At 64.7% G+C, this 113400-nt stretch carries 106 protein-coding genes, 1 tRNA gene, 4 rRNA genes and 4 pseudogenes (1 of these 115 cut by a window edge); 63 read left to right on the forward strand and 52 right to left on the reverse strand.

Annotated features, from left to right (window positions below; translation table 11 throughout):
- Positions 1-52 precede the first annotated feature (52 nt).
- The 4 genes from QQ977_RS13235 (at position 53) to rdfA (ending at position 2984) form a co-directional block, all read left to right on the forward strand.
- Positions 53-535 carry a cupredoxin domain-containing protein gene (locus QQ977_RS13235; protein ID WP_285926246.1) on the forward strand — a complete coding sequence of 161 codons (483 nt, stop codon included), beginning with the start codon at positions 53-55 and terminating at the stop codon, positions 533-535.
- Between the two features lie 180 nt (positions 536-715).
- A complete protein-coding gene (gene thyA / locus QQ977_RS13240; protein ID WP_285926247.1) occupies positions 716-1732 on the forward strand; it encodes a thymidylate synthase in 1017 nt (338 codons plus the stop codon).
- Positions 1729-2274 (forward strand): dihydrofolate reductase, encoded by a 546-nt coding sequence (locus QQ977_RS13245; RefSeq protein WP_285926248.1) that lies wholly within the window; start codon positions 1729-1731, stop codon positions 2272-2274. Before thyA ends, QQ977_RS13245 begins: the two co-directional genes overlap by 4 nt.
- A gap of 101 nt (positions 2275-2375) precedes the next feature.
- Complete coding sequence (gene rdfA / locus QQ977_RS13250) at positions 2376-2984, forward strand: rod-determining factor RdfA (protein ID WP_285926249.1); 609 nt, start codon at positions 2376-2378, stop codon at positions 2982-2984.
- A gap of 146 nt (positions 2985-3130) precedes the next feature.
- Here the strand turns inward: rdfA and QQ977_RS13255 are convergent, their stop codons facing one another.
- The 4 genes from QQ977_RS13255 to QQ977_RS13270 form a co-directional block, all read right to left on the reverse strand.
- The gene (locus QQ977_RS13255) at positions 3131-4138 is read right to left on the reverse strand and encodes a hypothetical protein (RefSeq protein ID WP_285926250.1); all 1008 of its coding nucleotides are present in this window, start codon (positions 4136-4138) and stop codon (positions 3131-3133) included.
- Between the two features lie 91 nt (positions 4139-4229).
- Positions 4230-5012 (reverse strand): ABC transporter permease subunit, encoded by a 783-nt coding sequence (locus QQ977_RS13260; protein WP_285926251.1) that lies wholly within the window; start codon positions 5010-5012, stop codon positions 4230-4232.
- Positions 5009-5794 carry an ABC transporter permease gene (locus QQ977_RS13265; protein ID WP_285926252.1) on the reverse strand — a complete coding sequence of 262 codons (786 nt, stop codon included), beginning with the start codon at positions 5792-5794 and terminating at the stop codon, positions 5009-5011. The genes QQ977_RS13260 and QQ977_RS13265 overlap by 4 nt, the downstream gene beginning before the upstream one ends.
- Positions 5791-6732 (reverse strand): ABC transporter ATP-binding protein, encoded by a 942-nt coding sequence (locus tag QQ977_RS13270; protein WP_285926253.1) that lies wholly within the window; start codon positions 6730-6732, stop codon positions 5791-5793. Before QQ977_RS13270 ends, QQ977_RS13265 begins: the two co-directional genes overlap by 4 nt.
- A gap of 205 nt (positions 6733-6937) precedes the next feature.
- On the opposite strand from QQ977_RS13270, the gene fdhF reads away from it, so the two are divergent.
- Entirely contained in the window at positions 6938-9028 is a 2091-nt protein-coding gene (gene fdhF, locus QQ977_RS13275) for a formate dehydrogenase subunit alpha (protein WP_285926254.1), read from the forward strand.
- A gap of 135 nt (positions 9029-9163) precedes the next feature.
- Positions 9164-9556, forward strand: a pseudogene (locus QQ977_RS13280) (universal stress protein); the annotation flags it as partial.
- A 14-nt stretch (positions 9557-9570) separates the two neighbouring features.
- On the opposite strand, the gene QQ977_RS13285 reads toward QQ977_RS13280, so the two are convergent.
- The gene (locus QQ977_RS13285; RefSeq protein ID WP_285926255.1) at positions 9571-10500 is read right to left on the reverse strand and encodes a carbamate kinase; all 930 of its coding nucleotides are present in this window, start codon (positions 10498-10500) and stop codon (positions 9571-9573) included.
- Positions 10501-10532: 32 nt separating this feature from the next.
- On the opposite strand from QQ977_RS13285, the gene QQ977_RS13290 reads away from it, so the two are divergent.
- The gene (locus QQ977_RS13290) at positions 10533-11873 is read left to right on the forward strand and encodes a cyclic 2,3-diphosphoglycerate synthase (protein WP_285926256.1); all 1341 of its coding nucleotides are present in this window, start codon (positions 10533-10535) and stop codon (positions 11871-11873) included.
- Between the two features lie 27 nt (positions 11874-11900).
- On the opposite strand, the gene QQ977_RS13295 is transcribed toward QQ977_RS13290, so the two are convergent.
- The 3 genes from QQ977_RS13295 to QQ977_RS13305 are packed head-to-tail and all read right to left on the reverse strand — an operon-like array spanning position 11901 to position 13707.
- Complete coding sequence (locus QQ977_RS13295) at positions 11901-12296, reverse strand: PIN domain-containing protein (protein ID WP_285926257.1); 396 nt, start codon at positions 12294-12296, stop codon at positions 11901-11903.
- A complete protein-coding gene (locus QQ977_RS13300; protein WP_285926258.1) occupies positions 12293-12532 on the reverse strand; it encodes an antitoxin VapB family protein in 240 nt (79 codons plus the stop codon). Before QQ977_RS13300 ends, QQ977_RS13295 begins: the two co-directional genes overlap by 4 nt.
- Before the next feature lie 56 nt (positions 12533-12588).
- The gene (locus QQ977_RS13305; RefSeq protein WP_285926259.1) at positions 12589-13707 is read right to left on the reverse strand and encodes a pyridoxal phosphate-dependent aminotransferase; all 1119 of its coding nucleotides are present in this window, start codon (positions 13705-13707) and stop codon (positions 12589-12591) included.
- 208 nt (positions 13708-13915) lie between these two features.
- On the opposite strand from QQ977_RS13305, the gene QQ977_RS13310 reads away from it, so the two are divergent.
- Both QQ977_RS13310 and QQ977_RS13315 read left to right on the forward strand, forming a co-directional pair.
- Positions 13916-14731 carry a DUF6517 family protein gene (locus QQ977_RS13310; protein ID WP_285926260.1) on the forward strand — a complete coding sequence of 272 codons (816 nt, stop codon included), beginning with the start codon at positions 13916-13918 and terminating at the stop codon, positions 14729-14731.
- Positions 14732-14820: 89 nt separating this feature from the next.
- Positions 14821-15438, forward strand: coding sequence for a helix-turn-helix domain-containing protein (locus QQ977_RS13315; protein ID WP_285926261.1), 618 nt, complete (start codon positions 14821-14823; stop codon positions 15436-15438).
- 274 nt (positions 15439-15712) lie between these two features.
- Here QQ977_RS13315 and QQ977_RS13320 read toward each other — a convergent pair whose 3' ends face one another.
- Both QQ977_RS13320 and QQ977_RS13325 read right to left on the reverse strand, forming a co-directional pair.
- Entirely contained in the window at positions 15713-16576 is an 864-nt protein-coding gene (locus QQ977_RS13320) for a 2-oxoacid:ferredoxin oxidoreductase subunit beta (protein ID WP_285926262.1), read from the reverse strand.
- A complete protein-coding gene (locus QQ977_RS13325) occupies positions 16573-18324 on the reverse strand; it encodes a 2-oxoacid:acceptor oxidoreductase subunit alpha (protein ID WP_285926263.1) in 1752 nt (583 codons plus the stop codon). The genes QQ977_RS13320 and QQ977_RS13325 overlap by 4 nt, the downstream gene beginning before the upstream one ends.
- A 151-nt stretch (positions 18325-18475) precedes the next feature.
- Between QQ977_RS13325 and QQ977_RS13330 the strand changes: the two genes are divergently transcribed.
- Positions 18476-19114: an FAD-dependent oxidoreductase gene (locus QQ977_RS13330; RefSeq protein WP_285926264.1), complete on the forward strand. Its 639-nt coding sequence runs from the start codon at positions 18476-18478 to the stop codon at positions 19112-19114.
- A gap of 6 nt (positions 19115-19120) precedes the next feature.
- On the opposite strand, the gene mce is transcribed toward QQ977_RS13330, so the two are convergent.
- Positions 19121-19504 carry a methylmalonyl-CoA epimerase gene (mce, locus tag QQ977_RS13335; protein ID WP_285926265.1) on the reverse strand — a complete coding sequence of 128 codons (384 nt, stop codon included), beginning with the start codon at positions 19502-19504 and terminating at the stop codon, positions 19121-19123.
- Between the two features lie 148 nt (positions 19505-19652).
- Between mce and phoU the strand changes: the two genes are divergently transcribed.
- Positions 19653-20324: a phosphate signaling complex protein PhoU gene (gene phoU / locus QQ977_RS13340; protein ID WP_285926266.1), complete on the forward strand. Its 672-nt coding sequence runs from the start codon at positions 19653-19655 to the stop codon at positions 20322-20324.
- Here the strand turns inward: phoU and QQ977_RS13345 are convergent.
- Both QQ977_RS13345 and QQ977_RS13350 read right to left on the reverse strand, forming a co-directional pair.
- Positions 20321-20788 carry a hypothetical protein gene (locus tag QQ977_RS13345; RefSeq protein ID WP_285926267.1) on the reverse strand — a complete coding sequence of 156 codons (468 nt, stop codon included), beginning with the start codon at positions 20786-20788 and terminating at the stop codon, positions 20321-20323. The two genes, phoU and QQ977_RS13345, sit on opposite strands and share 4 nt — an antisense overlap.
- A gap of 508 nt (positions 20789-21296) precedes the next feature.
- Positions 21297-21956: a helix-turn-helix domain-containing protein gene (locus QQ977_RS13350; RefSeq protein WP_285926268.1), complete on the reverse strand. Its 660-nt coding sequence runs from the start codon at positions 21954-21956 to the stop codon at positions 21297-21299.
- A gap of 184 nt (positions 21957-22140) precedes the next feature.
- Between QQ977_RS13350 and QQ977_RS13355 the strand changes: the two genes are divergently transcribed.
- From QQ977_RS13355 to QQ977_RS13370, 4 genes are all read left to right on the forward strand, one after another.
- Positions 22141-23202 carry an NAD(P)-dependent glycerol-1-phosphate dehydrogenase gene (locus tag QQ977_RS13355; RefSeq protein ID WP_285926269.1) on the forward strand — a complete coding sequence of 354 codons (1062 nt, stop codon included), beginning with the start codon at positions 22141-22143 and terminating at the stop codon, positions 23200-23202.
- A 55-nt stretch (positions 23203-23257) separates the two neighbouring features.
- Positions 23258-24919 carry a hypothetical protein gene (locus tag QQ977_RS13360; RefSeq protein WP_285926270.1) on the forward strand — a complete coding sequence of 554 codons (1662 nt, stop codon included), beginning with the start codon at positions 23258-23260 and terminating at the stop codon, positions 24917-24919.
- Between the two features lie 123 nt (positions 24920-25042).
- Positions 25043-25441, forward strand: a complete 399-nt coding sequence (locus tag QQ977_RS13365) for a hypothetical protein (protein ID WP_285926271.1) — start codon at positions 25043-25045, stop codon at positions 25439-25441.
- A 157-nt stretch (positions 25442-25598) separates the two neighbouring features.
- Positions 25599-27734 (forward strand): hydrogenase iron-sulfur subunit, encoded by a 2136-nt coding sequence (locus QQ977_RS13370; RefSeq protein WP_285926272.1) that lies wholly within the window; start codon positions 25599-25601, stop codon positions 27732-27734.
- A 16-nt stretch (positions 27735-27750) separates the two neighbouring features.
- Here QQ977_RS13370 and QQ977_RS13375 read toward each other — a convergent pair whose 3' ends face one another.
- Positions 27751-28563 carry a DUF7124 domain-containing protein gene (locus tag QQ977_RS13375; protein ID WP_285926273.1) on the reverse strand — a complete coding sequence of 271 codons (813 nt, stop codon included), beginning with the start codon at positions 28561-28563 and terminating at the stop codon, positions 27751-27753.
- Positions 28556-30364: an aldehyde ferredoxin oxidoreductase family protein gene (locus QQ977_RS13380; RefSeq protein ID WP_285926274.1), complete on the reverse strand. Its 1809-nt coding sequence runs from the start codon at positions 30362-30364 to the stop codon at positions 28556-28558. The genes QQ977_RS13375 and QQ977_RS13380 overlap by 8 nt, the downstream gene beginning before the upstream one ends.
- Before the next feature lie 280 nt (positions 30365-30644).
- Here QQ977_RS13380 and QQ977_RS13385 point away from each other — a divergent pair, with 280 nt between their 5' ends.
- From QQ977_RS13385 to QQ977_RS13400, 4 genes are all read left to right on the forward strand, one after another.
- Entirely contained in the window at positions 30645-33680 is a 3036-nt protein-coding gene (locus QQ977_RS13385; RefSeq protein WP_285926275.1) for a molybdopterin-dependent oxidoreductase, read from the forward strand.
- Positions 33681-33690: 10 nt separating this feature from the next.
- On the forward strand, positions 33691-34293 hold the full coding sequence (locus tag QQ977_RS13390) for a 4Fe-4S dicluster domain-containing protein (protein ID WP_285926276.1): 603 nt from the start codon (positions 33691-33693) through the stop codon (positions 34291-34293).
- Between the two features lie 2 nt (positions 34294-34295).
- Positions 34296-35426 (forward strand): NrfD/PsrC family molybdoenzyme membrane anchor subunit, encoded by a 1131-nt coding sequence (nrfD, locus tag QQ977_RS13395; protein WP_285926277.1) that lies wholly within the window; start codon positions 34296-34298, stop codon positions 35424-35426.
- Between the two features lie 76 nt (positions 35427-35502).
- Positions 35503-36168: a TorD/DmsD family molecular chaperone gene (locus QQ977_RS13400; protein ID WP_285926278.1), complete on the forward strand. Its 666-nt coding sequence runs from the start codon at positions 35503-35505 to the stop codon at positions 36166-36168.
- 15 nt (positions 36169-36183) lie between these two features.
- On the opposite strand, the gene QQ977_RS13405 is transcribed toward QQ977_RS13400, so the two are convergent.
- From QQ977_RS13405 to QQ977_RS13415, 3 genes are all read right to left on the reverse strand, one after another.
- Positions 36184-38001 carry a S9 family peptidase gene (locus QQ977_RS13405; protein ID WP_285926279.1) on the reverse strand — a complete coding sequence of 606 codons (1818 nt, stop codon included), beginning with the start codon at positions 37999-38001 and terminating at the stop codon, positions 36184-36186.
- 98 nt (positions 38002-38099) lie between these two features.
- Entirely contained in the window at positions 38100-38618 is a 519-nt protein-coding gene (locus tag QQ977_RS13410) for a hypothetical protein (protein ID WP_285926280.1), read from the reverse strand.
- A gap of 49 nt (positions 38619-38667) precedes the next feature.
- Positions 38668-39090 carry a CopG family ribbon-helix-helix protein gene (locus tag QQ977_RS13415; RefSeq protein ID WP_285926281.1) on the reverse strand — a complete coding sequence of 141 codons (423 nt, stop codon included), beginning with the start codon at positions 39088-39090 and terminating at the stop codon, positions 38668-38670.
- A gap of 104 nt (positions 39091-39194) precedes the next feature.
- Between QQ977_RS13415 and QQ977_RS13420 the strand changes: the two genes are divergently transcribed.
- The 8 genes from QQ977_RS13420 to QQ977_RS13455 all read left to right on the forward strand — a co-directional run bounded on the left by QQ977_RS13420 (position 39195) and on the right by QQ977_RS13455 (position 47445).
- Entirely contained in the window at positions 39195-40400 is a 1206-nt protein-coding gene (locus tag QQ977_RS13420; protein WP_285926282.1) for a GTP-binding protein, read from the forward strand.
- Complete coding sequence (locus tag QQ977_RS13425; RefSeq protein ID WP_285926283.1) at positions 40400-41698, forward strand: CobW family GTP-binding protein; 1299 nt, start codon at positions 40400-40402, stop codon at positions 41696-41698. Before QQ977_RS13420 ends, QQ977_RS13425 begins: the two co-directional genes overlap by 1 nt.
- A 54-nt stretch (positions 41699-41752) precedes the next feature.
- Positions 41753-42337, forward strand: a complete 585-nt coding sequence (locus tag QQ977_RS13430) for a MogA/MoaB family molybdenum cofactor biosynthesis protein (protein ID WP_285926284.1) — start codon at positions 41753-41755, stop codon at positions 42335-42337.
- A gap of 101 nt (positions 42338-42438) precedes the next feature.
- Complete coding sequence (locus QQ977_RS13435; protein ID WP_285926285.1) at positions 42439-43635, forward strand: AMP-binding protein; 1197 nt, start codon at positions 42439-42441, stop codon at positions 43633-43635.
- 126 nt (positions 43636-43761) lie between these two features.
- On the forward strand, positions 43762-44478 hold the full coding sequence (locus QQ977_RS13440; RefSeq protein WP_285926286.1) for a type 1 glutamine amidotransferase: 717 nt from the start codon (positions 43762-43764) through the stop codon (positions 44476-44478).
- A gap of 112 nt (positions 44479-44590) precedes the next feature.
- Complete coding sequence (locus QQ977_RS13445; RefSeq protein WP_285926287.1) at positions 44591-45760, forward strand: acyl-CoA dehydrogenase family protein; 1170 nt, start codon at positions 44591-44593, stop codon at positions 45758-45760.
- Positions 45761-45866: 106 nt separating this feature from the next.
- Positions 45867-47039 carry an MFS transporter gene (locus tag QQ977_RS13450; protein WP_285926288.1) on the forward strand — a complete coding sequence of 391 codons (1173 nt, stop codon included), beginning with the start codon at positions 45867-45869 and terminating at the stop codon, positions 47037-47039.
- Between the two features lie 82 nt (positions 47040-47121).
- Positions 47122-47445, forward strand: coding sequence for a 4Fe-4S dicluster domain-containing protein (locus QQ977_RS13455; RefSeq protein ID WP_285926289.1), 324 nt, complete (start codon positions 47122-47124; stop codon positions 47443-47445).
- Here the strand turns inward: QQ977_RS13455 and QQ977_RS13460 are convergent, their stop codons facing one another.
- Both QQ977_RS13460 and QQ977_RS13465 read right to left on the reverse strand, forming a co-directional pair.
- Positions 47446-47610 carry a DUF6757 family protein gene (locus QQ977_RS13460; RefSeq protein WP_285926290.1) on the reverse strand — a complete coding sequence of 55 codons (165 nt, stop codon included), beginning with the start codon at positions 47608-47610 and terminating at the stop codon, positions 47446-47448.
- A 67-nt stretch (positions 47611-47677) separates the two neighbouring features.
- Positions 47678-48463, reverse strand: a complete 786-nt coding sequence (locus tag QQ977_RS13465) for a PHP domain-containing protein (protein WP_285926291.1) — start codon at positions 48461-48463, stop codon at positions 47678-47680.
- Between the two features lie 171 nt (positions 48464-48634).
- On the opposite strand from QQ977_RS13465, the gene QQ977_RS13470 reads away from it, so the two are divergent.
- Entirely contained in the window at positions 48635-48922 is a 288-nt protein-coding gene (locus tag QQ977_RS13470) for a DUF5789 family protein (protein WP_285926292.1), read from the forward strand.
- A 17-nt stretch (positions 48923-48939) separates the two neighbouring features.
- Here the strand turns inward: QQ977_RS13470 and QQ977_RS13475 are convergent, their stop codons facing one another.
- Complete coding sequence (locus QQ977_RS13475; protein WP_285926293.1) at positions 48940-49950, reverse strand: DUF5784 family protein; 1011 nt, start codon at positions 49948-49950, stop codon at positions 48940-48942.
- Between the two features lie 109 nt (positions 49951-50059).
- On the opposite strand from QQ977_RS13475, the gene QQ977_RS13480 reads away from it, so the two are divergent.
- Positions 50060-50233 carry a DUF5786 family protein gene (locus QQ977_RS13480; protein ID WP_285926294.1) on the forward strand — a complete coding sequence of 58 codons (174 nt, stop codon included), beginning with the start codon at positions 50060-50062 and terminating at the stop codon, positions 50231-50233.
- 119 nt (positions 50234-50352) lie between these two features.
- Here the strand turns inward: QQ977_RS13480 and QQ977_RS13485 are convergent, their stop codons facing one another.
- A complete protein-coding gene (locus tag QQ977_RS13485; RefSeq protein WP_285926295.1) occupies positions 50353-51270 on the reverse strand; it encodes an NAD(P)H-binding protein in 918 nt (305 codons plus the stop codon).
- Position 51271: 1 nt separating this feature from the next.
- Positions 51272-52150, reverse strand: a complete 879-nt coding sequence (locus QQ977_RS13490) for a YkgJ family cysteine cluster protein (RefSeq protein ID WP_285926296.1) — start codon at positions 52148-52150, stop codon at positions 51272-51274.
- A gap of 79 nt (positions 52151-52229) precedes the next feature.
- Between QQ977_RS13490 and QQ977_RS13495 the strand changes: the two genes are divergently transcribed.
- Positions 52230-52475: a DUF7561 family protein gene (locus tag QQ977_RS13495; RefSeq protein WP_285926297.1), complete on the forward strand. Its 246-nt coding sequence runs from the start codon at positions 52230-52232 to the stop codon at positions 52473-52475.
- 42 nt (positions 52476-52517) lie between these two features.
- Here QQ977_RS13495 and QQ977_RS13500 read toward each other — a convergent pair whose 3' ends face one another.
- The gene (locus tag QQ977_RS13500) at positions 52518-53114 is read right to left on the reverse strand and encodes a hypothetical protein (protein WP_285926298.1); all 597 of its coding nucleotides are present in this window, start codon (positions 53112-53114) and stop codon (positions 52518-52520) included.
- A 126-nt stretch (positions 53115-53240) separates the two neighbouring features.
- On the opposite strand from QQ977_RS13500, the gene QQ977_RS13505 reads away from it, so the two are divergent.
- The 3 genes from QQ977_RS13505 to QQ977_RS13515 are packed head-to-tail and all read left to right on the forward strand — an operon-like array spanning position 53241 to position 54820.
- Positions 53241-53615: a translation initiation factor IF-5A gene (locus QQ977_RS13505; protein ID WP_285926299.1), complete on the forward strand. Its 375-nt coding sequence runs from the start codon at positions 53241-53243 to the stop codon at positions 53613-53615.
- On the forward strand, positions 53615-54424 hold the full coding sequence (gene speB / locus QQ977_RS13510; RefSeq protein WP_285926300.1) for an agmatinase: 810 nt from the start codon (positions 53615-53617) through the stop codon (positions 54422-54424). Before QQ977_RS13505 ends, speB begins: the two co-directional genes overlap by 1 nt.
- Before the next feature lie 57 nt (positions 54425-54481).
- Positions 54482-54820 (forward strand): DUF7344 domain-containing protein, encoded by a 339-nt coding sequence (locus tag QQ977_RS13515; protein WP_285926301.1) that lies wholly within the window; start codon positions 54482-54484, stop codon positions 54818-54820.
- Between the two features lie 33 nt (positions 54821-54853).
- On the opposite strand, the gene QQ977_RS13520 is transcribed toward QQ977_RS13515, so the two are convergent.
- Positions 54854-55774: an acetamidase/formamidase family protein gene (locus QQ977_RS13520; RefSeq protein ID WP_285926302.1), complete on the reverse strand. Its 921-nt coding sequence runs from the start codon at positions 55772-55774 to the stop codon at positions 54854-54856.
- A 102-nt stretch (positions 55775-55876) separates the two neighbouring features.
- Here QQ977_RS13520 and QQ977_RS13525 point away from each other — a divergent pair, with 102 nt between their 5' ends.
- The 5 genes and pseudogenes from QQ977_RS13525 to QQ977_RS17355 form a co-directional block, all read left to right on the forward strand.
- A complete protein-coding gene (locus QQ977_RS13525) occupies positions 55877-56644 on the forward strand; it encodes a Nif3-like dinuclear metal center hexameric protein (RefSeq protein ID WP_285926303.1) in 768 nt (255 codons plus the stop codon).
- Between the two features lie 320 nt (positions 56645-56964).
- Positions 56965-57555: a hypothetical protein gene (locus QQ977_RS13530; RefSeq protein ID WP_285926304.1), complete on the forward strand. Its 591-nt coding sequence runs from the start codon at positions 56965-56967 to the stop codon at positions 57553-57555.
- A 577-nt stretch (positions 57556-58132) separates the two neighbouring features.
- A complete protein-coding gene (locus QQ977_RS13535; protein ID WP_285926305.1) occupies positions 58133-60112 on the forward strand; it encodes a hypothetical protein in 1980 nt (659 codons plus the stop codon).
- Between the two features lie 185 nt (positions 60113-60297).
- Positions 60298-60459: pseudogene (locus tag QQ977_RS17285) on the forward strand (deoxyhypusine synthase); the annotation flags it as partial.
- Positions 60446-60553 (forward strand): annotated as a pseudogene (locus QQ977_RS17355) (NAD(P)/FAD-dependent oxidoreductase); the annotation flags it as partial. The pseudogenes QQ977_RS17285 and QQ977_RS17355, both read left to right, overlap by 14 nt.
- A gap of 30 nt (positions 60554-60583) precedes the next feature.
- Here QQ977_RS17355 and QQ977_RS13545 read toward each other — a convergent pair.
- The 5 genes from QQ977_RS13545 to QQ977_RS13565 all read right to left on the reverse strand — a co-directional run bounded on the left by QQ977_RS13545 (position 60584) and on the right by QQ977_RS13565 (position 64403).
- Complete coding sequence (locus tag QQ977_RS13545) at positions 60584-60967, reverse strand: pyridoxamine 5'-phosphate oxidase family protein (RefSeq protein WP_285926307.1); 384 nt, start codon at positions 60965-60967, stop codon at positions 60584-60586.
- A gap of 55 nt (positions 60968-61022) precedes the next feature.
- The gene (locus QQ977_RS13550; protein WP_285926308.1) at positions 61023-61439 is read right to left on the reverse strand and encodes a universal stress protein; all 417 of its coding nucleotides are present in this window, start codon (positions 61437-61439) and stop codon (positions 61023-61025) included.
- Positions 61440-61509: 70 nt separating this feature from the next.
- Positions 61510-62379 carry a DUF2250 domain-containing protein gene (locus QQ977_RS13555; RefSeq protein WP_285926309.1) on the reverse strand — a complete coding sequence of 290 codons (870 nt, stop codon included), beginning with the start codon at positions 62377-62379 and terminating at the stop codon, positions 61510-61512.
- 52 nt (positions 62380-62431) lie between these two features.
- Entirely contained in the window at positions 62432-62644 is a 213-nt protein-coding gene (locus QQ977_RS13560; protein ID WP_285926310.1) for a hypothetical protein, read from the reverse strand.
- A gap of 154 nt (positions 62645-62798) precedes the next feature.
- Positions 62799-64403: a spermidine synthase gene (locus QQ977_RS13565; RefSeq protein ID WP_285926311.1), complete on the reverse strand. Its 1605-nt coding sequence runs from the start codon at positions 64401-64403 to the stop codon at positions 62799-62801.
- A 95-nt stretch (positions 64404-64498) separates the two neighbouring features.
- On the opposite strand from QQ977_RS13565, the gene QQ977_RS13570 reads away from it, so the two are divergent.
- Complete coding sequence (locus tag QQ977_RS13570; RefSeq protein ID WP_285926312.1) at positions 64499-64948, forward strand: universal stress protein; 450 nt, start codon at positions 64499-64501, stop codon at positions 64946-64948.
- A gap of 183 nt (positions 64949-65131) precedes the next feature.
- Here the strand turns inward: QQ977_RS13570 and QQ977_RS13575 are convergent, their stop codons facing one another.
- Both QQ977_RS13575 and QQ977_RS13580 read right to left on the reverse strand, forming a co-directional pair.
- Entirely contained in the window at positions 65132-66907 is a 1776-nt protein-coding gene (locus QQ977_RS13575; protein WP_285926313.1) for a transposase, read from the reverse strand.
- Positions 66900-67526 (reverse strand): IS607 family transposase, encoded by a 627-nt coding sequence (locus QQ977_RS13580; RefSeq protein WP_285926314.1) that lies wholly within the window; start codon positions 67524-67526, stop codon positions 66900-66902. Before QQ977_RS13580 ends, QQ977_RS13575 begins: the two co-directional genes overlap by 8 nt.
- Before the next feature lie 378 nt (positions 67527-67904).
- On the opposite strand from QQ977_RS13580, the gene folP reads away from it, so the two are divergent.
- Positions 67905-69098: a dihydropteroate synthase gene (gene folP / locus QQ977_RS13585; RefSeq protein WP_285926315.1), complete on the forward strand. Its 1194-nt coding sequence runs from the start codon at positions 67905-67907 to the stop codon at positions 69096-69098.
- Between the two features lie 334 nt (positions 69099-69432).
- Complete coding sequence (locus QQ977_RS13590) at positions 69433-70131, forward strand: 6-hydroxymethylpterin diphosphokinase MptE-like protein (RefSeq protein ID WP_285926316.1); 699 nt, start codon at positions 69433-69435, stop codon at positions 70129-70131.
- A gap of 7 nt (positions 70132-70138) precedes the next feature.
- On the opposite strand, the gene QQ977_RS13595 is transcribed toward QQ977_RS13590, so the two are convergent.
- Together QQ977_RS13595 and QQ977_RS13600 are read right to left on the reverse strand one after the other, a co-directional pair.
- Positions 70139-70345, reverse strand: coding sequence for a hypothetical protein (locus QQ977_RS13595; RefSeq protein WP_285926317.1), 207 nt, complete (start codon positions 70343-70345; stop codon positions 70139-70141).
- Positions 70346-70420: 75 nt separating this feature from the next.
- A complete protein-coding gene (locus QQ977_RS13600; RefSeq protein ID WP_285926318.1) occupies positions 70421-71467 on the reverse strand; it encodes a thiamine pyrophosphate-dependent dehydrogenase E1 component subunit alpha in 1047 nt (348 codons plus the stop codon).
- A gap of 127 nt (positions 71468-71594) precedes the next feature.
- On the opposite strand from QQ977_RS13600, the gene QQ977_RS13605 reads away from it, so the two are divergent.
- From QQ977_RS13605 to QQ977_RS13615, 3 genes are all read left to right on the forward strand, one after another.
- The gene (locus tag QQ977_RS13605; RefSeq protein WP_285926319.1) at positions 71595-73277 is read left to right on the forward strand and encodes an acyl-CoA mutase large subunit family protein; all 1683 of its coding nucleotides are present in this window, start codon (positions 71595-71597) and stop codon (positions 73275-73277) included.
- A gap of 141 nt (positions 73278-73418) precedes the next feature.
- The gene (locus QQ977_RS13610; RefSeq protein WP_285926320.1) at positions 73419-73895 is read left to right on the forward strand and encodes a hypothetical protein; all 477 of its coding nucleotides are present in this window, start codon (positions 73419-73421) and stop codon (positions 73893-73895) included.
- Positions 73896-73900: 5 nt separating this feature from the next.
- A complete protein-coding gene (locus tag QQ977_RS13615) occupies positions 73901-74344 on the forward strand; it encodes a DUF7539 family protein (RefSeq protein WP_285926321.1) in 444 nt (147 codons plus the stop codon).
- Here QQ977_RS13615 and QQ977_RS13620 read toward each other — a convergent pair whose 3' ends face one another.
- Entirely contained in the window at positions 74345-75448 is a 1104-nt protein-coding gene (locus tag QQ977_RS13620; RefSeq protein ID WP_285926322.1) for a M24 family metallopeptidase, read from the reverse strand.
- A 153-nt stretch (positions 75449-75601) separates the two neighbouring features.
- Here QQ977_RS13620 and QQ977_RS13625 point away from each other — a divergent pair, with 153 nt between their 5' ends.
- Positions 75602-76501: a cytochrome oxidase assembly protein gene (locus tag QQ977_RS13625; RefSeq protein ID WP_285926323.1), complete on the forward strand. Its 900-nt coding sequence runs from the start codon at positions 75602-75604 to the stop codon at positions 76499-76501.
- Between the two features lie 91 nt (positions 76502-76592).
- Here the strand turns inward: QQ977_RS13625 and tmk are convergent, their stop codons facing one another.
- Positions 76593-77174 (reverse strand): dTMP kinase, encoded by a 582-nt coding sequence (gene tmk / locus QQ977_RS13630; protein ID WP_285926324.1) that lies wholly within the window; start codon positions 77172-77174, stop codon positions 76593-76595.
- Positions 77175-77281: 107 nt separating this feature from the next.
- Here tmk and QQ977_RS13635 point away from each other — a divergent pair, with 107 nt between their 5' ends.
- Together QQ977_RS13635 and QQ977_RS13640 are read left to right on the forward strand one after the other, a co-directional pair.
- A complete protein-coding gene (locus tag QQ977_RS13635) occupies positions 77282-78193 on the forward strand; it encodes a complex I NDUFA9 subunit family protein (protein WP_285926325.1) in 912 nt (303 codons plus the stop codon).
- Between the two features lie 227 nt (positions 78194-78420).
- Complete coding sequence (locus QQ977_RS13640) at positions 78421-81126, forward strand: AAA domain-containing protein (RefSeq protein WP_285926326.1); 2706 nt, start codon at positions 78421-78423, stop codon at positions 81124-81126.
- Positions 81127-81170: 44 nt separating this feature from the next.
- Here the strand turns inward: QQ977_RS13640 and QQ977_RS13645 are convergent, their stop codons facing one another.
- The 6 genes from QQ977_RS13645 to trmB form a co-directional block, all read right to left on the reverse strand.
- Positions 81171-82250 (reverse strand): Gfo/Idh/MocA family protein, encoded by a 1080-nt coding sequence (locus QQ977_RS13645; protein ID WP_285926327.1) that lies wholly within the window; start codon positions 82248-82250, stop codon positions 81171-81173.
- A gap of 102 nt (positions 82251-82352) precedes the next feature.
- On the reverse strand, positions 82353-83540 hold the full coding sequence (locus QQ977_RS13650; protein ID WP_285926328.1) for an ABC transporter ATP-binding protein: 1188 nt from the start codon (positions 83538-83540) through the stop codon (positions 82353-82355).
- 4 nt (positions 83541-83544) lie between these two features.
- Positions 83545-84600 (reverse strand): carbohydrate ABC transporter permease, encoded by a 1056-nt coding sequence (locus QQ977_RS13655; protein ID WP_285926329.1) that lies wholly within the window; start codon positions 84598-84600, stop codon positions 83545-83547.
- The gene (locus QQ977_RS13660) at positions 84600-85628 is read right to left on the reverse strand and encodes a carbohydrate ABC transporter permease (RefSeq protein ID WP_285926330.1); all 1029 of its coding nucleotides are present in this window, start codon (positions 85626-85628) and stop codon (positions 84600-84602) included. The genes QQ977_RS13655 and QQ977_RS13660 overlap by 1 nt, the downstream gene beginning before the upstream one ends.
- Complete coding sequence (locus QQ977_RS13665) at positions 85618-87072, reverse strand: extracellular solute-binding protein (protein ID WP_285926331.1); 1455 nt, start codon at positions 87070-87072, stop codon at positions 85618-85620. The genes QQ977_RS13660 and QQ977_RS13665 overlap by 11 nt, the downstream gene beginning before the upstream one ends.
- A 143-nt stretch (positions 87073-87215) precedes the next feature.
- Positions 87216-88280, reverse strand: a complete 1065-nt coding sequence (gene trmB, locus QQ977_RS13670; protein ID WP_285926332.1) for an HTH-type sugar sensing transcriptional regulator TrmB — start codon at positions 88278-88280, stop codon at positions 87216-87218.
- A gap of 210 nt (positions 88281-88490) precedes the next feature.
- Between trmB and QQ977_RS13675 the strand changes: the two genes are divergently transcribed.
- The gene (locus QQ977_RS13675; protein WP_285926333.1) at positions 88491-89474 is read left to right on the forward strand and encodes a mechanosensitive ion channel family protein; all 984 of its coding nucleotides are present in this window, start codon (positions 88491-88493) and stop codon (positions 89472-89474) included.
- Positions 89475-89479: 5 nt separating this feature from the next.
- On the opposite strand, the gene QQ977_RS13680 is transcribed toward QQ977_RS13675, so the two are convergent.
- Entirely contained in the window at positions 89480-89890 is a 411-nt protein-coding gene (locus QQ977_RS13680) for a universal stress protein (protein WP_285926334.1), read from the reverse strand.
- 144 nt (positions 89891-90034) lie between these two features.
- Here QQ977_RS13680 and QQ977_RS13685 point away from each other — a divergent pair, with 144 nt between their 5' ends.
- Both QQ977_RS13685 and QQ977_RS13690 read left to right on the forward strand, forming a co-directional pair.
- A complete protein-coding gene (locus QQ977_RS13685) occupies positions 90035-90274 on the forward strand; it encodes a DUF5816 domain-containing protein (RefSeq protein WP_285926335.1) in 240 nt (79 codons plus the stop codon).
- 155 nt (positions 90275-90429) lie between these two features.
- Positions 90430-90735 carry a DUF7116 family protein gene (locus QQ977_RS13690; RefSeq protein WP_285928712.1) on the forward strand — a complete coding sequence of 102 codons (306 nt, stop codon included), beginning with the start codon at positions 90430-90432 and terminating at the stop codon, positions 90733-90735.
- Here the strand turns inward: QQ977_RS13690 and QQ977_RS13695 are convergent.
- Both QQ977_RS13695 and QQ977_RS13700 read right to left on the reverse strand, forming a co-directional pair.
- Complete coding sequence (locus QQ977_RS13695) at positions 90727-91920, reverse strand: pyridoxal-phosphate-dependent aminotransferase family protein (RefSeq protein WP_285926336.1); 1194 nt, start codon at positions 91918-91920, stop codon at positions 90727-90729. The genes QQ977_RS13690 and QQ977_RS13695 overlap by 9 nt on opposite strands.
- A 45-nt stretch (positions 91921-91965) precedes the next feature.
- Positions 91966-92973 (reverse strand): bile acid:sodium symporter family protein, encoded by a 1008-nt coding sequence (locus QQ977_RS13700; protein WP_285926337.1) that lies wholly within the window; start codon positions 92971-92973, stop codon positions 91966-91968.
- A gap of 137 nt (positions 92974-93110) precedes the next feature.
- Here QQ977_RS13700 and QQ977_RS13705 point away from each other — a divergent pair, with 137 nt between their 5' ends.
- Complete coding sequence (locus QQ977_RS13705) at positions 93111-93311, forward strand: dodecin (RefSeq protein ID WP_285926338.1); 201 nt, start codon at positions 93111-93113, stop codon at positions 93309-93311.
- Here QQ977_RS13705 and QQ977_RS13710 read toward each other — a convergent pair.
- The 3 genes from QQ977_RS13710 to QQ977_RS13720 form a co-directional block, all read right to left on the reverse strand.
- Positions 93308-93676 (reverse strand): HesB/IscA family protein, encoded by a 369-nt coding sequence (locus QQ977_RS13710; protein ID WP_285926339.1) that lies wholly within the window; start codon positions 93674-93676, stop codon positions 93308-93310. The genes QQ977_RS13705 and QQ977_RS13710 overlap by 4 nt on opposite strands.
- Before the next feature lie 182 nt (positions 93677-93858).
- A complete protein-coding gene (gene hisD / locus QQ977_RS13715) occupies positions 93859-95142 on the reverse strand; it encodes a histidinol dehydrogenase (protein WP_285926340.1) in 1284 nt (427 codons plus the stop codon).
- A gap of 69 nt (positions 95143-95211) precedes the next feature.
- On the reverse strand, positions 95212-95427 hold the full coding sequence (locus QQ977_RS13720) for a hypothetical protein (RefSeq protein ID WP_285926341.1): 216 nt from the start codon (positions 95425-95427) through the stop codon (positions 95212-95214).
- Positions 95428-95809: 382 nt separating this feature from the next.
- On the opposite strand from QQ977_RS13720, the gene QQ977_RS13725 reads away from it, so the two are divergent.
- The 4 genes from QQ977_RS13725 (at position 95810) to QQ977_RS13740 (ending at position 99976) form a co-directional block, all read left to right on the forward strand.
- Complete coding sequence (locus QQ977_RS13725) at positions 95810-97147, forward strand: 4Fe-4S ferredoxin N-terminal domain-containing protein (protein ID WP_285926342.1); 1338 nt, start codon at positions 95810-95812, stop codon at positions 97145-97147.
- Positions 97147-98496, forward strand: coding sequence for an NrfD/PsrC family molybdoenzyme membrane anchor subunit (gene nrfD / locus QQ977_RS13730; RefSeq protein WP_285926343.1), 1350 nt, complete (start codon positions 97147-97149; stop codon positions 98494-98496). The genes QQ977_RS13725 and nrfD (QQ977_RS13730) overlap by 1 nt, the downstream gene beginning before the upstream one ends.
- On the forward strand, positions 98493-98756 hold the full coding sequence (locus QQ977_RS13735) for a hypothetical protein (RefSeq protein ID WP_285926344.1): 264 nt from the start codon (positions 98493-98495) through the stop codon (positions 98754-98756). Before nrfD (QQ977_RS13730) ends, QQ977_RS13735 begins: the two co-directional genes overlap by 4 nt.
- A gap of 89 nt (positions 98757-98845) precedes the next feature.
- A complete protein-coding gene (locus tag QQ977_RS13740; RefSeq protein WP_285926345.1) occupies positions 98846-99976 on the forward strand; it encodes an Mrp/NBP35 family ATP-binding protein in 1131 nt (376 codons plus the stop codon).
- 54 nt (positions 99977-100030) lie between these two features.
- Here the strand turns inward: QQ977_RS13740 and QQ977_RS13745 are convergent.
- Positions 100031-100213, reverse strand: a pseudogene (locus tag QQ977_RS13745) (nicotinate phosphoribosyltransferase); the annotation flags it as partial.
- A 782-nt stretch (positions 100214-100995) separates the two neighbouring features.
- Between QQ977_RS13745 and QQ977_RS13750 the strand changes: the two are divergent.
- The 7 genes from QQ977_RS13750 (at position 100996) to QQ977_RS13780 (ending at position 109776) form a co-directional block, all read left to right on the forward strand.
- A 16S ribosomal RNA gene (locus QQ977_RS13750) occupies positions 100996-102465 on the forward strand.
- Between the two features lie 145 nt (positions 102466-102610).
- Positions 102611-102682: transfer RNA gene (locus QQ977_RS13755), tRNA-Ala, on the forward strand.
- Between the two features lie 226 nt (positions 102683-102908).
- Positions 102909-105822: ribosomal RNA gene (locus QQ977_RS13760) — 23S ribosomal RNA — on the forward strand.
- Between the two features lie 122 nt (positions 105823-105944).
- Positions 105945-106065: ribosomal RNA gene (gene rrf, locus QQ977_RS13765) — 5S ribosomal RNA — on the forward strand.
- 61 nt (positions 106066-106126) lie between these two features.
- A 5S ribosomal RNA gene (gene rrf, locus QQ977_RS13770) occupies positions 106127-106247 on the forward strand.
- Together the 16S, 23S and 5S rRNA genes with 1 tRNA gene alongside form the textbook arrangement of a ribosomal RNA operon.
- A 119-nt stretch (positions 106248-106366) precedes the next feature.
- Entirely contained in the window at positions 106367-109192 is a 2826-nt protein-coding gene (locus QQ977_RS13775; protein ID WP_285926346.1) for a DEAD/DEAH box helicase, read from the forward strand.
- 143 nt (positions 109193-109335) lie between these two features.
- Complete coding sequence (locus tag QQ977_RS13780) at positions 109336-109776, forward strand: hypothetical protein (RefSeq protein WP_285926347.1); 441 nt, start codon at positions 109336-109338, stop codon at positions 109774-109776.
- Between the two features lie 35 nt (positions 109777-109811).
- On the opposite strand, the gene QQ977_RS13785 is transcribed toward QQ977_RS13780, so the two are convergent.
- Genes QQ977_RS13785 through QQ977_RS13795 form a run of 3 tightly spaced genes read right to left on the reverse strand, consistent with a single transcriptional unit; the run spans position 109812 to position 113009 of the window.
- A complete protein-coding gene (locus QQ977_RS13785) occupies positions 109812-111020 on the reverse strand; it encodes an ABC transporter permease (RefSeq protein WP_285926348.1) in 1209 nt (402 codons plus the stop codon).
- Positions 111017-112237, reverse strand: a complete 1221-nt coding sequence (locus tag QQ977_RS13790; protein WP_285926349.1) for an ABC transporter permease — start codon at positions 112235-112237, stop codon at positions 111017-111019. The genes QQ977_RS13785 and QQ977_RS13790 overlap by 4 nt, the downstream gene beginning before the upstream one ends.
- Positions 112227-113009, reverse strand: coding sequence for an ABC transporter ATP-binding protein (locus tag QQ977_RS13795; protein WP_430540851.1), 783 nt, complete (start codon positions 113007-113009; stop codon positions 112227-112229). The genes QQ977_RS13790 and QQ977_RS13795 overlap by 11 nt, the downstream gene beginning before the upstream one ends.
- Positions 113010-113218: 209 nt before the next feature.
- Here QQ977_RS13795 and QQ977_RS13800 point away from each other — a divergent pair, with 209 nt between their 5' ends.
- On the forward strand, positions 113219-113400 hold the start of the coding sequence (locus QQ977_RS13800; RefSeq protein ID WP_285926351.1) for a protein sorting system archaetidylserine decarboxylase. Its footprint extends 499 nt past the window's final position; only the first 182 of its 681 coding nucleotides appear in the window; its start codon is at positions 113219-113221; the stop codon falls past the right edge of the window.

Genomic DNA, 113400 nt, shown 5'->3' on the forward strand with positions numbered 1-113400 from the left:
AGAATACAAATGTGTTAGAATGTCACATGATACACATACTCGAAGAACGTGTTTGCAGTGTGCAGCCCTGATAGGGTCGATCGGGCTTGCAGGATGTATCGACGGGAACGACGACGCTGGTGCCGACGACTCGGACGTGGACGACGACGCCGATGCCGACGACTCGGACGTGGACGACGATGCTGATGCCGACGACGAGTCGATAGCCGGTAGCGAAGAGGAAAACTTCGTCGTCGTCGGTCCGGATGGTGCCTGGATATTCGACCCCGAGGAGATCACGGTTGACGTCGGTGAAACCGTCACCTGGTACTTCGATAGCCCGGGACACAACGTGACGTCTCACCCCGACGCCGCAGATCAGACCGAGAATCCAGAGGGTGCAGAGCCGTTCACGTCCTACGACGGCGATAACCACCTGATGGTAGACGATCCGGGGACGGAGTTTGAACACACCTTCGAGGTTCCCGGAGAGTACGTCTACGTCTGTACCCCTCACGTTCCATCGATGGCCGGTACGGTCGTCGTCCAGGAGTGATACGGTCTGCTGTAACGACGTACAGCGGTCCGTGCGAGTGAGCTTCGTGTACCCCACCCATCGCGGGACGAAGAATCCGCACTGCTCATTCCGGCCGTCTTGCGTTCAGCGAGACGTTCGTGGCCCACGGTTCGAGCCATCCTCGAAAGGTAGTTGGGGCCACAGTGGGAAGGCCACCGCATGCGCCAGTACCTCGAGCTCGTCGAGTCGGTCCTCGGGACGGGCACCTACAAACCCAACCGAACCGGCATCGACACCGTCTCGTCGTTCAGCCAGCACTACGAGGTCGACCTCGGGGAGGGATACCCGCTTTTGACGACCAAGCGGATGGACGGCTACCGGTGGAACTCGATGATCCACGAGATCTGCTGGTATCTCTCCGGCGAGGAACACGTCCGCAATCTCAGCGAAGAGACAGGAATCTGGGACGCCTGGGCCGACGACGAGGGACGGCTTGACACCGCCTACGGCCGCTTCTGGCGTCGGTACCCGATTCCCGAGGACGACGCACGACTCGCGGGCGAGTCCTGGCCCGAGGACGCCCACCGGTGGGTGAACGAGGAGGACGACGGCCGGCGAACCTTCGACCAGCTCCAGTACGTGGTCGACGGCCTCTCGGACAGTCCGAACTCCCGTCGGCTCGTCGTCAACGCCTGGCACCCCGCAAACGCCGCCGTCTCGACGCTGCCGCCGTGTCACTACACGTTCGTCTTCAACGTCCAGGGCGGCCGCCTGCACTGTCACCTCACCCAGCGCTCCGCCGATATCGCGCTGGGCGTCCCCTTCAACATCGCGGCTTACTCGCTGCTGACGACGGTCGTCGCCCAGCAGACCGGTCTCGAGCCCGGGACGTTCGCCCACACGCTCGTCGACGCTCACGTCTACTGTGGCCGGGGCACACGCGGCGAGTGGTACGCCGACAACCTCGAGATCCTGCAGTCCCGACTCGCCGACGTCGACGACCGCGAAGGGTTTCGCGACGTTCGCGAGTGGCTCGAGGCCGAGGCCCCACCCGAGGCCGACGGCGACGACCGGCTCGATCACGTCCCCGGCCTGCTCGAGCAACTCTCCCGGGAGCCACTCGAGCGGCCGACCCTCGACGTCGCCGACGTCACGATCGACGAGCTCTCGGCGGACGACGTCGAGCTACGCGAGTACGAGTCACACGACGGCATCCAGTTCTCGGTGGCCGAATGACGAGAGAGAGCGACGACGGGGCGACGCCCGACTTAGAGACCGACTGCGAACTCGTGGCCATCGTCGCCGTCGCCGAAAACGGCGTCATCGGCCGCGACGGAGAGATGCCCTGGCACATCCCCGCGGACCTCACACACTTCAAACGACAGACGACGGGCCATCCCGTGATCATGGGGCGAGTCACCTACGAGAGCATCCTCGAGACCCTGGGCGAGCCCCTGCCCGACCGGACGACGGTCGTGCTCACGCGCCAGGATCTCGAGACGCCCGACGACGTCCGCGTGGCAGACGATCCAGCGAGCGCGCTCGAGGCGGCCGAACGGGCGGCCAGGAACCGCCACGACGTCGACCGCATCTTCGTCGCGGGCGGCGCGACCGTCTACGAGACGTTTCTCCCCGCCGTCGACCGGCTGATCGTGACCGAAGTCCACGACAGTCCCGAAGGAGATACGCACTTCCCGGCATGGGACCGGAAGGAGTGGGAGGAACGCGACCGCGACGAGCGAGACGGCTTCGCCTTCGTCGAGTACGGCAGACGGTGAGTGTCTGGCCGAGATCGCGACGCCACTGGGGTGGCAACCGGAGCCGACACCGACAGAACCGATTGACAACACTTGTTACCCACACCCCGAAAGACCATCGTATGACCGACGACCGATCCCTGTCCCGATCGAAGGTCGCACGCGTCATCGACGAGTACGACCTCGAGGGATGGGGCGACCGACTCGAGCGGAAGTGGCTCGGCAACGGGGACGAGCGGACGAGTTTACGTGACCTCGCGACGGAGTTCAACGTCGCCGTTCTCCGGGCGGCGCTTCAGGAGGCGGGCGAGTCGACGATCGAATCCGACGTCGAAAGCGCCTACCGCACGCTAACCGACGACGACGTCTCCGAATCGGACACCATCCGAAAGCGTCGCGACCTCGAGCGAGCGGGCGTCGACGTCGACGAGGTCCTCTCGGACTTCGTTACCCACCAGGCGATCCACACCTACCTCACCGACGTCCGGGAGGCCAAACTCGAGCGCAACGACGAGGACCGGGCCGAACGGAAAAAAGAGACCATTCAACGACTGCTCAACCGGAGTCAGGTCGTCACCGAGTCGACGATCGAGGAACTCGCAAACGCCGATCTGCTCACCGACCGCGACTACGAGGTGTTCGTCAACGCCCGCATCGTCTGTGAAGACTGCGGTCAGGACTACGCCGTCGACGAGCTGATCGACCAGGGAGGGTGTGACTGCGACGTGTGATCGTGCCGGTTGGAGCCGCCTCCCGGTACAGTCGAAAGACGGTTCGCGGTTGCTCCGGAACTGACGCACAGCCGACGGGAAAACACGAAAACACAGCTCGGTCGAATACCGACCACGACCGCCCGAGAGCGGCGTCGAGACGTCTATCAACTATCGGTCCAGTCCTCTTCTTGCCACGTCGCCGTCGCGACTACGCGATCGCCGTCGACGTCTACCGACCGCTCGAGCACCGGTCCGGCGACGCCGAGCACCCCCTCGAGTTCGTCCTCGTCCGGGTCGTCGACGATCGCCGCGAAGTCGCCGGCGGACGTCTCCTCGTCTTCGGCGGTGAGCGACGCGACGATTCCCTCGGCATCTCCGACGTCCTCGAACGCCGGATGGACGAGTTCGTCGGCGTCGAACGGGCCGCCGTACTGACCGACGGCGACGTCGCCGCGACCGGCGGTCTCGAGGAGCCACGCGAACGCCTCGGAGTCGTCCGTCGCCCGATCGCCGTCGCCCTCGGCGGTACCGATGGTCGTCTCGAGTACCGCTACCGGATCGTCTGCGACGTCCTCGCCGTCGACGAACACGACCGCGTCGCTGTCGACGGCGAACGCAGCGTCGACGTCGGCGTCGACCGGCGTGTAGACGTCGTACGTGTCGATCTCGGCCGTCCGTTCCATCTGTCTGATGAATTCGAGTGGCGGTTCAGCGGTGAGTTCGTCGTCGATCTCCTCGGGTACGATCGCGCCGGACGCGATCAACGCCTCGTCGGTCCGGAGTAGCTCCTCGACGGTCGATTCGAACGCGTCGTCCTCGAGGAGCCTGCCGAGCCTGTACTGGGCGAGGTCGAGACCGACGAAGAAATACACCGAGATCAGCTCCTCCGAGACGGGCGCGATCATCGGATCGTCTTCGTACTCCGTCGGAACCTCCGCGTCGGCTTCGTCTGCTGCGTCCTCGAGTTCTTCTTCGACGTCTTCTCCGATCGACTCCCAGTCGACGTAGGTGAACGTGAGCGTCTCCTCGAGCGTGAGCCAGCGACTGTACGCCGGGAGCTCGCCGTTGACTTCCTCCTGTGTGGCGACTGTGAGCCAGCCCGTCGTTCCGACGGCGGCCGCCGTCGCCGTTACACCTGCGATCTCGAGCAGTTCACGTCGTCTCGGTGACATTATCCGGTAATACGGCTTCTATTTGCATATAGTCCGGCCCTTCGTTCGTCGCGTCGTGACGGTACACCGCGGCGAGACGACGGCCGGCACCTCAGATATCTCGGCGTGTAAAGATGACTGTGGCAATGGCCAGTAACGCGAGAAATACCACGAACAACAACCCGGCGTCGCCGACGGCGTACTCTTCGTGGACGAGAATGTCCGTCTCCTCGTAGTACCGACTCGGCGTGAACGTGCCGACCCACTCGTAGTCGTCGACCACTCTGGAGATGCCGTCGATCAACCAGAGGACGATCACAAGCGTCAGGGCCGTCACTCTGGCAGTTCGCACCCGATCGATGGTGACGGAGAGGACGAGTCCGATTCCGGCACAGACTAGCAGGTACGGGATCGAAAGCAGGTGCACCATCGTGAGTGCAACGGGGTTGAACGACTCGCCGATGAGGATCGCCCCGACGTAGACGATGACCGGGATCGCGACGTTCAACGTGATCAGGGGGACCCACAGGGCGGCAACCTTCTGGAGGACGACCGACTCGCGAGAGATCGGATTCGAGAGGGTGAGATCCATCTTTCGCTCGTCGACGTCTTTTGCGATCAATCCGGCACCGACGTACGCGAAGTAGATCCCGAGTAAGAGAACCCAGAAGAACGAGTAGAGCTCGGCAGCGATGAACCCCTCGATCGTATGTAACTCTTCGATTCCGAACAGGTCGAACATGTACTCCGGGAACGCGTCCGCGACCACTTCCATCTCCTCTTGAACGCCGGGAAACATCGAGAAGTAGAGGACCGAAAGCAGGGCGAACACACTGACCAGCACGACCGAACCACGGACTCGCTTTCTGGACTCGATTCGGAGAATCGCCGTCACGACAGATCCCTCCGTGTGAAAACGAGGACGGCGACGCCCAACAGGACGAGAAACGCCGCCAGGAGAATCCCGGCGTCGGCGAGGGCGTACTCCTCGTGAACGAGGATCGCCGACGGATCGTAGTATCGACTCGGCGTGGCCTCACCGACCCACTCGAAGTCGGGATCCATTTTGGAGAGCCCGTCGACCAGCCAGAGGACGAAGACCAGCCCCAGGGCGACAGCCTGGGCGGTTTCGACCCGGTCGATGACAACGGAGAGGACGATACCGATTCCGGCACAGACCAACAGGTAGGGGACGCCGAGCAGGTGCGCCATCGCGAGCGCGACGACGTCGATCGACTCCTCAAGGAGCTGTACGCCGACGAAGAGCGCGACGAACAGCCCGACGTTCAGCGCGACCAGAGGGACCCACAGGGCGGCGACCTTCTGGAGGACGACCGACTCGCGAGAGACCGGATTCGAGAGGAGGAGATCCATCCGGCGCGTGCGGACGTCTCTCGAGATCATACCGGCGCTGACGTACGCGACGTAGATCCCGGCGATGAGTACCCAGGTGAACGGGAAGATGTAGCCCCCGACGAAGCCCTCGATCGAGTGTAGCTCTTCGATTCCTAAGAGGGCGAGGAGATACTCCGGATACACCTCTTCGAACACCTCCGCTTCCTCCTGAATGCTCGGGAACACGACGAGAAGGATCGCCGCGAGCAAGATGAGCAGGCCGGTCAGAGCCAGCGTGCCACGGAGATGTTTCCCCGACTCGGTACGAAGGATAGCCGTCATTCTGTCCCCGCGGAGGAGTCGTCCCCGTAGTAGTGTTTGAAGATGTCGTCGAGCTGCGGGTCTCCGATGTCGACGTCTTCTACTTCGAACTCCACGAGGTGCTCTAGCAACGCGGCAGGGTCGCCGGTGTAGGTGAATCGAACTGTCCTGTCGACGGTCTCGAGGTCGATCATCTCAGCCGTCGTAAACTGTCGTTCGTCGACCGGCTCGGTAAACTGCACCCGAACGTCCTTTCCGCCCCGTTCGAGCAGGTCCTCGATGTCCTCGAGAGCGACCAGCTCTCCGTCCCGGATGATCCCCACGCGATCGCAGACGCGCTGGACTTCGCTGAGGATGTGTGAGGAGAAGAAAATTGTCTTGCCGGCGTCGCGTTCCTCCTCGAGAAAGAGGTGCATCCGGTCCTGTTTGAGCGGGTCGAGACCGGCCGTCGGTTCGTCCAAAATGGCGAGATCCGGATCGTGCATGAACGCCTGGACGATCCCGAGCATCCGTTTGTTCCCTGCCGAGTACGTCTCGATTCGTTGATCGAGCGGTGGACGAAACAGTTCCAGTAACTCGTCTCGTCGTTCGTCGCCGCGCATCCGGGCGAAGTAATCGAGCACCTCGCGGCCGGTGAGTCGTTCCTCGAAGCCGAGCGTGTCCGGCAGATACCCGATGTTAGCTTTCGCCTCGGTGAGCGCCCGTCGGTTCCGGATGTCCGCACCGAGTATTTCCCCAGTACCCGACGTCGGCTTGATGAGCCCGAGCAACAGCCGAATGGTCGTCGTCTTGCCTGCCCCGTTCGGCCCGAGATAGCCGAAGATCTCGCCCGCCTCGACGTCGACGGAGATGTCGTCGTTGGCGGTGATGTCGCCGTACCGTTTCGTGAGCCCGTCCAGACTGATCCGCGTCAGGTCCTGGGTCGACGCCGGCTCGGTTTCGGCAGTCTGGGAACACATAATCACTAGTGTTGAGACGCCGGAGCAAAAGTTTCGACGGTGAGTTGACTATCCTGAGAACGTCATGCTGTCGGACCAGTTCACGCACCGGTCGCGCTCGAGACGCCGTCGTCGGAAGCGATTCCAGCTCGGGAACAGGTTATTGTGTGTTGGGACCGTCTATCACGGATGAGCGAGCGGTTCCCCGTTCCCCACCCGTCTACGTATGTCCGATACTGATCCCGTCAAGACGATCTGTCCGTACTGTGGCGTCGGCTGTGGTATCACGGTCGACCAGGGTGAAGAGCCCGGCGACGTCCAGTTCCGACCCTGGGGCGATGCCCCGGTCAACGAGGGACGCATCTGCATCAAAGGCGGTGCGGCGACCGAGGTCGTCGACCACGAGGACCGGCTCACCGACCCCCAGATCAGAGACGACGACGGCAGCCTGCGCGAGGCGAGCTGGGAAGAGGCCTACGAGCGGATCGTCTCGGAGATGGAACGCATCCGCGAGGTGTACGGCCCCGACGCGATGGGGTTTTACGGCTCCTCGAAGGTGATGAACGAGGAGAACTACCTGCTGCAGAAACTCGCCCGTCGGTACGGGACGAACAACGTCGACAACTGCACCCGGATGTGTCACGCCTCGACGGTCTGGGCGCTGCGGACGAGCCTCGGTGCCGGGGCGATGACGAACAGTATGGCCGATCTCCGAGCGGAAGCCGACGTACTCTGGATCCAGGGTGCGAATCCGGGCGAACAACACCCGATCGCCAACAGCCAGTACTTCCGCCAGGCCGTCCTCGAGGGTGCGACCGTCATCCAGGTCGATCCGCACGCGAACAAGACGACGCGGTCGTTCAAGATCGACGAGACCGACCGTCACCAGCACCTCCAGTTGAAGCCGGGCACCGACATCGCCCTCTTGAACGTCGTCCTCAAGACGGTACTCGAGAACGACTGGATCGACGAGAAGTTCATCGACGAACGAACGGAGGGCTTCGAGCACCTCGTCGAGACCCTCGAGGACGTCGACACGGAAGCGGCTGCCAAGAGCTGTGGCGTCCCTCTCGAGGAGATCGAACGCGCTGCCGAGACGTACGCCACGGCCGAAAACGCGGCCATCTTCACGGGGATGGGGATGAGCCAGCATACAAGCGGCGTCGACAACGTGCAAAACGAGATCAACCTGGCGCTGATCACGGGCAACCTCGGCCGGCCCGGCACGGGGGTCAACCCGCTCCGTGGCCAGAACAACGTCCAGGGGACCTGTGACGTCGGCGCGATGCCGAACGTCCTCCCCGGCTACCAGCTCGTCGACGACGACGAGGCACGCGAGGCAGTCGAGGCAGTCTGGGGATTCGAGATCCCCGACGAGCCCGGGCTGACGAACGTCGAGATCTCCCACGAGTCCGGCACGTCGATCCACGGACTGTACGTCATGGGCGAAAATCCCATCATGTCCGAGCCCGACGCCAACCGCGTCGCCGAACGGTTCGAGAAACTGGAGTTCGTCGTCGTCCAGGACATCTTCCCGACCGAGACGGCCGAGTACGCAGACGTGATCCTGCCGGCGACGAGCTGGGCCGAACGCGGCGGCACGGTGACGAACACCGATCGGCGCGTCCAGCGCATGCGCGGCGTCGAAAACGTCCACGAGAACACGAAACACGACCTCGAGATCGTCTCGGAAGTCGGGACTCGTCTCTTCGGCGAGGGGTTCGATTTCGAGGGTCCCGAGGCGGTCTTCGAGGAACTCCGGCAGGTCTGTCCGAGCTATCACGGAATGACCTACGAGGCGCTGGGCAAGGAGGGTATTCACTGGCCCTGCTACGAGCCCGGCGACGAGGGCGATCCCTACCTCTACGAGGACTCGTTCGACACCGACAGCGGACTGGGACACATCGAGGGCGTCCGCCACCAGGACCCTGCCGAGACGCCCGACGAGGAGTATCCGCTCGTCCTGACGACGGCCCGCCTCGAGGAACACTACAACACGGGGACGATGAGCACCCGGTCGCCGACGCTGAACCGTCAGACGCCGGAGAACTTCGTCGACGTCCATCCCAACGACGCGAAGCGATACGGCATCGAGGACGGAGACGACGTGCGGCTCCGATCTCGGCGGGGCGAGATCACGGTCCGGGCACAGATCACCGAAGACATCAAAGAGGGCGTCGTCTGGACGACCCCGCACTTCGCGGCCGCTTCCGCCAACCGTCTCACGAACGACGTGCTCGACGAACGGGCGAAGATTCCCGAGTACAAGGCTGCAGCCGCGGAGATCGACGTCGGCCTCGAACCCGCCGACGACTGACCGCGAGGTCCGTTTCGCTCTCGCATCACCCATCCGTGCTCTCACCGGAATCCATTCGAGCAACGATGAGACGCAGTCGGGCAGTTTGAACACGACCAACCGAGGGTATAATTGTCGTCGGCCGTAGACTCGGTCATGTACGAACACGTTCTCGTCCCGACGGACGGCAGCGACGGGACGCAACCGGCGATCGAGCACGGAACGACGATCGCCGACCGGTTCGGGGCGACCCTGCACGCGCTGTCGGTGATCACGGAGGGTCCGTACGACTCGCCCGCAGCGCTCGAAGAGCGTGCCGAGCGCGCAGTCGAACGCGTCGAACGGACGGCCCGAAACGACGGGGTCGACGTCGTCACCACCGTAAGCGAAGGCGTCCCACACGAGGAGATCGTCGCGTACGCGACCGGAAACGACGTCGACATGATCGTCATGGGCACTCAGGGACGGACGGGACTCGATCGGGTGCTCGTCGGCAGCGTCGCCGAACAGGTCGTCCGCAACGCACCGATGCCGGTCGTCACCGTTCGCGCGGACGGCACGGGCTAGGGTCTCACCCGGGTGCCGGTCTCGCCGGCAAGCGCCGCCTCGAGTCGGCCGGGCGTGGTGATCACGGCTCGGTCGCCGCCGCGTTCGAGAAACTGACAGCACGCCCTCACTTTCGGGCCCATGCTTCCCGGTGCAAACTCGTCGTTCTCGAGGCGGGTCCGGAGTTCGTCGACGGCAACCTCCCGCAGCGGCCGCTGATCTGGCCCGCCGTAGTCCGCGTAGGCGTACTCGACGTCCGTCAGGAACAGGAGCGTATCGGCCTCGAGTTCGGTCCCGAGCAACCGGGCGGTGTAATCCTTGTCGACGACCGCCTCGACGCCCTCGAGGGCGTCCCCGCGGGAAACGGGAACGCCACCGCCGCCGGCACAGATCACGGCGTCTTCGCGTTCCAGAAGCCGGCCGATCGTCTCCCGCTCGACGACCTCGAGTGGCTCCGGCGAGGGGACTACCCGGCGGTACGGCCGCTCGCCTTTGCCCGTCCGACGGGTCTCGAAGGGTTTCGACGCGGCCGTCTCCTCGTCGTAGAACGGGCCGACGGGTTTCGTCGGCTCCTCGAACGCTGAATCCTCTGGATCGACGACGATCCGGGTGAGGACCGTGGCGACGGTCGCGCCGGAGGCAGCGCTCTCGAGGGCCTGCCCGAGCGGATAGCCGATCTCGGCCTGGGTCCCGGCGACGAGGACGTCGAGGGGAAGCCGGGGCGTCTCCGCATCTTCCTGCTCGAGGAGGCGGTTCCCGACCTGTGGTCCGTTACCGTGGACGAGCACGAGGTCGGTGCCTGCCTCGAGGAGCCCCGCGAGCTCGGTCGCCGTCTCCTCGAGAACCGCGAGCTGGTCCTCGTAGGTCCACGAGCTATCGGCTTCGACTAAAGCGTTGCCGCCGAGAGCGACGACGACTCGGTCGGCGTCCGACGTGTGCTCTGCCATAGTATTTTGTCAATCGCGAGAGAGTTAAGGCTATGAGTCGGACGCGAGTCCTTATCATGGGTGCAGCGGGTCGGGACTTCCACGACTTCAACGTCGTCTTCCGGGAGGACGACGGCGTCGAGGTCGTCGCCTTCACCCACACCGAGAGCCAGAACGTCGGCGAACTCGAGGAGTTTCCTGAACGGCACTACCCGCCCGCACTCGCGGGCGAGAACTATCCCGACGGGATCCCCATCTACTCCGAGGGGGACCTCGAGGACGTGATCGACCGCGAGGACGTCGATCAGGTCGTCTTTTCCTACTCCGACGTCTCCCACGAACACGTCATGCACCAGGCCTCCCGCGCGCTCGCCGCGGGTGCTGACTTCCGGCTGATCGGTCCCGATGCGATGACACTCGAGGCGTCGGTGCCCGTCGTCGCCGTCGACGCGGTCCGGACCGGCTGTGGCAAGTCCCAGACCGCACGCAAACTCGCGGACCTGCTTTCCGAGCGCGGCCTCGCGGTCGTCGTCGTCCGCGAACCGATGCCCTACGGCGACCTCGAGGCCCAGCGTGTCCAGCGGTTCGCCTCGTTCGACGATCTCGAGGACGCCGACGTCACCATCGAGGAACGCGAGGAGTACGAGGGCCACCTCGAGCGGGGCCACGTCGTCTACGCGGGCGTCGACTACGAGGCGATCCTCGAGCGCGCCGAGGCAGAAGCCGACGTCATCGTCTGGGATGGCGGCAACAACGAACTGCCGTTCTACGAACCCGACGTCCACTTCGTCGTCGCCGACCCGCATCGACCCGGCTCCGAACGGCGGTACCACCCCGGCGAGACTAACCTCCGGCTGGCGGACTACGTGATCATCAACAAGGAAAACACCGCCGAGGAATCGGGGATACAGGAGGTCGAGACAAACGTCCGCGAGCACAATCCCGACGCGGAGATCGTCCACGCCGACTCGGTCATCTCGACCAACGGCGACGCCATCGCGGGCCAGCGCGTCCTCGTCGTCGAGGACGGCCCGACGCTCACCCACGGCGACGCCCCCTACGGAGCGGGCTGGATCGCCGCAAACGACCACGACGCAGCCGAGATTATCGATCCGGGGCCGGCCGCCGTCGGCACGATTCAGGCGATCCTCGAGCGCTACGACCACCTCGAGCCCGTCCTCCCCGCGATGGGCTACTCCCGAGAACAGATCGACGACCTCGAGGCAACGATCGAACGCGCCGATCCCGACGTCGTCGTCTCGGGGACGCCCTCGGACCTCTCGCGGCTGGTCGACGTCTCCGTCCCGATCGTTCGGGTCCGGTACGAACTCGAAGAGAAGAATCGAACGCTCGAGGAGATTCTCGAGGACCACGCCGACGACCTCGGACTCTAGACGCGACGGGTCACCGCCGTATGGTGATCACTCGCGGTACTCTTCGACGTCGACCACCTTCCTGGTCTCCTCGTGGACGAGGTCACCGTCAGCCGAGACGACCGGCGCGCCGAGTTCGCGCCCGACCGCGGCGACGAGCGCGTCCATCCCGGTGAGAAACGGCCCTTGATGCCCGACCTCGTCCGCGATTTCTCCTGCGAGACCCGCGGTTTCGTCGTCGATATCGTAGACCTCACCCCACGAGAGGTCGGCTGCCGCCGCGGCGACGTCGCCGTCGGGCGCGTTACCCTCCCCGACCAGCACCTCGGCGTAGGCCGGTGCCGGGAAGACGAACTGCTCGTCTTCGTTCGCGAGCAGGTAGTCGGCAGTCGCGTCGACGCCATTCAGGTAATCGATAAGAAAGTTCGCGTCGAGTACCTTCATTCGTCCAGCCGACGCATCCGCTCTTTCGACTGCTCTTTTTGTTTCGTTCGGGCCTCACGAACGCGGTCGGCGTGATCGTCCGACCACCGTCCGAACCCGGCGAGCAGGTCTCGTTCGCTTTCGTCCTCGAGGATGCGCTCGAGGACGTCGTTGTAGCTCTCCCCCTCGCGCCGGCGACGCTCGAGGTGACGTTTCACCCGATCGCTGACCCGAATCTGCTCGTCGGCAGTCGACATCCGTACGTCAACGTTCGCGTCGACGCGGCTTAGTCGTTGGGACCCGATCGGGAATCCTACACCGCCCGCGTCGCCTCGTCGATGATCTCGAGCGCTTCCTTCAGCTCCTCCATCCCGGTCGCATACGAGAGGCGGGCGTACCCCTCGCCGTTCGCGCCGAAGGCGTCGCCGGGGACGACGACCACGCCCCGGTCGAGCACTTCGTCACACCAGCCCTCGGGGACCTTCGGCATGGCGTAAAACGCCCCCTTCGGGGTCGGGACCTCGAGACCGGCGTCCTCGAGGCCGTCTACCACGACGTCCCGACGTCGCTCGAAGGCCTCGACCATCTCCGCGACGGGCTCTTGTGGCCCCGACAGCGCTGCTTCGGCGGCGTACTGGGCGGGGGCGCTGGCACAGGCCTGGGCGTACTGGTGGACCCGCAGCATGCGTTCGATCCGTCGGGTCGAGCCGAGGACCCAGCCGAGTCGCCAGCCCGTCATCGAGTACGTCTTCGAGCAGGCGCTGACGACGACGACGTTGTCGGTCTCGGCGAACGCGAGTGGCGAGTGGTGTTCGCCCTCGAAGACGATGTGTTCGTAGACCTCGTCGGAGAGACAGAGCACGTCGTGTTCGTCCGCGATCCGAGCGAACTCGCGCATGTCGGCCTCGCTCTGGACCGCCCCCGTCGGGTTGGCTGGGCTGTTGACGACGAACGCCGCGGTGTCGTCAGTGATTGCGTCCTCGACCGCTGCCGGGTCCATCGTGAGATCCTCGCGAAGCCCGACGGGTTTTGGGGTCCCACCGGCGATGCGAGTCAGCGCGTCGTAGGAGACGAAGCCAGGATCGGGGAAGATCACCTCCTCGCCGGGATCGACGTGAGCCTCGAGGACGAGGTGCAAGGCCTCGCTGCCGCCAGCGGTGGCGATGACGTCGCCGGAAGAAACCGCGAGCCCGTAATCCCGGTCGTACGTCGCGGCGATCGCCTCGCGGAGCTCGAGGGTGCCCTTGTTCGACGTGTAGGCGTCGGTCTCGCCGGCCTCGATCGCCTCGATCGCCGCCTCGCGAGCGTGTGCTGGCGTCGGAAAGTCCGGCTGACCGATCCCGAGATTGATCGCATCTTCGCTCGCAGCCTCGAACACCTCGCGGATACCGCTGATCGACACCTGCTCGACTCGGGCTGAAAACTCCGTCATGCCCGAACGAGGGACGTCGATCCCGATAACTCTTAACATCGGACCGTCTGCCGTCGAGCGATAGCGACCGCCGACTGGTTCGACGCGCGAGTCGTGGCTCGAGGCTCACACGACACTCTCTGTTTCCCGTTCGCAAGCCGTGACAGTATCCTGTTCCTGACTGTCATACCGGAACGAATATTGTGACGTCGGTCCACGTGAGGAACTGATGAGATCACGACGGGCGGTTCTCGCCGCCGGGATGACGGGGACCGTGGCGCTTTCGGCCGGCTGTCTCGGGTTCGTGCTGGGAGACGAGCCCCTCGAGTTTGCCGCTGCCCGGGCCGAACCGACCGACGATGCACTGTCCGACGCCGGCTACGAACACGTCGAAACGAGACGCGAAGACCACGACGAGACGGTCGAGGCCGCCAGCGCGACGAGATCGGTTCGTGCCACCTACTGGCACAGCACCTACGAGAAAACCCTCGAGCGACGAGTACTGCTCGAGGAGGGAGCGCTCGACGACGTCGACGAGGAGTCGGAAACGGAGTTAGCCGACGACCACGACGGCGTCGACCAGGACTCGGAACGAGAGATCGACGACTCCGACGAGGGGACGAAAACGGAGCAGGCCGACTTCGACGATCCCGACGAGCCCATCGAAGCGGCGTTTCTCGCGATCGTCTCGATGCCGGCGATGGAGGTTCTCGGAACGACGTACAATCCGCTCGCCGACATGGACAGCGAGCAACTGCTCGCAGAGATCGGTGCGGAGAGCGACGACGACCACGACCACGAACTCGAGGACGCCACCCGGGTCGAGACGATCGAGCGTTCGATTCTCGGCGACGACAGGGACGTCGACGTCTTCGAGACCACGACGACTGTGGACGACCGGGAGATCGACCTCGACGTGCTCGTCGCTGCGTTCGGTCACGAGGACGATTACCTCGTCTTCGTTGGCGGTTACCCAAGCGATCTCGAGGACGAACGCGAGGCGCTCGAGACGGTACTGACGTCGATCGACCACCCGATCGAGTAATACCGGGGTCTCGACGTCTTATTCGACCGATTCCCACCGAGAGGGAACTGCTCTGACGTTTATAGTACTGCTAGGTACAATCGCGGTGTATGACCACGACGCCACCCGCGACACCCTCGTCGTCGAACCAGCCGATACGGGCAGTCTTCGAAGTGACCCTCCCCGACGCAGTGGACTGTGCCGTCGCCGAGACGGGATCGGACGCGCCATCGCAACCCCGAACGACCACGGCGGGCAACCGACAGACGTTCCAGGGCTACGTGATGACCCCGGACGGGGAGACAGCCCCCTGTACCGAGGACGTCTCGGAGGCGTGCGTCTGTCACCTCGTCTCCCAGTTCGAGTGTACGTTCGATCTCGAACGGGTCGGAGACGACACGCTGGTCGTCTCGGTCGTCGTCGACGACCGGACGCGGCTTACGGGGATTCTGTCGACGCTCGAGACGCACGGGTCGACCGTCGAGTTGCGACGGATCACCACCGTCGACGGCGACGACAGCGCCGAGATCGACCTGACTGGGATCACGGCAAAACAACGCGAAGCGATCGAACTCGCCGTCGAACTCGGCTACTACGACCAGCCACGGGGAACCGACCTCGAGGAACTCGCCGACCGGCTTGGCATCTCGCGCTCGGCGGTGTCACAACGTCTCAACGCCGTCGAGTCGACGCTCGTGCGATCGGTCGTCACCAACTCCAGCACGTGAAGAATTTCGGCACATCTGTGGCTCGAATCTCTTTCTGACCGTCCGTCCGACAGTACGGCGATGACGACCGAACCCACCACGAAAAGTCCGGATGGCCCGATCCGGACACCGTTCCGACCCTGATGCAGGACGTTACGAGACCTGCACGTGTACGTATCGCACTTCGTAAGGGTCACCGTTGGGCTGTATACTGGAGGGATATATAAACTGCGTGAGCCGTCGTCGGGCGATCGTCGACGACCACGATCACGATCGGAACGGTCCCGACGGGGGATCAGTAGAACTCGCGGACGAGATCCATCGCGTCCTCGGGTGCGCCCTCGGGGATGTCGGACATATTCTCGGTGAGTCCGTGCTGTTCACCGTAGGGGACGGAGTCTTCGTCCTGGTAGATGACGCCCTGGTACTCCTTCTCGGAGTCGAGGATGATCTCTTTGGCCGCCTCGTAGTCGGTCGGGTCGTGGCCCTCGTCTTTGAGGTCGACCAGCGTGTCACGGAAGTAGTCGTAGGTGTCGACGTCGTTGAACGTGACACACGGCGAGTAGACGTTCACGAAGCCGAAGCCGTCGTGTTCGATGGCCTCCTGGATGATCTCCTGGTGGCGCAACGCGTCGGAGCTAAAGGACTGGGCGATGAACGTCGCACCCGCGGCGAGCGCGAGCGCGTGAGGGTTGACCGGGGGCTGTTTCGTTCCCTCGGGGGTCGTCGAGGTCTCGAAGTCCGACCGCGATGTTGGCGAGGCCTGCCCCTTCGTCAGCCCGTAGATACGGTTGTCCATGACGACGTAGGTCATGTCGACGTTCCGGCGAACGGCGTGGACGAAGTGGCCAGCACCGATCGAGTAGCCGTCGCCGTCGCCACCGGCGACCATAACCTCGACGTCGGGTCGGGCGAGTTTGACGCCCGTGCCGACCGGCAGTGCACGGCCGTGGACCCCGTGGAGGGCGTAGCTGTGCATGTAGGTCCCGATCTTGCCGGAACAGCCGATCCCGGCGACGACGAACGTGTTGTCCGGGTCGTTGCCGGTTTCCGCGAGTGCTTTCATCATGCCGTTCATCGTCCCGAAGTCGCCGCATCCGGGACACCACGTCGGCTGCTTGTCGGATTTGAAGTCGGTAAATCGTACCTCTGAGCTCATGCTGGAACCTCCTCTGTGAGTTTCGTCTTGATCTCCTCGGCGAGTTCGTCCGCCTTGAACCGGACGCCTGTGTACTTGTTGATCCGCTTGACGCGGGTAAGCGTGTCGTGTTCTAAGACGTTCGCGAACTGACCAGTCGAGTTACACTCGACGACGATGACGTCGTCGGCGGCTTCGAACTCTGCCGTGAGATCCGGTCGTGGGTGGATGTACGGTACCGAGAGGACGCGAACGTCAACGCCGTCCTCGACGAGGTACTCGAGCGCCTCGACCAGTGCGCCCTCGTTCGACCCCCACGAGACGACGAGCGTGTCGGCGTCGGGATCGCCGAACTCGCGGTAGTCCCAGTCCTCGCGTTCGCGTGCGGTCTCGACCTTTCGCGCTCGCTTGTCGACCTGCTGGACGCGTTCGTCCTCGTCTTCGGTCCGGCGGCCGAGTTCGTCGTGCTCGAGGCCAGTGCTCATGTGGGCACCGTCTCCTGTACCGGGGATCGAACGTGGACTGACGCCGTCGTCGGTGACGGCGTGAGCGCGAAATCGGCCCTGGGAGTCGAGCCACTCGTCGATCTCGTCCTCATCGACGAGCCTACCGCGGTCGGTCTCGACTGCGTCCATGTCGAACGTCTCCGGCGAGAACGTCTGTTCGGTGACCGACATCGCCAGATCCGAGACGAGAAAGACCGGCGTCTGGTACTTCTCGGCGAGGTTGAACGCCTCGATCGTCTTCCAGAAACACTCGTCGATCGACGTGGGAGCGACGACGAACCGGGGAACTTCGCCGTGGCCGCCGTACAACACCATCTCGAGGTCGCCCTGTTCCTGTTTCGTGGGCATCCCCGTCGACGGGCCGGAACGCTGGACGTCGGCGATGACCAGTGGCGTCTCGCTGGTCGCGACCAGCCCGAACGTCTCGGTCATGAGGTCGATCCCGGCCCCCGAGGTCGCGGTCATCGCCCGGGCACCGGACCGGGCGGCACCGAGGGCCATGTTGATCGCCGAGAGCTCGTCTTCGGCCTGCATGACGTGGCCGCCGTACTCTTCGATCCGGCCCGTCAGGTACTCCATAATGGACGTCGCGGGCGTGATCGGGTAGCCGGCGTAGAATCGACAGCCGGCTGCGATCGCACCCATACCGAGCGCTTCGTTGCCGTTGAGCAGGACGTAGTCCTCGTCTGTGGTCTCGAGGTCGTACCCGAGATCGACGTCGTAGTTCTCCTGGACGTACTCCTGACCGGCACGGGCTGCTGCTTTGTTGTTCTCGACGATCTTCGATCCCTTGCCGCCGAAGCGTTTCTCCAAGGCCTCGTCTAAGTACTCGACGTCGAAGCCGGTGATCTCACACGCGGCACCGAGCGCGACGATGTTGCGCATGATCGCGCCGCCGGCTTCCTCGGCGAGGGACTTAAGCGGGACATCGACGCCGACGACGTCCTCGGGAATCTCGGCCTCCCAGGAACGCTCGCCGTCGTAAATGATGGCACTACCGTCGTGTAGCTCGTCGAGGTTCTCGTCGATCGTTCGCTGGGTGAGCGCGACCAGGATGTCCAGGCGGTCGACGACGCTTTGCACCTGATCGACCGACGTCCGGATCTTGTACGCGGTGTAGCCGCCGCGGATCCGGGACGCGAAGTCTTTCGACGTGAATACGTGTCGTCCGGCCCTGGAAAGTGCCTGGGCGAAGATCTTCCCCGTGGAGTCGATGCCGTCGCCGGCCTCGCCTCCGATTGCCCAGTTGAGGTCCTCAGCCATATCGTTGCGAACTTGCCCGGCGAATATGAAAAGGCTTCTGAAACCCCGTTCGAGAGGCTTCAGAGCCCCCGAGGTTTACAATAACTATAGTAAGCCTCCGGGCCGAAATCGGAGAGGAACGCCTTTCAGCCTCCCGAATCAATCCCCGGATATGGAAGGAGTTCCGGTCGCCGTCGAGACGGTTCGCGAAGTCGGTCCCGACACGATCGCACTCGAGTTGACGACGCCCGAGGAGTTCGACGCCTCCCCCGGCGAGTTCGTCCGCCTTCGGGCCGCCGTCGACGGCGAGGAAATTACGCGATACTACACGCTGTCCTCGCCGTCGGTCACAGATACGTTCGAGATCACGGTCGGCGTCGACCCCGACGGCGATCTCACGCCGTGGCTCGCGGGTCGCGACGCCGGCGATACCGTCTACGTCGAGGGGCCGTTCGGACAGGTCGCCTACGAGGACGACGGCGACGTCGTCACGGTCGCGGGCGGTCCCGGCATCGGTCCTGCGGTCGCCATCGCGGAAGCGGCCCACGACGCCGGTCACGACGCCGCCGTTATCTACCAGGACGACGAACCCGCCCACACGGATCGTCTCGAAGCACTCGACGCCGCGGGCGTATCCGTCACGGTCGTCGACGGCGACGACGACGAGACGCTCGCCAAGGCCGTCGCGGCCCACCTCGAGGACGGCCAGCACTACGTCTTCGGGTTCGAGTCGTTCGTGTCGACGGTCGCCGACGCGATCGAGGCGGCAGGCGGCGATCCCGACGACGCGCTGATCGAAAGCTTCGGATAACGGCGGTCAGTGTTCGACGAACTCGATCAAAATGCCGCCCGTCGACTTCGGGTGTAAGAACGCGACGGTGTGTCCCCACGCGCCAGGTCGGGGCGTTTCGTCGACCAGCTCGATTCCCAGTTCGCGTGCGCCCTCGAGTGCGGCGTCGATGTCGTCGGTCGCGAACGCGAGGTGGTGGATTCCCGGACCGCGTTCCTCGAGGTAGCGGGCGATCGTTCCTCCCTCGACGGGCTCGAGCAATTCGAGGTAGCCGTTTCCGGTGTCGAGAAAGACGACGGACATCCCGTCGAACGTCTCCTCGTGGACGACCTCGAGGCCGAGCAGTTCGGTGTACAGTTCCGAAAGCGCCGTCGCGTCGTCGGTTGCGACGCCTGCGTGATCGAAGTGCATCGAGTAAACGTCCGCGACGACGAAGCGTTATTCTTGTGGACTTATGCGGCCTCGCGGTACCCGACGGGAAGACGAAACGGACCCGTCGTGTCGACAGCACTCCCGGTCGAGCGCAAGGTACATCAACGCGGACCGAAGTGAGCTATCTATGGCCCGAAAATCCTACCAGGAGCAACTCGAGGAGCTCCGCGAGGACGTCTGTTACATGGGCGAGCTCGTCATGGAACGGCTTCGGATGGGACTGGACGCCCTCGAGCAGAAAGACAGAGATCTCGCCCGAGAAGTCATCGAGGGCGACGGCGAGATAAACCGAATGTACCTCGATCTCGAGCAAGACTGCATCGGCTTGCTCGCGCTCCAACAACCCGTCGCGAGCGATCTGCGCTTTATCGCGTCGACGTTCAAGATCATCACCGACCTCGAGCGAATCGGGGATCTGGCGGTGAACCTCGGCGAGTACACTCTCGAGGCAGAACAGGACCTCTTTCCCGACGTCGACGTCCAGGCGATGGGAGATCTCACTCTCGAGATGGTCGACGACGCGATGACCGCCTACGACACGGAAGACGTCGAGGCCTGTCGGGAACTGGCCGCCCGCGACGACGACCTCGATCACTTCGCCGAACGAGCGAGCGAGATCGTCGTTCGGGACCTGATCGAACGAGAACTCGGCACGCCCGAGACGGTCGAAAACCTCCTGCAAGACGTCTCGCGACTCCTGCTTACCATCCGTGACCTCGAGCGAGTCGGCGATCACGCGGTCAACATCGCCGCTCGAACGCTGTACATGGTCGAGAACGACGACGAACTCATCTACTAAAACTGGTTTCGCCATCGTTCGGTGCACAACACTTCGTCTTTCATCGCCGAACAGTGCTCGCGTGCCCGTTCGTCCTCGAATTCGTCTGTCATGTCCGCGAGACAGGTCTCCCACGAACCGCCGATCGACGACCAGTACTCGAGAACGCTCTCTCGGTCCCACCCCTCGGGCAGCCCGTCCCATCCGTTGACGTCTTCGTCGACGATATCGGTCTCGGCTTCGCCGTCGATCGTCGTCGGCGAGTCGTCTTCGAACGAGGTCAATCGCAGATCAGACGCGCGGTAGACCGCCGAGCCGACCGTCTCGAGGCCGACGACGTGAGCCGGCCGGTCGGTCGTCGCCGACACGTCGACTGCGTCGTCTGCGTGTGGAAACTCGAGGTCGTCGGTCAGGACGGCTGCGACGACGCCGCGGCCGTCGGGTGTGGCGACGACGTCGCCTTCGTCGTATCTGGTGTCGGTCATACGCGAGCGTATCACGAGCGCCCGTGTATCGGTCGTGCCGGTCACTGCAAGCACGACGCGGGACTGTACTCGAGGCCGTCTCTCGAGCCCTCACGGGAACCACGCGCTGAACCCAACAGTGTGCGTTCGACGAGCGTTGTGAAAAACGGACCGACACCGTAGGAACCGATGCGATCCGACGTGTAGGCCACACGGCCACGAGTGGCCTCCAGAGGGTGACTGAGCATGAGTGCTCTACCGAGACCCCGACGGTTGGAGCCCGTCTTCGATCGCCGTCGGGGGCTGGCGACACTCGCAGTGGTCGGTCGATCGACGATGCGTCGTGTCGGCGAGCGCCGACACAACTACTAACTGTTCGTTAACCAATAAAGCTAACTGTTGATGTGAATTCCGCACCACTCCCATATCTGGGTTACAAATAATTAGAAACTGGGCTCATGACGGTCCGTTCTTTTCAATACTGTTCCTGACTCGAGTGCGTTTCGCCCCGATCGTCGAAACTGAGTCGCTACGGATCGATCTTCGTCGGCTCCAGTCGCTTCGACAGCGCCGCGTTCGCGAGCGCGGCGTGGCTTCGACGAAGCCGTTCCGAAAGCGCCTGGTGGGAGATCCCAAGCTCCGTCGCGAGCTCCTTGAGGGTCACTTGCCGGGGCACGTCGAAGTAGCCGTGTTCGTACGCCGCAGCGATCGTCTCGTACTGGGTCTGTGTCAGCGGCGACCCCTCCGCAGTGAGGCCATCGATCGGTGTCAGTTGTGTCACCGACGGTCGGAACTCGTACTGTGAGACCAGCGTGTACGCCTCCGATAGCGCCGCCCGGTCGTGAAAGAGTAACTGGAACACCCAGGTCCCGTCCCGGCCCGTCGCCTCGAGGATGGCACCCGCGTTCGACGAGACGAGCTGTTCGAAGAGCCGGAGCCGTTTCCCGAACGCGAGTCGGTACAGCCATCGGCCGTCGCTCGTGTCGGTCAGAGTGGCGACGACCTCGATGGTCGGATCGTCCTCGAGCGCCGTCTCGATCGTCGTCCGATCCGTCCCCGAAACCCAGCAAAGTGGCGGCCCGTCGCCGATCATGCCACCGAGCTCGAACTCGATCGTCGAAGCGCGGTCGAACGCGTGTGACGCCACGAGACGATTTGCCGAAATCTCGAGTTCGACAACGGTAGCCATCACCGATGGCCACCACGAACAGGTATAGACGCATTGGGGTTGCGGAAGCCTTTCCCGCCACCATCACAGCGTGACTGTCAGTTACATCCGACTGTCCGGAAGACTGTCCGTTTCGTCCCGCCGGTGCCCCGCGAACACTGGACGACGAGAACGCCTTTATATCACGCCGTTCGTCAACAGAACCATGTTCGAGAAGTCGACGTGGATTCGGCTCCCGCGGAACGTGGTGGTCGGACACGACGTCCTGTCCCGGACGGGCGACGTCGTCGACGACCTCCACCTCGAGGGGCGACCGCTGATCGTGACCAGCCCGACGCCCCGGACGATCGCCGCCGAGCCGGTTGCAGCCGACCTCGAGGCGGCAGGACGTGATCCCGCGCTCGTCACGGTCGAGGAGGCGACGTTCGAAGCCGTCGAGACCGTCATCGAGGCCGCCGAGGCCGAGGAGGTGGCCTACCTCGTCGGCGTCGGCGGCGGGAAGGCCATCGACATCGCGAAGATGGCGAGTCACCACCTCGAGGTCGGCTTTCTCTCGGTGCCGACGGCGGCGAGTCACGACGGAATCGTCAGCAATCGTGGCTCGGTGCCGGCCGAGGACACCCGCCACAGCGTCGCCGCCGAGCCGCCGCTTGCCGTCGTCGCGGACACCGGGGTGTTGGCGGAGGCTCCCTGGGAGCTGACGACGGCAGGCTGTGCCGACATCATCTCGAACTACACCGCGGTGATGGACTGGCGACTCGCCCGGCGGCTGAAAAACGTCGAGTACTCAGAGTACGCCGCCGCACTCTCTGAGATGACTGCCGAGATCCTCGTCGACAACGCCGCGATGGTTCGGCCCGGTCTCGAGGAGTCGGCGTGGGTGGTCACGAAGGCGCTTGTCTCCTCGGGTGTCGCGATGTCCATTGCGGGCTCGTCGCGACCGGCAAGCGGGGCCGAACACCTCTTTTCGCATCAGCTCGATCGAATCGCACCGGACGCGGCCTTACACGGCCACCAGGTCGGCGTCGGCGCGATCATGGCTGCCTACCTCCACGGCGGGGACCGGGGGATCTGGCGAGACATCCGGGACGCACTGAAAAGCATCGACGCACCGACGACCGCCGCGGAACTCGACATCGACGACGGGACGGTGATCGAGGCGCTGTCGACCTGCCACGAGATTCGCGACCGGTACACGATCCTCGGGGACGGGATGGACGCACGCGCGGCTCGCCAGGTCGCCGAACGGACCGGCGTCATCGGCTAGCCGGGCGAGCCGAACGGCCGGGACGGTTTCGAGAACTCTACCACGAAGGCTACGAGTGTCCGGTCCCAACCGTCTCACGAACGTGGATCGAACGCGACGCGAACCGACGGCGAGAAGAGAGCGAACGCCCGCGTGGCGACTCGAGCGCCGACAGGTGCTGTCGGCGATCGGAGCCGCCGGAGCCGTCGCGGTCGCCGGCTGTCTCGGTGGCGACGGCGACGACGAGGTGCGCGATCCTGACGAGAACGATCCCGAGGACCTCGTCGGCCACGACCACGGTGACCACGGCGGGCACGAACACGACCACGGCAGCGACGAGGAGTTGCTCACCGAGGACGACCTCGCGGTGTTCGTTCCGCCGTATGCTGACGCCGGCGACGACCTCGAGGAGCTTCGGCTCGTCGACTACGGGACCGTCGCGTCCGGGCTCGAAACCGCCGGTGTCGTCCTCGAGTCGGAGCCGGACCTGGCCGAGGACGATCCGGACGCCGACGCGGCCCTCGTTGCGATCCTCGAGACGGTTCGAGACGGGTTCCGGGAAGTGAACCAGGACGACGAGCGCGATGGCGACCTCGAAGATGAAACCGACGATGGTGAACCAGCGTCCGAATCTGACGCCACGCTGTCGGCGTCGCTGGTCGCGACTGACGACGGCTGGCTCCGGACCGACGAACTGACACTGGACGAGAGTGTGGCCATCACGACGCTTAGACGGGCACGTGTCTGCGCGACCAGGCGTGTTCAGGAGACCGGTAACGGCGACCCCGCCGGGGCGCTCGAGACGGCGACGATCGAAGACGCCGTCGGCGGCTGTGCCCTCGAGAACTACGCCGACGCTGGCGAGTTCCACGACGGCAACGGCGTCGTCGACGCCGAGACGATGGCCGCCGGTCTCGGGATGACAGCCGATCGCGTCACCAGCGAACGTTACGAGGCTGACTCACGTGCGGTCGGCGAGTCGGTCGAGACTGTCACGCTCGCCCGCCAGACGGCGGCCGCATTGGATCACTACTGGGTCGACGACGTCGGTGCGTACGACTTCGCCTACTGGCACCGGCCGGTCGGCAGCGACGGCGCAGGCTATACCCCCAGCCAGCTCGGCTCGGTGGTCGGCGGTCAGCTGGTCGTCGCTGCCGTCCTCGCTGGGGCTGGTGAGACGTCGGGCCGACCCGAGGACGCGACGACGGCCGCGACGCTGCTCGAGCGCGCGGAGACGACTCTCGAACGGCTACTCGAGAGCGGCGTCGTCCGGCCGTGGGGGCTGCCGGCGCGTCTCGAGTACACCGCCGACGGCGTCGACGCCGACGCGGAAACCGTCGACGTCGCCGGCTGCTGGACGTTCGTCGACCGTCTCGAGAGTGGGCTGGCGATCGCCGACGAACTCGCACCCGACCTCGACCTCGACGACCTCGAGGGAGTCGCAGGGTCGATCGACGCACTCGGTGTAAGCCTCCTCGACGGCGGCGTCGTCGAGGGACACCACCTCGATGCGGACGGTCACGTCGTGACCGAACTCGCCTACGAGGGCGGTGACGTCACCGACGAGCGAACGTCGGCGACGGCGCTGGGTCGGTTCCTGTCCGGCGCGGGTCGTGCGTACGGACGGACCGACGCGCTCGAGACGAGCGATCGAGAGGCCGTCGCCGACGTGTACCGACAGAACGACGCGTTCCTCCGGAAGTCGTTCCTGCTCGAGTCGCCGCCGGAGACGAACTGATACTGCTTCACCGAAAGACGGTCGGTGGTTGCGTTAGAGCCGGCTACAGCCGGCGGCCGATCGGCTGGCGTTCGAAGAGGCACGTTCGCAATTATCATGATCATTCGGAAACATCTACGTACTATGCAGATGGAACTGCGGGTGTGCAAACACTGCTACGCTGGCGAACACGGGAACGAACAGAAAACATCGATCTCGAAGGATATGGTCGCCTGCGCCGAGCAGATCAGGGAGTTCAAGGATCTCATCGGTCTCGACGCGGTCTATATTACCATGGTCGAGGAGGGCGACGCCGGCGACGCAGCGACACTCGACGTCACCGTCGCGGGAATCGAGAACGACACGGTGACGCTCCGGGATACCCAACTCGTCATCGAGGACAACGACGGGAGCGTGCTCGTCTACCCAGAGCCCGAGGACATCGTCGAGGTACTGACGCGCAACATCGATCAGCTTAGCGAGCAGACTCGACAGGACGTCACCGTCGAGCTCTCCCCGGAGACGGCCAAACTCATCAGCTGACCGATCCAGACGCCCGGGTGCCGACCACGGCGGGGGTGGCCGTCTCGCCGGTCCGGGTCACCGGCGACCGTATACAGCGACGACGGTGTCGTAGCCCAGCGTTCGACACGCCGACATCCGCGACAGGTTTACATCTTTCGGTTCGTTACCATGTAGCATGAATACGGGTGCGTTTCTCTGTTCCTGTGCCGGGACGTGTGACGTCGACCTCGAGGAGGCACGGGAACAGGTCGACGACGTGGCGATAGCAGCGAGTTCACGACTGCTCTGTCAGGAGAAACTCGCTGCCGTCGAACACGTGATCGAGGAGTACGACCTCGACGAACTGATCGTCACGTGCCCGGAGTCGATGCCACAGCAGAAGATCGAGGCGGTCGCGGAGGAGAACGGGCTCTACCCCGAGGACATCACGTTCGTCGACCAGCGCGAGGGTGCAGGCTGGGTCCACGATCGGGAGGCCGCGACCGCCAAGACCGCCCGGCTCGTCAACGCGGCCCGGGCCGGCACGCGCGTAGAACCGATGCCGCAGTCGACGATCCACCGGGCTGGCCACGAGGTCGTCGTCGTCGGTGACGCCGAGACGGCAGCCGCGATCGCCGACACCGCAGACGTAACGCTGGTCGCCGACGGCGAGGAGTTGGCGACCGTCGACGCGGATCTCGAGAACGTGACCGTCGAACGCGGCCGCGTCGTCGGCGTCCGGGGCAGCTACGGCGAGTTCGAGATCGGACTCGAGGCCCGGGTCACCGAGGACTGCATCTCCTGTCTGAAATGCGTCCACGAGGGTCCCGAGGGGATGGTGACGCGCTACCCAGTCGACATCGACCCCGACGCGTCAGACGGCGAGTGGACCGAGGTCTGCCCGACCGACGCCATCGAGATGGACGGCGTCCGGCGAACGCTCGAGGCCGACCAGCTGATCTATCCCGACGGCGACGACGGCACCGTCGGCGGCCAGCGTGGCTTCTACACCGCCCCCATCGACGCAGCCACGATCGACGAGGTCGAACGGTTACTCGGCGGGTTCGAGGGCCCGGACTTCCTCGACCTCGAGATGGACGTCTGTGCCGCTGGCGACTCCGGCGCGAAAGGCTGCAACGCGTGCGTCGACGCCTGTCCCCACGGCGCGGTCGAACGCGTGGCGATCGACGAGGTCTCGTTTCACCTCGACAGCTGCCAGAACTGTGGGGCCTGTACCAGCGCCTGTCCGACCGGCGCGACCCAGCTCCGAGAGCCCAGTAACGAGCGGATCGCCCTCGAAGTCGAGGCACTGCTCGCGCCGACCGGTGACGACGGCGGTCTCGTCAGCGGCTTGCTCGGTGGCTCGAGCGCCACTATCGAAACGCCGATCGTCGCCTTCGTCTGCTCGGAGCGCGCCCAGGACACACTGCAGGAGTACGGCCGGCTGGCCGCAGCCGGTCGGGTGGATCTCGAGTACCCCCCGATTCTCCCGGTGTCGGTCAACTGCGCGGACACGGTCGGCGAAGCCCACGTCCTCCACGCGCTGGCGGCCGGTGCCGACGGCGTCGCCGTCGTCGGCTGTGGGGGCCACTGTCGACACTCCGGCCCCGACCCGAAGGCAGAGCTGGTCCGCCGGCTCAACCGGGCGACGACCGACCTCGGGCTGGGCGAGCGCGTCGGCTTCTTCGCTCCCGATCCCGACGAGCCCGAGGCGTTCGTCGAGGAGCTCTCACAGTTCGCCGTGCTGGAACTCGAGGCCTCCCCGATCCCGACTGGCGAGCACGAGGCGACCGGCGAGATCGACGACCCCGGGCGCGAGAACCCTGCGTTCGACAGCCACGCCTGGACGCTCGAGAGCGTCCGCACGATCGTAGAGCACGTCGAGCCAGAGCGAGAGCGGATCCGCGGACTGAAAGACTTCGGCGTGGTCGACGTCGCCGACGGCTGTACGTTGACGCCGACCTGTACGAACTACTGTCCGACCGACGCGCTCCGGCGCACCGACGACGGCCTCGAGTTCAACCACGAACGCTGTGTCAACTGCGAACTCTGTGCGGAGGTCTGCGTCGAGGGCGTCATCACTGTCGAGGACGGCCTCGACCTCTCCTTGCTCCCCGAGAACGGCGACGGCCCCGAGCCGGCCTGGAGGGAGGTCTACGAGGGGTCGATGCTCGCCTGTGCCGGCTGTGGCCGGGAGTTCACCAGCGAGGCGACCGCCGACGCGATCGAGGAGCGCATCGGCGAGCGCATCGAGGAACTCTCGCCGACGGGCGGCGAGAGCATCATCCAGTACTGTCCGGAGTGTCGAGCCGAGCTGTTGCACAGCGGGTGATCGACAACCGCACCTGTCAGCGCTCGAACTCGATCTCCCAGTCGGCTTTCTCCGCGGCCGTCTCGAGCGGGATGAACTCCCAGTCGACACTCTCGGCGATCGCCTCGTCGTCGCCGACCCCGACGAGCACCGTCCGCTCGGCGTCGAACATCGAGTCGGTGGTGACGTCGGCAAGCCGTTCGGCCGGCCCGGTTTCCGAGCCGCCGAAAAAGTCGATGTCGATGCCGGCGTCGCGCTGGAACTTCCGGATGGCCGGCGTCGAGACCGAGCCGACGATGCCGACCCAGTCGGCCCAGCCGCGGGCGTCGCCGACCACGTGCTGGGGGTCTGCCAGACGGTTGATCGCCTCGTAGGTGAACACAAGCGTCATGTCGTCGGGCTCGGTCGCCTCGCCGTGATCGGTGGGTCGTGCGGAGGCGTCAGCTGTCTCTCGGGACCCCTGCTGGGACGGCGAGCCGCCGCCTGCGCCGCCTCGCTCTTCCGGGACGCCGACCGGTCCCGTCGGACCGCCCGGCACCTTCGGCATCGCCGATCTGTCTGTCGAACGCTCGCCGTCGGAGTCGGCCGCCGTCGGCTCGTCGCCGGCCTCCGCCGGTTCCGCGTCCCCGTCCCCGTTCGCATCCGCGTCAGCGCCCCCCTCGCTCGAGTCGCCGTCTTCGCTCCCGGCGTCGTCCCGGGTCGGCGACGACACGTCACGCCACTGTGACTCCGGTTCGTCGGCCGGGTCGCCCTCGCCGCGCCAGAACCAGTCGCCGTGGTTCGCGTTCTCTGTCTGTTCCTCGTCGTCGCTCCCGACGTCCATCTCGTCGAGATCGATGCTGTCAGTCATCTTCGGGTACCTCCGTTTCCCGATCGTCGTCGACCGTCGGCGTGACCGGCGTCGACCCGTCGGGGACGTCTGTCAGCTCGAGCCGACGGAGGAGCTCGGCCGTCGGCCGTCCCCGCCGGTCCCAGCCTCTACTCGTGTAGTACTGCTCGAGCAGCGCGTCGAACATCTCGGGGTCGATACCTGCGCCGTCGCCCGAGCCCGCCGCGTCCTCGAGGGGGTCGGTCAGCGCCGGCGGCAGTTCGTCGTCCGTCCGTGCGAATCCTTCCCGGACGTTGAACAGCCGGACGAGCGTCCAGACCCGTTCGCCGACACGCGACAGCGATTCGGGATCGTGGTCGTAGCCGACAGCAGACAGCCACTCGGCGGCGTGACCCGTCTCCAGCACGTCCTTCAGGAAGTCGTCCGCGATCAGACACCACAGCAGCGCCCGGCGGTTCTGTTCCTCGATCACGGCGGTGACACGCGCCTCACGGCTGCGGTCCGTACCGGTGACCGGCTCGTACTCGACCGGTCGGGCCCGTCGGTGACAGCCACCGCGATCGCTCGTGGCGTAGGCAAGCGCCATCGATTCGGCGTTGCGCGGGTCGTACGAGGAGAGTTCCATCCCTTTCACGGTTGGAATGAGCTCCTCACCGCCGAACCGCTCGGCGGCCCGGTCGACGCCGTCGGCCAGTACATCGCCAAGCGGCGTCGATCGATCGGCAATCTCGTCGATGAGTCTCCGGACGGCCGCCTCGTCGCCAAAGGAGAGGTCGCGATCGATCAGCCCGTCCTGGCTCGCCCGAATCGCCCACGCGACCACGTTCCCGGCCGTGATCACGTCCATCGCGAGGCGATCACAGACCGCCCCAAGCGTCGCGACGGCGTCGAAGTCGTCGATGCCGAGCCCGGCACCGAGGACGATCGGCGTGGCACCCCGTGGGACGCTTTCCCCCTCGTCGCTGTCGACGCGGAACCCGCCGGGAACGGGATCGTCGGGTCGTTCTCGACCGCTTGCCGCTTCGCGAGCGCGTTCGATGCCGACCCCGTCGACGCCCTCGAAACTGCCCTCCTGCCAGCCCCGCGTCGGAAGGACGCCGACCTCGTTGGCGAAGTCGACCGTCTCTAAGGTATCGCTGACGGCAAGCCACTGGCCGGCGTCGCTCTCGGCGAATGCCTCCCCATAGCGCTCTCGCAGGTCCGAGAGCCCCGCCGGTGGGGTGTCGTGTGCAACGACCGCCTTCAGGTTCTTCGATCCCATCACGGTGCCCGCTCCACCCCGGCCGGCGTGGTGGTCGCCGCCGTCGGAGGCGATCGTCGCGTACTGTACGCCGTTTTCGCCGGCGGGGCCGATGCAGGCGACCGCGGCGTCGGGGAACCGCTTGGAGGTCGCCTCGGCATCGAGCCCCCACAGGTCGTCGGCCGACTCGAGCGTCGCCTCGCTGTCCTCGAGTTCGAGGACGACCGGTTCGTCGGCCACACCCGTCACGAGGACGCCGAGATACCCCTCGAGCGAGCCTGCGAGTTGGCCGGGAAACGAGCCACCGCCGTAGGAGTCCAGAAACGCGCCCGTCAGCGGGGACTTCGTGACCGCGGCGTATCGCTGCTCGCCAGGCGTGTATCCCGTCAGCGGCCCCAGCAGGAACAACAGGACGTTCTCGGGCGAGCACGGATCGGTTCCCGCCTCGAGTTCCTCGTAGAGGTATCGTGCACCGACGCCTTTCCCGCCGACGTACTGCTCGAGCCAGCGATCGGGTACCGCACTGGTCCGTATGCGTGTCGCCGAGAGATCGACGCGGAGTAGCTCGTCTCGGTCGTCCATTAAACACAATGTATGAGTTTTACCAGATTAAAGGTCACGGAAGTCTGCGTCGACTCCAGAATAAACAATCTAGCAATAGAATAAAATCTAATAGAAATAAGTAATGATATTTATTGTTGTAGTAGAATGTGTAAGGCTACTATGTAGTCTTGCAAGACCGTATAAACCGGTATTTCTTCAAAATGCTCCTAACTCTAGTCACAATTCAAACAAATTTTTACTGCCGGGGATCATCTTCCCACGCCCTAGATTAAAATAATATAAAGTCATACGATACCATATGACACAGTCATCGTTAGACCTCGATCGGCGAGGGTTCCTCAAGGCCGGCGTCGCCGGAACCCTCGCAACGGCGGTTGGTGGCCGAACCCTGGTTCAGCGACAGGGCGACGACGATGACGGCACTGTCGACCCCGACGCGGCCGACGAGCTGGTGAAGACGGTCTGTACACACTGTTCGGTCGGCTGTGGGTTACAGATCGCCGTCGAGGACGACTCGGTCGTCGGCCAGGAGACGTGGGACGATAACCCGGTCAACCAGGGCGGACTCTGTTCGAAGGGTGCCTCGCTCACCCAGACTGAAAACTCCGCACAGCGGTTGAAGGAGCCGATGAAAATGGAAGACGGCGAGTGGGTCCGGATGGACTGGGACGAGATTCTGGACGAGATCACCGGTCGACTCACGGACATCCGCGAGGAGACGGGGCCACACGCCACGTTCTGGTGTGGATCGGCGTGTCACAGCAACGAGGCAGCCTACCTGATCCGCAAGCTCGCTGCCTTTTATGGCACAAACAACGTCGACCACCAGGCACGCATCTGTCACTCGACGACGGTGACAGGCATCGCGAACACGTGGGGCGTCGGCGCGATGACGAACAACAATAACGACATGCGCAACGTCGACGTCAACCTGATCATCGGGCACAACCCGCTCGAGAGCCATCCCGTCGCCTGGCAACACTTCCAGGAGGCCCAGCGACGCGGCGGGAGACACATCGTCGCCGAACCGCGGTTCACCAAGACCGCGGCCGCGGCCGACGACTACTACCACTTCCGGTCGGGCACGGACGTCGCGTTCATCTACGGGCTCATCCACCACATCGTGGAGAACGACCTCCACGACGAGGAGTTCATCGGGAGTCGCGTGATGGAGCCGACCTGGGAGGAGTTCCGCGAGGACGTCCTCCCCGAGTACGACGTCGAAACCGTCTCCGACATCTGCGGGACGCCCGAGTCGGAGATTCGGGAGCTCGCCGAGACGCTGGCCGACGCCGACGTCAGTTGCGTCGAGTGGGCGATGGGTGGCACCCAGCACAACAACGGCACCGGCAACACCCGGGCGTACGCGATGTTGAACCTGACGCTGGGCCACGCCGCCCAGGAGGGCGGTGGAACGCCCATCTACCGCGGCCACGACAACGTCCAGGGCGCGACCGACCTCGGCGTCGACGCGGGCAATACGCCCGGCTATTACGGCCTCGAGCCTGGAGCCTGGGAACACTGGGCGAGCGTCTGGACCGAGTCACCGTACACCTCCGGCGAAATTAGCTACGACGAACTGGTCGATCGGTTCACCGACACCGAGCTGATGGAGAAAAACGGCTTCACCGTCGCCCGCTGGTTCGAGGGTGTCTTAGACGACCAGTGGGAGATCTACCAGCCCGATCCGCTCCGGGCGGCGATCTTCTGGGGCCACGGCCTGGGCTCGCTTAGCGAGTACAAACGCGTCCGCGAGGCGGTCAACGAACTGGACTTCATCGTCAACATCGACATCTTTCCGAACCAGGTCGCCGAGCTCGCCGACACCGACACGGACGTCTACATGCTACCGGCGGCAACCAACCTGGAGGAGGCCGGCAGCGCCACCAACACGGGTCGACAGCTCCAGTGGCGCAACCAGGCGGTCTCGCCCCGACACAATGCGAGACGCGACTGGGTGTTGATGACCCAGTTCGCCGAGCGACTCGGCTTCGGCGATCACTTCGACTACGACGAGGTCGAGGACGTCCTCCGGGAGATCAACCTGGGCGTCCGCTCGATCGGCTACATCGGCCAGACGCCCGAGCGGCTGAAGGCCCACCAGGAGGCGTCGGAGCTGTTCGGCGTCGAGGACCTGCGGGCCGACCTCGACGACGAGGAGGTGGTCGAGACCGAAGACGGCGATACCGTTGAGATCCAGGACGGCGAGATATACGGGCTCCCCTGGCCGTGCTGGCACGAGGCCCACCCCGGAACGCCGATCCTCTACGACGCCTCCCTACACCCCGAGGACGGCGGGATGGACTTCCGGGCCAACTGGTGGGACGCCGCGGTCGACGCCGTCGAGAACGGCGAGGATCCCGAGGTCGAACCCGAGGACCACCTCCGGGATCCGTTCGAGCCGGAGTGGTGGGACGGAACGCTCGAGGGTGTCCCGCAGTACCCGCTGTACGCGAACGTGTTGCCGGACGATCCGTCCGAGCCAGCCTCGCTGACGCTGCCGATCGCGGGTGCACTCGACGAGGACACCTCGGTCGCCGACGTCGCCGAGGCGCTCGACGACGAGGGGTACGACGTCGACCTCGGCCGCTACGAGGAGTTCGACAACGAACAGCCCGACGCGCCGTGGGGACGCGCCCGCGCCCGGATGAAAGCCTGGAACCTCACCGACGAGATTCCCGTCCACCGCGAGCCGGCGGTGACACCGCGATCCGATCTCGTCGACGACTACCCGTGCAACGTGCGCACCGAGGACCACTGGCGCGTCGAACTCGACAACGAAGGGGTCCAGCAGGAGAACCTGGACGCCTACGAGGAGCTCGCAGACGCCGGCGACGTCGATCCGATGGTTCTCACCTCCGGCCGTCAGGTCGAACACACCGGCGCGGGGGCAAAGACCCGGAGCACGCTCGGGACCGCCTCGCGGTCGCCGATGATGTATCTCGAGCTCAACCCCGAGGTCGGCGACGAGCTCGGCGTCGACGACGGCGACTGGATCGCCGTCACGACGCCACACGCCGAGATGTTCATCCAGGCCAGCGTCACCGAGCGTGTCCCGCGGGACCACGCCTTCGCGCCGTATCACTGGTCCGGCATCCTCGAGGGCGAGGACCTGACGGAGAACTACGGCGGCGAGATGGAAGGGCTCGAGCCGATGGTGATCGGCGAGTCGATCAACGCTGGCACCGCGCCGGCTTACGATCGGGAGACCCAGATGCAGGAGACGAAGGTGACGCTGTGTACCGTCCGCGTGGCCGAAGACGACGAGATTCCCGACCTGTCCGACCGGCAGCTCCAGTGGCAGGAACAGCGCATCAACCGCACGAAGCGATAGGTGAACCAGAATGAGCACACAAGACGACAGAACGGCACGAGTGATCCCGAACTGGGAGTCATGTATCGACTGTGGCGCCTGCGAGGTCGCCTGCCAGCGAACCTGGGACCTCCCGCCGGAGAGCGATCGGATCCAGGTGGTCGCGCTCGCCCACGGCGACCGCGAGAACGAGGCGAACAAGCCGATGCAGTGTTACAACTGCCGGGACGCGCCGTGTATCGACGTCTGTCCGACGGAGGCGTTGCACTACAGCGAGAGCGGCACCGTCCGCGTAGACGCGGGCCGGTGTATCGGCTGTCACTACTGCGGCGTCGGCTGTCCGTTCGGCGCACCCCAGTATCCCGACGGAGAGGTACCCGAAGCCGAGGAGAGCCAGCCACTGGGTGCAAAGAGCGACGGCCTGATGGACAAGTGTACGACCTGCGAGCCGCGCCAGGAAGCGGGCCTGGAGCCGGCCTGCTCCTCTGAGTGTCCGACCGACGCGTTGCTGTTCGGGACGCCCGAAGATCTCTCGGAGCGTCTCGAGGAGGACGACACCGTTCAGCCGTTCGACGAGGAGGCCGCGGAGATCATCTTCGGAGACGACGCCGACATGATCGTGGGGGGTGACTAACGATGGCAGTCGAAATCGGGTTCGAACTCCCGTACACGCAGTGGGACTGGAAGGTTGGCTTCTACATCGCGATGATCGGTATCGCGAGTGGCGCGTACCTGATGGGCTACGTCGCCGACGTGCGCTCGCGGCGTGGCGAACGCGACCACGGACGCGTCGCGAAGTGGGGCTATCTCACCGGTCTCGTCGGCATCGGCGTCGGCGGGCCGGTCCTGCTCTCTCACCTCGCGACGCCGTTCCGGGCGATGCTGGTGCCACTTATCATGACGAACTTCGGCTCGTGGATGGCGATTGGGCCGTACCTGCTGGGCCCGCTCGCACTCGGTGCGTTGCTGATGTTCGTCTGGGTCGCGTTCGGCCGGGACCGTCCCCACGGCCCGTCCGTCACGACGGAGAGCGAGGGCGTCGCCGCCGACGGCGGACGGGACGTCAGTTCCGACGGTGGCACCGACAGCGATCCTGCCAGGGCTGCGACCGGCGGACAGGCCGGCGGCATCCGTCGCATTTTCAACCGGGCCGGCATCCTCGACCACCTCGACGCGCTCGCGGACCGGACCCGGCCGACGGAGACGGTTCGTCTCGGCGTCGGCGCACTGTTCGGAATCTTCGCTGCTGGCGTCCTGATCTACTCGGCAATGGCGTACGGTACCGGCATGACCGATCGCGTCCCGCTGTGGGACAAGACGTTCCTGATCCCGGTCCAGGTGTTGAGCGGACTCGGCGCGGGTCTTGCCGTCGCAGTCGGGCTGGCGACGCTCGAGGATCGGGCCGTCGGGCGGACGATGCAGGAATACGCGCTGACGGCGTCCGGGCTGCTCGTGGCCACGCTCGTGGCCGTGCTCGCGACGGTCGCGCTGCTCCCGGGACAGGTTCCGGCGGCGGAGCCAGCGGTCGACAACATGTTGAGCACCTACGCGACGCTGTTCGTCGGCGGTGCCGTGCTGGTCGGTCTGGTCGTCCCGATCCTGCTGCTTGCCGGTGGCGCGCTCGGGCAGCGTCGTGGCGCGCTCGGCCAACGCGGGGCCGCGACCGCCTTCGTCGCAGCAGGTGTGCTCGTGATCGTCGGGAAGATCACGCTCGCGCTGACGTACCTGCTGGCGGCCGAGTTCACGCCGCTCCCGCTCCCGATGTAGCCCTCCGCCTTCGCTTCCGTTGCCGTCCTCGAGTTGACTCAGCGTGTAACCGACGGACGACGGAGCTCACACGAGAATGAGAAAGACCACCGACACCGATCGAACGAACGAACTCGCGGACCTGTACGGGTTCTGCTCCAGCGTGATCGCCGATCCACCCGACGAGCGAGCGACCGAGCGTCTCGTCGCCGAGGAGTTCCCGCGAGAGGCATCGCCCCAGGCCCTCGAGAACGGGTTCCGATTGCTCGGCACGTGGCAGTCCGGCGTCGACGATCCGGCCGACGCCGCCGAGAAACTCAGGCGGATCCACACGAGCCTGTTCGTCGGCCCGCGCCCGCGCATGCAGGCCCACGAATCCTGGTACGCAGACGACTACCTGGGCGAGCCGCTCGCGGCGGTCAAACGCTCCTACCGGGATCTGGGTATCCGGCCGACGGACCAGCTCCGGGAGGAAGCCGACCACGCCGCCGTCGAACTGGCCGCCCTCGAAACGCTCGCCAGGGACGGGGCCGACGAGTACCGGCGGGCGTTCCTGCTGGCACATGGCTGGTGGATCCCACAGCTGGCGACCGACGTCCAGGAGCTCGCTGACGACCCGTTCTACGAGGGCGTCGGCTGGCTGATCGAGGGCGTCTTCGAGGCGGACACCTACCTGCTCGGCATCGATCCGGCCGACCTCGAGCGAGGGTACGACGTCGATCCGTCCCACGAGATGGACGAGTCGGTTCTCTTCGGCGAGTAGCCGCCGGTCGGCGCGTCAGACGTGTTCCTCGAGGAAGTCGACGATCTCCCGGTAGGCCTCCGTGCGGTTCTCGAGTTTCGAGAGGCCGTGGCCCTCGTCCTCGAAGATCAGCTTGCGGACGGGGACGCCCTGCTCGCGTGCCTCCGCGACGATCTGTTCGGCCTCGCCGACGGGCACCCGGGGATCGTTCGCGCCGTGGAGGACGAAGAGGGGTGCGTCGATCTTTTCGACGTTGTTGATCGGCGAGATGGACTCGAGGAACTCCCGGTCGTCCTCCAAGCTGCCGTACTCGGCTTCCCGCAGTTCGCGTCGCCAGTCGCCGGTGTTCTCTAAGAAGGTGACGAAGTTTGCGATGCCGACGACGTCGATGCCGGCAGCCCACAGGTCGGGGTACTCGGTCATCGCCGCGAGCACCATGAAGCCGCCGTAGGAGCCGCCCTTGGCGACGATGCCGTCGGGGTCAATCCGGTCGTGCTCGCGGAGCCACTCGACGCAGGCCTCGATGTCGGCGACCGAATCCATCCGCTTTCGGACGTCGTCGAGGCTGGCGTATTCGGCACCGTAGCCCGCCGACCCCCGGACGTTCGGCTCGAAGTAGGCGTAGCCGTTGTCCAGGAAGTACTGTTTGACGCTCGAGAAGGAGGGTCGCCGCTGGCTCTCGGGACCGCCGTGGATGTCGACGATGACGGGAACCTCGTCGTTCCCTCCGTCCTGGGTCGTCTCGGGAAGCGTGAGAAAGCCGGGCACCTCGAGTTCATCAAAACTCTCGACGTGGACGAGTTCCGATTCCCGGAACGTCTCCGGCGGGATGCCCGCGGTCGGGGCGAGGGTCCACTGCTCGGCCTCGCCGGTCTCTGCCTCGACGAGGAAGACGTTCGTGTTGACCGTATCGCCCGTCGTCGAGCAGGCGAACACCGCGGCGTCGGGGCCGAAGCTCACGCCGCCGGAGACGCCACCAGGGAGGTCGGGTTCGGGGAACGTCTCGAACTCGGTCGGGTCGTCGCCGGCGAGTTCGCCCGCGGTGAGGTCGGTGTAGCCCTCCACGTTCCGGGAGTAGACGAACCGGCCGGTCTCGTCGTCGAGTGCGATGCCGTCGACGTTCCATCCATCGCCGTCGACGACGGTCTCTACCTCGAGCGTCTCCAGATCCAGGTAGGCCAGATAGAGCGTGTCCGCGCCGTCGTCGGTCACGAGGTAGATCCCTTCGCCGTCCGGTGCCCAGCTCGGACTCTGGAAGCGGACGTCGCCCTCGTGAGGCGTGAGGTGGGTCACGTCGCCGGTCTCGAGCTCGAGGACGTACAGGTCCTGGTCGAAGTTCGAGTACGCCTGCGAGACCAGCAGTCGAGAGTCGTCGGGACTCCAGCCGGCGAGGGTGAGCCAGCCGTCGCCCTCGTAGACGCGGTCGGCCTCGTCGCCGACGGCGTCGCGGTCCTGGACGTAGACGTCGAAGACGGACTCGTCGCGACGGTTGGAGGTGAACGCGAAGCGGTCGCCGTCGTGGCTCCAGCCGCCCCAGCGGTGTTTGGCCTCCGGCGTCGCCGTGAGATTCGTGATCGCGCCGGTCTCGTCCTCGAGGCGAAAGAGCTGGGCGCGCTCGTTGCCGCCCTCGTCCATCCCGAAGATCAGCTCGGGGCGCTCGGGTGACCACGAGGCGAAGGTGACCCGTTCGTCGTAGAAGGTGCGCTGTTCGGGCCATTCGCGGGGGCCGGTAAGCGTCCAGACCTGGGGGACGCCGGTGGTGTTCATCAGGAAGGAGAGTCGCTCGCCGTCGGGACCGAGCGACGCGCCGTAGGCGCTGCGGATATTCAGGTAGCGATCGATGTCGTAGCCCATGTCACGGTCGTCGTCGCTCGAGTCGGTAATCGTTTCGCCTCCGGCGACGTGGGTGGGGGCGGTCGTCCGTTTCCCCGGAGTCGGCAAGAGCGATCGGATCAGCCGTCGGCACGTTCCTGACGCAGGAGCTGGAACGTCCCCGTCGAGAAGCCGTCCGGGGACGTCGGAAAGACGCTGTAGGTAACGCCCGGCTCCGAGCGGACGGTCGCCTCGAGCCGGATCGTCGATCCGCGGTCCCGTCCGAGGAGGCTCGATTCGCCGGCCGTGAGCTCGAGGAACGCCCCGCCGCCGTCGTCGGACTCGAAGGCGGCGATCAGGACGTCGCCCTCCGCGAGGTGCAGGGAGTCGATGGTGGAACCCTCGAGGTCGCGCTCGACCAGCACCTCTCCGTCGATCTCGTCGGGCTCGAGGAGTCCGGGTGCGTCCTCGCCGTCGCCATCGGGAGAGGCGGCGTCACCGCCACCGGCGTCACCGCCATCGCTATCGCCATCGTCGCCGTTCCCCGTGGCATCGTCCGGCTCGTCCCCGTCTCCCGACGGCGACCCACCGTCGAGACAGCCGGCGACGCCGGCCGCCAGCCCACCCCCGCAGACGGACAGCACCGTTCGTCTGTGCATGCGTGATCGATCGGGGCCGACGCGTTTGGCTGTTCCGACCTGCCCGTGCCTACTCCGGCCGACAGTCGTCGCCGGCCTCGAGCGGGACCAGCGAGGTGTCGACGGCCTCGACGCCGTCGACCGACTGGAGCTGTCGAACGACCGTCTCGACGCACTCGAGATCGCCCTCGAGGACGAACAGCTCGAGACAGGAGTCGCCGACGTGGCTGTGATCGGTCGCGGTGATGGCGTCGTCGTAGTCGTGACGGAGCCGGGTGAGCCGCCGGTCGACGTCGCTCGAGCCGAACGCGTAGCACGCACAGACGACGCCAGCGAGGAGCCGGTTCTCGAGCCGGTGGTCGTCGAACTCCTCGAGATGGGTGCGGATGCCGTCACGAACGAGGTCGCTGCGACCGGTGTAGTCGTGTTCGGCCGCGAACTCGTCGAGCCGTTCGACGAGCTCGTCGGGCATCGAGACGCTAACGACGGGCATATATTAATCTATCTACTATAGATATTAGTTGTTGTTATTCAAATCCGAGCTACCACATAATAACTAACATTAACAGTCGTCGAGATCATACACTGTAGCGATCCATGACCGACGACCCGATTCCGGTAACCGTCCTGAGCGGGAGTCTCGGCGCGGGGAAGACAACGCTGCTCAACCACGTGCTGACCGCCGACCACGACCTCGAGGCCGCCGTCGTCGTCAACGACATGGGCGAGGTCAACGTCGACGCGGAACGCGTCGCCCAGCAGTCGGACCTGGGTGGCGACGAGGAGATCGTCGAACTCTCGAACGGCTGTATCTGCTGTCGGCTCCGTGGCGACATGCTCGAGGCGGTGGGCAAACTCGCCGACAGGCGGGAGTTCGACTACCTGCTCGTCGAATCCTCGGGCATCTCCGAGCCGATCCCGGTCGCCCAGACGTTCGCACTCGGCGTCGACGACGCGGCGTTCGACCCGACGGACGTCTACGAACTCGACACGATGGTGACCGTCGTCGACGCGTTCAGCTTCTGGGAGTCGTTCGACGCCGGGACGACACTCACGAGCGGGGAGCTGGAGGCCGAACCCGGCCGCGTCCCCGAGGAGGCCCTGCTCGATCAGATCGAGTTCTGTGACGTCCTCGTGCTCAACAAGTGCGACCTCGTCCCCGACGACGACCTCGCGGAGATCGAGGCCGTCCTCGAGCGACTCCAGCCCCGCGCGGAGGTCGTCCGGACGTCGTTCGGCGACGTCGATCCCGGCGAGATCCTGGGGACGGGCCGGTTCGACTTCGCCGAGGCGAAACAGTCCGCGGGCTGGAAACACGAACTCACACACGACCACCACCACGACCCGAAGGCGGAACACGGCGTCACGTCGTTCGTCTACGAGCGACGGCGACCGTTCCATCCGACGCGGATCGGCTCGCTGTTTCAGGACCTGCCGGACGCGGTGATCCGTGCGAAAGGCTTCTTCTGGAGTGCGGGCCGGGAGGACGTCGCGATGGGGATGAACAAGTCGGGGACGTCGGTCCGTGCCGGCCCCGCCGGAGAGTGGCTCGCGACACTCCCCGAGGCCGAACGGGAGCAGTACTTCGCGGCCCGTCCCGGTCTCAGGGACGACTGGGACGAGCAGTGGGGCGACCGGCTGACCCGGCTCGTGTTCATCGGCCGCGAGTTCGACGAGTCAGGGCTGATCGACCGGCTGGACGACTGTCTGCTCACCGACGCCGAGATGAACGAGGACTGGGAGACCTACCCCGATCCGTTCGAACCGCAAGAGGGACGTGAACGCGCGCTTACGACCGAGTGATGGCAGTACCGGTCACTGTACTCTGTGGGGGACTCGGCGCAGGAAAGACGACGCTGCTTACGAGCCTGCTCGAGGCCGCCGATCGCGAGATCGCCGTCGTCGTCAACGACTTCGGTGACGTCAACGTCGACGCCGACCTCGTCGAGGCCCGGACCGACCTCGAGGACGGCGACGAAGTGGTCGCCCTCGAGAACGGCTGTATCTGCTGTAGCCTCGGCGGGGAGCTCTCCCGGTCGGTCGTGCGACTCTGGAAGCAGTACGAGTTCGACGCGCTCGTGGTCGAGGCCTCCGGCGTGGGCGAGCCCGAGTCGATCGCCCACCAGTTCGTCCGCGGTCCCGCGGGCGGGCCCTACGACCTCGACGCCGTCGTCACCGTCGTCGACGCCCGGCAGTTCCACGACACCTTCGCCGAGGGCGGCGAGCCGGTCCGGGAAGGCCCGGACGAGGACGGCCGCAAGCCGATCGCGGACCTGCTGCTCGAGCAGGTCGAGTTCTGTGATCTGCTCGTCGTCAACAAGTGCGACCTCGTCACCGACGCCGAACGCGACCGGGTGGTCGCACTACTCGAGACGCTCCAGCCCCGCGCGGAGGTCGTGACGACGGCGTACGGCGACCTCGATCCGGGGACGATCCTCGAGAGCGACCGGTTCGACCTCGAGGCGGCCCGCCAGTCCGCGGGCTGGAAGCGGGCGGTCGAGGAGGGAGATGGGCCGGATCACGGGCACGGTCACCACGACCACGACCACGACCACGACCACGACCACGACCACGACCACGACCACGATCACGGACACGGTGACCACGACCACACCCACCCACCCGAGGAGTACGGCATCGCCGTCGACACCTACCACCGCGTCCGTCCGTTCCACCCCGGGCGGTTCACCGACCTGCTCGCAGACCTCCCCGCGGAACTTGTCCGCGCGAAGGGGCTGTGCTGGATCGCCGGCCGCGACCGCCAGGCGATCACGATGAGCTACGCCGGGACCGAGACCACTCTCGAGGTCACCGGCCGGTGGATCGCGAGCTTCTCCGAGCAACAACAGGAGACCTACCGACAGGGCCAGGACGACCTCGAGTGGCACGAGGACCACGGCGACCGCGAAGTTCGACTCGCGCTCATCGGCCGGGACCTCGACGTCGACCGGCTACTCGACCGGCTGGACGACTGCCTGCTCACCGACGAGGAGATGGAACTGGAGTGGACCGCGGACAACCCGATGCCGACCTCGATGGGCGAGACGTACACGGTCTCGACGCTTACGGACGCTCCCACCGCCGCCGAATCCGACGACTGACCGCGGATCACTCGAGGGGGAGGTTATTTGCTCTTGGCGTGTCGACTCCTGGTCATGGTAGCCACCGACAGAGCCGAACGCCGATCGACGGACGAACACGGACACGACATCATCGACCCCCTGTACGTTGCGGTCGTGACGGTCTCGAGTTCGCGCGCCGCCGAGACCGATCCCGACGATCCGGGTGGGGACACGATCGAGGAAATCTTCGAAGACCACGGCCACGAGGTTCGGGTCCGAGAACTCGTCCGCGACGACTACGCGACGATCCGGACGGCGGTTCGGAGTCTGGTCGCCCGCCGTGACGTCGACGTCGTGGTCACGACTGGCGGCACAGGTGTCACCGCGGACGACGTCTCGCCCGAGGCGACCTCGGCGCTGTTCGAGCGCGAACTGCCCGGCTTCGGCGAACTCTTCCGGTCGCTGTCCTGGGAGGAAGTCGGCACGCGGGCGATGGCCTCGCGTGCAACCGCAGGGATCGCCGCCGACACGCCGGTCTTCTGTCTGCCCGGGAGCACGGGCGCCTGTACCACCGCCTGCGAGGAGCTGATCGTGCCCGAAGCGCCCCACCTCGCGGGACTGGCGACGAGCCACCAGCAGGACGCGACCGACCAGTCGCTGTCGGCCTACGAGGAGTAATACGGTCTGCTGTACCGATTCACGGGCGAAACCGCAGACTGGCCGTGGTTTCGGTATAACCGACGCCAAGCTACTACTGGACGGCCGTGGGAGGGTCGTTCGTGACCCTCTCGATCGAACGCCGGGCCGAGCTGTGGGGCGATCGCACGGCGATCGTCGACGTCGCGGAGGCCCGGCTCGACGTCCCGAGCGAGACTGTCGACGAGCGTCGGGTGAGCTACGCCGAGCTGTCGGCCCGCTCCGAACGACTCGCCGCCGGACTCGCGGCGACGGGGATCGGTGCCGACGACGCCGTCGCCGTTTTGAGTCGCAACCGAATCGACGCGATCGCCCTCGCGTTCGCCTGCCGCCGGCTCGGCGCGACGTTCGCACCGATCTCTCACCGGCTGACGCCCGCGACCGTTTCCCGCCCGCTCGAGCGAATCGAACCGACGATCGTCGTCCACGAGCCGGCTCAGCGCGACCTCGTTCGCGTGCTCGCTCCGACCGACACCGCAACGTTCGCCGACCTCGCGGACGCCGGCACCGATCCGCCGCCGGAGACGCCGCCGGCCGACGACGACCCATTGTGGTACGTCCACGGCGACGGCGGCGCGCCGGTCGTCGCGTTCTCCCGCGAGGCCGTCGAGCGAAACTGCGTCGCCGCCGCGGCGACGTTTGGGTTCGGACGGCGCGACAGCGCGCCGCTTCTGCTCCCGCTGTCGTCGCCCGACGGCCTGCTCAGGGCCGCGTTCCCGCTGCTTTACGTCGGGGGAACGCTCCTCCTCGATCGCGCGTTCGATCCCGGCGACGCCCTCGAGGCGACCCGCCGCGCGAATGCGACCGTCCTCGTCGGTCGAGAGACGGAGTATCGCGAACTCGCGAATCGCGACGGATTCGCGGAGGCGCTTTCGTCCGTCTCGCGTTTCGTCTGTGAGATGCCGATCGACGAGCGCGTCCGAAACGCCCTCCTCGAACGTGGCGTCTCGCTGGTCGGTGCTCGCGGCTACCTCGCGTGTCCGACCGCGCTCGTGACAGTCGTCGACGCGGCCGACGCCGCGGAGAGTGGATACCGGCCCGTCCTCGACTGCTCGGCGCGACTCGTCGACGACGGCGTTCTCGAGGGAGCCGGCGAGGGACGACTCCAGCTGTCGGGACCGTTGCTCGCGGACGGCTCCGTCGACCGCGTCGAATCCGGCGATGGGGACGATAGCGAACGCGAAGTCGAAGCGGACGACGGTGGCCGCTTCGTGAACGGCTGGTTCGACACCGGAACGCGGGTTCGCCGCGACGACCGCGGCGTCTACTATCCGATCTGACGGTGGCCGAAAGCGGCTGATCGGCAGACACGCGGGCGGGAACGATCGTCGTCGACGGAATTTCGAGCGGCGGCAACAGCGGTTGCGGACGCAAGGCCTATTTTTATTCACACCAACAAACGGCCCATGAGCCAGCTGCGCATCGCCGTCCTCAACGCGGCTCACGAGGACGCGAACACGACGCGTAACTTCCGGCGCGAACTCGAGGGCTCGCTCGCCGAGTTCGACGCCACTGCCAGTCACCTCCCGGAAACGTTCGACTTCGACGCCGTCGCGATCACGGGCTCGCGATCGTCGGTTTACGACGACGAGCCGTGGATCGAGCCCACGAAAGCGTGGGTCGCCGACGCGATCGATCGCGGCCTTCCCTGCCTCGGTATCTGTTGGGGTCACCAGTTGCTCGCCGACGTTCTCGGCGGCGAGGTCGGCCCGATGGGCGCCTACGAAGTCGGCTACAGCGAGGTAGAGCGCCACGAGGGCTCGCGACTGCTCGCGGGGATCGACGACCGCTTCGTCGCCTTCACCTCCCACGAAGACGAAGTCGTCTCCCTCCCCTCCGGCGCCGACCCGATCGCGACGAACGAGTACTCGAACCACGGCTTTCGCAAAGAACACGTCTTCGGCGTCCAGTTCCATCCGGAGTACGACCAGAAGACGGCCCGCGAGTTGGTACATCGCAAGGAGTTCGACGAGGAGCGAAAACGACGCGTTCTCGAGAGCATCACCCCCGAGAACCACGCGCGGACGAGCCAGGCGAAACTCGTCTTCGAGAACTTCCTCGAGTACGTCCGCGAGGTGCAGACGCCGGCGGTCGCCGCCGACGGCGGACGCGACTCGGCCTAACGGTCGGATTCTGTCACAGAAGTACCGAGCGTGACGGATTGGAACGAGATCCCGAACGCAACCGTCCGTGCCGACGCGAGCGCTTTTGACCGCTCCCGTCCCAGAAACTGTCATGCTCGATTACGTACAACTCGAGGCAGACCTCCCGGAGGAGGAACGACTGATCCGGGACACGGCACGGGAGTTCATCGACGAGCGCGTCAAGCCGGAGATCGGCGACCACTTCGAGAACGGAACCTTTCCCACCGAGGTGATCCCGGAGATGGGCGAGCTGGGGTTTTACGCCCCGAACCTCGAGGGCTACGGCTCGCCGAACGTCTCCGAGACGGCCTACGGCCTGGTGATGCAGGAACTCGAGGCCGGCGACTCGGGAATCAGATCGATGGCCTCCGTACAGGGTGCGCTGGTGATGTATCCGATCCACGCCTACGGGAGCGAGGCACAGAAAGAGACGTGGCTGCCAGCCCTCGGCCAGGGTGAGACGGTCGGCTGTTTCGGGCTGACGGAGCCGGAACACGGCTCGAACCCGGCCGGAATGGAGACCAGTGCCGAGCGCGCCTCCGACGGCGACGGCTACGTCCTCACCGGCGCGAAGACCTGGATCACGAACGCGCCGATCGCTGACGTCGCCGTCGTCTGGGCGCGGGACCGATCGAGCGAGGACGACCCCGTCCGGGGCTTTCTCGTCGAGACTAACCGCGACGGCGTCGCCACGCCGAAAATCGAAGAGAAGCTCTCGATGCGGGCTTCGATCACGGGCGAGATCGTCCTCGAAGACGTCTTCGTCCCCGAAGAGAACGTCCTTCCGAACGTCTCGGGGATGAAAGGTCCGCTGTCGTGTCTTACTCAGGCCCGCTACGGCATCGCCTGGGGCGCGGTCGGTGCGGCCAGAGACTGCTTCGAGACTGCCCGCGAGTACGCGCTCGAACGCGAGCAGTTCGGCGGGCCGATCGCCCGCTTTCAGCTCCAACAGGAGAAGCTCGCGGAGATGGCCACGCAGGTGACGACCGCCCAGTTGCTCGCCTACCGGCTCGCGGAGCTGAAAGAACGGGGCGACCTCGAGGCCCAGCAGGTGTCGATGGCCAAACGCAACAACGTCCGAATGGCCCGCGAGCAGGCCCGCGTCGCTCGCGAGATGCTCGGGGGCAACGGCATCACGACCGACTACCCGCCGATGCGACACATGGCCAACATGGAGACGGTCTACACCTACGAGGGGACCCACGACATCCACACCCTGATCCTCGGCCACGATCTCACCGACGTCCCGGCGTTCGAGTAACGCTCGAGCGCGTGACATCGTCTCCCCCGGCACCGTCGAGATCAACACGCTCATAGCCGACGCGGTGTGACCGGAGGGTACGCTCGAGATTCGACGACGTGATCACATGGGCTGGCGATACCGGGATACCGTTCTCGCGCTCTGTACGCTCGCCTTTTTCGCGACGATGGTCGCCAGGCTGGCGATCAGCCCGGTCGTGCCGGCGGTTACGGACGAGTTTGCGGTCTCGAACACGGTCGTCGGGATTGCCCTGTCTGGACTGTGGCTGTTTTACTTTCTCACGCAGTTTCCGAGCGGAATACTCGCCGACCGGTACGGCGAACGGCCGGTCATCTTGCTCGCAGTGGGCGGGACGGGAATCGCGGCGCTGGCGCTTGCGCTCTCGCCGGGCTTCGTCGTCTTCGTGGGAAGTACGTTCGCACTCGGTGCGCTGGCAGGCTTACACTACAGCGTCGCGACGACGCTTCTGACACGGACCTACGACGACATCGGCACCGCAATCGGGATCCACAGCAGCGGCGGCCCCGCCGCTGGACTGATCGCCCCGGCACTCGCCGCGTGGATCGGCGTTCGCTACGGCTGGCGACCCGCGGTTCTGATCGGAACTGTGGTCGCGATCCCCATCTTCGCGCTGTTCGCCTGGCGGATTCGCCCGACCGAGCCGCGCCGGCCCGACCAGCCGATGAGCGAGCGGTTCGAACTCGCGTCCGCGCTCGAGTTGCTCTCGCGTCCGCGGGTCGCCTTCCCGATCGCTCTCGCCATCGCAGCGGCGTTCGTCTGGCAGGGGACGGCCTCGTTCCTGCCGACCTTCCTCGTCGAATACCGCGGCCACTCGACGACACTTGCCGGGGTGGTCTTCTCGGCGTACTTCGTCGTGCAGGCGATCACGCAAGTCGGCGTCGGCGCGGTGTCGGATCGGTACGGTCGTGATTTCGCGACCGCGGGCTGTATGGTCCTCGCGTCGGCCGGTTTCATCTTGCTCGTCGCCGTTCCCGGTCCCGTCGCCGTCGCGACCGCGGTCTTGCTCGTCGGGACCGGACTCGGCTGGGGAGCGGCCTTGCTCCCGCGGTTCATGGACGTCCTCTCGGATACCGAACGCGGAGCCGGCTTCGGACTCGTCCGGACGGTCTACGGCGTGGTCGGCTCGGTCGGCTCCGTCGCCACCGGGCTGTTCGCCGACCTCTTCGGCTGGGCCGTCTCCTTTTCGGTGCTCGCCGCGTTGCTCGCGCTCGTGTTCGTCGCGCTCGTCGTCAACGCGGCGTTCTCGCTCGAGTACTGATCCGACCCGAACCGTCGGGACGACGGACGGGAAAGAACGCAGAACATACTTTTAGGGTCCCGGCCAAAGCATCACTGGTACGATGGCTATCGATCCGCAGTTCCACGAAAACCGAGAGAAAGTCGGAGAAGAAAACGGCGTCGCGATCTGGGGGCCGGTCGACGAACCGGAGGACCTCGGCATCCGGGGGACACACGTCGCCGTCGACTTCGACATCTGTCTCGCGGACGGAGCCTGTCTCGAGGACTGCCCGGTCGACGTCTTCGAGTGGGTCGAGACGCCGGGACACCCCGAAAGCGAGAAGAAAGCGGAGCCGACCAACGAGGATCAGTGCATCGACTGTATGCTCTGTGTCGACGTCTGTCCCGTCGATGCGATCGACGTCGACGCGGGACGAACGGTCTAGTTACTCGGCGCGGTCGACGTCGACCTGCTCTTTGAGCGCCTCGAGACCGTCGGCTTCGGCGAGTTCCTGCAACCGCTCGCGGAAGTGTTCTTCGCAGAGACCCACCTTGATGCCGTCGGATTCGGCGGCGAAGGCAGCCTCGCGGTCGCAGTAGTGGCACTTCATACCCCACTATAGTAGCCCGGCCGGTTTGAACCCTCCGTTATCGTACGGTTTCTCCGCCGTCGATCCGTCATCGTACGGGCGCAGGGAGTTCGAGTGCCCGATACTCCGCCCGCGAGAGACCGGCGAGTCCGAGCCGATCGTCGTGCGCGTCGCTCCCGCCGGTGACGGCGAGCCCGTGCCGGTCGATCGCCCGCTCGACCGGGTCGCGATCGACCGCCCGTCCGTAGGGATAGTGCAACTCGACGGCGTCGAGCTCGGCCGCGAGCTCGAGTGCGTCTGCCGGATCGCGATATCGAAGCGGGTGAGCGAGCGAGACGACGGCACAGGCCTCCGCAAGTACCTGCCGACCCCGCTCGAAGGAGGGGACCTCCCGCGGGACGTAACAGGGCTCGCCGAACCCGATGAGTCGATCGAACGCGCCCTGGTATCCGTACTCGGCGTCGGGATGGTCGGCGATCGCCCGCGCGACGTGGGGGCGGCCGAAGCCGTCCTCGACGTCGACGTCGAGATCGATACCGAGACGGTCCTCCACGCAGTCGACGATCGCCCGTCCGCGTTCCCGACGGTTGCGCTGGACGCGCTCGACGGTTCGCTCGAGGTCAGCAGTTCGTTCGACGCCGTATCCGAGTAGATCGACGCGTGTGCCGTCTCCCGATTCGACGCGAAGCTCGATCCCGTGGACGATCGTGACGCCGTCGCGTTCGACGACCGGACTCGAGAGGGGCTGGAGTCGATCGTGATCTGTGAGCCCGACCACGGGGACGCTCGCCTCTGTGGCCGCCGCGGGAACGTCCTCGAGCGCGAGTTGCCCGTCCGAACGGGTCGTGTGGACGTGGAGGTCGGCGTAGGGCATGATCGGGCCGACGGACGGCCGCGGTAAAGCCGTTTCTCACGCGGGCTGCAGGGCGACCACGACTCTCTTCTCGCGTGCTGTTCTAGGACGCTTAATGGTACTAAGGGGATTCAATGCATTAGGTGGGTGCAATGGACAATGTTTATAATGATCGTTCACTACGTACCTGGTATGATGCTCAACGGCACCGGCGAGGTCATCGACGACCACGAGTACCCCGCGACCACAGAGGAACTGATCGAGGCCTACGGCGACCGGAGCCTCGAACTCCCGAACGGGACCGAGACGGTCGGCGAGGTACTCGCGCGTCTCGACTCCGAGACCTTCGAGTCGCCGGAGGAAGCACGCTTTGCGGTCCAGTGTGCGGTGAGCAACAAGGCCGTCGGACGCGTCGGTTACAGCGACCGCGACCCGACGCCGCTTGGCAGCCCGTACGGACCCGACGCCGTCTCGTTCTGACCGATCGCGTTTCGGTTCTATCGGTCGACGAACTCGAATGCCGTCTCTAGCTCGAGCGGTACCGAGCCCTTGCTGTAGCCCTCGACGTGGCCCGATGGCCGAGCGCGGTAGACGACGGCGGGGCGATGGCTGACCTCGGGTCGTTCACCGCGGACGGCAGCCCAGGCGTCGTCACGGAAACTCGAGCAGTCGACGAAGAGTACGGCACCACCGCCGTGTTCGGCGAGCTGGCCGGTGGCTTTCGTCTCGGCGGTCTCGCGGACGGCGGCGACGGGACTGGCGGCGGCGCGGTCGGCCGGCGGCTGCGGGCGGGTAACTTCGACGAGCGTGCTGGTGTCGCCGTCGTCCGCACGGTAGTCGAGCGAGTGACCGGTCGTCACCTCGATCTCGGGGGTGACGTCGTAGCCGGCATCGACCAGCAGTTTGGCGGCGATGAACTCGCCCATCGCGGCGCTCATCCGGACGTGGTCGACGTGATTGCTGGTGCCGAGCTTTCCGGACATCGTGTGTCGGTACGGATCGAGCGCGCCGGTCTCGAGAACCGATTCGAAAAAGCGCGTCGCCTCGCGGCGGCCGGCGTCGGGGAAGCCGCCGGCGTACTCCCGGAAGAACCGCCGAGTCGACTCCCGGCCGTCTTTGGACATGAACACGGGGAGGAAAAACCACGAGATGTGGGGATAGTCCGCGAGCCACGGGTCCGCCTCGTGGAGATCTGCGAGTAGCTCGCGCTGGGCCCACCGCGAGACGGTGTAGGGAATCTCGCGCCAGCCGTACTTGTCGGTCTTCCAGAGCGACTGGGGCGTCTCGGTGTTGCCCATCCAGTAGGCCTCCTCATCCCGGCGAGCGAACAACGCGACGTCGCCGTTTTGCATCTCGAAGCGGTGTGTCTCCCAGCCGCCGTTGACGTCGAACCGGGGAGAAACGGCGCGTGCGCCGATGTTGTTCCGCAGCGGTTGCAGTATCTGTCGGCGAACCCGTTGTTCGCTCCAGGATTCGGGCGAATAACGAAAGCGAAGCGGCCGTGCCACGTCTTCCGATAGGGGTGAGGACGGCTTACGTCTTCCGCCCGACCGCGCACGAACGTGAACAACCGTTACATTGATGTTCGACAACGCCTTACCTATGCGTGTATCTACCATGTCAATGGGTGCCTATGACGAAGACGAACACGAGCGCCGCGAAAAGCAGGCCTCGAAAGTCGACGCCGACTTCGACGACGAGCGGACGATCCACCACGGGGAGGTCGAGTACGACGCCGGCGACTCTGCGGAGGCGCTTCTGGATCAGTTCGAGGAGATCAAGTCGAGCTAGTGTCTGACGACCGTCTCAGTTCGATTCTCGACGGATCGTTGCTGGCAAGACGACCGAAGTCGGCCTAGGTCCGGGCACGCTCGTCTCCTCGGTGCCGACGTCGGTGCCGGCATCAGTGCTCACACGCTCCGTTGCCTCCCGGCGATTCGTTCCGATTCGTCGACGCAACTTCGATACACCGCTGTCTCGAACGGGACGGGGTCGACGGAACAACGCTCCTCGAGTCGGCGGTCGGTGACGACGACCGGGGTCGTCATGCCGTCGATCAGTGGCCGGGCGACCGCGGCAGGCACGTCGGTGACCAGCTGGACCCAGTACGACGACAACCGCGGCGACAGCACCGGAACGGGGACGATGATCGGCTCGTGTCCACCGAGAATCCGAGCCGTCTCGAGCAGCATCTCCCGGTAGGTGAGTACCTCGGGACCGCCGATCTCGTAGCTCTCGCCCGCGGTCTCGGGGGCCTCGAGGACGCAACGAAGGTACGCGATCACGTCGTCGATCGCGATCGGCTGGCACGGGGTGTGGACCCACCGCGGCGTCACCATCACCGGGAGCCGAGTCGCGAGCTGGCGGATCATCCGGAAGCTGGCGCTTCCGTCGCCGACGATCACCGCTGCACGCAAGACCGTGAGTGCGACCGTGCCGTCGGCGAGCACCGATTCGACCTCTCGACGAGAGCGAAGATGCGGGGAGAGGTCGTCGTCGGCACCGAGTCCGCCGAGGTAGATCAGTCGATCGACGTCTGCAGCCTCGGCCGCTCGCCTCGCGTTCGTCGCCACCGTTCGATCCCGCCGTTCGAACCCGACGCCACGTCCCATCGAGTGGACGAGGTAGTAAACCGCGTCGACGCCCTCGAACGCCGCTTCCACCGTGTCGGGCTCGAGCAAGTCGCCCTCGAAGACGGTCACGTCGGCGGGCGGGTCGTAGCCGTCGGCGTCGCGGACGAGCACGGAGACGTCGTGGCCGGCCTCGCGGAGGGCGGGGACGAGACGGCTTCCGACGAAGCCGGTCGCGCCGGTGACGAGCGTCTGCATACTAGCGTCCGTCCCAGCCCGGCGTTCCCGGCGCGCCGCGGGCGTCCTCGAGTCGGACGGCCAGATCGGCCTCGGGCTCTTCGCCGGCCGCGTCGCGACGTTGCCACTCCCGGACCGCCCGGCCAGCCCACGAGTCCGTCTCGAGTACTCGTTCTCGGGCCTGCTCGTAGTGGTGTTCTGAGATCGCCAGCGTGCCGGGACTCGAGGCGGCGGCGACGGCGACGAACTCCGCGCGGTCCGCGTCGGTCAGGTCGCCGCGTGCGATGCGGGAGACGACGCCCTCGAGGTCGTCGGGGCGGGGGTGAACGAAGACCTTCCCGCCGACCGCTCCTCGGCCGAGCAAGAGCCCGTCCGTCTGTCCGGGATCGTCTTCGCGTAGTCGCTCGCCACCGAAGACGCGCTCGACGCGTTCGCACTCGGTTTCTTGCTCGAGTGCGAGGTTGTAAGCGGGGTAGGCGCGACACTCGTCTGGAAACAGCTCGTCGCCGTGGATGCGACACTGCAGCGTCGTCGGATCGAGAAAGGTGCAGGTCTCGAGCCAGCGTTCCCGGTCTCGTCCGAACGGCGCGACCGGCTTCGGAGGTGTCCGAAGACCGACGAAGAAAGCGGGCCGGCCGGCGATCGTTGCGACCGCCTGACCGTCGATCTCCGCGGCGGCGTCGTCCTCCTCGGCCGCCCACAGACGCGGCGTCAGCGCGTCCGAAAGCCCCGCCTCGAGAAACGCCCGCACCTCGTCGCGGGTGAGCGGGACGAGGTTGTACGCGTCGTCGAGCGGCTCGCGTGGCCCGCGGCGTTCGTGTTCCACGGCGCGGGCGTCGTCGGCACGTAGCGGTCGCCAGTCGATACAACAGCCCGCACAGCCCTCGCAGTGCACCTCCATACTCGACCTACGGTAGCACCCCCCAAAACGGATGTGTCCGGGGAAAACGACTTTCAGCGATCGGAACCCACCGTCGGGTATGACGAAACCCTCCTGTGACGGCTGTGGCCGACCGGTCTCGGTCGCAGGCGGCGTCGAGAACCTCTGGACGTTCGGCGAGCGAGACGGCAGCGAGGGGACCGCAATGATCCTCGAACTCGCGGACGGAACGAGCTATCTGTTGTGTTTTCCCTGTATCGAATCGCTACCCGACGATCCCTCGACCGAGGACGTCGCGGCGCTTGAGCAGTACGAGCCCGACGTCGACGATGACGACGGCACGTAGTGGCGTCAGAAACACACACCACGGCCGGACGCCAGCCGCGGCTCAAGGCACGCTCGCCGTGCCACCCGCCGACGCGGCCGCCGCCGCTGCGTCGTCGTCGTAGTCCTCACAGTCACTCCACACCACTGGGGCGTCGGCTCCGCCGTCGTCGCCGTCCTCGAGATCGCGCTGGAGGTCGTGTGCCCGGTAGTCGGCGTCGGCAACGAGTCGCTCGGCCATCGTCGGCGGCACCGCGATTCGGCGACACTCACTCGGGACGAACAGGCCGTCCGGCCCGAACGTGAACTGGACGTCGTAGTGACGGACCCGCTCGTCTTCGAGTTCGGGATGGATCGTCTCGAGGACGTCGGCGACGTACTCGACGAGCAAGTCGAGTCCCGGCGCGTCAGTCGTCTCGAGGTCGATCCGGACGACGGGAACGTACGTCGCCTCGCCGTCCTCGTAGTCGACGACGACGAGGTCCCGGACGGTCGGCGAATGCTCGAGGTGCGTCTCCGTTCCCGACGGTAGCGTTTCGGCGAGCCGATTCTGAAGGCGACGTCTGTGGTCCCGACGGTCGTCGTCGCGTTTGGCGGCGACGACGACTGCGACCCCGGCCACGACCGCCGCGACGGCCAGCCCGATGGCGAGGGGATCCATACGGCGGTATACGGTGTGGGTCACAAAGACGTTTTCTCGCTTCGCGTTCGTGGTTTCGGTCCGGAACGGACGTCGGGACTCGCCCGATTCAATTGGTTTATGGCCCTCGGTTGAATATCCGCAGGCATGGCGAAACAGCAACAAGAAGTTCGCGACCTCCAGGAAGGAAGCTACGTGATGATCGACGACGCCCCGTGCAAGATCAACTCCTACTCCACGGCGAAGCCGGGCAAACACGGCAGCGCCAAGGCTCGCGTCGAGGCCGAGGGCGTCTTCGATGGCAAGAAGCGTTCGTTCTCTCAGCCCGTCGACGCCAAGATCTGGGTCCCGATCATCGAGCGCAAACAGGGCCAGGTCGTTTCGGTCGACGACGACGACATGCAGGTCATGGACTTAGAGACCTACGAGACGTTCACGATGCGCGTTCCCGACGACGCGGACGTCTCCCCCGACGACGAGATCGAGTTCCTCGAGATGGACGAACAACGAAAGATCGTCTGATGTTTCCCGGGGCGACCGCCGACCGTGAGGACGCGAACTTCGTGGTCGTTGGTGCGCCCCTGGACGCATCGACGACCTTTCAGCCAGGTACTCGCTTCGGTCCTCGGCGCGTGCGAACGTTCGCCGAGACGTTCGACGACTACGACCGCCGGACCGGCCGACACTTCTCCGAACTCTCCATCCACGACCACGGCGACGTTCGCGCCTGGGACGACGCCGAAGAGTACCTCGAGTGGCTCGAGGGGACCGTGCGCGACGTCGTCTGGGAGGACGCCATTCCGCTGACGCTGGGTGGGGAGCACACCGTCTCGCTCGCCGGCGTCCGTGCCGTCGAACCTGACGTCTTCGTCTGTCTCGATGCACATCTCGACTTGCGCGAGGAGTACGACGGCAACCCGTTGAGCCACGCCTGCGTGACACGTCACGTCCTCGAAAGCAGCGTCGAGGAGGTGATCGTCCTCGGTGCCCGGACCGGCAACGAGGCCGAGTGGGAACGAGCGAACGAACCAGACGTCACCGTCGTCCCACCCGAGGACGTCGGCGCGTGGACGCCCGACGGTCGACTCGAGGGGCGGGACGTCTATCTCAGCGTCGATATCGACGCCGCCGACCCCGCCTACGCACCCGGGACGGGAACGATGGAGCCGTACGGCCTCGAGCCCCGCGAGATGCGCGACGTCGTCCGAGCGGCCGCCCCCCACGCGAGTGGTTTCGACGTGGTCGAGGTGAACGACCGCGACGACGGCCAGGCCGCGACGCTCGCCGGAAAACTGCTGCGCGAGTTCGTCTTCTCGAGTGCGTCCGACTGAATTGACCCCATACTGGTTAGGGCCAACAGTCTGGAGTATGTGCCACCAACTCGGTGTATGTCGCCGACCGAGACGACAGCCCTGGACAGAGAGACGGCGTATGCGATCTGCTCGCATCCACACCGACGATACCTCCTGTCTCGACTGGAACCCGGCGAACGCGTTCCCGTTTCCGAACTCGTCTGCGAACTCGCGGCCCGGGTGCGAGACGAGTCGACCGAGACCGAGACGCTCGACTCATCCGTCCGCCGACGCGTCAGGATCGCGCTGGCTCACGATCACCTCCCTCGACTCGACGACCACGGCGTGATCGAGTACCTGTCCCGAGAGAACGACGTCGTCGTGACAGACGCCGTCGACGAGCTGGGTCCACCCGCGATAGACCTCGAAGGCTGATAGGTTAGGCAACCGATACCGAGCGTAATCGACTCAGAACGGCGACGAGAGGTACGCCTTCGGAATCGCGTTCCGGACCGTCACCAGCGGATCGACGACCTGGCTGATCTCGAGGCCGCCGACCAGACTCGAGAACATGTACGCTTCCGTCTCGTCGAAGCCGTGTTCGGCCGCCAGAAGCTCGATCGCGTCCCGATTCGCGCGTTCACAGGCCACCTCGAGCGTCTCAGCGCTCACGATCGGCTTCCAGGCGTCGTCGGTCTCGAGCAGCGGTCGCTCGAGGTCGTGGTCGGGATCTGCGAGCACCTCGACCGTGCAGTCGATCTCGGTGGCGATTTCGGCACCGGTGCCGCACATCTCGCCGTCGGCCATCGCGGCCTTGCAGTCGCCCATCGCGAGCATCGCGCCCTCCTGGAAGACGGGGAAATAGATCGTGTTCCCGGCAGTGACGTCCGTCGTGTCCATATTTCCGCCGTGGTCGTGGGGAACGAGCGTCGTGTACGACTCCGTGGCGGGTGCGACGCCGATCGTCCCGATCACGGGCTCGACGGGCACCGCGAGGTCGGCGAAACGTATCGACGGCGTGTCTCCGTCGTCGTCCACGACGGGTGTCAGCCGGGTTCGCGGCGCGTCGATCTCCTCGTCGCCGTCGAGCAGCCCGAAGCCGTCGATGGTGACCACGCGTCCCTGCTGCTCGGCGAGCCGGATCGCCTCGAGTTCGACCCGGAGCACGTCGCCAGGCCGGGCACCTTCGACCGCGATCGGCCCCGTCGCCGCGTTGACCTCCTCGGGGACCGACTCGATCACGTCGCTTTCGTCCTGTACCGCACCATCGAGGCTGTCCCTGGTCTCGATCGTCAGCGCCGCCCCGGAGTCGACCGTCTCGATCGCCTCGAGGTCGGGAGCGAACTCGTAGATCGCGCCGTCCTCGTGTGTGACTGTCTGGCGTGTCATGGCGGACGTATCGACACGGGAGACCGTAAATCGGTCCCCGCATTCGACGGGGTTCGAACGCGACCGGATAGATACAAGCCACCGGCGGGCAAAGCCCCGGACATGGAGCTCACGGAACTCGTCGACCGCCTCGACGAGGAGTTGCGAACCGACGACTACGCCGACCTCGACGCGAGCGCGAACGGCCTCCAGGTCGGCCCCGACGAGAAGACGGTCGAACACGTCGCCTTCGCCGTCGACGGCGTCGCCGAGACGTTCGAACGGGCGGGCGACATCGGCGCGGATCTGCTCGTGACCCACCACGGGATCTCCTGGGGCGGCCTCGAGCGCGTCACCGGCCGCACCTACGACCGCCTCGAGACCCTGTTCGAGAACGACCTCGGACTGTACGTCTCGCACCTGCCACTCGACGGCCACCAGGAGCTTGGCAACGCGGCCGGTCTCGCGAACGTCCTCGAACTCGAGAATCGCGTTCCGTTCGGCGAACTCGGCCCCGAACACATCGGCCAGCGTGGAACCGCAGTCGAGCCCTACACGCCCAACTCGCTTCGCGAGCGCCTCGAGTCCGAACTCGAAACCGGCGGCGAGGACGTACGGGTGCTCGACGCCGGTCCCGAAGAGATCACGGAGGTGGCGATCGTCACCGGCAGCGGCACCGACTGGCTCGAGGAGGTCGTCGCGGTCGGAGCCGACGCGCTGGTGACTGGCGAGGGGAAAGCGAAGGTCTACCACGAAGCGAAAGAAGCCGGGATCACCGTCGTCCTCGCCGGCCACTACGCGACCGAGACCGTCGGCGTCCGGTCGCTGCAGGGGCTGGTCGAGGAGTGGGGCCTCGAGACGACCTACCTCGAGGTTCCGACGGGGCTGTAGATCGGATTCGAACCACAGGCTCTCGTTTCGGCCTGATGATCGGTCTCCACAAAGCGTCTCCTTACCCGCAGGTAGGGGTCGGGATCGCTACTGAAGGCGTGTCCTGTCACGGTCTCTAGTTGGTGACTTCCGTCGCTCTGGATCTCCCGACCTGCTAGATAGTAACTTTCCGCTTCGTGACCGTTGTTCCTGACGAAATTGTTCTTTCGTTAGAAATCTCGTGGAAGCTGGTAGCTCACCGATTACAAACAGTCCGTACGATGGAGTATTTCTCACCCACCAGACCGACGGCAGTCCCGTCGGTGGCTGGAGGGGAGACCATGACAGACGAAGACCGCATATCCAGACGCGCGACCATCAAAGGTATCGCAACGACCGGTGCGCTCATCGGCGGTTCCATCCTCGGTGCCAGCTCCGCCAGCGCTGGCCACGAGAACGATTGCATAGATAACAACCACCGGAAAAAGTACAGCAAGTACAAGAAGAAAGGGAAGAAGTACGACGGCTACAAGAAGAAAGGCAAGAAGTACGACGGCTACAAGAAGAAAGGCAAGAAGTACGACGGCTACAAGAAGAAAGGCAAGAAGTACGACGGCTACAAGAAGAAAGGCAAGAAGTACAAGAAGAGGAAGTATCTCGATGTCAAAGATCAGGTGTCATTTAACTTCGAATGCGTCGATCCCTACAAACAGCGGGCGAAGTTCCTCGTGCACCACGGGAAAGACAGGGATCTAAAATTCACCTACCGAGTTGCCGAGACAGGAAAGAAGGGAACGATCCTGGTTCGCGACGGAGTAGTCAATTCCGAATTCCTCTGGGTGAAAGCCCCCAAGGGTAAAGCGACGGTCACACTGTACTACAAAGGAAAGCGCGTCGGCTACGCCAAGAGCGATCCGAACGAGCACTGTTAGCCAGCGCTGACCGCGACTGCGGATTCGCCCGCGGTGCCGGTCCGTCCTTTCTCTCGTCCGATTCTCGCCTTTTCCGTCGACCGGGTTGACGACAATGATCACGACGTCACTAAGCGTCGAGATCCCGATCGAATCGGGAACCCTCCCAAGGAGCTGCCCGACTGCGGGCTACCTGTCGAATACAAGACAAGTCTGGGCTCCTGTGAATCGCCGCGGGGGTGGGAGTTGTTACAGGAACGTTGACTATACTCGAGCACAGGGCACCTCTAGCCTACCGTACGTGTTGACTCGAGCCGCGAACTCTTCTCGTCACCTGTGGATAGGGGGCGCTTTCCGTGGCTTCTGGCCCTCGAAGGCTCCGTATACCCCGCCCCATCCGGGGGTTTCGACCAGGGCGGGGGTCGTATTGGAACCGCAGTAATTCATGAGACCATTATTGTTTCGGTCGAGAAACAGTCGGTAGGGTAGGACTTTCGTGTCGATCAGTAGTTCATCGATTACAAACTGTCCCTCTGAAGGAGGTGTCGGTACTCGCCGGCCCGACGGCGGTGCCGTCGGTGGCGGCGGAGAGACGACCATGACAGACGACAATCGCATCTCACGGCGAGCGAGTCTCAAAGGTATCGCGGCGACCGGGGCGTTCATCGGCGGTAGCGCACTCGGCGTCAGCTCGGTGAGCGCCGGGGACGACGGTTCCGGCGTCAAACGAGTCGACTTCAAAAAGTGCCACTCGATGGCGGTTCACTTCAGACGAAGTGCCATCAAGTCGGCGAAAAAAGACGTCGTGGCGACGGCCACCGTCCGCCTGTACAACGCGGACCCGGGCGCGAACGAGAACTACATCGAGAACTACCAGAAGAAGATCACGAAAGGTGACCTTCGTGCACACCCGAAGAAGAAAGGTGACGGGAAGTACGTCTGGAAGTTCAACGTCTTCCAGTTCTACGACCGGACTCCCGAGGACGGAGACAAGATCCTCTCGGTGAAAATCGACGGCAAGCGGTTCGAGAACCCGAACAAGTGTGCGAAAGACGTTCCGAACGCACGAACGAAAAAGAAAAAGGGCAAGAAAGGAAAGGCCGACCCCGACCGAATCAACCTCATCGCCGTCTGTACCGACGAAGAGACCGACATGGCCCGGTACAAGGTCACGAACAACAACGCCAAGCCGGTCAAAGTCACGTACAAGGGCGAGGACAAGTGCGCAAGCGGAATCGTGAAAGTCGAAGCGAAGAGTACGACCTACTTCGACGTCACGGTGCCCGACTCCGGCGGCGACATGACACTCGACCTGTACTACGGTGACTGGCAGGTCTCGGAAGGCGTACAGAGCGCGACGGAGCACGAGTGTATCCTGCGTCCACATGCGTTCAACGCAGAGTGCGTGAACCGGTACAGGACGAAAGCGAAGTTCTACCTCCATCACAGCATCGACTCGGATCGGACCTTCGTCTATCACGTCGCCGAGACCGGAGAGAAAGGAACGATTACGCTTCGCAACGAACCCGGGAACGCCAAATCCTTCTGGGTGAAAGCTCCCAAAGGCAAGGCGACAGTCACGCTGTACTACGAGGGAGTCCCCGTCGGAACGGCCTCGAGCGCAGACGTCGATATCTGCGACCCGGTCGTGAACAAGACGCAGGGAGAAAGTTACGACACAATTCAGGAGGCGGTCGACGAGGCCAATGGGAACGACCGTATCAAAGTGTTCGGCAAGCGGTTCGAAGAGAACGTTACCATCGATGTGGATGGGCTGACGCTAAAAGGAGTCTCCAAAAAGAAGAAGACGGATAAGAAGAGGAAAAAACCGAAGAGGAAGAAGAAAGACAAAAAGACGAAAGGGAAGGATAAAAAGTCGAAGAAAGCCGGAAAGAAGACGAAGAAGTCGAAGGAAAAGAAGTGGAAGAGGCCGGACAAAAAGGCGAAGAAGCCAGTCATCGACGGCCGCGGGGAGGGACCCACCGTTTTCATCGACGCGGACGACGTCACGCTCCGCGGGTTCAGAATCGAAAATGAGGGCAGTAGACCCGACGGAGTCGGCGTCCAAATCGAACCCGGCTCGTCGGGAATCGAGATTTCCAAGAACACGATCGTTACCGAATCGAGCGAGACGATCCGCGACGAGGTCCCCGACGACGACGCTACGAGCGATCTCACGATTGCGAACAACCGCTTGCACACGGACGACTCCAGCGTTACCTACATCCACGGTACGGCAAGCCAGGGATCGGAGGACGCCTCGAACGTCGACTTCGTCAAGAACGTCGTCACGGCTGACGGTCTCGGTGACCATCTCGCGGTTGGTCTCGAGGTCGACGGCGGAACAGTCGCCAACAACTTGTTCGCCGATCCGCCGACGGACTTCGGTCACCTCGAGCTGTTTGGTCCGGACATGACGGTCAAATCCAACAAGTTCCGGGGTCACAGCCTCGGGGACGACGCCTTCTACGTCGCAGACTGGGACAACACGTACGACCTTGACGCGATCCTCCAGAACAACCGCTTCGACCCACCCGCCGAAGTCGACGAGGACGAGAACGAAATCGTTCCAGCGTAAACCGTCACCGTAGCGGGAACTCGCAAGACAGCGTTTCCGTTCCGGTGCGCTTACCTCGAGGGCAACCACGACAGGTCTCTCACTCCAGCGGCGATGCGGACGGTTGGCGACGCTGTTTTCGCCTCCGTTATCCCATCCCCGGCCGAATCGTGACGTTGAACTCGTTGACAGTCACGTTCGTGTATATATCGGACAACCACGAGTATCACGAACCCGACCGGGAGACGTTCTCGCACGGTCCGGTCGGTCACGCCGAGGCCCGCGCGGGGATGACCGTCGGCGAACTGACCGACGAGTACGGCAACGCTGGCGGTCGCGTGGCGACGATCACGCCTCTACACGACGCGACTGGGCCACCGGAGCGCGGTCGTCGAGAAAGCGGGTGGCCGCCACGCGGCGGTCAGTCACGTCCACAACCTGCCGGGGACGAGTGAGGGGGTTTTGCCGGCGGTCGCCGTTGTGCGCTTGCGTTCAGTACGTCCGGTAGCTACCGGAACCGACGTCGATCCGGACGAGCGTGTTCTCCGCGTACGCGTCGGGCGAGGCGTCGTACTTCGCGTTGATCCGTCGGCGCGCGGCGCGGTTCTCGTCGTCGTCCTCGACGACTGTCGCGGTCCCGAGCAGCGTCACCGTCCACTGGGCGTCGCCGTTCTCGCTCTCTTCGATCGAGAGCGCTACGCGCGGGTTCTCCCTGACGTTCGCGAGCTTTCGTCCCGTCGTGACGAGTTCGACCGTTCCCTCGTCGTAGACGTACCAGACCGGGGCGACGTGTGGCCGGCCGTCGGTACAGGTCGCGAGGTGAGCCATCACGGGTTCGTCCTCGAGCAGTCGCTTCGCTTCCGGTGGAAGTGACACGCGAACGTCTACGGCCGCGAGCGACAAAGGCCTGTTACCGGCAGCGTCGGTGCCGTCAGCGAACGACGGTGACCGAGGTGGGTGCCCGGCGGACGACCGTCTCGGCGATGCTTCCGAGCAACACGCGAGAGACCCCCTCCCGTCCGTGGCTGCCGACGACGACGTGGTCGACGTCGTTCTCTTCTGCGAACCGGACGATCTCCCTGGCAGGGTCGCCCGCGACCGTCTCCGTGCGGTAGTCGACGTCTTCCTCGGTGAGCAGTTCGACGAGCTCGTCGGTCAGGTCTGCCGCCTGCTCCTCGCGACTTTCCTTTAGCTTCTCCTGAACGAGGTTGATCCCCGCGCCGGTCGAGCCACCGGCCATCTCGATGACGCGCAAGAGGGTCAGCTCCTCGTTGCCGTACTCGTTGACCGCGTGTTCGACCGCTTTCTGTGCCGGCTGTGAGCCGTCGTAGGCGACGAGAACTTCCATACCGGAGGTGGGTTCCGAAACAGTATAAATACCGATCCCGTGGTGTCGCCGGTTGGGTCGTCCTTGAGGATTACTCGTCCTCGAGGTCTCGCAGGATCCGATCGGCGACGTCGGTGGTCACGTAGTAGGTGTGTTTGCGGTGGGTCTCGTCTTTGGGCTTGAGCTTTCGTTCCGTCCCCTTGATGATCGAGCCTTCGTAAGTCGTCACGACTCCAACCCGCTGCATGGCCCGGTAGAGCCGACGGACGTACTCGAACTCCATGTCGAGCTCCTCGGCGGTCATCCGGGGGTAGTCGGGCCCGCCACGCGAGAGCCTTCGGGCGAGGGTCTTTGCGTTCTCGACCCACCGCAGGAAGTTCTTTTTCCCGTCGCGCTCCTCGAGGAATCGCAACAGGTGATCGCCGTCGCGTGAGAGCCGGTAGTAGGTGTGGTGCTGGTGGGTTTCCAGCGCGCGTTTGAGCTTGACGTCCCGTCGTTTCAGCATGCCGGACTCGATGCGCTCGAGCATGCCGCTGTCGACGAGTTCCTCGCAGGTGTCGGCGGTTCGCTTCCGGTCGGCGTTCAGGTGTCCCGACATTGACCGGGGATAATCGCCCTTGACGTCTTTGAGGTGATAGAGGATCAGAAACGCCAGTGGCTCGGGCGGCACCTGTGCCAGCTCACCCGCGACCGCCTCGCGTTCCTCGAGCGTCGACTCGAGTTCGCCAGCGCGTTCGTACCGGCGCTGGGCGTTCTCGGCGGCGCTTTCCTCGAGGTTTAGTGTCACCTCGATCGCCTCGCCGGTCGGCGTCTCGAGTTCGAGGGTGAGTTCGCCCGACTCCCAGTGTTCGCCGTCCTCGTTGCGGGCGCGCTCGAGTGCGTCCTCGACGGTCTCGATGCGCGTGAAGATTGTGTCGGCCTCCGTTCGCAGGCGTTCGATCTCGGCCCGTGAGACCACCATTGTCGACGGTGTAGGGTGGCAAGACGTATACTGCTACTGGTTCTCGTCCCGGTCAGGTCGTCCTCGGCGACCCGACAACCGGACGTCTCGACGAGTACCTCCCGACAGTAGCCCGTCGGAAACGACGATCCGAGCGTTCGGCGTCGCCGATCATTTCGGTGAGGGAGTTCGCGCACAACTCGATGTCGGCGTCGACGACGATCACCTCGTAGGCGTAGCCGGTATCAAGACTCCGGATGCTCCCCAGGGTTCTCAACTGTTCCACGCAGGTAGTTCGCCTCGTCGTACGCCGGGACGACGACGCTCACGTCCGGCGTCCCCGGTTCGGCTGGCGGCGATCAGTCGGGCGCCGGCGTCATGTCACTCGAGGTGTCTCCCGCCGCGTTTTTAAACGTCCTCATCGTCCGGTCGGGGTCGGGTTACCCTGTCGCCCGCGCGGCGTCGGTCGACGACCGGGACTCGCGCGTCTCCCCGTCCTCGGTCTCTTCGATAACGTATCGCTGTCCGACCATGGGATCGAGAAGCGCGTCGACGGGTGCCTTTTCGTCCTCGAGGACGGGAGCGTCGTCGGCCTCGACGTCTGCGTCCGCGACGTAGCCGTCGACCTCGTCGTGTAAGTCGATGCCGATCTCGCGGTTCTCGTTTCGTTCGTGTAACTGCGCGGGCGAGAGGCGCTCGCCGTCTTTCGTTCCGACCAGCTGGATGTTCTGGACTGCGTTCGCCTCCGACGTCCGGAACGCGTACACCTCCGCGAACGGTTCGGCCATCGTTCGGTACTGCGAGCGGTAAAACTCGGACGCTGGCCCCTCCGGTGCCGATACGACGTTCGCCACCAGGACGCCGTCCTCGTTCAAGCGCTCGGTTACGAGCGTCATGAACTCGACCGTCGTCAGCTCGAACGGCACCGCGTCCTGCTTGTAGGCGTCGAGGACGATCGCGTCGTAGCTCTCGTCAGTCTCTTCGAGGTACTGTCTCCCGTCAGCCGTGTGGATCGTCAGCCGTTCGTCGTCCTCGAGGTCGAAGTACGTCTTCGCCGCGTCGGTCACCTCGGGATCGATCTCGACGACGTCGACGGTCACGTTCGGATCGTGCTCGAGGACGCTCTTCGGACCGGTGTAGCCGCCTCCGCCGACGAACAGGACCCGGTCGACGTCGTCGGGATCGTCCGCGTACAGGTACGGCAGGTGAAAGTATCGGGTGTACGCGAAGACGTGGCGATCGGGGTCCTCGAGGTCCATCGCACTGTGTCGTGCGCCATCTAAATACATCGTCCGCGTTTCGCCGCTGTCGACGATCTCGAGTTCCTGGTAGGGCGTCTGGGTCTGGTAGACGACCTCTCCGCGGGGATCGACGGCGACGGGGCCGCTCCCGGCGGCGACCACGAGCAACAGGGCCACGACGACGGCCGCGGCCACCGGCCCGCGGGGAACCGAAGGTACGACGAGCGCGAGCGCCGTGCCGACGAGCAACAGCCCGAAAAACAGTCCGATCGCGTCGACGCTCATCGACGGGATGAGCAGGAACGTCGTCGCGCCGGCCCCGAGGATCGAGCCGATCGTCCCGAGCGCGTAGACGTGGCCCGACGCCTCGCCGACGCCGTCCTTGCTCGACAGCTCTGCGGCGTAGGGGCTGATAAAGCCGAGCAGGTACGTCGGCGGTCCGAACAACAGCACGATCGCCGGCAGCGACGCGTACCGACTCGGCAGCGGAATCGTCGTCGTCGCGGTCAGCAGGTACTCCCGGCCGAACAACACCACGGCCACGTACGCGGCCGTGAACAAGAGCACCCAGCACAGCCGCGCGGTCGAAGCGTGTGTCGACGCCCGCTTCCCGCCGCGCCAGTAGCCGACGCTCAATGCGGCGAGAAAGACCGTGATGATACTTCCCCACGTGTAGATACTGCTGCCGAACTGCGGGGCGACGATCCGCCCCGCGAGGATCTCGAGTCCCATACTTGCGACGCCGGAGACGAACACCGCGAGTTCGGCTTTCGTCAGTCGGGGAATCGCTCGCCCGTCGTCCATCGACGCCCCGTATGTGGTCTGACGGTGAGTATGCGTCGTTCGCAGCCGCCGAGTGTGCCACGTTATATATTGCCAGGCGACCAAAAGAGACGAATATGTACGATCGAATCCTGATCCCGACCGACGGCAGCGAGCCGGCACGCGCCGCCATCGACGAGGGGCTCCGGCTGGCGAAACAGAACGACGCGACCGTACACGCGCTGTACGTCGTCGAACCGATTCCGCTGGGTGGGTTCGCCGCCGGCGCGGAGCCGGCGAGCGCCGAGTGGGACGACGTCGTCGACGAACAGAAATCGGAGGGAACGAAAGCCGTCGATGAAGTCGCCAACCGCGGCGACGAGTTCGACGTTGAGGTCGTCACCGAGATCGAGTACGGAAAACCGAACGAGGCGATCCTCGAGTACGCCGACGAGGAGGACATCGATGCCATCGTAATCGGTACCCACGGCCGATCGGGAGCCGACCGCCTCGTGATCGGCAGCGTCGCAGAGAAGATCGTCCGCAAGAGCGACGTCCCCGTTCTCACCGTCAGGCGGGGAAGGTAAGGCGGGCCGAACGCGACGAGCGCAAGGGTCTTTGGCCGGCCGTGGCTAGACTCGAGCGGCCGATGACGACGTACCCGCTCCGAGCCGGTCTCGGCAACCGGTAGTGACGAGCCCTATGAGTGCCGAGGCCATCGATTTACATGCCCCCTTCCCCTCCGTTCGGCCGGTATACCGTTCCTATTTTCAGCAGTGTTCAGCAGTGACCCGTTGGAATTGGGTGTACTCGCGGGTGGTTGGGCCACACCCATCACTACCATCCGCATTCGACCCGGACAGGACGACAGCGGGCGCTATGACAGCCGACCCACCACCAACGGTCGCCCTTGCCTGCTCAGGCCTGTAAGCAACAACGCCACGCCCGAACGTGAGTCGCGTACCAGCGGAACGGCGGGCTGGCACGGTTTCGCAATCCCCCGTATAGGAGGACGTAAAACCGTGATCCAGCCCATCCGTCTCGCTGAAGAACACGCGGGCCACGTTCACCGCCGCGACGTAATCCCGGTCGCCTTCGAATCCACATCGAGCGTTGTCGCACCGGAAGTGCCCGCCCCACCACACCTCCTCATCGTGATCAGGCGACTTGCACGTGTGCCCGGTTGAGCCACACCGCGGGCACACGCGACTCGTGTCCTGCGGATACACCCGCTCAACATCCACGCCGACGTACTCGCAGCGGTACTCGATCTTCTCGATGATCTCCCGCCGCGCCCAACTTGACAGCTCCCACGACAACTCACCTTCACCGGATGGCGGGGACAATGACCGCAAATCCTCGTGAACCATCGTGTCCACATCGTACACCAACGCGAGTGCAACGACTTGGTTCGTCACGTCGTGAATCAACTGCTCGCGCTTGTGCTGGATCTTGTTGTTCACCCGTTCGTACTCCGCCTGCACCTCTTTGAACTCGTCTGTGTAATCTCGTCCGTTCCGTCGAAGTTCCGCTAATCTGGCGTTCAACCGTTGCCGTTCTCGGTGGAGTCGACGCATCTTGTCGCGGTCGGCAAACCGAACGAAATGCGGCCGCGACACCTGTTCGCCGTCCTCGTCAACGACGACAGCCGTCACGTCCTTGCGCATTCCGGCGTCGAGTGCCAACACACGGTCTGCATCACCGTCGGCGTCGGTAGTGTCTATGTCGACGGGGAAAGAGAGTTCGTAGAATTGGTCGCCGTTCTTCCGCCTTGAGGACTGGAATTCGGGGGCTGACAGAGAACCGCGCGCGGTAAGCGTGTGGAAGGCGTCGTACCCGTCGAGTTCGTGTTCGTGCCACGACCAGTCTCCACGGCTTTCGGGCGTCACGGTATCGGGCGTCTTCATCTTCACCGTCAATGACTGGTCGTCTTCGTCGTACTGGTATTTGATGGCTTGGCCGCTGGCGGGGCCATCGTCTGCCGAGTACGGTAACACGCCGTTGCTGTACTCCGGTGCATCTTGCAATTCGAAATATGAGTCGGGGTATCGGCCGTGGCGGTCGTAGTACGTGTTGAGTTGGTCGATGAGAACGTCGACGTAGCCGCTGGAGAGGTACTCGCCGTCGTCCCACAGCTCTTCTTTGATGCGTCGACGGTGGATTCTGCGGATCTTGTGCGTAGGGAGGACGTCCTGAATGGCTTGGAAGGCTTCGCGGCGGTCAGCGTGGCTCCGTAGAGTTTCACCCACCTTCTGGAGGATGCACCGCCGGATGCGTGACGGTAGGTATAGCTCAAAGTCCTCCGGCGGTGCCTCACCGTGGATTGTTTTGTACAGGGCGTGGTCGTCGAGTTCTTCGAACGGTTGGTGTTCGTCGAAGTACTTCCACGCTTGATGGTCGGAGTTGGAGATGCCGGTGAGGTGTTCCGGCGTCCAGCGGAGGTGGAGAACGCAGGTGGCGACGTGTTGGACGAACTCGTCCAACCGTTTGTGTTGGTCGCGGTGGGTGTCCGGTAGTCGAACGGGCAACGAGAGATGGTCACTCATCAGCAGTCACCTCGGTTTCGACTGCGTTGACGACCTGCTGCTTTTTCGATGACCTCATCCCGTAGAGTTTGCCGGAGAAGCTGGCGACGAGCTTGATGAGGTCATCGACGAGTTCTTCCTGTGCGGTTTTGTCCGTCTCGTCTTCGACGACAGTGATGGTGACGCCGTGGTGGTCGAAGAGGCGTTCGAGATAGGAGAAGCCAAAGCGGGTGAGTCTGTCCTCGTAGGTGACGAGGACGCGTCCGAAGTCCGCATCTGGAGTCTCGTCGAGAAGGGTGTTGAGACCGCGCCTGTCTTCGTTGAGGCCGTTGCCAACGTCAGTGTAGGTGGTTTCGACCGTCCACCCGTTGTCGTGTGCGTAGTCTCGGAGACGGTCAAGTTGACGGTCAAGATCGCCGTTGTCTTTCTGACCGTGGCTGGAGACGCGGGCATAGAGAGCGACGTGGTCGCGGGGGCGAGCATCACCAGCGAGGCGGAGGAGTTCGCGGTGTGGGATGCGGCGGTCGCCGCCGGGTGTCCGGGTGTAGTCAAGGTCGCCGCTTCGACACCACCGTTTGACGGTTTCGGGGTGGACGCCGAGTTCCTCCGCGAACTCGCCGATAGCGTACGACCGTGGCATCGTCTTGTTGCTAATTGTTGCTTACTACTGCTTAAAGATTCGGAATTCAGAAACAGTTACAAACCCCCTCGACAAGTCAGCGCAAATTTCTGCGAGTCTACGCTAAGATACGCCAGGTCTGCTGCCCTCGACGCAGACAGTGGAGGAACCCGGACCCTACCGAATTACCGCTGTCGAGCACGGCAGCGATCGGCACTGGAAACCCGCCACGTATCCGTTCTTCAACCTCATAATCCGGTCGAAGAGCGTCCGAGAGGTAGACAGTGCGGCTGTCGGGCGGTTAGTCGTGGGCTTCCGCCTCGAATACGTGTCAATCGAGCGCCGTGCACCCTTCGCCGGAACCGCGACGCCTTTTTATCTCCCTTTCCCAGCGACGGTATGGACACCGTCGACGCGGCTGGCCTCGAGATCGGGGACGGTCACTCGCCCCGGATCATGGGCGTGTTAAACGTCAGCGAGGAGTCGCCGTACGATCCGAGCGTCTACGACGATCCAGCGGACGCTGCACGCTACGTCGACGAGGAGCTGATCGATCAGGGGGCAGACGTCGTCGACGTCGGTCTCGAGTCGGCGAACAAACGCTTCGAAGTGCTCACCGCCGAGGAGGAACTCGAGCGACTCCACGTCGCCTGCGAGACGATAGATCGCGTCTCCGGAGACGCGGTTTTCTCGATCGAGACCCGGTACGCCACGGTCGCCGACGAGGCGCTTGCACAGGGGTTCGACATGGTAAACGACATCTGTGGCTTCGCGGATCCGGAGATGCCGACCGTCTGTGAAGCCCACGACGCTGCCGTCGTCAAGATGGCGAGCCCGCCCGATCTCGAACGGCCGGGGGCGGTCGAAGAGACCGACTGGGCCACACGGAAGTCACCGGAGTGGGCCGAAGAAGCCGACTACGTCGACATGGTGTACGAGGCGTTGAAACAGAACGGGCTGACCGAGAAGACTATCGTCGACCCCGCATTCGGCGGCTGGAGCGAGACGAAGACGCTCGCGGACGATCGGGAGACGTTTCACCGACTAGACGAGTTCCGCGCACTCGAGAAGCCGATGCTCGTCTCGATCAATCGGAAGAACTTCCTCGGAGAGATCGCAGGACGCGAGACCGACGAGCGACTGCCGGTCAGCCTCGCGGCCACCTCGATGGCGGTCGCCCGCGGTGCGGACGTGATCCGGACCCACGACGTCGCCGAGACCAGGGACGCGGCGTCGATCGGCGCGGCGTTTGCCGAGCGGACGGCGACGACCACCGACGGCGTCACCGTCACGCGACTCGAGACCGACTCGCCGGCTACCCTCCGGACACACCTCGCCGAGCGCGGCGTCGATCCGGAACGTGCGACCGAGTGGTGCCACCACGTCCTCGAACTCGAGGGGCTCGATGGCGACGAGCGGGGACTGCTCGAGCGTCTCACTCACGAGCACGGTGGGATGTGGCTCGACGTCGCGCCCGACCGCCAGCTACTCGTCGGCTCGTCCGCGGGGCTTGGCCGACTCGCCGATGCGCTCGACGACGAGAGCGAACGGCTGTCGTCCGTCGGACGTGACATCGAACGAAGTATACGGTAAGAGAAAGCTTATGGCGGATGCCCCGAAACGAGATGATGGAAGCCGGGGCAGCCTCCCGGGTAGGGGTGCTTCGGAGGCGTCCCCTCGGCTCACAACGCGGAATTATTGTGACACTACCCGATCAGTGCCGACCGTATCCAACCGAACGGCAACGCCGGGGAACTCGTGGTAAGGGCCAGCAATACACCCGGTCATGAGTCGTTCAACAGTCGGCTGCCGGGAGTGGCCTCGATACGGGTTCAGTCGGCCGTTCAGTCCACGAGACCGGTGACTGGACCATGACCGGGTGTAAAACAGTGACGACCTTGTACGTCGGCGGCGAACGGTGACCGTAATGGAGTTCGACGAGTGGGAACCCGTCTACGAGGAGATCCGCTGTGAGTTCGGCTTCGATCGAAGCGAGGACGAACGCACACGCGACGTGCTCGCATCACTCACGTCCCCGTTCGACGTGACACACCTGTCGGTTCTCGAGGACGGTCACGTCGCGATCGCCGGTGCAGGACCGTCTCTCACGGACGAGTCGGCCCTCGAGACGGCCAGGCGCGCGGACGCCGTCGTCGCGGCCTCGACGGCGGTCGACGTCCTCGAGGATCGGGACGTCGCCGTCGACTGTATGGTGACGGATCTGGACAAAAACCCCGACACCGTCCGTCGGTTGACCGACCGCGGGACACCCGTTGCGGTCCACGCTCATGGGGACAACCTCGAGGCCGTTCGATCCGTGGTGCCGGACTGTACCGACGCGTTCGTGCTCCCGACGACCCAGGTCGAACCCCGCGGACCCGTCCGGAACGTCGGGGGGTTCACCGACGGCGACCGCGGGGCCTTCCTCGCGGACCACCTCGGTGCTCGTCGACTTTCGTTCGTCGGCTGGGACTTCGACGACCCCAGCGTCGATCCGATGAAAGCGACGAAGCTCGAGTGGGCCGAACGGCTGCTCTACTGGCTCGAGCGCCGCCGCAACGACCGATTCGTCGTTCTCGACGGCCGTCGAGACGGGATCGACACGGAGCCGTTACCCCTCGAGTGATCGGCGATCACTCGTCCTCGGACAGCGGCTCGACGCGGAACACGTACCCCTCGTAGACGCCGTCGAGGTTCGTCGGGTGCTCCTCGGCGGTGTGGTCGCGACAGAGAGCGGCCTCGGCCTCGACGGCACCCTGTCCGGTCTCCTCCTGGTATCGCTCGAGGACGACGAACTGTGCCGGCCGATCGCAGTTGCGCCGGTGACACGTCTTTCCCATACCGTCTTCAGGACCGTAACCGGGATAACGGTGTGGGGCGAGTCGAGTTTCGTGCGGTCGACGCCCGTCAGTACGTCAGTACTCGAGATCGCGTCCGTCGCGATCGGCGTCGACCGACTCGAGCCACGCCCGCTGGTCGGCCAGCCGCGGGGACGCGTCGGCGAAGACGTGTTCGAACACCGTTTCGCGGTCGGGTAGTGGCGTCTCTTCGGCGGTTTCGACCGCTTCGTCGACCTCCGACTCGGCGTCTCCCTCGATCTCGTCGACGAGATCGTCGTCGAGAACGCCCGCCTCCCGCAGAAACCCCTCGTAGCGCTCGAGCGGGTCAGCCGTGCGCCACTCGGGCAGCTCGTCTGGGTCGTCGCGATAGCGGTCGGGATCGTCGCTCGTGGTGTGAGCGCCCTGGCGGTAGGTGAGGCTCTCGACGAGGACGGGATCGCCGTCGCGGGCGCACTCGAGAGCCGCCGTCATCGTCTCGAACACCGCGAGCGGGTCGTTGCCGTCGACGCACACGCCGTCGATGCCGTACGCCTCGGCCTTGCCGGCTAACGTCTCGCTCGCGGTCTGGCGCTCCCGTGGGACCGAGATCGCCCAGCCGTTGTTCTCACAGAGGAAGACGACGGGCGCGTCGAACACCCCCGCGAAGTTGAGTCCCTCGTGAAAGTCGCCCTCGCTGGTCGCGCCGTCGCCGAAGTAACAGCAGACGGCGGGGTCGTCGCCGTCGTAGCTGGCCGCCATCCCGATCCCGACGGCGTGAGGGATGCCCGTCGCGATCGGGACGGCCTGCGGGAAGACGTTCAGTTCGTGATCGGAGGCGTACTCGGCGTACCCGCGCCGGAACAGTAAGACGTCGCTCATCGGGACGCCGTGAGCGATCTGCATCGCGTTCGACCGATAGGTCGGCACGAGCCAGTCCGTCCTCGAGAGTGCACGGGCCGCGCCGACCTGTGAGGCCTCCTGGCCCCGAAACGGCGGATAGCCGCTCATCCAGCCGCGTCGCTGCAACGCGAGTGCGCGTTCGTCGAACCGGCGTGTCCGGACCATATCGCGGTAACACCCGAGTGCCTCAGTCGCGGAGACAGACGTCGCCTCGAGACCGCCCGCTGCGATGACGCGGTTCACGGAATCTGCGTCATCGGCCGTCCGGAAAGCGGTTCCGGTGGTCGAACCCGTCGCGACTGCGCTCGCTTCTGGTCGCTGCCGGAGGATTTCTCAAGCTTAAAGCCCCAGGGAACCCTGGTGTTCGATAATGTTCGATTCCGACGACCTCGAGGAGATCCGTGCCGAGAGGGAGGAGTGGGAGACAGAGGCGGTCGAACCGGTCGTCGATCGTTTCGGCGAGCGCAAGGAGACGTTCACGACGGACACGGGCGGCCAGGAGGTAGACCGTATCTACACGCCAGAAGACGTCTCGGAGCTGGATTACGACGAGGACCTCGGCTTCCCCGGTCAGGAGCCGTACACCCGCGGGGTGTACTCGACGGGCTATCGCGGCCGACTGTGGACGATGCGCCAGTACGCCGGTTTCTCGACGCCCGAGGACACCAACGAACGCTATCACTACCTGCTCGATCAGGGTCAGACGGGGCTGTCGATGGCTTTCGACCTGCCGACCCAGATGGGCTACGACTCCGACGCCGCCATGGCCGCCGGCGAGGTCGGGAGAGCAGGCGTCGCGATCGACTCACTGGACGACATGGAGACCGTCTTCGACGGCATTCCCCTCGACGAGGTCTCGACGTCGATGACGATCAACGCGCCCGCGTCCGTGTTGCTCGCGATGTACATCGCCGTCGGGGACATTCAGGGCGTCGACCGCGAGGAGCTTCGTGGGACGATCCAGAACGATCTGCTCAAAGAGTACATCGCCCGCAACACCTACATCTATCCGCCAGGACCCTCGATGCGGATCATCACGGACATCTTCGAGTTCTGTGCCGAGGAGGCTCCCAAGTTCAACACGATCTCGATCTCGGGATATCACATCCGCGAGGCGGGTTCGACGGCCGCCCAGGAGCTCGCCTTTACGCTTGGAAACGGAATCGAGTACGTGGAGGCGGCGATCGACGCCGGACTGGACGTCGACGAGTTCGCTCCTCAGCTGTCGTTCTTCTTCAACGGTCACAACAACATTTTCGAGGAGGTCGCGAAGTTCCGTGCGGCCCGCCGGATGTGGCACGACATCATGGAGGAACGGTTCGACGCTCAGAACCCGAAATCGAAACAGCTCAAGTTCCACACCCAGACCGCGGGCTCGACGCTGACCGCCCAGCAGATCGAGAACAACGTCGTTCGTGTCGCCTACCAGGCACTCGCTGCCGTCCTCGGCGGCACCCAGAGTCTGCACACGAACGGCAAGGACGAGGCGCTTGCGCTGCCGACCGAGGAGTCAGTCCGGACCGCCTTGCGCACCCAGCAGATCCTCGCACACGAGTCCGGCGCGGCAGATACCATCGATCCACTCGCCGGCAGCTACTACGTCGAGAGTCTCACCGACGACGTCGAAGCCGAGGCCTACGAGATTCTAGCCGAGATCGACGAACGCGGCGGCATGCTCGAGGCCGTCGAACAGCAGTGGGTTCAACGCCAGATCCAGGACACCGCCTTCGACCGCCAGAAAGAGATCGAAGAGGGCGAACGAATCATCGTCGGCGTCAACGAGTTCGAGGTCGACGAGGACGTCGAGATGGACATCGAGGAGGTCACCGAAGCGGACGAAAAACGCCAGATCGACAGCCTCGAGTCCGTTCGCGTCGACCGCGACGACGAAGACGTCGAGGCGACGCTTGCGGCCCTTCGCGAGGCCGCCCGCGGCGACGACAACATTATGCCCTACATCATCGACGCCGTGAAAGTCTACGCGACGGTCGGCGAGATCTGTAACGTTCTGCGCGAGGAGTTCGGCGAGTACCAACCCGGCAGCGCGCTATAGGACAGTCGTCGATCTCCCAGTCAGAGGGACGGTCACGATCCATACCGGGATCATTTATGTGGGCTCGGGAGGTAGAACACGACCGCGTCAGGAAAGCGACGGAACCGGCTCGAGACCGAAACATCCACCCACTATCTAACGATGCCACTCGACGTACCCGTTCCCGACCCACCGCCGCTGTCGAACCGTGGCCGTCCCCAGGAGTTCGAGGCCGTCGCCGAGGTCGGTAGCGAAGCCGACCTCCGGCGGGGCGAACTCGAGGAAATATTACAGGAAGGTGCGTGGCGGGAGGCCTTCGAGGAGTGGGCCGAGTACACGGATCTCACCGAAACGGAGTTCGAGATCGTCCTCGACCGGAACCTGCTCCGAGAACTCGACGTCTTCTGGGACCCCACCGAGGAGCGACTCCGGGCCGAGGTCGACGTCACGCCGGCCCCCGACACCGACGCGGAGTCACTCTCTCCCGGCACCCGGGCGACGATCGAAGACGCCCTCTTAGAACTGGGACGGACGGTCGTCGAGGTGGTCGAGACGGCGTACGTCGACTGGGGCGGCGAGGAGACCGATTACGTCTGGGACGAAGAGACCTTCGGCGACGGGATTCAGGACCGGGAGTGATTCGAATGCCGACGTACGAAACCGAACGCGACCTCCTGAACGCGGTCCGAGAGCGACTCGACGGCTGGCTCTATCGTGCACGAGCCGACGCTTTCGCGGAGCTGTTCGAGGACGAAGACGCCCTGCTGTCAGCAGACGAACTCCGGGTGCTCGACCGGATCGACTCAGAGTTGAGCCGCGAGCGCGGTCGTGGCGTGTGGGATACCGACGAATACGGGATCGTCTCGACCGGGACGATGAGCGGGGAGACACCCCCACGCGTCGTCTGTACGACACACCCGCGGCTTCCGGAGCAGGGCCACCCTGGCGACGAACGACTCGACGAGGAGACGCGTCGCAAACTGAACGACGCACTCTGGCAGTACAGCCAGCGCGTCGTCGAACGCACACAACAGGAACTCGAGGAGTTCGTCTGGTCCGTCGACGTCGAGGCGTGGGAAACCCAGTGATCACTCGTCGGCGAGTTCGAGTACGGCTGGTCGCTCGAGTTCGAGGTCGGACTCGCCAACGGTCCGAACGGTCCGCGTGGGCCAGCGACCGGTGTCCGTCAGCGTCTCGAACCCGTCGTCTGTGACCAGTACAGTATCTTCGCTTTTTGCGCCCTGCACCGTCGGGTTCCAGGCGTAGGCCATCGGCGTCTCGACTGCGGCGTCGTGTCCCGGCGTCGCGATCCACTCCCGACCCGCGTAGCCGGCCGCACCGCCCTGGTGGTGGCGTTCCCACTCGTCGTCGTAGCCGACGGCGGCGTAGGCGTCTTGGATCGCCGCGAAGACGTCGCCGGCCGTGCCGTCTTGGTCGGCGGCCGATCGCGTCGCCGCGAGCGCCGTCGTCTCGACGCGGGCGGCGGCTTCGTGACGCTCCTCGAGCCACGCCGGCGGATCGAACGCGACCGTCCGGGTACAGCTCGCGTGACGTCCGCCGCGTCGAGCCGTCACCGAAACGAGCGCGTACTCGCCGAGCTCGGCGTCGGTCGGCGTGTAGTGGCGGTACGTCTGGGCCCGCTCTGCGCCGCCGACGAGGACGACCGGAGCCTCGATCTCCCGTGCGGAGAGGGCAACGGCAATCGCGGAGGCGACCTCGTGTTCCGTATCCGCCGGCTGTAGCTCCCGGCAGACGGCCTCGACGGCCGCTGCGGTCTCCTGGCCGAGCCGTCGATACGCCTCGCGGTCGTCTTCGGTCAGGGGCTGGCGCAACGGCGTCGGATCGACGCGGTCGAACCCGGGGACGGCGACGTCGGCTGCGGCCGGCCCGTCGACCCGATCCGCGAGCGCCTCAAAGAGTGAGGACTCGTACCACGGGTAGGTCTCGAGGGCGACGTCTTCGTCCGCAAACGCCGGCAGTTCTTCTTCGGCGATGCGGTCGGCCTCGATCGTGTTCGTCAGGACGGTGACGTCGCTTCCGTCGTATCCGATCGCCGCGACGCCGACGGGGCTCTCCCGGTCGACGACGTTCGAGCCGCCGGAAAGCCACGCGAAGGCGTTCGGCCGCGCGAACCAGACCGACGACAGCCCTTCGCGCTCGAGGTAGGCCTCGAGTCGCTCGAGTTTCTCCATGGGTGGTCGTCGCGTGGCTCGATCTTGAATGCGACGAAGCGGGGCCGGAGCTGACCGTCCGGTTCGAGACGGAGACGCCGGACCGACTCTCCAGTCAGGTGGGAACGACTCGGATGAGCTAAGTAGGCCCGCTCCCAAGCACGTCCCAGACACGTGTCGTACGACAGCTACACCCCCGGCTCGTCCGACCGTTCGTTTATCGACCGGCTTGGATTCTCCCACCTGCTCGCGACGACGATCGTGCTGATCACGGCGACGATCCTGCTCGGCGTCGCGACGCGAGCCTACGGCGCGGGACTGGCCTGTGACGCTAACTGGCCGTTCTGTGACGCCGGGCCGTACAACCTGTTCCCGGCTAGCTTCCCGAGTTTCTGGGAGTGGATCCACCGGTTCGTCTCGATGTTCGCCGGCTTCGCGATCGTCGCCACCGCGATCGCCGCAATGCGCTCTTCGCGTATCGACCGCGTCGTGACCGGTGCGGTCGTCCTCGGGGCCGTCCTGACCCCGATTCAGGTCTATCTCGGTCGCGAGACCGTCCTCTCGTACAACCTCGAGGTGTTGAACTTGCACTTCTGGACGGCCGTGTTGATCTTCGTCCTGTTCGCCGTCGCGACCGTCCTCGTCTGGATGCCCCGGCTGACCGCCCGGCACGTCACCACCGCGCTCGCGGTCGGGCTCGTCGCGCTCCCGCTTCACGTCGGGCTCAGCTCGGCGGTGCTCGGTGACGTCACCCAGTACTCGCCGGCCACCCAGACGGCCCAGTACGCCGTGACGCTCGCGCTGTTCGGGGCGGTCATCGTCGCGACGATCGTCGGTCGTCGACGGCTGGACGACGCTCGCACCCTCGCCGTGGTGACTGCAACGCCGATTCTCGCCGTGCTCGTGGTCTTTTTCGGCCGCCACGCCGTGGTGACGTTCCCGTCGACGATCGCGTTTCAGAACGTCCTGTCCGCGTTTCATTTCCTCTCGGCCGCCGTCCTCTTCGTGGTCTTCGCCGTTGGCATCCGGCTGACCCGGACCGCCTCGACGGGCCGAGCTGCGACGCGGCTGTGAGCCGGCCGGCTCATACTATCGGACGTACCTGTGTGACGATGCTCGCCACCTCGGGGCGGCGAGCATCGTTCACGACGTACGTCCGGCAGTATCACTCGAGTCTCGTTTCGAGCACCGTCTCGACGCGTTCGCGAACCGTCTCCGGAGACTGCGTCGCGTCGACGCGGACGAACCGATCCGGCTCCGCCTCGAGCAAGCGCTCGTAGTTGTCCCGGACAGCGGAGAGATACTCGACGCGTTCGAACTTGTTCGTCGCGCCAGCGCGGGCGGCCCCCGTCTCGGGATCGACGTCGAAGTAGATCGTCAGGTCGGGTTCGATCGTGAACGGTCGGTGGACGTCACGGACGTACGCCATCGGCTCCTCGAGGTCGTCCGCGAGCGTCGCCCCCTGGTAGGCGTACCGCGAGTCCGAGTACCGATCCGAGATCACGAGGTCGCCGGACTCGAGGGCGGGTTCGACCACCCGCGAGAGGTGGTCGGCGTGGTCGGCGGTGTACAAGAAGAGTTCGGCGAGCGGGTCGGCGTCGTCGTCGCCGATCGACCGATAGACGGCGTCGCCGTACCACGAGTTCGTCGGCTCGCGGGTGAACGTCGCGTCCGGGTACCGCTCCTGTAACGCCTCCCAGACCGTCGTCTTCCCGCTGCCGTCGATTCCCTCGAGCGTGACGAGCATACCGAAACTCGCGGCGATGGCTACTACAATCTGTCGAGAGTCCTCCCAATTCCGAGCCCGTACAGCGTAGCCCGGTAGCTTTTATCGTTCCGAGACGTAGCTGGCGTATGAAAGTCCTCGTCGCGGGCGGCACCGGTTTCATCGGCAAGAACCTCTGTGCGGAACTGGTCGAACGCGACCACGAGGTGACGGCACTCGCGCGCGATCCCGCCGGGGCGGATCTGCCCGCGGGCGTCGAGACCGCGATGGGCGATGTAAGCGCTTACGACTCGATCACGGGACCCGTCGCCGACCACGACGCTGTGGTCAACCTCGTGGCGCTCTCGCCGCTGTTTCAACCACCCAGCGGCACCAGTCACGAGGAGGTCCACCTCCGGGGGACCGAACACCTGATCAGGGCCGCCGAGGAGGGCGGCGTCGACCGATTCCTCCAGATGAGCGGGCTCGACGCGCACCCGGACGCCGACACGGCCCACCTTCGGGCCAAAGGCCGCGCCGAACGGGTCGTGACCGACTCCGATCTCGCGTGGACGATCTTTCGTCCCTCCGTCGTCTTCGGCGACGGCGGCGAGTTCGTCCCCTTCACGAAGAAGCTGACAACGCCGTACGTCACCGGCCTCCCCGGCGGTGGCACGACGCGGTTTCAGCCCATCTACGTCGGCGACCTCGTCCCGATGCTCGCAGACGCCCTCGAGGACGACGTCCACGTCGGCGAGAGCTACGAGGTCGGCGGCCCCGCGGTCTACACCCTCGCGGAGGTGACCGAACTCGCTTACGAGGCCGACGGAAAGTCCGTGACGGTGCTTCCGATCCCGACGCCGGTTGCGAAACTCGGGCTGACGGCCGCCGGGCCGATACCGCTGATCCCGTTCGGGCCGGACCAGGCGCGCGCACTCGAGTTCGACAACACCGTCGTCGACAACGACGTGACCGCCTTCGGCTACGAGGAAGCCGAGTTGACGACCCTCGAGGCGTATCTCGGCCTCGAGTCGGGAGAGACGGCGACGCTCGAGGCCTGACCCGGTGTACGAGATACGGCATAGAAACACGACCACAAGTCGGGTCATACTGTCGGTCATACCGACGTGAACACGGCTGGTGACGGCACGGCCAGACACACGTTCAACGGCCGGATCACCCGGACTCCAGTTCACCGGTCCATGACCGACAGTATGAGCGATCGGAACCGTCAGTGAGGAGACCGCGACCGATAGCGTTTTTCGGGGACCGTTCGACTAGCACAGCCGTGAACGTACGCGGCACCGTCGCGGGAGAGGTCGACGCCCGGACCGTTACGACGAGCTACGGCGAGAGCGAACTCGCGGAGGTCCCGCTGGCGCTCGCGTCAGTCGACGGCGAGGACGTCGACCGCGAGGAGTCGACGCCGGTGACGGTGACCTGCTGGGGAAAGTGGGTCGAGTCCGCGGAACTGCTCGAGCCCGGGATGGAGCTTCTGGTTACCGACGCCGAGGTCGAGGAGTACCGCGGCGAGATCCAGTACTCGACGACCGGGGAGTCCTACGTCGTCGTCGAGCCGACCTACCTCGTAAACGTCACCGCCGTCCGGGACTGGGTCGAGTGCCCCCGGCTCTACTACCTGAACAAACTCTCCGGGATCCCGCTCAACTATCCCGTTCTGAAAGGGACGCTCGTCCACGAGGTCTTCGGCGATTTATTGCGGGGGCGAGAGCTCGAGGCCGCCATCGACGAGCGGGTCGAGGAACACGGCCTCGAGCTCGGCCTGCTCGGGGAGTCGCCCGCGACAGTTCGAGAGGACGTCAGGGACAACGCGGCAGCGATCGAGGGCTGGCTCGAGCAGGGCCGCCTGACGGAGGACGATAGCTGGCGCTCCGAACAGATGTTGATCAGCGAGACATTCGGCATCAAGGGTCGGGCCGACGCCGTTCGCCGGGGCTCGCCGGTCGAGTTGAAAACCGGAAAGAACCTGCGAAAAGAGCCCCGCTTCAAGGACAAGGTCCAGGCCGCCTGTTACGCGCTCCTCCTCGAGGAACACGGCGATCGGGTCGATACGGGAACCCTGCTGTACACGAAAAACTCCGCGCTCGATCGTAACGAGGAGACCGGCGATCTCACGCCCGCAAAGGAGTTCTCGATGGGTGAGGGGCTGTTGAAGTACGTGTTGCGACTGCGAAACGAGATCGCGGCGATGGAATCGAACGAGACGGTACCGTCGGGCCACGAAGCCGACGCGACGTGTGAGTACTGTTTCGAACGCGAGACCTGCATGGTCGTCTCGGGCCGGCTCGACCAGGAGTCGAAAGCCGGCCAGGTCGGGACCCCGCTGCCAGAGGCCGAACGCGACCACTTCGAGCGGTTCTACCGGGCGATCGAGGAGGAACGCCGGGAGGTCCACCACGAGTACGCCAAGCTCTGGGAACAGGACGCCGACGAGCGGGCCGACGACGACCGGGCGCTGATCGACCTCGAGTTTCTCGACAGACGCGAACTCGAGGGCGGGCGCTGGGAGCTGCGGGCCCGGCGGACGACTGCGACGAGTTCGAAACTCCGGGAGGGTGACCTGGTGCTTGCGAGTGACGGCCACCCGGTCCGGGGCGAGGCGGAACTCGCACGGATCGAGCGACTAGATGAGAACGAGGTCGTCCTCACGGCCGACGAACCCGTCGACGTGACCCGCCTCGACGTCTATCCGTCCGAACTCTCGACTGACCGGCTGCTCGTTGCCCTCCACGACGCCCTGCTGAAAGGCGACGAGCGTCGCCGGGACGTTCTCTTCGGTCGCGCCGATCCCGAGTTCGACGCCGTCGAGGAGACGTTCATCGACAACAACGACGCCCAGAACGAGGCCGTCCGCAAGGCGGTGGGCGCACGCGACTTCGCGGCGATCCACGGGCCACCCGGAACCGGAAAGACCTACACGATCGCCCGCGCCGTCCGTGCGATGGTCGAACGCGGCGAGCGGGTCCTGCTGTCTGCGTTCACCAACCGCGCCGTCGACAACATGCTCGAGGCCTTACTCGAGCAGGGACTCGACACCGACCGCCTCGTCCGGGTCGGCACCGAAAGCGGCGTCCGCCCGGACATGCAGGCCTATCGCCTCGAGCGGACGGGCGATCCCGACGAGCGACTGGCCGAACTCGAGAGCGCACAGGTCGTCGCGGCGACGACGGCGACCTGTGGCTCGCGGGTGATGAAAGAGCAGGCCTTCGACGTCGCGCTGGTCGACGAGGCCGCCCAGCTGACCGAACCGGGCACGTACGCGGCGATAAACCTCGCCGACCGGTTCGTCCTCGTCGGCGACCACGAACAGCTGCCGCCGGTCGTCCGCGCCGAAAACGAGCTCGCCGAATCGCTGTTCGAACGGCTGGTCGAGTCCCATCCCGACGCCGGCGTCATGCTCGATCGTCAGTACCGGATGAACCAGCGCATCCAGGCGTTCGCCTCCCGGGAGTTCTACGACGGACGGCTCCGTCCGGCGACGCCCGACGTGGCCGGACGAACGCTCGACGACCTCGAGGGCGTCTCGCGGTCGGCACTCCCCGAGGAGCTGGCCGACCCCGTCTCGTTCGTCGACGTCCCGGGCGACGACGGCCAGTACACCGACAGCGAGGAGGCCGCACGGATCGCCGAACTGATCGAGGCCTACGAGGCAGCGGGGCTGTCCCGGTCGGAGATCGGCGTCATCGCCCCGTTTCGCGCACAGGTGTCCGAAATCTCCGGTCGCGTCCCCGACGACGTCGTCGTCGACACCGTCGACCGATTCCAGGGCTCGAGCGAGGAGCTCATCGTCGTCTCGTTCGTCGCCAGCGGCGATCTGGAGGGGCCGATCTTCGAGGATTATCGGCGAATCAACGTCGCGCTCACCCGGTCGAAACGGGCGCTCGTGCTCGTCGGGGACGCCGAGGCGCTCGAAACGGATCCAGTTTACCGGCGGCTGCTCGAGTGGGCTCGAACGGGACACACCGCCCGATAGCGGCCGGAACCGGTCGTACGACGCCGACTCGTGGAATCGTTACGTTACGCCCCGTCGCCGCCGTCGATCTGTACGGCACGTTCGGTCTCGCTCGAGCGATAGATCGCATCGACGACGCGTTGCACTGCGAGGGCGTGTTCGACGCTTTCGCCGACGTCCCGGTCGGTCGCGATCGCGTCGAAGAACGCACGCTGTTCGTCGGTGTGGGTGTCGTTTCCACGCGTCGTGACGGACGTATCCTCGAGGTGGTCGGGACCGGTCGTACTCGCGGAGTAGATCGAGAGGTCGTTCTCGAGGAGGTCGAACCGGGCGGCGGCTTCGGTGCCTCGGACGACGAACTCGTGGTTCGACGGCCGGTTCGTCGCCCACGCGACGTCGAGCGCGATCGTCCGACTCCCGTCACACCGGATGAACGCGCTCGCGGAGTCGTCGACGTCGAAGTTTCCCGGCCCGGCGTCGTCTCCCCACATCTCGATGTAGGCGTAGTCGTCACGGCGGCCGAACTCCGATCTGGTGACGCCGTTTATCTCGACGATGTCGGGATACGCGAGCAGGTACAGCGCGAGGTCGATCGCGTGGACGCCGAGATCGATGAGCGCACCGCCGCCAGCGATCGCCCGTCTGGTGAACCACGAACCGCGGCCGGGGACTCCGCGTCGACGGACGTAGTTCGCCTCCACGTGGGCTACGTCTCCGAACTCGCCGCGTTCGATGCGGTTTTTGACGATCTGGACGGTGTTCGCAAAGCGGTTGTTGAATCCGATCATACAGTAGCTGTCGGCCTCGTCGGCGGCCGCAGCGATCCGTTCGCCGCTCTCTAAGGTGTGTGCGAGGGGTTTCTCGAGCAGGACGTGGATGTCTCGTTCGAGGGCGGCGACGGCGTACTCCTCGTGGAACTTGTTCGGAGTGGTGATGACGACGGCGTCGACGACGTCGAACAGTTCCTGGTGATCCTCGTAGACGTCGACGTCGTACCGTCTGGCAAAGCGTCTGCGCGCATCGGCCGAGACGTCCATGCCGCCGGAAAGCGGGACGCCGAGCTCGAGCAGACGCTCGGCGTGGTACTGGCCGATGTTGCCGAGCCCGACGATGCCGGTTCTGATCTCGGTTCGGTCGGTCGTCATCTGTATCGTGTCCGGGAAATCTCGAGGCGATTCTCGCGGTCGTTCGGTGCTTCGGGCTGGAACGCCTTCGGTCCGTCGACAACTGTCGTCGTTTCGAACCGTCTACCTGTCGGCTTCGGTCGACCGAGCTCCAGCGTCCTTGCCGGCTGGTTCTGCGACGCCGTGTGCGAGTGCCTCGCCCGAGTCTGCATCGAACAGGTGCAGCTGTGACCTGTCGAGGACGATCTCGACCGGTTCGTCCGCCGAGAGCTCCGCATCGGGCGGGACGCTCATCAGCAGCTGATTCGGCGACGCCGCGACGTCGTCGTCCATCGTTCGCGTCTCGGTCTCGGAGAGCAAGAGGTAGACGAAGATCTCGTCGCCCATCGGTTCGATCACGTCCGTCGTCGCGTCGATCGGATCCGTCGGGAAGTCGATCGAGCCGGCCCGATCCTGGAGATGGACGTCTTCCGGGCGAACCCCGAGCGTGGCCGCGTCACCGACGTCGACGCCGGCGATCGAAGCAGGATCGAGCTCGACGGTGAAGTTCTCCGTCTCGAGGCCGTTCTCGAGCAGTTTGCCCTCGACGAAGTTCATCGACGGCGAGCCGATGAAGCCGGCGACGAACCGGTTCGCGGGCTCGTTGTAACAGGTAAGCGGCGGTGCGATCTGCTGGAGTCTGCCCTCGTTCAACACCGCGATCCGATCGGACATCGTCATCGCCTCGGCCTGGTCGTGGGTGACGTAGATGATCGTCGTCCCCAGCTCGCGGTGGAGCCGCTGGAGTTCGGTTCGCATGTGGACCCGAAGCTTCGCGTCTAAGTTCGCGAGCGGTTCGTCCATCAGGAAGACGTCAGGATCGCGAACGATCGCACGCGCGATCGCGACCCGCTGGCGCTGCCCGCCCGATAACTCGTCGGGCATCCGGTCGAGCATCCCCTCGAGCTGGACGATCTCCGCAGCTCGCTCGACGCGAGTGCGGATCTCCTCGTCGTCGTACGTCCGGAGCCGGAGCCCGAAGGAGATGTTCTCGTAGACGTCCATGTGGGGAAACAGCGCGATGTTCTGAAAGACCATCGCGACGCCGCGATCTTTCGGTGCGAGGGTGGTGACCTCGTCGTCGCCGATGTAGACGCTGCCGTCGGATGGTTTCGTCAGTCCCGCGACGGTCTCCATCGTCGTCGACTTGCCACACCCCGAGGGACCGACGAAGGTGACGAACTCGCCGTCTGCTACCTCGAGGCTCACGTCGTCGACCGCGGTGACGTCTTCGAATCGTTTCGCCACGTTCTCGAGTCGTACTCGTGCCATGGGTTTACTCCTTGAGTGCACCTGCTGTGAGGCCGCTTACGATCTTCTCCTGGGCCACGATCACGAGGATCGCGACCGGGATGACGCCGATGATGCTCGCGGCTGCCATGAGGTTGTACAACACCTCGTACTGGCCCTGGTAGCCGAGGATGCCCTCGAGGATCGGCGCCCAGTTCTCGACCTGTCCGTCGGTCATCAGAAACGAGAAGAAGAACTCGTTGTAGACGGCGATGAACGTCAACACGCCCGCGGTCGCCACGCCGGGTGCCGACAGCGGGATGATGACCCGAAACAGCGCGCCGAGTCTGGTCGTCCCTTCGACGCGGGCGGCGTCCTCCAGGCCGTCGGGAATCTGGGAGTAAAAGGTCGTCAGGATGAAAATCGCAAGCGGCATGAAAATTGCCGACAGCGGCACCACCATCGCGCCGGGCGTGTTGTAGAGACTGCCGTCGCCCGTGATCGGCGCGAGCGCCGCGAACTGGGTGTTGAACAGGTCGTTCAGCGGGATGAAAAACGCCGCCGGCGGGAAGAAAGAGACGACCAGCACGAGCAACAGCAGTGGCGTCTTGCCGGGGAACTCCAGCCGTCCGAAGGCATAGCCCGCGAGACTCGCGATCACGAGGACGACGATCGTCGACGCCGTCGCGATCACGAAGCTGTTGAACACGTACCAGTGAAACGGGATGACCTCGAAGACCTCGAGGAACGCGCCGGGATTGAACCCATTGGGCGTGAGGACGACGTCCTGGAGCTGTCCCTCCGGGGTGAGCGCGACCATGAGCAGCCAGTAGAATGGAAACAGCGTCGTGAGCAGGAAGAAAATCGTCGCGACGTAGAACATCGACCGATAGACGCGTTCGGGGTTCGTGATTGCGTTCGCGACCCACCGCTGGAACGGGCCGCGATCGAGCTCGACCTCCTCCCGTTCGTCGAAGACCGCGCCGCCGTCTGTGGAACTCGTCGCGTCGTCAGGTCGGTCGCTCGAGCGGCCGCCGTCGGTCACTCGAGGCGACCTCGAACTCGAGCGGTCGTCCCGTGGTGTGTCTCGTGGTGGAGTCATCAGTAGAGCCCTCCCTCGGTGTCCCGGAAGAAGACGACGTAGACCGAGATGATGATCCCGATGACGAGCGCGGTCGCGAACGCCACCGCGGCGGCCGTCGCGAAGACGCGGGTGCCACCGAACATCGCCTCGACGACGAGACAGGTCAGCGACGGCACCGTCGTACAGCCCGCCGTCGACTCGATCAACCCGTACACTCGCATTGCGTCCATCGTCCGGAACAACATCGCGACCAACAGTGCGGGCAACACGAGCGGGAGCGTGATCCGCTTGAACCGCTGCCAGGGCGAGGCCCCGGCGACGCGTGCGACGTCGTAGAGGCTCCGGTCGACGCTTTGCAGTCCGGCGAGGATCAGCAGTGCCATGAAGGCCGCGGACTTCCAGATGTCGGCGACGAGGATGATGATAAAGGCGTCCTGGCTGTCCGCCAGCGGGTCGGGCCCGAAGATCCCGAGCCACTGCATCACGTCGGTCCCGAAGCCGACCTCGGGCTGGAACAGCAGGAAGAAGATCATCCCCTGGACGACGATCGGCACGGCCCACGGCAGGATGATCGCGACGCGAACCCAACGGCGACCTCGGAAGTCCTGGTCCAGGACGTAGGCCTGCCCGAAGCCGATCACTGTCTCGATGGCGACGCTGATAACTGCGAAGGCGACGGTGACGAAAAGCGCCTGCTGGAGGAACGGAACGCCGAACTCGACGAACGGGAACGTCGCCGACGCCGAGACGTCGACGAACTGGCGTGCGAGGCGTGCGTTCCCGGTGAGGATGTCGACGTAGTTGTCGATCCCGACGAAGCCGCCGAGTGCGTCCGCCCCTCTCGTCTGGTCCTCGCGAAGCGACATGAAAAACGTCATGATCAGCGGGTAGAAGGCGACCAGCGCCAGCAACGCGAACGCCGGAAGCAACAGCAGGTACGCGTAGGCCGCCTCGCTCAGGTTCTCCATCCAGTTGACGACCGCGTTGCCTGTCCGGTCTCGCTCTCGTTCGGAGTCACGCGTCAGGGGATCGGTGTCAGTCGCCATTGGTTCCCTCCACGTCGGCCTCGCTTTGCTCTAAGCGCTCGTTCAGATCGTCCATCGCGACCTCGGGCGACTTCGCGCCGCGGTAGGCTGCGTGGACCTCCTGGAAGATGAGCGCGGACTGTTCCGGCCAGACGTCGGTCACCGGCCGCGGGACAGCGTTCTCGCCGGCGGCACGGATCTGGTCGGTGTAGCGCGCGACCGGTCCGACCTCGTCCGGGTCGGCCTCCTCGACGAGGTCGATGATCGGCGGCAGGAACCCCTGAAGTTCGAAGATCGTGAGCATCACCTCGTCGTGGGTGAACGCCTCGATGACCTGCAACGCCTCCTCGGCCTGGTCGGTGTTCGGGTTGAGCGTGAGGTGCCAGCCGCCCAGGCCAGCGGCCGTTCCACCGACGCCGTCGTGTTCGGCGTCCTCTTCCGAGACCGCGTACGGCATCGTCGTCACGCCCAGGTCCTCGCCGAAGGCGTCCTCGGCACCGGTCTCGGCGATGGCGAAGGGCCAGTTGCGGTGGGCGACTGCGTCGCCTCCCTGGAACGGGCCGAGTGACTCCTCTTCAGTCCACTGGACGATGGTCGACGGAGAGATCTCCGGATAGCCCTCCATCGCGTGGGGGTCGTCCTGGCCGTGGACGAACGCCCGCATCATCCGGATCGCATCCAGCACCGGCTCCTCGTCGACGGTGATCGGCCGGTCGCCGGCCTCGAACAGATCGTCGGTTCCGCCGAAGTAGCCACCGCCCCAGGTCGACATCACCTCGGTGAACGTACAGCAGGCCAGTCCCTCGTAGGCGGCCGCTTGCGTCGTGAACCCGAAGTCGACGCCGCTCTCTTCGACCGCGTCGGCCGTCGCCTCGGCGAAGGTTTGCCAGGACGGAGGTTCCTCCTCCCAGGCGTCGCCGTCGTGGCCGGCCTCCTCGAGTAAGTCCTTGCGGTACAGCATCGTCCCGAAGTCCGGAAACAGCGGGACTGCGTGGAGTTCGTCAGTTTCGGGGTGGCGTGCGGTCTCGAGTGCAGCCTCGAGGTACTCGTCTTCGACGCGCTCGAGGACGTCGTCGGGAAGCTCGTCGGTCAGACTCGTCGTCTGCTCGCGGAGGATAAACGGAATGGTCCACCCGCTGTCCATCATGAAGACGTCCGGGGGAGACCGCCCGGCCTGTAGCGCCGACTGGTACTGTTGCATCCGCTGTGCCGAGTCGTCGACGCTCGCTCGGACTTCGACGGTGATGTCCTCGTCGAGGCCGGCATCCCACAGCGCCTGCTGTACCGACGGGCCGTCGCCCTCGCCGCGCATGATGTCCTGGAAGTCGGTGTCACCGGTCATGACGACCGTCCCCGCCTCCTGACCGCGTCCGAGACAGCCGGCGACCGTCAACGCTCCCGTGGCTGTCGCCGCAGTCGAGGCCGCGGCGACGAATCGCCGACGGGAGACGCCGTCTCGTCCCATTTGCCACTGATAAGAGGGGACTGTGAGGGTTATGCTCTGGCCTTGCAGGGGAAGACATCTCACGTCCGTCAGCGGTTACGGACGATCACGAACGGGGGACCCCCGAGAACGAGCTGGCTGACGACGACGGGTACGGAAGCCGGTTAGCTCTCCTCGAGCGCGGGCGGTTCGGTCCGGCCGATGCGGATCACGTGAGCTTCGACGTCCTCCAAGGCGGCGACGCGACCCCCGACGGTGACCTCGCCCTCGTCGGTCTCGAGCGTGATGCCGGCGACTTCCTCGGTCATCTCGAAGGAGAGGTCGACGACCCGTCCCTGCACGACGCACGGACTTCCCGTCTCGACGTCACGGCCCTCGATGGTCGCGTAGAACTCCCCGCCGACGTCGAGGAGATCTTTGACGCATCGACGAATCGACGCGTACCGACGCGGATACGGTCGTCCCTCGCCGTCTTCGGCGAGCGTGACGTCGGCCGTGGTCCAGAGGACGGTCCCGAAGAAGCCGGAGACGAGAAAGCCAAGCGCAGAGCGGTTGAAGATGACGCCGTAGCGGTCCTGATCGTCGCGGAGGGCGTCCTGAGTCGCGTAGATCGAGTACTCCCCGTCGGCGACGGCGACCACCGGGGTGGTGATTCCGCGACGGGCTCGAGCGGTCGTCGCGACGGTGTCGTACTCGAACTCCTCGGGATTGGGTGCCTCAGCCGCGGGCGTGACGATCAAGTCGACGCTGACGTCGTCTGCGACGGTCGCCGCGAGTTCGTCCTCGAAGCGGGTCAACAGGTCCGGCGTCAACGAGAGCGCGAGCTCGAACTCCGCGGCGTCGATCACTTCCGCTAAGTACCGCAGAATCGTCGAGCGCGACTTCACGAGCGAGACCGCTTCGGTGTCGCGTGCGGGTGCGGTGTAGCGGGCCTCGAGTTCGTCGATCATCTGCTCGAGCGAGGACTGGACGTCGTCGAACGCCTCGCCGGGATCGATCGCGACGACTTTCATCGGTCGCGACTCCCGGAGTTCGACGAGCCCGCGGTCGCTCAGGCTCCGGACGGTGTCGTAGACGCGAGGCTGAGGAATGCTGGTCCGGTCGGCGATCTCACTCGCCGTGAGCTGGCCGTGCTCCAAGACGGTGAGGTAGGCATCGATCTCGTACTCGCCGAGATTGAACCGATCGCCGACGTGTTCGACGGTCGACCGGAGTTCGTCCTGGCTCATACTCCCGCCTACGCACTCTATCGATAAAACATTTATTATGCATCGAGTAACACTGAGTTCCGAAATCGGGTTGTCGACGCCGGAACGACACCCACGACGCGCCAGGAATTCGTGGCCGCCGCCTTGGTTCCCAACGGCCGCGAGAACGACTCACCGGGGCCGACGGTCGCTTCCCGAAAGTATAACCAACGCGCCAGAGAGTGTCCGCCCATGGGCCGGCTCATCCTCCAGACCGTCAACGAGACCGGAGACGAGCTCGGCGACGAGATCGAGTCCCTCCTGCCGTATTCGCCCCCTGGCTGGCTCGTCGACCTGGGGCTCGCGATAGCCGTCCTCGTGGCTGGCTGGTACCTCTCGAAGCTCGTCGTCCGGCTCACGGGTCGAACGGTCGCCCAGCGCATCGATCGGCCGAGCGTGACCCGGACGGTCCTGCGTGGCGTCCGCATCTCCGTACTTATCCTCGCGGTGCTCGTCGCCGCCGACGTCCTCGTCGGGATCGGTGGCGTCGAGATCCTGCTGTCGGTGACCGTCATCTCGGCGGTTGTCGGCGTCGTCCTCGCGCCGCTTGTGGCGAGTCTCATCAACGGCTTTTTCATTCTCACCGACCGGCCGTTCGAGATCGGCGACATGATCGAGATCGTCGACGAGGGTCATCGCGGCTTCGTCGAGGACATCACGATCCGGTACACGAAGGTGTTCACGCTCGACAACACGTTCATCGTCGTCCCGAACTCGGAGATTCACGAACGGGACGTCATCAACTACTCCGCGGAGGACGAGCGAACGCGAGTGTCGGTCCAGTTCGAGGTTACCTACGAGAGCGACGTCGAGACGGCCCGCAAGCTCGCCGAACGAGCGGCACGAAACGTCGACACCGTGATCTCGGGCGGGCCAGACATCCGAATCGGCAGCGCACGGTACGGGGCCGCACCCACCTGTCTCATCGAGGAGTACGGCGAGGACGGCATTCTGTTGACGCTTCGGTTCTGGATCAAACATCCCTTCCGGCTGCTCGCGGTCCGATCGGCAGTCCAAGAACGGATCCGAAAGCGCTACGCTGACGCCGACGTCGAGTTTGCCTATCCCCACAGACACCACGTTTTCGACGAAACGAGCGGTCGAGCACGCGTCGGGGTCGCCTCGCCGCTCGAGGCGAACGGGCCACCGCCCGATCCGGAAGACGAGAGAGAGTGAGTGAACTACGTTCGCGTGCCGTCGACGGTGATGATCTCGCAGTCGAGGTGGTCTCGAAGGTACGCTTCGATGTTCGGATTGTCCGTAAACCGCCGAAAGAGACGGCGAAACCGACTCGCCTGCTTGTGTCCGATGACGACGACGTCTGCTTCCTCGGCTGCGACCTCCTCTAAGATTGACTCCTCGACGAGAAAGCCGGTCCGAACCACGTACCGGGCGTTCTCGAGGTGGCCGAACGTCTCCTCGACGGCGGCTTTCAGGTCGGTTCGAGTCACGTTCTTTCCGTTCTGATAGAGATCCACGTGCAGGACCGTCAGCGAAGCGTCGCGCTCCCGGGCCACTCTGATCGCCCGTTGAAGGGTACGTTTCGAGCGAGCGGACAGCGGATACCGAACGGGAACGACGACCAGCGTCATCACCCAAGCGAACGTGACCGTCCCGGGTAAACCTTTCAGTCGACCCGGCAATCGCCACACCCGAGTGGCGTCGACACCGATCCCGAACACGGTCCTCCGACCGGGAGAGACAGTCATTTACTTCGAGGACGCCACGGTCCCAGTATGGAAGCGAGATCGACCGGCGACGGAGAGACGGTCTACGTCTCACGGACGGACGGCGACAGGGGATCGAAAGCGCTGTTTCTGGTGGCCTACCGGAGCGACGACGCGAGTCGACGGTACGGCTGGTTCTGTACGAACTGTGAGAGCTTCGACGTCGCGATGGACGCGATGGGACGGATCCAGTGCAACCAATGTGGCAACCTCCGAAAACCGACCGAGTGGGACGCAGCTCACGAGTAACCGTCCGTCGCTCGCGTCGCTCCTCGAGTCGCCGGCTCGATCCGATCCTCGATCGTTCTTCGTCGGTCTGGCCGGAACTGCTGACGGTGTGTAATACAGTAACAAGATTTATGCCGCTAACGCGCGTACCAGTGTACCGAATGGGTCCTGTTAACATGCGACTCGTCGAGCAGGCCAGGTCGATCTTCGCAGAACTGGGATACACCGTCGAAGGAACCGGGCCGGAGTTTCGGGCCGAACGGGCGTGGAAAGTCGTCCACGTGAACCCGGTAAGTGATACACAGCAACTCCCGACAGGATCCGGAGAGTTTCGCTGTTTCGTCGCCGAGTCGGGAGACGCAGACGACCTCGGAGACCGACTTCGAAGCCGCGATCCCGACTACGAGTGGGCGATCATCGTCGTCGACGGCGAGGAGTATCAGGTCGAACGCGCACCGCCGGGTCCGCGAGTCTCAGCGTAGGGCTCGCCGCGCCGCCGCGACGCCCGCATCGGGGTCGACGTCTGCCCCCATCGATTCTAACACGTCGCCGAGTGCCGTCACGACGAACAACACGTTCTCCTCTCGAGCCGAGTGACCCATACAGCCGATCCGGAAGATCTCGCCCGCGAGGTCGCCGAGTCCGCCCGCGACCTCGAGGTCGTAGCGCTCGAGCAGCTCCGCACAAACCTCCCCGTCGTCGATTCCGTCGGGGACGCAGACGGCGTTGAGACTCGGCAGCCAGTACTCCTCGGGGGCGTTCATCGAAAGGCCCATTCCCTCGACGCCGGCTTTCAGCGCGCCGGCGAGACGTTCGTGACGCTCCCAGCGCGCTTCTATCCCCTCCTCGGCGACCAGTCGAAGGGCTTCCCGCAGCGCGTAGACGTTCGTGACCGGAGCCGTGTGGTGGTAGGCCCGTTCGTCGCCCCAGTAGCCCTCGAGCAAGGAGAGATCGAGGTACCACGACCGGGGGTCTTCCTCCCGGGTGAGGACTTTCGCCATCGCCTCGTCCGAGAGGGTCAGCGGGCTCGCGCCGGGTGGACAGGAGAGACACTTCTGGGGACCCGAGTAAGCGACGTCGATCCCCCACTCGTCGACGCGCAGTTCGACGCCACCGAGCGAGGTGACGGTGTCGGCGATCACCAGGGCGTCGTGGTCGTGGGCCGCCGCAGTCAGCGCGGGCACGTCGGGCTGGAGCACGCCCGTGCTCGTCTCGGCGTGGACGAACCCGAACACGTCGGGATCGTGCTCGGCGAGTGCCGCCTCGACGTCTGCGGGTTCGAGGGGTTCGCCCCAGGGGGCGTCGACCTCGACGACCTCGCCGCCAGCACGGCGAGCCATCGACGCCATTCGGCCGCCGAAGTAGCCGTTCGTCGGCACGAGCATCGTATCGCCCGGTTCGACGACGTTACCGATCGCAGCCTCCATCGCCGCCGAACCGGTTCCCGAGACGGGAATCGTCCACTCGTTGTCCGTCCGGAACGTGTACCGCAGGAGCTCCTGAACCTCGTCCATGATCTCGACGAACGAGGGATCGAGATGTCCCACAAGCGGTGTACTCATCGCGCGCAACACGCGCGGGTGAACGTCACTCGGTCCCGGCCCCATCAGCGTTCGGTTCGGCGGCGTCAGTTCATCGACCTGTGGCACGTCGGTATCGTCTCCCATGCGGTCACGTGACGTCGGGACCGACAAAAACGTTCACGAAAGCGTCTAGTCGCTAAGCGATCCTCCCGTGACGGATTCCGGCGACTGCGCAGGGCCGAGGGCGGCAAGCCGTTGAACGAGAGAGCTACTTACGACCTGTTGTGCCACGTGAAACGCAGTGATACTGGCGATGATCGCCCCACCGCCAAACACCGACCCGACCATAACCGATACGCTTAGATTCTTCATCGAACTCGAGAAGAGAACGGTGATACAATCCTCGAATCCCATCCCACGGACGTACAACGCGTACGCGATTCCGCCGCTGAGACACAGCGTTGCCACCGCGATCCCGCCGACGAACGCGAGTTGCAATGCGTCGATGGCGAGGGTCGAACCGCCGACGCCGACGTAGATCAGGGCGCCAATTGCCATCAGGGAGAATCGGTCCAACTGTCCGTCGGAAATCGTTCCGCTCGGAACGAGATACGCGAGCACCCCCGCACCTGCAATGATGGCGGCGAGTTCGACGACCATCTCGGAGGCGGAGACGTCGACCGTCGACCCGGCAAAGAGCGTAATAATCGACGGCATCACGAGCGGTGCAAGGAATATCGAAACGATGACGATAACCGTTGCCAGGAGCGTGTTTCCACCGCTCAAACGCGTCCAGATGATCGAACTGCCAGCGGTCAGCGGTGCAGCCAGAACGACGAGGACACCGAGCAGTAGCTCTCCCGACAGAACCACGGCAGCGACCGGATACAGGGCTATGGGCGTGATCAGATACAGACAGACGAGCGAGACGACGACTGGAACCGAAACGTTCTGTGACGTGACGTCGTCGATGTTGATCCCGTAAAACGACGTGAAGAGTAGCCCGGCGACGAGAACGGGAATGATCGGCTCCAGCGACGCGGCGAACCTCGGGTACGCCACGCCAGCGAGCGTGGCGGCTATCACGATCAGAAGCGACCCCTTCGATTGAACGATATCCCGGAGGGAGTGCATTAGATGACAGCAACGAGTAGTCGAAGGTGCGCATATAGGTCTTTTCAACACGATCTCGACCAAGTTTAATAGTTGTTATCACCCAACAAACACGCGAGAGAGTGTCACCCGCGTCCGAAGCTACCAGCTACGACCGCCGGTCACGCGGTTCGAGACCGCGGTGTACGTTTAAGTACGTGTGCGTGGTGGTGACAGTCGGAATGGTGTTCAAGAAGATCACGCTGATCGGGACGAGTGAGGAAAGCTTCGAGGACGCCGCCGACGACGCTATCGACCGTGCGGAGGCAACACTCGAGAACGTTCACTGGGTCGAGGTCGACGAACTCGGCGTCGAAGTCGCAAGCGTCGAAAACCGGGAGTACCAGGCGGAGGTGACGGTCGCGTTCGAACTCGAGGATTAGGTCCGGAACGACTCGCCACAGCCACACTCGCTGACGACGTTCGGGTTCTCGACGGTGAAGCCGTCGGCCTGGAGACCACTTTCGTAATCGAGGACGCTTCCCTCGATGTACTTCATACTCGCCGGATCGACGAAGATGCGAAGTCCGTGGTGTTCGTAGATCGTGTCGTCCTCGTCGGGGTCGGTGTCGAATCGCATGCCATAGGAGAGTCCGGCACAGCCGCCCTGCTGAACGTACAGCCGCAGGCCGGCCTCGTCGACGTCCATGTCTTCGCCCTTGAGCAGGTCGAGTGCCCGCTCGGCGGCTTCCTCGGTGACCTCGATCCGGGGGGTCGTCTCCCCGTCTCCCGTACTGTCCACACTCATGTGCGCTAGTACCGGGGCGATGGTGTTAACCCTGACGCTCGGATACGGCCGTGCCGGGTCGCCCTCCGGCGACCGTATCAGAACGACTCACAGCTAATATCATACGGATTGCTGTAACTATGTACCGGGGCAACCGCGCCTCGTCTTGCGGTTGCCCCGGTACGGACGTACAGCAGTCAGTATCAGCCGTCGTCGAGCCGTTCGCGAACGCTCGCCGCGTGAGCTTCGAGTCCCTCGGCCTCGGCGAGCGTCGTGATCGTCTCGGCGAGGGACGCGAGTCCGTCTTCCGAGAGACGCTGGACGGTCGTCGAACGAACGAACGTTTCGACCGAGAGACCGCCAGTCACGCGAGCACCGCCGTTCGTCGGGAGGACGTGGTTCGTCCCGCTCGCGTAGTCGCCGGCCGCGACCGGCGTGTGTGGGCCGAGAAAGACGCTACCTGCGCTGTCGATGCGCTCGAGGATCGCCTCGTCGTCGGCGGCGATGATCGAGAGGTGTTCGGGCGCATATTCCTCGGTGAAGAGGATCGCCTCGCTCATCGACCGGGCGAGCAAGATTCCACTGCCCCCGTTCGCGAGCGCGTCGCGGATGGTTTCTTCGCGCTCGCGCTCACGTGCCTGCTGGTCGACGGCGTCGGCCGTCGTCTCGGCGAGTTCGGGGTCGTCGGTGACGGCGACGACCGGCGAGTTCGGATCGTGTTCGGCCTGAGCGACCAGTTCCGAAGCGACGAGGTCGGGTTCGGCTGTCTCGTCGGCGACGACGACGACCTCGCTCGGCCCGGCCAGAAAGTCGATCTCGACGTCGCCACGCACCGCCGCTTTCGCCGCCGTCACCCACCGGTTGCCGGGGCCGACGATCTTCTGGACGCTCGTGATCGTCTCGGTGCCGTAGGCCAGTCCGGCGACTGCCTGTGCCCCACCGACGCTGTAGACCGCGTCCGCGCCGGCCGCGTGGATGGCCGCCAGCGTGACGGGGTTGAGTTCCTCGGCGGGTGGCGTGACGACCGAGACGTGCTCGACGCCCGCGACGACCGCCGGCACGACGCCCATGATCGCACTCGAGGGATACGCCGCCGTCCCACCGGGCACGTAGACTCCGGCCCGATCGATCGGCCGGAACCGCCGGCCGAGTTCGCGGCCGTCTTCGAACTCCTCGCGCCAGTCCTCGGGGACCTGCGCCTCGTGGAACTCACGGACGTTCGCTGCCGCGGCCTCGATCGCCTCACGCACGTCCGCGTCGATCTCCTCGTAGGCCCGCTCGCATCGGTCCGTGACCTCGAGGTTGCCGACGCTGACGCCGTCGAACTCCTCGGTGAACTCCCGGACGGCGACGTCGCCCTCCTCCCGGACCCGGTCGACGATCTCGCGGACGTCACTGCGGACTTCGTCGATGCCGGCGTCGCGCTGAAAGAACGCGGCTCTGTCGTCTGGCCCGAGGTCGGCCAGCTCTCGCACGTCGATACTCATGGCTACGGGTTGGGATGGCCGCCGAAAAACGGTTTCTCTTCGTGCATGCGCCTATAGCGAAGACGATAGTCACTCGGCTTCGATTCCCCAGACGCCAAGCGCCGAGAGCGCCGCTCGGACGAACAGGTACGAAACGAGGACGAATCCGACAATCCCGATCGGTGCCGCCAGCGTCTGGGCCGTCCTGAACGGGATCACAAGTCGGCTGAACCCGAGGACGACGAAACTCGCCACGACGAGCCCGAACGCTACCAGTGCGAGCCGAACGAACCTCTGCTGGTCCATACTCACGATGGGATCGCTCGGCGTTAGTGTGTATCGGAGTCTATCGAGTCACTTCGAGTCGATACGACGTCGTTACCGTTCGGGATGGCCGTCTAGTACTTAATCTCCCGAACATAATCGCTCCGGTTCCCACGTCGTGAAAATCGCCTCTACATTTGAATCGGTACGATACTTGCCCACGGACAGGGCCCACAAATGTTCGTATCCGGCCGTAACCGACGATCCAGCCAGGAACCACCGGGCTGCATCGGACCGAGCGTCTGCTCGGATCGGCTCCACAGTGGTTCGACTGGCGATACTCGCTTGAAGAGAGGCAGAGAGACGTTTGAATACACTTTTGAGGGTGAAAGATCCTACCCCCAGAACAAGGTGATTCGATTCAATGAGCGCTGACGACGAATCGTTCCATCCGCTCGGCGAAGATTGGGAGGCCGAGATGGAAGAACGACTCGAGGAGTCCGAGTACGACGCGGAACTCGGCATCGAGATGGCCAAAGACGCCCAGCGGATGGTCGCTGGTGAGATAACGGAAGCCGAATTCTACGATCGGTACCACGACGACGTCGTCGAAGAGTTCGGCGTCGACGACCGCCCCATGGCCGAACGCGTCGAGGCTGAACGCGACGAGGAAGACGACGACGGCTCCCTCTTCGGTTCGATCTCGAACGTCGGCGGCGGCAGCGAGATGCCGCGGCGCGAGATGATGCAGAAGATGGGTGCCGCAGGGGCGTTTCTCGGACTCGGTGCGTGGGCGACGAAAGAGAACGTCGACCCAACGGACGACCCTGCGTCGGTCGCTGCAGCCCAGGAAGACGACGATGGAGAGGACCTCCAGTGGGGGATGGTCATCGATCTCGATCGATGTGACGGCTGTCTCGAGTGCGTCCGTGGCTGCCAGGAAGAAAACGACTGGGACGAAGGCACCAACTGGATGTACGTCTTCACCTACGAAGAGCCCTACGAGGAGGGCCACGGGCTCGGCAACTTCCTCGTCCGTCCGTGCCAGCACTGTGGGGACGCGCCGTGTGAACAGGTGTGTCCGGTCGAAGCGCGCCATACCCGCACATCGGACGGGCTCGTGCTCACGGACTACGACATCTGTATCGGCTGTCGGTACTGCCAGGTCGCCTGTCCGTACGGCGTCAACTACTTCGGCTGGGAGGAGCCCGAGCTGCCGATCGAAGAGCAAGACCCCGACAGTCGATACGCCGAGTATCCGGAGGAAGGTCGCGAACGCCACGTCGACCACGTCAATCCGAAGGGGACGATGGGCAAGTGTACGATGTGTCCGACCCGCCAGGACGACCCGGACCAGCGCGGCACCGTCGCCTGCATGGACGCCTGTGACGACGCCGGCATGAGCGCGATCCACTTCGGCAACCTCAACGACCCCGAGAGTCGCCCCCGGCAGTACCTCGAGGCACAGGAGTACGCCCGTTCCCAGCAGGACACCACGCTCACCGAGGAGGACGAGGAGGCACACGAGAACGTCGACGACGACGAGGAGTGGTGGGATCCGGACTTCCCGGACAACGAGAAGCTCAAGGCGTTCCGTCTGCTCGAGCACATGGGTACGGAACCGAACGTCATCTACCTGGGTAACGAGCCCAGCGAGGAGGCCGAACAGGTCGAGGGCCCGGTCAGCTACGAGGCGGTCGGCACGGTCGACAATCGCAAAGAAGTCCTTGACGAGGGGACGTTCTTCGGAGGTGCTGACTGATGAGCACGAAAAAGCCGACTGCGGACGACATCCTCCGACCGATCAAACATACCTCCAAACGATACTACGCGCTGTTTATCCTCGCAGCCGCGGCGTTCGGTGCCTTCTCGGTCGGCTGGGGTATCCAGCTGAGCGAAGGGATGGTCGTCACCGGCCTCTCCGACTGGGGCTCCGGTGGCGGTGTCACCTGGGGGCTGTACATCGGTGCGTTCATCTGGTGGGTCGGAATCGCCCACGGCGGAATCATCCTCTCGGCGGCAGTCCGACTGCTGGGGATGGATCGGTACATGCCCGTCGCCCGGCTCGCAGAGATGCTGACGCTTGCTGGCCTGTCGGCTGCCGGGCTGTACATCGTCGTCCACGTCGGTCGGCCCGACCGGATCGTCACGAGCGTCATTCCGGCGTACCTGACGACGGTCCAGACCTCGCCGCTGGTGTGGGACATGACCGTCATCACGCTGTATTTCGTGATGACCGCAACCTATCTGTTCCTCACGCTCCGGTACGACGTCACCCGGCTGCGTGACCAGCTCCCGAACCACTTCGAGCCGATCTACAAGATCATCACGATCGGCTACACCAAGAAAGAAGACGAGATCATCGAGCGGATGGTCTGGTGGCTCGCGGCGGCGATCATCATCCTCGCGCCGCTTTTGCTCCACGGCGGCGTCATTCCGTGGCTGTTCGCGCTGCTCCCGTCGATGCCCGGTTGGTTCAGCGCCGTCCAGGGCCCACAGTTCCTGACGATTGCGCTCACGTCGGCGATCAGCGGCGTAATCATCGCCTCCTACGCGTTCCGTCGCTCCTACGGCTGGGAACACATCATCACTGACGACATCTTCCGTGGCCTGACTCTGTGGCTCGGGTTCTTCTCGCTGCTTTTCATCTGGCTGCAGCTCCAGCAGGTGATCAGCGGGACCTTCCACCCGACCACCGACCACGCACAGGTGACCGAGGCCATGATCATGCATCCAGTCTACCAGTTCGCGATCGTGACGGTCTTCATCGTGCTGGTGTACACCTTCGTGCAGGGAATCCGACCGTCGGTCTTTAGCATCCGGCGGAGCCTTGTCGCCGCCGTCGGTGTGCTCACCGCGACGCTCTGGGAGAAGATCCTGTTCGTCGTCGAGGGACTGATGTACCCGACCTTCGACCTCTACACCGCCGTCCCCGGTGAGTACTTCCCGAGTCTCATCGAGATGGTCTCGGTGCTCGGAACGATCGGGCTCGTCACGCTGATCTTCATGATCTTCGCGAAGATCGTTCCCGTCGTCGAACTGCACGCGATCGAACACCTGCAGGAACACGAGGATGAACACGCCCACGAAACGGAGGTGACCGCTGAATGAACGTCCTCTCGGCGCTTCTGACCGCGCTCGTCTTCGCCCCGGCCTACGCTCCGGACTGGGTCACCCAGACGCCCGGGCTGTGGCTGATCTTCGGCATCATCTTCGTGCCGGTATACATCTTCATCGGGTCGTGGTTCCTCGGCAAGCCCGGGAACTTCAAGACTGCGATGCTCGGATTCGTGGTCTTCATCGGCCTGATCGTGCTGCTGTGGACCGGAATGTTCCTGCAGACGATGTTGATCCGGTTCGTCTTCTTCTAGACCGTTTCTTCCCGTCGACTTTCTGTTCGGCCGGTTTCCGGGTTCCCGGACCGAGGCTGTAAAAACGCTCCAACCCCGAGTGTCGATACATGACCGTAACCGAACGCGAACTCGAAGCGCGGCTCGCCGAGATCGAGGATCCGGCCCTCGACGCCGATATCGTCTCGGTCGGGCTTGTCAACGACGTCTCGATCGACGACGGGACGGCGACCGTCTCGCTCGCTTTCAACACACCGTATGCCCCCGCCGAGATCGAGATCGGTAATCGAATTCGCGAGGCCGTCACCGACGCCGGCCTCGAGCCCGATCTCACCGCCCAGATCAGCGACGAGCACGGCTTCGACCAGGAGGTCCTCCCGGGCGTCCGCAACGTCATCGCCGTCGCAAGCGGGAAAGGCGGCGTCGGCAAGACGACCGTCGCCGCAAATCTCGCGGCCGGACTCGAGGACATGGGTGCCCGCGTCGGCATCCTCGACGCCGACGTCCACGGGCCGAACGTCCCACGGATCCTCTCGATCGAGGACGAAAACCCTGCCGTCACCCACGGCGACGACCTCGTCCCGCCGGAGGCCGACGGCGTCCGCGTGATAAGCATGGGATTTCTCACCCGCAATCAGGACGATCCCGCGATCATGCGCGGGCCGATGGTCAACAAGGTAATGATGAACTTCCTCGAAGGCGTCGAGTGGGGGTTTCTGGACTACCTGATCGTCGATCTTCCGCCGGGAACTGGTGACGCCGCGCTCAATCTCCTGCAGTCGATGCCCGTCACGGGTGCCGTCGTCGTCACGACGCCCCAGCAGATGGCCGTCGACGACACCCGCAAGGGCGTGCGAATGTTCCAGGAACACAACGCCGCTGTCCTCGGCGTCGTCGAGAACATGAGTACGTTTCAGTGTCCGAGCTGTGGCGACGAACACGGCCTGTTCGGTCGCGACGGTGCGACCGGCATCAGCGAGGACTACGACGTTCCACTGCTCGGTCGACTTCCGCTCCATCCCGGCTTCGGTGCCGAAGGCGCGGAGGTTCCGCCCGCGAAGGACGAGGACAATCCCGTTCGGGATCACGTCCTCGAACTCGTCGAGACGATCACGAACCGCACCAGCGAGATCAATCGACGGACCGTTGCCGAACACGTCGGTTACCTCGCCGACGAAGGAGACGACACAGCCAGTGACGAAGATGCGATCGACGGACCGACGTCTGCCGGACGAGAGTAATGTAATATCGTACCGTCCTATTCGTCGTCGGAGCCAACCCCGACCCGTTTTGCATGCGTCTTTCACGCCCGCGAAGAGGTCAAACTCGCCGGTCGGGAACTGATCTGCCGTGATCTCGGCGACGACGTTGGGATTGTGGCCTGCGTGCTCGAGCGTCTGGACGGTCCGATCGAAGTAGGCATCCGTGGCGTTGCCTGACGTGATCGATGCCTCCGAAACGATGTCGTACCGACTCATAGGCCGTACGTCCGCCCGAACTCCCATTACTATTGATGCCCTCGCGATTGGACCGTTTTTCTTTCGCGCGGACAGGACGGGAGCGTAGTGCTACTGTCGCCTGATGTGTCCTGCTCCGCTCACGACATCTTCATAGGCGTGTATGCCAAAGACGAACTGCGCGGGTCTCATTCGGTCGGACTGCGTCCACGACGGTCGGGATGAACGATCGGCCTCCGCCCGCGCGATACCGTCGTTCGAGTCGCTTCGCTCACCGTCCACGTGTTAATAGGGGATCCATTATGCCGTCCAACAAACATGCCCATATCCACGTTTCGAATAGGCTGTCCGGCACCGCGGTGACGACCGGCGCGCATTCCGATTGTCTCTCTAAGGAATGGGACTTCGGAGACGACGCTTTTATATATGCGGGTAGCCTCCGACCAAATACGCAATCTCGAGCCCTGGTGTGATTCCTGGGGTTGGGATGATCCGATGCCCTTAAGTGTTCGAGGGCGTTGGGATGAAAACGCAACGATGCGTGATCGACGGGGCTGATGCCCCGTCGGCACGGACGGTGCGCTTCGAAGGGGTTAAGTACTCCTCGAAGCGTACGACTACGTCCGAAGGAAATGAGGATCCTACCCCTGCGGTCTTCCGTACAGATGGGATCTGATGTGAGCCTCGACAGTTCGGTGACGCCCGATCGGTTCGCGATCGTGGGTCGATCACCGAACGTGGACCATTTGTGTGAGTGTGTATCTACATTCACCGCCAAACCCTCCCCTTCACGGGGAGATAGCATTCCGGTTGATCCTGCCGGAGGTCATTGCTATTGGAGTCCGATTTAGCCATGCTAGTCGCACGAGTTCAGGCTCGTGGCAGATAGCTCAGTAACACGTGGCCAAACTACCCTATGGAGCGGGACAACCTCGGGAAACTGAGGCTAATCCCGCATACGACTCGACCCCTGGAATGGGTCGAGTCCGAAACGCTTTCGCGCCATAGGATGTGGCTGCGGCCGATTAGGTTGACGGTGGGGTAACGGCCCACCGTGCCAGTAATCGGTACGGGTCATGAGAGTGAGAGCCCGGAGACGGTATCTGAGACAAGATACCGGGCCCTACGGGGCGCAGCAGGCGCGAAACCTTTACACTGCACGACAGTGCGATAAGGGGACTCCGAGTGCGAGGGCATACAGTCCTCGCTTTTCTGTACCGTAAGGTGGTACAGGAACAAGAGCTGGGCAAGACCGGTGCCAGCCGCCGCGGTAATACCGGCAGCTCGAGTGATGACCGCTATTATTGGGCCTAAAGCGTCCGTAGCCGGCCAGGCAAGTCCGTCGGGAAATCCGCACGCCTAACGTGCGGGCGTCCGGCGGAAACTGCCTGGCTTGGGACCGGAAGACCAGAGGGGTACGTCCGGGGTAGGAGTGAAATCCCGTAATCCTGGACGGACCACCGGTGGCGAAAGCGCCTCTGGAAGACGGATCCGACGGTGAGGGACGAAAGCTCGGGTCACGAACCGGATTAGATACCCGGGTAGTCCGAGCCGTAAACGATGTCTGCTAGGTGTGCCACAGGCTACGAGCCTGTGGTGTGCCGTAGGGAAGCCGTGAAGCAGACCGCCTGGGAAGTACGTCCGCAAGGATGAAACTTAAAGGAATTGGCGGGGGAGCACTACAACCGGAGGAGCCTGCGGTTTAATTGGACTCAACGCCGGACATCTCACCAGCATCGACAGCAGGAGTGACGGTCAGTGTGATGAGCTTACCTGACCTGCTGAGAGGAGGTGCATGGCCGCCGTCAGCTCGTACCGTGAGGCGTCCTGTTAAGTCAGGCAACGAGCGAGACCCGCACTCCTAATTGCCAGCAGTACCCTTGTGGTAGCTGGGTACATTAGGAGGACTGCCGCTGCCAAAGCGGAGGAAGGAACGGGCAACGGTAGGTCAGTATGCCCCGAATGTGCTGGGCGACACGCGGGCTACAATGGCCGAGACAGTGGGATGCCACGCCGAAAGGCGACGCTAATCTCCGAAACTCGGTCGTAGTTCGGATTGCGGGTTGAAACTCACCCGCATGAAGCTGGATTCGGTAGTAATCGCGCCTCAGAAGGGCGCGGTGAATACGTCCCTGCTCCTTGCACACACCGCCCGTCAAAGCACCCGAGTGAGGTCCGGATGAGGCCCCGGTCGGGGTCGAATCTGGGCTTCGCAAGGGGGCTTAAGTCGTAACAAGGTAGCCGTAGGGGAATCTGCGGCTGGATCACCTCCACAGCCCGGGACTGGGGCGTCGCCCCAGCCCACCACTCGTGGCCCATTGTGCCACACCACCACGTTCGATCGCCCACCCGTAGGCCGATCGGGCACCTTTGAACTGTCGAGGCTCTACCTTCCTTTCGGCGGTTGTCCGAAAGTTAGGGCCCATAGCTCAGTGGGAGAGTGCCTCCTTTGCAAGGAGGATGCCCTGGGTTCGAATCCCAGTGGGTCCATGTCTCGGCCCGTCGTCGAATCGCTCCCCTTAAGTGGGAGACGGCGCGACGATTGGGTACGACAGAACCGATGCACCACCCCGTGTAAACGCGGGTGGGAAGGGTTGATGCAGGCCAGCTGTCTACTGGCGTGCGGATGAGACCGTGTGTACGTGTAGTCCAGGCGTCCACTGGACCCGTTCCCGGGTCACTACATCGTTGCGACTTCGTCGCAACGCCGATCCGTCGAACGTGGCTACTGTGCCAGCTGGTGGATCGCTCGGCTCGAGAGCCGATAAAGGACGTGCCAAGCTGCGATAAGCCTCAGGGACCCGCACGGAGGGAAAGAACTGAGGATCTCCGAATGGGAATCCCCACCGCAATTGCTTCGCGCAATGGGGAACGCCGGAAATTGAAACATCTCAGTACCGGCAGGAAAAGAAAGCAATCGCGATGTCGTTACTAACGGCGAGTGAACGCGACACAGTCCAAACCGAAGCCTTCGGGCAATGTGGTGTTCGGACTGACAACCACTCCTCGAACTGCTTCACGAAGTCTCCTGGAACGGAGCGTGAAACAGGGTGACAACCCCGTAGTGAAGCGTAGTACGGGACGCGTCAGCTCCAGAGTATCGGGGGTTGGATATCCCTCGTGAATCTCGCGGGCATCGACCGCGAAGACTAAACACTCCTCGAGACCGATAGCGAACAAGTAGCGTGAGCGAACGCTGAAAAGCACCCCACGAAGGGAGGTGCAATAGGGCGTGAAATCAGTTGGCGATGGAACGACGGGGCATACAAGGTCCCGATCAAAACGACCTACCCGCGAGGGTACAGTAGGAAGATCGGGAAGCCGGTGTTCCGTCGTACGTTTTGAAAAACGAACCAGGGAGTGTGTCTGATTGGCGAGTCTAACCCGATCATCGGGGAAGGCGCAGGGAAACCGACATGGCCGCAGCATTGCGAGGGCCGCCGTGTTCAAGCGCGGGGAGTCAATCGGACACGACCCGAAACCGGACGATCTAGGCGTGGGCAAGGTGAAGCGTGCCGAAAGGTGCGTGGAGGCCTGTTAGCGTTGGTGTCCTACAATACCCTCGCGTGACCTACGTCTAGGGGTGAAAGGCCCATCGAGTCCGGACACAGCTGGTTCCAACCGAAACATGTCGAAGCATGACCTCTGCCGAGGTAGTCCGTGGGGTAGAGCGACGGATTGGGGGACCGTACTCCGAGAGGAGTACGCCCCCCTGTCCAACTCCGAACCTACGGACGCCGTCGACGCAGGGAGTCCGGTATGCGGGGTAAGCCTGTGTACCGTGAGGGAGACAACCCAGAGCTGGGTTAAGGTCCCCAAGTGTGGACTAAGTGCGATCGAAGGTGGTCCCGAGCCCTAGACAGCCGGGAGGTGAGCTTAGAAGCAGCTACCCTCTAAGAAAAGCGTAACAGCTTACCGGCCGAGGTTCGGGGCGCCGAAAATGATCGGGGCTCAAGTCCACCACCGAGACCTAGCCGCACCCTTTACCGGGTGATCGTGTAGGTTGGCGTTCTGTTCGGGTGGAAGCACGGCCGAGAGGTCGTGTGGACCGTTCAGTAACGAAAATCCTGGTCATAGTAGCAGCGTGAGTCGGGTTAGACCCCCGACGGCCGAACGAGTAAGGGTTCCTCAGCACTGCTGATCAGCTGAGGGTTAGCCGGTCCTAAATCAGCCCGTAAGTCGAAGCTGATGAAAGGGAAACAGGTTAATATTCCTGTGCCAGTGTGCACTCAAAGCCGACGCTTTGGGGCCGCCTGAGCCGGGCCATCGCCCGGTCGAACAGTCGAAGTTCGTGGAAGCCGTAATGGCAGGAAGCGAGCGAATGGCTGGATAGCGCAAGTCAGGTCAACCGAGAGCCCGTGAAAAGGCGAGCACACTGTCCGTACCGAGAACCGACACAGGTACTCGTGGCGGCGAAAGCCAAGGTCTGTCGGGAGCAACCGACGTTAGGGAATTCGGCAAGTTAGTCCCGTACCTTCGGAAGAAGGGATGCCTGCCCTCTTCGGGGCAGGTCGCAGTGACTCGGGCGCTCCGACTGTCTAATACCAACATAGGTGACCGCAAATCCGCAAGGACTCGTACGGTCACTGAATCCTGCCCAGTGCGGGTATCTGAACACCTCGTACAAGAGGACGAAGGACCCGTTAACGGCGGGGGTAACTATGACCCTCTTAAGGTAGCGTAGTACCTTGCCGCTTCAGTAGCGGCTTGCATGAATGGATCAACGAGAGCGCCACTGTCCCAACGTTGGGCCCGGTGAACTGTACATTCCAGTGCGGAGTCTGGAGACCCCCAAGGGGAAGCGAAGACCCTATAGAGCTTTACTGCAGGCTGTCGCTGAGACGTGGTCGCCATTGTGCAGCATAGGTAGGAGCCAGTACACAGGTACCCGCGCCAGCGGGTCACCGAGGCAGCATTGAAATACTACCCGATGGTGACTGCGACTCTCACTCCGGGAGGAGGACACCGGTAGCCGGGCAGTTTGACTGGGGCGGTACGCGCCTGAAAAGATATCGGGCGCGCCCCACGGTTCCCTCACCCGCGTCGGAGACGCGGGAGAGAGCGCAAGAGCACATGGGAGCCTGACAGTGTCCGGCACAACGACGGACGCTGACGCGAAAGCGTGGTCTAGCGAACCAATTAGCCCGCTCGTTGCGGGCAATTGCTGACAGAAAAGCTACCTTAGGGATAACAGAGTCGTCACTCGCAAGAGCACATATCGACCGAGTGGCTTGCTACCTCGATGTCGGTTCCCTCCATCCTGCCCGTGCAGAAGCGGGCAAGGGTGAGGTTGTTCGCCTATTAAAGGAGGTCGTGAGCTGGGTTTAGACCGTCGTGAGACAGGTCGGCTGCTATCTATTGGGGGTGTTACGGTTCCTGACAGGAACGTTCGTATAGTACGAGAGGAACTACGAATGGGTGCCACTGGTGTACCGGTTGTTCGAGAGAGCACGTGCCGGGCAGCGACGCACCACGGGGTAACGGCTGAACGCATCTAAGCCGGAAACCCACCTGGAAACGAGGAACCACCTGAGATCCCTCCTAGAAGAGGAGGTCGATAGACTCGGGGTGTACGCGCCAAGGCAACGAGGCGTTGAGCCCGCGAGCACTAACCGATCGAGCCACCATTCATACCGCATGGATCATGACCCGGAAACGGGTCCAGGCGCAGACTGGACTACACGTACGACACGGTTGTGGCGGAGAGAGACCGATACTGGAGTGGCGACGGTTCGATTCCGTCGATCGGCGTTCGGGCGGCCACAGCGGCGGGGCGCTCCCGTACCCATCCCGAACACGGAAGATAAGCCCGCCAGCGTTCCGGCAAGTACTGGAGTGGGAGACCCTCTGGAAACGCTGGTTCGCCGCCTCCACTCATATCTCAGACGGCGACCGACAGTGGTCTGACGGCGGTTCGATTCCGCCGGTCGGCATTCGAGCGGCCACAGCGGCGGGGTGCTCCCGTACCCATCCCGAACACGGAAGATAAGCCCGCCAGCGTTCCGGCGAGTACTGGAGTGGGAGACCCTCTGGGAAAGGCGGTTCGCCGCTTCCATTCATCGAGACGAGTCCTCCGACTCGAGTGCGGGGGACTCGTCTTGGATATTCCATCCTCGAGCGACAGCGTCGCTCGGAAGCAACGTTCTTATCCACGATTCGACCGTAACGAAGACGATGACCGACGGGGACGTCGCCGCGTTTACCTACCTCGGTGCGACGGTTCGTGAGGCGCTCTCCGATCGCGGCTTTTCGACGCCGACGGCACCCCAGCGGCTCGCGATTCCGCCGATCGCGGCCGGAGAGGATACGCTCGTGATCGCGCCAACGGGGAGTGGCAAGACCGAGACGGCAATGTTACCCGTCTTCGATCACGTCCTCGAGTCCGGTCCACCGGAGGGATTCGCCGCGCTGTACGTGACGCCGTTGCGGGCGTTGAACCGGGACATGCGCGACCGCCTCGAGTGGTGGGGCGAGACCCTGGAACTCGAGGTCGACGTGCGCCACGGTGATACGACCCAGTATCGACGGGGAAAGCAGGCCGAAGACCCGCCAGATATCCTGGTTACGACGCCCGAGACGCTGCAGGCGATGCTGACGGGAGAGCGATTACGCGAGGGGCTGGTGGACGTCTCACACGTCGTGATCGACGAGGTACACGAGCTCGCAGCCGCCAAGCGCGGAGCACAGCTTGCGGTCGCCCTCGAGCGACTCCGAGACCTCGCGGGGCCGGTCCAGCGGATCGGGCTCTCGGCGACCGTCGGCGACCCCGAGGAGGTGGGGCAGTTCCTGACCGGCGGCCGACCGTGTGCGATCCGGGAGATCGACGTCGGAAGCGACATCGACGTCACCGTCCGCGAACCCGAGGTGCGCGAGGCCGACGAGGATCTGGCGGGGACGCTGGTGACCGATCCCGAGACGGCGAGTCACGTTCGGTTCATCCGGGAGCTCGTCGACGAACACGAGTCGACATTGATATTCGTCAACACGCGACAGACGGCCGAGGCACTCGGCTCGCGGTTCACGGAACTCGACGCGCCGATCGCCGTCCACCACGGGTCACTCTCGAAGGAGGCTCGAATCGAAGTCGAAGACCGATTCAAGGACGGCGACCTCGAGGCCTTGCTCTGTACCTCCTCGATGGAACTCGGGATCGACGTCGGGCGGGTCGATCACGTAGTTCAGTACCAGAGTCCGCGCCAGGTCACGCGACTCCTCCAGCGGATCGGGCGGGCGGGCCATCGCATGGACGAGGTCTCTCGAGGGACGATCGTCACGACCCGGCCGGACGACACCTTCGAGGCGATCGCGATCGCCAGACGTGCCCGCGCGGGAGAGGTCGAGCCGGCGGCGATCCACGAGGGCAGTCTCGACGTCGTGGCGAACCAGATCCCGGGGATCGTCCAGAGCCAGGGGGATACGGCCGTCACCGAGGCCTACGAGACCGTCTCGCGGGCGTACCCGTTCCGGGAGCTCGAGGCGGCGACGTTTCGCGAGGTGCTCTCGGAGCTTCACCGCAACCGGATCGTCTGGTTCGACGAGGACGAGGACCGGATCGGGGCCACGGGCAACACCTGGCAGTACGTCTACGCGAACCTCTCGATGATTCCCGACGAGGAGACCTACGACGTCGAGGACGTCGCGTCCGGGAGCCCGGTTGGCACGCTAGACGAGCGGTTCGTCGTCAACTTCGCCTCGCCCGGCGAGGTGTTCGTCCAGCGCGGGGAGATGTGGCGAATCGCCGAGGTCGACGACGACGAGGGCGTCGTCACGGTGAGTCCGATCGAAGATCCCGCGGGCGAGGTCCCGTCCTGGACCGGCCAGGAGATTCCCGTTCCCTACCCCGTCGCCCAGGAGGTCGGCGAGATCCGGAGGGTGGTCGCGTCCCAGTTCGGCGCGGGCAGCGAGGCGTCCGTCGCCCGCGAGCTCGCGAGCCGGTACCCGGCCGACGAGTCCACTCTCGAGTCCGCCCTCTCACAGCTCGCCGATCACGTCGAGACCAACGCGCCGATGCCGACGGACGACCGGCTCGTCCTCGAGCGCCAGGGTCGGTCGGTCGTCCTCAACGCCGCGTTCGGTCATCGGGCAAACGAGACGCTCGGTCGGGTGCTGTCGTCGCTGCTCGGCCAGCAGTCGGGTTCGTCGGTGGGGCTCGAGGTCGACCCCTACCGGATCGAACTCGAGGTGCCGACGGCGATCGCGACGAGCGACGTGTGTGACGTCCTCGAGGGGACCGATCCGGATCACGTGGAGGCGATCGTCGAACTGGGACTGAAACGTTCCGACGCGCTCGCGTTTCGGCTCTCGCAGGTCGCGGCGACGTTCGGTGCACGCAAGCGCTGGCAGGGGTCAGGTCGGATGTCGACCGAACGGTTGCTCTCCGCCCTCGAGGGGACGCCGATGTACGAGGAGGCGATCCGGGAGGTGTTTCACGAGGATCTCGACCCCGAGCGGGCGCAGTCGGTTCTCGCTTCGATCCGATCCGGCGAGCTCGAGGTCGTCACGACGCGGGGTCGGACGCCGGTCGGGCGCGGCGGCCGGTCGTCGGGCAGGGAGTTGCTCGCGCCGGAGAACGCCGACGCGAGCGTTATCGAGACGGTTCGCGAGCGGATTCGAAACGATCGCGTGATCCTGCTCTGTACGCACTGCCGGGAGTGGACGTCGAAGACGAAAGTCCGGCGGGTTTCCGACCAGCCCGAGTGTCCACGCTGTGAGTCGACCCGGATCGCGGCGTTGAACCCCTGGGACGAGGAGACGGTCGCGGCGGTCCAGGCCGAAGACAGAGACGAGCACCAGGAGGAGCTAACCGAGCAGGCATACCGGCGGGCGAGTCTCGTCCAGAGCCACGGGAAACGGGCCGTCATCGCGCTGTCGGCTCGCGGCGTCGGTCCACACAACGCGGCACGGATCATCAACAAGCTCCGGGAGAACGAGGACGACTTCTACCGGGACATCCTGGCCAGGGAACGCGAGTACGCCCGCACGCGGTCGTTCTGGGAGTGATCGACTTCGAGGCGGGGTTCATCGTCGCTGGTACTACGACTTCTGTACTCGGCTGGAAGATGAGTGTGAAACCAAATCGTGTCCCGGCGGCAAGGACGTCCCTAACAGCAGCTGTATGTATCAGCGGTTAATTAGAGAGTGTGATGAAGCGCACGGGTCGCGTCGGGCCGCTACGGATCCGGCGGTGGAACCCGATAGTAGCTGGCGCTGTCGTCGGGTTGCTCACTGGGCTACTCGGTCTGTTTGCAACATCGATCCTTGCGAACGGGAATCCCCTCGGCGGGTTTGCTGGTGCGATCGGGTGCGGCATAACTGTCGCATACCTGTCCGAACGGCGACTTTCCACCACCGTTCTCTCCGCATCCATTGCGGATATTTTGAGCTCGGTTGTGTTTTTCTGTCTCGTCTTTGTCGCCTATCTTACGATGGTCGCAGTGACCGAGGGCCTCGCAACTGCATTTTTCGCATCCGCTTTCTTCGGGGTGTATTATGTGACCCTCGGGGGGATATTCGCAGTGTTCGTTGGCACTCTCTCGATTGTAATTACGGTCATCGCTGCAACAATTACCTCGCTCGTTACATGAGCGGTCACGTCGACTACCGGCCACGACCATCGGTATCATCCCTCGAGTCGATCGATGCGAGCGAACCGGCCGGCTCGCCAGCCGGCGGCGAGTGCAGCGATCGTTCCCACGCCGAGTGCGATGGTGAGACCGACGGCGTACACCGCAGGTGGAGTCGACAACAGGGAGTCAAAGCCGACGAGCGACGCGGCGAGGCGGTTCAACCCCGTCGTCGCAGGCGGGGTCACAGCCAGCGCGACGACGCCGCCCAGCAGGCCGATGACGAACCCCTGGGCACCGATCGTCCCCGCGAGCACCGGCCGCGAGAGCCCGATCGCTCGTAACGCTGCGAGTTCGTCGCGTTGCCCGTAGGCGACGAGCAGAAACAGGTTCACCGTGAGGACGATCCCGCCGACGACGGCGAGTGAGACGAGCGCCACGCCGCTTGCGACGACGAGCATCCGGTCCTGTATCAGCGACAGGAGTTGTTCGTCGCTCGTACGCACGTCGTAGGCCGGATGGTCCGCGGCGAGGTCGTCTCGAACGGCGTCGCGATCGGCACCAGGTTCGACGTCGACCGTGACGAACGACGCGCGATCGGTGCCTCGCGTCCCGGCGACCGACTGCAGTTCCGCAATCGGGACCGTCATCGCGGGGCTGCCGAGATACTGCGAGTAGTGCGATGAGATCCCCACGACGGTGAACTCCTGAACGCCGCCTTCTCTGCTGGCTCCGACGTAGACCGTGTCGCCGACCGAGACGTCGAGTTCGGCGGCGATCTCCGGATCGAGCACGATCTCAGCCGGCGCGTCGTCGTCGACGTAGTGGTGTTCCTCGACGTCGAACCCGGAGCCGGCGTCGAAGTCGAAGCCGTCGTGGGTCTCGGGGACGCCGACGGCGCTGAACCGCTCGAGGTCGTCGGTCTCGGTCCCGACGTAGGTGTCGTAGACCGCGACGGGGGCGGCGTGGGAGACGGACTCGTGGTGGGAAGCCTCGGCTGCGACGCCGTGGGCGTCGACGATCGCGTTCTCGGTGCCGCCCGGCGAGGGGTCGAGCGGATCGCTCGTGATCCAGACGTCGCGGTCGACCTCGTCTAAACTCTCCTGGCCGGTCTCGAAGACGCCGATCCCGAGACTGGCGAGCAACGTCACGGAGAGGACGGCGAGTGCGACGGCCGTCACGGCCAGTATCGTCCGACCGGGTGCTCGCCGGAGTTGGGCGAACGCGAGACCGACGACAGCGCTCGCTCGAGCGATCGCCGTCACCGTCCCACCTCCGCGAGGACGTCCGTTCGTGCAGCGATCGCCAGGGGATACGGAAGCGCCGCCAGTCCGGAGAAGACCGCGACGGCGACGGCGTAGGGGGCAAAAAGCGGGTGTGCGTGAGCAACGGCACCCGACGCCATCACCGCGTCCGCGAGGGCGTTGACGACGACGATCCCGCCGAACCCGACCGCGATCCCGACGATCGCTCCGCCGAGTGTCGTCGAAAGCGTCGTGACGGCGACGGTCGCGAGCCGACTGCGGACGGGAAAGCCGACGGCCGCGAGGACCGCGAGCGTCTCCCGATCTTCTTCGACTGTCAGTCCGGCGGTCGTCGCGACGAACAGCGAACAGACGGTCACGCCGACGACGAGCGCGATCAGGCTCGTCGCGAGTGCTAACCCGTCGTCGAAGAGTGCGGCCAGGGTGACCTCGTCGTCGGTCTCGATCGTCGCGTCGGGATAGGCCGACTCGGCGGCCGAGACGGCCCGATCGTTCTCGCCCCACACCAAGACGCCGTCGGCGAGGTCGCCCTCGTCGGCGCCGGACAGTTCCTGAAGGTCGTCGAGGTGGACGAGTGCGACTGGGACGTCGCCATCACCGGATTCGACCGCCGTCACGGCGAGCGAGAGCGAGGCGTCGTTGGTCTCTGTCTCCGCGACCTCGAGGTCGTCCCCGCTCGTGACCGCGAGCCGATCCGCCGCGGCGTCGGAGAGGACGATCGGTCCCGACGGCTCGTCTTCAGCGCCGTCCTCGAGGGAAGCGGCCGGGAGGGTCGCGACGGACGCGTCCGCGTCGGGCACAACGCCGACGGCGAGAACGCGCTCGGACTCACCATCCGACGTCTGCAACGCGACGGTCTCGACAAGCATCGGCGTCGCGTGATCGACGCCGTCTGTCGACCGTATCGTCTCGCTGCGTTCGCTCGCCTCGCCCAGCCGTGGGCTCTCGACGCCGTCGAGTGCCGACAGCGAGCCACCGTCTGCAGGGGCGATACGGACGTCAGCGTCTGTCTCGCTCGTGATTCCGTCGTCGGCGAGCGCGACTGCGACCCCCGTAACCAGCAACAGGAGCCCGATCGTCAACGCGACGGCGAGGACCGTCGACGCGATCCGGCCGGGCATGACCCGCGTCGCCTGCTCTCGGACCCGGGACAGTGACATCGACACGACCCCGTACCAGCGCGCACGCCACGTCGTATCGGTGTCCTCATCGACCATCCGACACCACCGTTCCGTCGCGGAGTCTGATCACCCGGTCGGCGACCGACAGCGTGGCCTCGTCGTGGGACGCGACGAGGACCGTCCGACCGCCGCCGACGTCGGTCAACAACTCGAGGACGTTCGCACCCGTCGTCGTGTCGAGTTCGCCGGTCGGTTCGTCGGCGACGATGACGTCGGGATCGGTCGCGAGCGCGCGGGCGATGGCGACCCGCTGTTGTTCGCCGCCGCTTAACTCGCCCGGCAGGTGCGTCACGCGGTCGCCGAGTCCGACCTCCTCGAGTAGCGCCGTCGCTCGCTCGCGCCGTCGCGACCGCGGGAGGCCTGCCTGGACGAGCGGTAACGCGACGTTCGCCCGGGCAGACAGCGCGGGCAGAAGGTGAAACCGCTGGAAGACGATGCCGACGTGACGACGTCGCGTTCGGACCCGCTCGCGATCCGACAGCGCCGTCAGGTCGGTGCCGAGCACGGAGACGGTGCCCGCGGTCGGCACGACGAGCCCGGCGACCGCGTGCAGGATCGTCGACTTGCCGCTCCCACTCGGTCCCGCGAGGCCGACGACCTCGCCCTCCTCGACGGCGAGCGTGACGTCTCGAAGCGCAGTCACGGACCGGTCACGGCTCGAGCGAAATCGCCCGCTGCTCGCGTACTCGTGGTGGACGTCCTCGAGGCGAACGGCGGTCGATGGGCCGGTCCTGGCAGCCGCCGGTTCGCTATCGGCGGCGTCGCCGCGTCCGATAGCGAACATGGCCTGCAGTGAGCGATGGATCATCCTCACGAGGGTCAACTCGAGCGAGAAGATGGCGCGTCCACCCATTGTTTCTGCCAACCTTACGCCAGCCGGCGAACCGACACGGGCACCATTACGCATTCCGGAAACGAGAACAGTCATCACAATCGAACCATACGGGTGCAAGGCGTCCCCTACGGCTCGACGACGCCTCCGTAACGGCCAAACGACGCCGTCCCCTCTCTCCGAGTATGAAGTTCGCGCCCGGGATGTGGCGGTACGCCGTTCCTCCGTTGGTCGTCGCGCCGTTCGCGCTGATTTACAGCGTCGCCGCCGGAGTTGTTGCGCTCGCGGTCGGGGCGTTCGTGCTGGCGTTCTTTCGCGACCCAGAGCGAACGCCGCCGCCGACCGGCGTCGTCTCGCCGGCCGATGG

The sequence above is a fragment of the Natrialbaceae archaeon AArc-T1-2 genome (genome assembly GCF_030273315.1).
Classification (GTDB): domain Archaea; phylum Halobacteriota; class Halobacteria; order Halobacteriales; family Natrialbaceae; genus Tc-Br11-E2g1.

Bases quoted from the DNA above. Each gene is read 5' to 3' on its own strand.
- thyA (WP_285926247.1), top strand. From the start codon at position 716: ATGCGCCAGTACCTCGAGCTCGTCGAGTCGGTCCTCGGGACGGGCACC.
- QQ977_RS13245 (WP_285926248.1), top strand. From the start codon at position 1,729: ATGACGAGAGAGAGCGACGACGGGGCGACGCCCGACTTAGAGACCGAC.
- rdfA (WP_285926249.1), top strand. From the start codon at position 2,376: ATGACCGACGACCGATCCCTGTCCCGATCGAAGGTCGCACGCGTCATC.
- QQ977_RS13255 (WP_285926250.1), bottom strand. From the start codon at position 4,138: ATGTCACCGAGACGACGTGAACTGCTCGAGATCGCAGGTGTAACGGCG.
- QQ977_RS13265 (WP_285926252.1), bottom strand. From the start codon at position 5,794: ATGACGGCTATCCTTCGTACCGAGTCGGGGAAACATCTCCGTGGCACG.
- QQ977_RS13270 (WP_285926253.1), bottom strand. From the start codon at position 6,732: ATGTGTTCCCAGACTGCCGAAACCGAGCCGGCGTCGACCCAGGACCTG.
- fdhF (WP_285926254.1), top strand. From the start codon at position 6,938: ATGTCCGATACTGATCCCGTCAAGACGATCTGTCCGTACTGTGGCGTC.
- QQ977_RS13285 (WP_285926255.1), bottom strand. From the start codon at position 10,500: ATGGCAGAGCACACGTCGGACGCCGACCGAGTCGTCGTCGCTCTCGGC.
- QQ977_RS13290 (WP_285926256.1), top strand. From the start codon at position 10,533: ATGAGTCGGACGCGAGTCCTTATCATGGGTGCAGCGGGTCGGGACTTC.
- QQ977_RS13295 (WP_285926257.1), bottom strand. From the start codon at position 12,296: ATGAAGGTACTCGACGCGAACTTTCTTATCGATTACCTGAATGGCGTC.
- QQ977_RS13300 (WP_285926258.1), bottom strand. From the start codon at position 12,532: ATGTCGACTGCCGACGAGCAGATTCGGGTCAGCGATCGGGTGAAACGT.
- QQ977_RS13305 (WP_285926259.1), bottom strand. From the start codon at position 13,707: ATGACGGAGTTTTCAGCCCGAGTCGAGCAGGTGTCGATCAGCGGTATC.
- QQ977_RS13310 (WP_285926260.1), top strand. From the start codon at position 13,916: ATGAGATCACGACGGGCGGTTCTCGCCGCCGGGATGACGGGGACCGTG.
- QQ977_RS13315 (WP_285926261.1), top strand. From the start codon at position 14,821: ATGACCACGACGCCACCCGCGACACCCTCGTCGTCGAACCAGCCGATA.
- QQ977_RS13320 (WP_285926262.1), bottom strand. From the start codon at position 16,576: ATGAGCTCAGAGGTACGATTTACCGACTTCAAATCCGACAAGCAGCCG.
- QQ977_RS13325 (WP_285926263.1), bottom strand. From the start codon at position 18,324: ATGGCTGAGGACCTCAACTGGGCAATCGGAGGCGAGGCCGGCGACGGC.
- QQ977_RS13330 (WP_285926264.1), top strand. From the start codon at position 18,476: ATGGAAGGAGTTCCGGTCGCCGTCGAGACGGTTCGCGAAGTCGGTCCC.
- mce (WP_285926265.1), bottom strand. From the start codon at position 19,504: ATGCACTTCGATCACGCAGGCGTCGCAACCGACGACGCGACGGCGCTT.
- phoU (WP_285926266.1), top strand. From the start codon at position 19,653: ATGGCCCGAAAATCCTACCAGGAGCAACTCGAGGAGCTCCGCGAGGAC.
- QQ977_RS13345 (WP_285926267.1), bottom strand. From the start codon at position 20,788: ATGACCGACACCAGATACGACGAAGGCGACGTCGTCGCCACACCCGAC.
- QQ977_RS13350 (WP_285926268.1), bottom strand. From the start codon at position 21,956: ATGGCTACCGTTGTCGAACTCGAGATTTCGGCAAATCGTCTCGTGGCG.
- QQ977_RS13355 (WP_285926269.1), top strand. From the start codon at position 22,141: ATGTTCGAGAAGTCGACGTGGATTCGGCTCCCGCGGAACGTGGTGGTC.
- QQ977_RS13365 (WP_285926271.1), top strand. From the start codon at position 25,043: ATGCAGATGGAACTGCGGGTGTGCAAACACTGCTACGCTGGCGAACAC.
- QQ977_RS13370 (WP_285926272.1), top strand. From the start codon at position 25,599: ATGAATACGGGTGCGTTTCTCTGTTCCTGTGCCGGGACGTGTGACGTC.
- QQ977_RS13375 (WP_285926273.1), bottom strand. From the start codon at position 28,563: ATGACTGACAGCATCGATCTCGACGAGATGGACGTCGGGAGCGACGAC.
- QQ977_RS13380 (WP_285926274.1), bottom strand. From the start codon at position 30,364: ATGGACGACCGAGACGAGCTACTCCGCGTCGATCTCTCGGCGACACGC.
- QQ977_RS13385 (WP_285926275.1), top strand. From the start codon at position 30,645: ATGACACAGTCATCGTTAGACCTCGATCGGCGAGGGTTCCTCAAGGCC.
- QQ977_RS13390 (WP_285926276.1), top strand. From the start codon at position 33,691: ATGAGCACACAAGACGACAGAACGGCACGAGTGATCCCGAACTGGGAG.
- nrfD (WP_285926277.1), top strand. From the start codon at position 34,296: ATGGCAGTCGAAATCGGGTTCGAACTCCCGTACACGCAGTGGGACTGG.
- QQ977_RS13400 (WP_285926278.1), top strand. From the start codon at position 35,503: ATGAGAAAGACCACCGACACCGATCGAACGAACGAACTCGCGGACCTG.
- QQ977_RS13405 (WP_285926279.1), bottom strand. From the start codon at position 38,001: ATGGGCTACGACATCGATCGCTACCTGAATATCCGCAGCGCCTACGGC.
- QQ977_RS13410 (WP_285926280.1), bottom strand. From the start codon at position 38,618: ATGCACAGACGAACGGTGCTGTCCGTCTGCGGGGGTGGGCTGGCGGCC.
- QQ977_RS13415 (WP_285926281.1), bottom strand. From the start codon at position 39,090: ATGCCCGTCGTTAGCGTCTCGATGCCCGACGAGCTCGTCGAACGGCTC.
- QQ977_RS13420 (WP_285926282.1), top strand. From the start codon at position 39,195: ATGACCGACGACCCGATTCCGGTAACCGTCCTGAGCGGGAGTCTCGGC.
- QQ977_RS13425 (WP_285926283.1), top strand. From the start codon at position 40,400: ATGGCAGTACCGGTCACTGTACTCTGTGGGGGACTCGGCGCAGGAAAG.
- QQ977_RS13430 (WP_285926284.1), top strand. From the start codon at position 41,753: ATGGTAGCCACCGACAGAGCCGAACGCCGATCGACGGACGAACACGGA.
- QQ977_RS13440 (WP_285926286.1), top strand. From the start codon at position 43,762: ATGAGCCAGCTGCGCATCGCCGTCCTCAACGCGGCTCACGAGGACGCG.
- QQ977_RS13445 (WP_285926287.1), top strand. From the start codon at position 44,591: ATGCTCGATTACGTACAACTCGAGGCAGACCTCCCGGAGGAGGAACGA.
- QQ977_RS13450 (WP_285926288.1), top strand. From the start codon at position 45,867: ATGGGCTGGCGATACCGGGATACCGTTCTCGCGCTCTGTACGCTCGCC.
- QQ977_RS13455 (WP_285926289.1), top strand. From the start codon at position 47,122: ATGGCTATCGATCCGCAGTTCCACGAAAACCGAGAGAAAGTCGGAGAA.
- QQ977_RS13460 (WP_285926290.1), bottom strand. From the start codon at position 47,610: ATGAAGTGCCACTACTGCGACCGCGAGGCTGCCTTCGCCGCCGAATCC.
- QQ977_RS13465 (WP_285926291.1), bottom strand. From the start codon at position 48,463: ATGCCCTACGCCGACCTCCACGTCCACACGACCCGTTCGGACGGGCAA.
- QQ977_RS13470 (WP_285926292.1), top strand. From the start codon at position 48,635: ATGATGCTCAACGGCACCGGCGAGGTCATCGACGACCACGAGTACCCC.
- QQ977_RS13480 (WP_285926294.1), top strand. From the start codon at position 50,060: ATGTCAATGGGTGCCTATGACGAAGACGAACACGAGCGCCGCGAAAAG.
- QQ977_RS13485 (WP_285926295.1), bottom strand. From the start codon at position 51,270: ATGCAGACGCTCGTCACCGGCGCGACCGGCTTCGTCGGAAGCCGTCTC.
- QQ977_RS13490 (WP_285926296.1), bottom strand. From the start codon at position 52,150: ATGGAGGTGCACTGCGAGGGCTGTGCGGGCTGTTGTATCGACTGGCGA.
- QQ977_RS13495 (WP_285926297.1), top strand. From the start codon at position 52,230: ATGACGAAACCCTCCTGTGACGGCTGTGGCCGACCGGTCTCGGTCGCA.
- QQ977_RS13500 (WP_285926298.1), bottom strand. From the start codon at position 53,114: ATGGATCCCCTCGCCATCGGGCTGGCCGTCGCGGCGGTCGTGGCCGGG.
- QQ977_RS13505 (WP_285926299.1), top strand. From the start codon at position 53,241: ATGGCGAAACAGCAACAAGAAGTTCGCGACCTCCAGGAAGGAAGCTAC.
- speB (WP_285926300.1), top strand. From the start codon at position 53,615: ATGTTTCCCGGGGCGACCGCCGACCGTGAGGACGCGAACTTCGTGGTC.
- QQ977_RS13515 (WP_285926301.1), top strand. From the start codon at position 54,482: ATGTCGCCGACCGAGACGACAGCCCTGGACAGAGAGACGGCGTATGCG.
- QQ977_RS13520 (WP_285926302.1), bottom strand. From the start codon at position 55,774: ATGACACGCCAGACAGTCACACACGAGGACGGCGCGATCTACGAGTTC.
- QQ977_RS13525 (WP_285926303.1), top strand. From the start codon at position 55,877: ATGGAGCTCACGGAACTCGTCGACCGCCTCGACGAGGAGTTGCGAACC.
- QQ977_RS13530 (WP_285926304.1), top strand. From the start codon at position 56,965: ATGACAGACGAAGACCGCATATCCAGACGCGCGACCATCAAAGGTATC.
- QQ977_RS13535 (WP_285926305.1), top strand. From the start codon at position 58,133: ATGACAGACGACAATCGCATCTCACGGCGAGCGAGTCTCAAAGGTATC.
- QQ977_RS13550 (WP_285926308.1), bottom strand. From the start codon at position 61,439: ATGGAAGTTCTCGTCGCCTACGACGGCTCACAGCCGGCACAGAAAGCG.
- QQ977_RS13555 (WP_285926309.1), bottom strand. From the start codon at position 62,379: ATGGTGGTCTCACGGGCCGAGATCGAACGCCTGCGAACGGAGGCCGAC.
- QQ977_RS13565 (WP_285926311.1), bottom strand. From the start codon at position 64,403: ATGGACGACGGGCGAGCGATTCCCCGACTGACGAAAGCCGAACTCGCG.
- QQ977_RS13570 (WP_285926312.1), top strand. From the start codon at position 64,499: ATGTACGATCGAATCCTGATCCCGACCGACGGCAGCGAGCCGGCACGC.
- QQ977_RS13575 (WP_285926313.1), bottom strand. From the start codon at position 66,907: ATGAGTGACCATCTCTCGTTGCCCGTTCGACTACCGGACACCCACCGC.
- QQ977_RS13580 (WP_285926314.1), bottom strand. From the start codon at position 67,526: ATGCCACGGTCGTACGCTATCGGCGAGTTCGCGGAGGAACTCGGCGTC.
- folP (WP_285926315.1), top strand. From the start codon at position 67,905: ATGGACACCGTCGACGCGGCTGGCCTCGAGATCGGGGACGGTCACTCG.
- QQ977_RS13590 (WP_285926316.1), top strand. From the start codon at position 69,433: ATGGAGTTCGACGAGTGGGAACCCGTCTACGAGGAGATCCGCTGTGAG.
- QQ977_RS13595 (WP_285926317.1), bottom strand. From the start codon at position 70,345: ATGGGAAAGACGTGTCACCGGCGCAACTGCGATCGGCCGGCACAGTTC.
- QQ977_RS13605 (WP_285926319.1), top strand. From the start codon at position 71,595: ATGTTCGATTCCGACGACCTCGAGGAGATCCGTGCCGAGAGGGAGGAG.
- QQ977_RS13610 (WP_285926320.1), top strand. From the start codon at position 73,419: ATGCCACTCGACGTACCCGTTCCCGACCCACCGCCGCTGTCGAACCGT.
- QQ977_RS13615 (WP_285926321.1), top strand. From the start codon at position 73,901: ATGCCGACGTACGAAACCGAACGCGACCTCCTGAACGCGGTCCGAGAG.
- QQ977_RS13620 (WP_285926322.1), bottom strand. From the start codon at position 75,448: ATGGAGAAACTCGAGCGACTCGAGGCCTACCTCGAGCGCGAAGGGCTG.
- tmk (WP_285926324.1), bottom strand. From the start codon at position 77,174: ATGCTCGTCACGCTCGAGGGAATCGACGGCAGCGGGAAGACGACGGTC.
- QQ977_RS13635 (WP_285926325.1), top strand. From the start codon at position 77,282: ATGAAAGTCCTCGTCGCGGGCGGCACCGGTTTCATCGGCAAGAACCTC.
- QQ977_RS13645 (WP_285926327.1), bottom strand. From the start codon at position 82,250: ATGACGACCGACCGAACCGAGATCAGAACCGGCATCGTCGGGCTCGGC.
- QQ977_RS13650 (WP_285926328.1), bottom strand. From the start codon at position 83,540: ATGGCACGAGTACGACTCGAGAACGTGGCGAAACGATTCGAAGACGTC.
- QQ977_RS13655 (WP_285926329.1), bottom strand. From the start codon at position 84,600: ATGACTCCACCACGAGACACACCACGGGACGACCGCTCGAGTTCGAGG.
- QQ977_RS13660 (WP_285926330.1), bottom strand. From the start codon at position 85,628: ATGGCGACTGACACCGATCCCCTGACGCGTGACTCCGAACGAGAGCGA.
- QQ977_RS13665 (WP_285926331.1), bottom strand. From the start codon at position 87,072: ATGGGACGAGACGGCGTCTCCCGTCGGCGATTCGTCGCCGCGGCCTCG.
- trmB (WP_285926332.1), bottom strand. From the start codon at position 88,280: ATGAGCCAGGACGAACTCCGGTCGACCGTCGAACACGTCGGCGATCGG.
- QQ977_RS13675 (WP_285926333.1), top strand. From the start codon at position 88,491: ATGGGCCGGCTCATCCTCCAGACCGTCAACGAGACCGGAGACGAGCTC.
- QQ977_RS13680 (WP_285926334.1), bottom strand. From the start codon at position 89,890: ATGACGCTGGTCGTCGTTCCCGTTCGGTATCCGCTGTCCGCTCGCTCG.
- QQ977_RS13685 (WP_285926335.1), top strand. From the start codon at position 90,035: ATGGAAGCGAGATCGACCGGCGACGGAGAGACGGTCTACGTCTCACGG.
- QQ977_RS13690 (WP_285928712.1), top strand. From the start codon at position 90,430: ATGCGACTCGTCGAGCAGGCCAGGTCGATCTTCGCAGAACTGGGATAC.
- QQ977_RS13695 (WP_285926336.1), bottom strand. From the start codon at position 91,920: ATGGGAGACGATACCGACGTGCCACAGGTCGATGAACTGACGCCGCCG.
- QQ977_RS13705 (WP_285926338.1), top strand. From the start codon at position 93,111: ATGGTGTTCAAGAAGATCACGCTGATCGGGACGAGTGAGGAAAGCTTC.
- QQ977_RS13710 (WP_285926339.1), bottom strand. From the start codon at position 93,676: ATGAGTGTGGACAGTACGGGAGACGGGGAGACGACCCCCCGGATCGAG.
- hisD (WP_285926340.1), bottom strand. From the start codon at position 95,142: ATGAGTATCGACGTGCGAGAGCTGGCCGACCTCGGGCCAGACGACAGA.
- QQ977_RS13720 (WP_285926341.1), bottom strand. From the start codon at position 95,427: ATGGACCAGCAGAGGTTCGTTCGGCTCGCACTGGTAGCGTTCGGGCTC.
- QQ977_RS13725 (WP_285926342.1), top strand. From the start codon at position 95,810: ATGAGCGCTGACGACGAATCGTTCCATCCGCTCGGCGAAGATTGGGAG.
- nrfD (WP_285926343.1), top strand. From the start codon at position 97,147: ATGAGCACGAAAAAGCCGACTGCGGACGACATCCTCCGACCGATCAAA.
- QQ977_RS13735 (WP_285926344.1), top strand. From the start codon at position 98,493: ATGAACGTCCTCTCGGCGCTTCTGACCGCGCTCGTCTTCGCCCCGGCC.
- QQ977_RS13740 (WP_285926345.1), top strand. From the start codon at position 98,846: ATGACCGTAACCGAACGCGAACTCGAAGCGCGGCTCGCCGAGATCGAG.
- QQ977_RS13775 (WP_285926346.1), top strand. From the start codon at position 106,367: ATGACCGACGGGGACGTCGCCGCGTTTACCTACCTCGGTGCGACGGTT.
- QQ977_RS13780 (WP_285926347.1), top strand. From the start codon at position 109,336: ATGAAGCGCACGGGTCGCGTCGGGCCGCTACGGATCCGGCGGTGGAAC.
- QQ977_RS13790 (WP_285926349.1), bottom strand. From the start codon at position 112,237: ATGGTCGATGAGGACACCGATACGACGTGGCGTGCGCGCTGGTACGGG.
- QQ977_RS13795 (WP_430540851.1), bottom strand. From the start codon at position 113,009: ATGATCCATCGCTCACTGCAGGCCATGTTCGCTATCGGACGCGGCGAC.